The organism is Pelagibacterium montanilacus, from assembly GCF_003992665.1.
In the GTDB taxonomy this organism is placed as follows: domain Bacteria; phylum Pseudomonadota; class Alphaproteobacteria; order Rhizobiales; family Devosiaceae; genus Pelagibacterium; species Pelagibacterium montanilacus.
The window spans coordinates 1-115343 of the sequence record NZ_RZMX01000032.1 but is presented as its reverse complement, the minus strand read 5'-3'; the positions used below and the strand labels follow the sequence as shown (position 1 = coordinate 115343).

Genomic DNA, 115343 nt, shown 5'->3' with positions numbered 1-115343 from the left:
GCGAGACGGTCCCGCCCGCGCTCCGGCGCAGGCCCACGATGGTCTCGATAAGTTCGGCCTGCCCATTGCCCGCAACCGCGGCGACGCCCACGATCTCGCCCTTGCGCACCTCGAGGCTCACCGGCCCCACCGGACGGCCCTCGCCGCGCGCCACAAGGTCGGTGACCTTGAGCACGGGCGCCCCGGGCGCGTAGGGGCCCCGGGCGCGCGGCGCGGGCAGATCGCCCCCGATGATCCCGCGCGCGATCTCGTCCTTGGAGGTCGCCTCGCGCGGGCCCGAGGAGACGAGGCGCCCCCCGCGCATCACGCTCACCGTGTCGGCGACTTCCATCACCTCGTCGAGCTTGTGGGTGATGATGACGATGGCTTTGCCCGCCGCCTTGAAATTGGCGAGGATCTCGAAAAGGCTCCGGGTTTCCTGGGGTGTAAGGACCGCCGTGGGCTCGTCGAGGATCAGCACTTCGGCCTCGCGGTAGAGCACTTTGAGGATTTCGACCACCTGGCGCTCGGACACCGAAAGATCGGCCACCCGCGCATCGAGCCGGCTCCGGATGCCGTAGGTGGCGATGATATCCTCGAGCTTGGCCCGCGCGGTGGCGAAATCGACGATCCCCAGCCGGTTGACCGGTTCGGCGCACAAGACCACGTTCTCGAGCACCGTCATGGAATCCTGGAGCATGAAGTGCTGGTGCACCATGCCGATCCCGTGGGCGATGGCATCCTGGGGCGTCTTCCAGGCGTGGGGCGTCCCCCCGATGGCGATGGTGCCCTCATCGGGCACGAGCAGCCCGAAAAGCACGTTCATGATCGTGGACTTTCCGGCCCCGTTCTCACCCACGACCGCGTGGATTTCGCCCTTGTCCACGTCCAGCGACACCGCGTCCACTGCCGTGAGCGCGCCGAAACGGACGGTGATGTTCGATAACGCGATCCAGCCGCTCAACTGCCAGCCAACCTTGGGGAAGGAAAAAGGAGACGGCCCGCACCGGGTCTGGCGCGGGCCGGAAAGATGTTCGGTTTCGCTTACTGGGCGAACATGGGATCGGGGATCTCGAGCTCGCCCGAGGAGATCTCGGCGGCGACTTCGCGCACGCGCTCGAGCACGTCGGGCATGTCCGCGATCAGGCACTCGCTTTCGGCCAGGCCCTCGTCCTCGAGCCCGATGATCGACATGCCGCCCTCGGCCAGCCCCAGCGCCAGGGTCACCTGGGGCTCACCGGCCTCGATGGCCTCGACCGCGGTCATGATGGCGGTGTCCACGCGCTTGAGCGTGCCCGAAACCATGTGCTCGGGCGCTTCGGGGCAGAGGTTCACATCCACGGCAAATACGAGGAAGTCGTTCTCGCGCGCCGCCTCGAAGACGCCGAAATCGCCGCCCGAGGTCGACGAGAAGATCACGTCGGACCCCGCCGCATGAATGGCCACGGCCTGCTCCTTGGCGCGCACGGGATCGGCGAAGGGGTTTTCCCCGCCCACCCAGCGGATATCGACCTCGGTGTCCGGGTTCTGGGCCTCGGCCCCCATGGCGTAGCCGTCGGTGTACCGGTGCAGGAACGGGATATCGAGCGCGCTCACCACGCCCACCTGGTTCGCTTCGGTCAGCATGCCGGCGGCGATCCCGATCAGATAGGTGGCCTCATACTCGCGGAACACCGCGCAATGGACGTTGTCGGGCCGGTTCTCGATGCACTGGTCCACGATCAGGAACTGGGTGTCGGGTGCGGTCGGGGCGAGCTGGGTGATGATGTCGTTGAACTCGAACCCGGCGACCATGATCAGGTCTGCGCCCTCGTTGAGCGCGGCCTCGACATTGTCGCGCCGCGCCGCCGCATTGGCGCTCTCGAAGGTCAGCACTTCCGCGCCGAAAGCTTCCCCGGCCGCTTCCGCGCCGGTCTGGCCCATCTGCAGGAACGCGTTAACCCCTATGGGATCGGGAGAAACATAGACAAAGAGCTTCTCCTGGGCCTGCGCGCCCATCGCTGTACTGGCCAGAAGGGCTCCCGCCAGAGCGAGAATGGACGGGTTTTTCATGGTGTGATGCTCCCTGCCTTGATAAGTGTCGCGCCTCGAAGGCCATATCGGCCAAGGCCGCCGATGGTCGGGGGCACAAGAGCAAACGTCAAGAACCTTCGTCAACCCTGTTTCGACATTCGTCAGCCGGTGCTGTCATTTGTCAGGGCGCCGGCGTCGGTCGCCCGAGGAGCACGCCATGACCACCCCAAGCTGGCTGCGCGCCGACCGCCCGATACCTGAATTTTTCACGCCCGAGCGGTGCTTTATCGCCGAGCTGCACAACGACCCGGAAACCCCGGGAACCTCGCTGGCCCGGGCCCGGGTCGAGCCCGGGGTGACCACCCAGCTTCATGCGCTCGCCGGGGTGCTCGAAATCTATGTCATCGAGGCCGGGGAGGGGGAGGTCGAGATCGACGGGGAGACCGCAGAAGTCGGCCCGGGCGATCGCGTGGTCATCGCCCCCGATACTCCCCAGCGCATCGCCAATACCGGGCCGGGCGATCTGGTTTTCCTCTGTCTGTGCGCCCCGCGCTTCACCCCCGAGGCCTATGTGACGCTGGGGCCCTGATTTCCGGGGATTTTTCCCCCAAAAGCCTGGTGCTGGCACCGCTTGGCAACGATCCGTTAACTCCATGCGAGCGAAATAGCAGACGATGCGGTCGCTCCAGATTATGCCCGCCTCCCACCCGCGCGGTCCGGCCTCCGGATGCTGTTCGGGCACCGCCACATGCTTTGCGAAGGTGATGCCTATGACTATGATTGCGCGCCTCAATTCCAGATGGTCCCCACTCGCGGCGCTGGCTGCGACCGCCTGTCTGGTGGCGAACTCGTTCTGGCTCTCGCACAACATTCGCCAGGTCATCGACGCCAGCGAATGGGTCGAGCACGAGACGGAAGTCCAACTCGAGCTCGCGCGGCTGGAATCGGAGCTCCTCAATGCCGAAACCGGACAGCGCGGCTACATCCTCACCGCCAATCCTGCCTTTCTCGCACCCTATTACGAAGGTCAGGCGCGGGCGCTCGTACGCCTGTCCCGCGTTGCGGGCGTCACCGATCTCGAAGCCGGGTTATCCGGGCAGCTCGACGAACTCACCGCCACGATCACCGAAAAATTCGACGAAATGGCCTTGTCGCTGAGCCTGATGCAGGCCGAGGGGCAAGCGGAGGCGCGCGAACAGGTCGCCTCGGCCAACGGCAAGCTGCTCATGGACCGCATCCGCACCCTGATCGGGGCCATGCGCACCACCACCGAGCGCGAGCTGGCCGACCGCCGCGCCGCCTTCGAGGCGGCCCAGTTTCAGCTCTACGGGGCGCTGGCCGTCTTCGTGATCGGCTCGCTGCTGCTGATCGGGCTTCTCGTTTACGTTACGCGTCAGGAGCTTTTGCGCCGGACGCGCGATGCGGTGGAGATCGAAGGCTATGCCCGCTCGCTCAATGCCTCGGTGGCCGAGCTCAAGCGCGAGCGCAACGAGATCAGGGCGCTCAATGACGCGGCGGGCTATATGCAGAGCTGCGATACCATTCCCGAGCTCACCGCGCTGCTTTCGCCCACGCTGGCACGCATGTTCTCCGATTTCCAGGGTCAGGTCCTTGTCCACGCGCCCTCGCGCAATCGGCTCGATTGCGTGGCGGCCTTCGGCGGGGCACCGACGCTGGGCGCCGTGGCGCCATCCGAATGCTGGGCGTTGCGTCGCGGCCAGGATCATCGGCGTGAAAAGGGCGGCACCGCGCCGCTCTGCAGCCATCTCACCGATATCAGCGGCAAGGGCGGCGTGGGCACGCTGTGCGTTCCCCTGGTCGCACACGGCGATACCATCGGGCTTCTGACCCTCACGCTCAAATGCCCGGAGAACCGGGAGCACAAGGAGGTCGAGGAAGCCGAGCTTCTCGATCAGGCCCAGCGCCTTGCCGAAACCATGGGCGCCCAGCTCGGGCTCACCATCGCCAATCTGCGCATGCGCGAATCGCTGCGCCAGCAGGCGATCCGCGATCCCCTGACCGACGCGTTCAACCGCCGCTATCTCGACGCCATCGGCGACAAGATCCTGGCCCAGTCTGCCCGCTTCGGCCAGCAGCTTGCCGTGGTGATGATCGATGTGGACCATTTCAAGCACTACAACGACCTCCACGGCCATGTGGCCGGCGATCAGGCGCTGATCGCGGTCTCGGGCTTCATCCAGTCGCGCATCCGCGAGGCGGACTGGCTGTTCCGCTATGGCGGGGAGGAGTTCCTGCTCATCATGCAGGGGCTGGACGCCGAGGACGCGCGCGAAAAGCTCGATGCCCTGCGCGCGGAAATCTCCGAGTTCCAGTTCACCAATGGCGATGGCGTCCTGCCGGCTGTCACCATTTCGCTGGGCTGCGCGATCTTCCCCGATCAGGCCAGGGACCTGCCCGAGCTGATCGCCATGGCCGATGGTGCGCTCTACGAGGCCAAGCACAATGGACGCAACCGGCTCGAATTCGCTGCCGGCGCCCCTGCCGCCGATGAGGGGGAGACCGTCCTGCCCGCCGGCCTGCTGCGCAGCGCCTGATCCCTTGGGCCGTGCCGGGGGCGCGCCCCCGGCTCCCGATCGTTTCTCCACCGACAGGCAAAAGGGGCGCGTGCGAACGCGCCCCTTCCTCGTCTTTGGCGCGCCCGGCAGGCGCCAGGACCGTTTGGAATGGAATGCGCGCCCTGGAAACGCGACACATCAAAGAGTGGGATGTGCCCCCGGAATGGGCCGGGCTGTCAGCCGTGGCCGGCCCAGTGGGCGGCCTCGAAGGCGGGCATGGGGCGGCCGATGAAATAGCCCTGGGCCACGTCGCAGCCCTTGTCCTTGAGATAGCTGAACGTGGCGAGGTCTTCCACGCCCTCGGCCACCGTGCGCAGGCCCAGGCCCTTGGCCATGCCGATGATCGCCGAAACGATGGTGCGCGATTCGCTCGAATGGCCCAGCGAGGCGATGAAGCGCTTGTCGATCTTGAGTTCCGAGAAGGGCAGGCGCGCCAGTTGCACCATGGACGAGTAGCCCACCCCGAAATCGTCGATCGAGAGCGCCATGCCCTTGAGCCGCAGCCGGGTCAGAAGGTTGAGGATGTCGGTGCCGTGCCCGAGCATCCCGCTTTCGGTGATCTCGATCACCAGCCGCCCGGGATTGATGCCGGTCTCCTCGCACAGGATCTCAAGCTGGTCGATCATCGAAAGGTTGAACAGGCTGTGCGCCGAGATGTTGAGCGCTATGGTGTGGCGCTGGCCGGGAAAGGTGCGCCCCAGCCAGGCGAGGGACTGGCGCGCCATGGTTTCGGTCAGCGCGTCGATCATCCCGTTGGCTTCCGCGAGGGGAATGAACTGGTCGGGCGTGTAGTTGGGCCCGTCCGGGTCCTGCCAGCGCGCCAGCGCCTCGAACCCGATGAGATTGCCGTCCACGCAGCTCACCTTGGGCTGGAAGGCCGGGGCGATCACCCCGGACGCCAGCGCCACCCGCAGCGCCTCGGCGTCCGGCTCGGCCGGTGCTGTGACCGCCGTGTCCGTCGGCGCGCAGCGGGGCGCTGAGGAGGGCAGGGCGAGGAGCGCGGCCAGTTGCCGGGAGGAAAACGGCTTGGCCAGAGTGCCGGCCACGGGCAGTCCGATCTCGGCAGCCGAGCGCAGCGAGGCGTCGATCACCCGCTTGTCCACGCCGCTGACCACGATCAGCGCCGCCTCGCAGCCCCTGAGCCGGAGCTTTTCGAGGATCATGATCCCGTCCATGCCCGGCATGCGCAGGTCGAGCGCGATATGGGTGGGGCAGAACTGGTCGAGCGCGTCGAAGAACCCGGCGGCTTCGGTGGTCGCCAGCGCCAGCGCGCCGCGGGACCGGGCGATGTTGGCGATGGTTTCGGCAACTTCGGCTTCGTCGTCGAGGATCAGGAGACGCACGCGCTCTCCGATTTCAGGCTGTGGGTGCAGAACCACGACGCTTGCGGCCTCCTCGGCAGTGGTGGTCATCGCGATCATCCCCAGTTGCTGGCGCGTTTCGGGTAGCTGAGCGGGTTGAGACGGGTCGGCGGGCGCGGCGCGTGGGTCCACAGGTGAATGGCGGGGCCGTCCACATGCTCGATCCCCGCTTCCACGGCCCCGAGCGCGAGCCCGATCGAATTGGCGCCGTGTGCCATGGTCATGATGCCCAGGTCCCGGGCCTTGGCCACCGCTTCGCTCATCGTTGCGTTGCGCGCGGTATCGGTGTGGTCGAGCCCGTAAAGGTTCCAGCCAACGCCCCAGAGCCGGGGCGCGACATCGCTGTCGAGCAGGTCGCCGCGCCCGTTGATTTCCACCGCGACCTTGGTGGTGAAGGCACCGAGCATGTCGAGCAGGCTGGCCAGCCGCGCGCCGGGCAGGGTGGCGGGCAAGGAGGTGACCTCGAGCGCCAGCGCGTTGAGATAGAGCGGCGGCACCGCCGAGAGAAGCTGCAGATAATCCGCGCTGCCCTCGGGATCCTTGAGCGTGTTGTAGCTCACCGGCACCAGAAGCGTGGCGCCCATAGTGGCCTTGTAATTGGCGTGAAACGCCTCGATCACCCGGGTGAGCACCAGCCGGTCGATATCCGAGAGCGTCGCGGTCATCTGGTCGGGATCGGCGATCGCCCGGAACTGGGCGAGCGTTGAGCAGCCCAACGACAGGTCGAGCACGCAGCGGTTGATGTGGGTGCGCTCGTCGCGCGCGCTCCACATGGGCGCGAACAGCACCTTGAATTCCTTGAGCATGTTGCGCCGGAAGGCGTGGGCGGCCTGCTTGGCCTCCACGTTCATGCGCGCCATCTGCGCCATCAGCAGGTCGGTGAGGTCTCCGGTCTCGGCGTCGAGCGCGCCAGGCTCGACCTCGGCTACGAACCGCGAGACCGAGATCCTGGCGGTCTCGTCGGGCATGGAATCGATCAGCCGCGCCTTGATGGCATTGGAGATGACCCTTGCCTGGGCCTCCGCTTCCGGCTTGGTGCAGTTGCCAAAGCAGATCGCGAATCGCCCGTCGCCGAAATCGCGTGAAAAATCGTCCTCGGAGATGCGCTCGGCGATCACTTCCGCGGCGATCGCCAGAGCCCGGCTCGCCACCGCGTCCCAGCGGGGCCCCAGCGTCTGGCGGATATCGTCGAGCCCCACCACTTCGATCGAGCCGGCGACCACGGGGCCGCCCTTGGCTTTGGCCCGGGCCACATGCAGCCCAAGGTCGCGTTCGAACCGCGTCTGTTGGGGTGCGGGTTCGGGCCGGGATACGGTGGAAGGCCTGCTGAAGGGCATAGGTTCGGGCTTGGCCGCTTGCGGCAAAAAGATGCGCTCGAAATATTCGACCAGACCCATGTGAGCACCCCCTGCGTTTCTTGAAGCCGCCCGATTGATCTTTGCGCTCTCTCGGCGCATGACTGATCAATATTGTATTGGGCAGGGTTAACCGAAGGTAGTGCAGGTCCCTCGCAAATTCTCTGAGCCGGTAAAAGATCGGAATATGGTAAACAAAGTGTCTCCAAGTCTTCCCCGCACCATATGTCTTCCCCACACCATCCGGGGCCCGAAATGAACGGCCTCGGCATGGAAAACGACGCATCCTTCAAGCTCCTGTTCGATCATCACCCGCAACCCATGTGGGTCTATGATCTCGAGACGCTGGGGATACTGGCGGTCAACGGCTCGGCGCTGGAGCGCTATGGCTATACGCGCGCGCAGTTCCTCGGCCTCACCCTGCGCGATCTGAGGCCCGCCGAGGACATTACACACCTGCTCGAGAACGTCGCGGCGGTGACCTCGGGGCTCGACCGGGCCGGCATCTGGCGCCATTGCACCCGGGACGGTGAGGTCTTTCGCGTCGAGATCACCTCCCATGTACTCGACTTTGCCGGCCGGCGGGCCGAACTGGTCATGGCCACCGACGTGTCCGGGCGCATTGCGGCCGAAGATGCGCTGGTTCACGAGCGCGCCAGCCTCGAGGCCACCTTTGCCGCCATCCCCGATGGGCTGCTCGTGCTCGACCCGTCCTGCGCGATCACGCGGCAGAACCCTGCGGCGGCAGCGATCCTGGGCTGGCCGGACGCCGGGATCGTGGGCCGGGATATCCACGAGTCCATCCTGCCCACACAGGCCGGTATGGAGCGCGAGGACGACTGCCCGTTTCTCGAGACCATCACGCACGGCAGGACGGTGCGCGGCACCGGACGGCTGCTGCGCACCGCGAGCGGTGAGGATCGGCTGGTGGACTTCGTGTGCACGCCCACTCTGGACCAGGAGGGCCGGGTCGAAGGCGCGGTGGTGAGCTTCCGGGACGTCACCGAGGCGCGCCGCGCGGCCCGCGTCGAGGCTCTGGAGGCTGCGATCCTTTCGCTGATCACCCAGGATCTGAGCCTTGAGAAGACCCTTAGCCTTATCGCGGAGGAAATCGAACGGACGCTCCCGGGCGCCATCGCCTCGGTTTTCCGGCTTGATCGGCAGGCCGGCCTCATCAGGACCGGGGCCGCACCATCGCTGCCGGAGCCCTATAGCGCCAGCATCGACGGACAGAAGATCGGCCCGCACGCCGGCTCGTGCGGCACAGCAATGTTTCTGGGCCGCACGATTATCGTCTCGGACATCGCCACCGATCCGCTCTGGGAAAAGTGCAGGGACGCGGCGCTCGCCCACGGCCTGCGCGCCTGCTGGTCCACCCCGGTCCGGAGCGGGACCCAGGCGATCCTGGGAAGCTTTGCCTTCTATTATCGCGAGCCGCGCGAGCCCGATGGCGCCGATGTGGAACTCATCGAGCACCTCGCCTCCCTGGTCGGGTTGGCCATGGAGCGCAGCGAGACCCACGAGACCCTGAGAAAGAGTCAGGCCCGGTTCCGGCTTCTCGCCGAATCCGTCGATGAGGTGTTCTGGATCCGGGACCTGACCCATGACCGGGTTGACTATGTCAGCCCGGCCTACGAATCCATATGGGGACGGCCGCGGGCCGAACTCTATCGCGACCCCGCCAGCCTGCTTGCCACCATCCATCCCGCCGACCGCGACCGGCTTGTCCGCAGCGCGCATACGGTCATCGACGGCCTGGCCACCGACTACGCCGCCGAATACCGGATCGTGCGTCCCGACGGCACCGAGCGCTGGATCTACGATCGTGGCCGGCTGAGCCCCAACGCGCTCGACGACAGCAGGAAACTCGTCGGCACCGCGCGTGATATCACCGCACGCAAAACCGCCGAGCTGGCCCTGCGCGAAAACGAAGCGCGGTTCCAGGCGATCTCCTCTGCCACCTCCGACGTCCTTTGGGACCACGACCTGCGCACCCATAGGCTCTGGTTCAGCCCCGAAGCCAAGACCCTGTTCGGCGAGCGCCCTCCGCTGGTGGCCGGGGCCGAAGCCTGGCTCAACCACATCCATCCCGATGATCGCGAACGCGTGCTGAGCTCGGTCGAACAGGCCATCGCCGAGGGCGAGCGCAACTGGCGCTGCGAGTACAGAATCGTCCAGGCCAGCGGGACCGTGCTCCAGATCGAGGATCGCGGATCGGTCGTGCTCGGCATCGAGGGGACCCCGGTCCGGTTCGTGGGCGGGATGACCGACATCACCCCGCGCATTTTGGCCCAGCACGCTTTGCGCGAACGGGTAAAGGAGTTGCGCTGCCTCTATGGCGTCCTCGAAATCGCCTCCGACCAGTCGCTCAAGATGGACGAAGCGATCGAGCGCATCGTGAGACTGCTGCCCACCGCGGCCAGCCATCCCGAGCGGGCCGTGGCTTCGGTCTCGCTCAACGGCCAGGTGGGCGAGTCCGCGGGGTGGGCCGAACCCATCAAGCGCATCGAAGCGCCCGTCATGGTCAATGGCCGCGGCATCGGGCAGGTAATTCTGGGCTATCTGGGCAGCGCGTCGGACCCGGCGGCGCGGGACGTGGATTTCCTGCCCGAGGAGATCGACATGGTCGCCGCCATCGCCCGCCATGTCGGGCAGATGGTCCGCGAGCGCGAGATGAGTGCGCGGCTCACCCAGGGCGCCCGGCTCTCGGCGGTGGGCGAGCTCACCGGCGGCATTGCCCATGATTTCAACAATCTGCTGACCGTCATCCTGGGCAATGCCGAATTGCTGCTCGAGGACGATCGCCTCTCGACCGATCTTACCCCCCTGCTGCAGATGATGCTGAACGCCGCCAATCGCGGCGCCCAGCTCACCGGCCAGCTCCTCGCCTTTGCGCGCCGACAGGCGCTCGAGCCCATCGCGGTGGATGTGGAGCGGCTGGTCGCGGAGATGGAGGTGCTGCTCCGGCGGACCCTTGGCGAGCAGATCGAGCTGCAGGCCAATGTGGCGCAAGACCTGCGTCCGGCCATGGCCGACCCGGCCCAGCTCGAGAGCGCGCTGCTCAACCTGTGTCTCAACGCGCGCGATGCCATGGGGCTCGGCGGCCGGCTGACCCTCGATCTGTCCAATGTCCTGATCGATGCCGAATACGCCGATGCGGACCCCGAGATCTCGGCGGGCACCTATGTGCTCATCGCGGTCTCGGACACCGGCGCGGGCATGGACGGCGCCACCCTCGCGCGCGCTTTCGAGCCGTTCTTTACCACCAAGGGTGGAGGACGGGGCAGCGGGCTCGGGCTGAGCATGGTCTATGGCTTTGCCCGCCAGTCCCGTGGCCATGTGCGCATCTATTCAGAGCCCGGCGAGGGCACGACGATCAAACTCTACCTGCCCTGTGCGGAAAGTCGTCCCGTCGGGCAGGTCCTCGCCGCGGCGCCCCGGGAGATGGGGGGCAGCGGCGAGCGGATTCTCGTGGTCGAGGACGACGAGATGGTGCGGGCCCATGTGGTGCGTCAGCTCGGTATCCTGGGCTATGACGTGGTGGCGGTGGCCACCGCAGGCGAGGCGATGACCACCTTCAGGGGCGACAGGGATTTCGATCTGCTGTTCACCGACGTGGTGATGCCCGGGGGCATGAACGGCCCCCAGCTCGCCCAGCGCATTCTCGCGCTTGCGCCCGGCCTGCCGGTCCTGTTCACCTCCGGGTATACCGAGAACGCCATCGTCCATCATGGGCGGCTCGATCCCGGCGTCATGCTGCTCTCAAAGCCCTATCGGCGCGACGAGCTGGCCCGCAAGATCCGCGAGGCCCTTGGCCGGCGCACCCCCGGGCAGGAGCCAGAGGGTCAGGGGAACTGAGCGCTCAGTAAAGCCCCATATTGCGCTGCAGCGCGGCGCTGAAATGGTCCTGGACCGCCTTTTCGGCGGCATCGGGATCGCGCGCCGCGCAGGCGGTTATGATCGCCATGTGCTCGCGCAGGCTGCGCAGGGCCAGGGGCGGCGTCAGGCGCCGGTCCAGCCGCAAAAGCCGCAGGTAGTTGTGCATGCGCTTGTAGCTGGTCTCGATCAGCGGATTGCCCAGCACCCCGATGATCGCGTCGTGAAGCTGGGCCTCCAGCCCCTCGAGCGCGGCATGGGCGTCGGCCGAAAGCCCGTTGCGCTCGATGTCGGCGATCAGCGCCTCATGGGACCCGGCCAGCGCCGCGATGTCCTCGGCCGAGGCGGTCTCGGCAAACACCCGCACCGCGGCCCGCTCGAGGATGGTGCGGAACTGATAGGTGGATTTGGTCAGCTCAAGCCCGGGCTTGATGAACTCGATGCCCGAGCGCGGGTGGATCTTGAGCACCCCTTCGGCCTCGAGCACCCGCAGCGCATCGCGCAGCGGGGCCACCGGAATGTCGAGCAACTCCACCAGATGGCCCTGCGACACGAACGCGCCCGCGGGCAGTTCGCGCTCGAACAGCTTTTCGAGAATGCGCTGGTAGGCAAGGTCGCTCAACCGCTGCCCGCCATGGCCGCCCGCCGTTCCCAACGCTGCTTGTCTGGCAGAAACCACTTGTCTCGTCGCCCCCTCTAGTCTATTAGCGTAGGCATCTGATAGATCAGATACACCGTTTAGTCGATCAAAGATACCGATAATGCGCATCAAGGACTATCGCATCACCCGGCTCCAGTTCCGTCGCGACCGTGTCATCGGCGACAGTCAGGTGCGTGCGGAAGATGTCAATATAGCTGCACTCGAGCTGATTGCCGACACCGGAGCGGTGGGGCTGGGATTTATACAGTCCTTGTTCACGCCCCTGCCGGCCCAGGCCGAACTTGAGCGGGTCTTTGAGGCCGAAGTCTGGCCCGCCCTCGACGGCGCCGCGCCCATGGGGCTGATCCACAGGGTCTCGCGCCCGCGCGGCGGCAACCAGCGGGCCCTCGGGCTGCCGGCCTATGAGGCGCTCCAGGTCGCGCTTTGGGATCTGGCCGCCAAACAGGTCGATCTGCCGCTCCACAAGTTCCTCGGCGGCACCCGCGATCGGGTCAAGGCCTATGCCTCGGGTCTCGATTTCCATCTTTCCGACGAACAATTCGTCGCGCTCTTTGGTCATGCCGACGCCATCGGCTACGACACCTTCAAGATCAAGGTCGGGCATTCCGACTTCGAGTGGGATCTGCACCGGCTCGATCTCCTGCGCCGCACCGTGCGCGCCGACGCAAAGGTGATGGTCGACGCCAACGAGGCCTGGGGCGCCAAGGAAGCGCTCAACAAGATCGAGGCCATCGAACGCACCGGGGTCGATCTCGTCTGGGTGGAAGATCCCATCCTGCGCTCCGACTTCGCCGGGCTCAAAATGCTGTGCGCCTCAACGCCCCGCACCATGATCAATTCGGGCGAGTATCTCGACGCCTCGGGCAAGCGGGCCCTGATGATCGCGGGCGCCACCGACATCGTCAACGTCCACGGCCAGGTCACCGACGTCATGCGCATCGGCTGGCTGGCCGCCGATCTGGGCATTCCCGTCAGCCTGGGCAATACCTTCCTCGAAATGGGCGTGCACGCCGCCGTGGCGCTGCCCGAGGTCGAATGGTTCGAATACTCGTTCCAGAACTTCGACCACCTCGTCGAACAGCCCATCGAGATCCGCGACGGTTACGCCTATGCGCCCGACCGGCCCGGCCACGGGCTGGTCCTGAGCGAGGAGGCGCGCCGGAATTGGGCCCGGCCCGAAGTCGTGCCCGTCGCCCAATTGGGGGAAGCGCCGGCCAATCCGCGGCTGGCGCCGTTGTCACAACCGATCCGTACGGTCGGGATCGCCTGACCGGCGGCCCGTCCCATCTGAAGCAATGGAGGAGACCATCATGAAAAAAGCACTTCTGGCCGGCGTCGGCCTTTCGCTTCTGGCCGCGAGCCCCGCGCTCTCCCAGACCATCACCGTATGGGACTGGAAGTCGGGCGATCCGGTCGCCATGAGCTATTTCGATCAGGCCAAGGCCGAGTTCGAGGAGGCCAACCCGGACGTCACGATCAATTACGTGATGCAGCCCAACGACCAGTATTACACCATCCTTGGCACCGCGCTGGCGTCGGGTGCGGGCCCGGACGTCTTCCTGCTCAATGGCGGCGCTCAGGCGCGCGCCCGGTTCGAAGCGCTGACCGATCTCACCGATCTTTCGGGTGATCTCGTCGGGCTCGAGGAATTCCAGGATGAGGACGGCACCGTCTACGCGTTGCCGATCAGCATCCAGGGCTTCGTGGTCTATTACAACAAGGCCCTTTACGAGCAGGCAGGTCTCGACCCCGAGACCCCGCCCCAGACCTGGGACGATCTCGTCGCCGCTTGCGAGGTGGTCGCCGAGGCCGGTTCGGCCCCCTGCTTCACGCTGGGCAACCGCGAGGGTTTTGCGGGCGAGTTCATCCTCTCCTCGCTCGCTGCGTCCATGTTGACCGAGGAGCAGCAGCAGGCCTTCGCCGATGGCGAACTGGCCTGGTCGAGCCCCGAAGTCACGGCCATTCTCGAGACCTGGGTTTCCACCCAGGACATGGGCTGGTACCGGGAAGGCGCCAACTCCACCTCCAAGTTCATGGACGAATACGAGCAGTTCATGCGCGGAGACGCGGTCCACACCATCGGCCTGATGTCCGACATCGCCCACTGGAAGCAGTTCGACGATTTCCTCGGAGCCGAGAATGTCGGGGTCTTCCGTCATCCCGCGCCGGACATGGCCTTCGATGAGCCCCGCATGCCGGTTTCCGGCGGCATCGGCTATGGGGTGAACAAGGACGGCGACAATGTCGAGCTTGCCACCGCGTTCGTCGAGCACCTGGCTTCGGCCGGCCCCATCCAGACCTTCGTCAACGATGCGGGTGTCGTTCCGGCCAACACCACGGTCGACACCTCCGGGCTCTCCAGCCCCTCGGTGATTTCGATCCTCGACTGGCTCGAGCCCTATGGCGTGACCACGGCCCATGCCAATGTCACCGCGGCAGAGCTCACCGAATGGCAGCGCCAGAGCCAGCTTCTCTTGAATGGCGATGTGACCCCCGCCGAAGCCGCCGCGCGGCTCGACGAGGTCCAGGCCGAGGCGCGCAGCGACGACTGAGCGCTGGTGTCGCACTGGCATTGAACGCACAGGAAAAAGGGCGCGGCGCTCCGGAGAATTCCCGGCGCCGCGCCCTGGCACGAACCTACACTCTGAGGGAGTTCCGGACGTGAGCGCAACCGCAGCCCGGCCCGCAACGGCGAGACCCGTGAGAAAACCGAAAAAGGCATCGTACGGCTCGAGGGCCGAGCGGCGCTTTGCCTTCCTCTTTGTTCTGCCCGCAGTCCTTCTGGTTCTGGTGTTCCGGATCATACCCCTGATCTGGGGCTTCTTTATTTCGCTCACCGACTGGAGCGGGCTGGGCGAGGCCGAGTTCATCGGCATCGACAATTACGCGGCCATGGCCCGCGATCCCAATTTCCAGGACTCGATGGTCAACACCTTCGTCCTGCTGGCCACCCTGCCGGTCTGGATCATGCTGCCCATGCTCCTGGCCATCCTGATCCATCAGGGCGTGCCCGGCGGCAAGCTGTTCCGCGCGGTCTACTTCTTCCCCGCCGTGCTCTCGAGCGTCATCGTGGGTTCGATCTTCAACGTGGTCCTGCGGTTCGACGGCTCGTTCAACGCGCTTTTGGGCATGGTGGGCATCGATGCGGTGGACTGGCTGGGCAATTCCAGCACCGCGCTCTTTTCCCTGATCGGGGTGCAGCTCTGGGCCACCTTCGGGATGAGCCTTCTGATCTTTCTCGCCGGGCTTTCCACCGTATCCAAGGAAATGCTCGAGGCCGCCCGGCTCGACGGGGCAAAGCTCTGGCAGATCTGGATCTTCGTGGTCATCCCCTCGCTGCGCCCGATCATCGAGTTCGTTGCCGTGGTCACCACCATCGGCGTGCTCACCAACATGTTCGGGCTCATCTACGTTCTGACCGCCGGCGGCCCGGGCACCGCCACCACGCTGCCTGAATTCCTCATCTGGCTCGAGCAGGGCCGGCTCAACCGTCCCGGCTATGCGGCGGCGATCTCGATGGTGCTCTTCGCCTTCATGGGCGGCATTGCCTACCTGCAGATCCGCATCATGTCGCGCAACGCCAACATCTAGGAGGACGCATCATGGCGACTGCCGGCAAGAAGGAAAAACGCGTCCTCTGGATCATCTCGATCCCCATGGCCATTCTCGCGCTCTCATGCGTCTATCCGGTCTATTTCGCGCTCAACAATGCGCTCAAGGACAACCGGGGCTATATCCTTGACCGCTTCGGGCTCGTCCAGAACCCCACCTTCGACAATTTCGTCCAGGCCTGGACCCGGTCCAATCTCGACACCTATTTCCTCAACTCGGTGGTCACCACCGTGGGGGCGGTGGCGCTGTTGCTGGTGGTTTCCTCGCTGGCGGGTTTCGCGCTGGCGGTCCTGCGCTTTCCCATGCGCCGGCTGATCTTCATCGTCATCCTCGCCTCGCTGATGATCCCGGTGCAGGTGGTGCTGGTGCCGTTCTACCAGACCATCATCGGGCTGGGCCTGCTGAACACCCGGACCGGGCTGATCATCTCCTACACCGCGTTCTTCCTGCCCTTCTCGGTCTATCTCATGACCTCGTTTTACGCCGGCCTGCCGCGCGAACTGGTGGAAGCGGCCAGGATCGACGGCGCCAAACTGATCCAGGTCTGGTGGTACGTCATGGTCCCCATGGGCCGGCCCGCGCTCATCACGCTGGGGATCCTCAACACGCTCTATTGCTGGAACGACGTGCTCATCTCCCTGCTCGTTCTCCAGGACCAGCGCACCCTCATGGTCGGCATTGCAGCGCTCCGGGGCGAATACACCACCAATGTGCCGCTTTTGTCGGCTGGCATCGTGCTTGCCGCGGCGCCCATCGTCATCCTCTACATCATCTTCCAGCGCCAGATCGTTTCGGGTATCGCGGTCGGTGCGGTCAAAGGCTAACCAGGCAGATTTCATGGCTCAGATCGAACTCAAGGACGTCCGCAAATCCTACGGGGCGACCGATGTCATCCACGGGATTTCGCTCGAGATCGAGCAGGGCGAATTCGTCGTCTTCGTGGGGCCCTCGGGCTGCGGGAAATCCACCCTGTTGCGCATGATCGCCGGGCTCGAGGAAATCTCGGACGGCGATCTCGAGATCGGCGGCAAGCGCATGAACGACGAGGAGCCGTCCGACCGCGGGGTCGCGATGGTCTTCCAGTCCTACGCGCTCTATCCCCATATGAGCGTCGCCGACAACATGAGCTTCGGGCTGCGCATGACCGGGCGCCCCAAGGACGAGATCGCCGAAAAGGTCTCGCGCGCCGCCTCCATCCTCCAGCTCGAGGAATTGCTCGCGCGCAAGCCCGCCCAGCTCTCGGGCGGCCAGCGCCAGCGGGTGGCCATCGGCCGCGCCATCGTGCGCAATCCCGATGTCTTCCTGTTTGACGAACCGCTCTCGAACCTCGATGCCGAATTGCGCGTCCAGATGCGCGTGGAGATCGCCAAGCTCCACAACACGCTCGCCAACACCATGATCTACGTCACCCACGACCAGACCGAGGCCATGACCTTGGCCGACCGGATCGTGGTGCTGCGCGCCGGCATCGTCGAGCAGGTGGGCACCCCGCTCGAACTCTACGAAAACCCGGACAACGCCTTCGTCGCCGGCTTCATCGGCTCGCCCCGCATGAATTTCGCCAGGGCCAAGGTCACCGGCCCGCGCGCGATCGAGGTGGCCGGCGTCGCGATCGCGCTCCCCGATCTCGCCACCGAACTTGCAACCGGCACCGAGGTCAGCTTCGGCATCCGGCCCGAGCATCTGCACGCCGAAACCGGCGTCGAGCTGCCCATCACCGTGGACGTTGCCGAGCAGCTCGGCTCGACCACCTATGTCCATGGCACGCTGGCGACGGGCGAGGTCGTGATCGCCGAACGCCGCGGCACCGCGCCAAGGCCCCGCGATACCGTGCTGCTGCATTTCGATCCCCGACACGCGCGTCTTTTCGACGCCGACGGCATGCGGATCCGCTGAGATGGTCCGCCGCATGGGCATGGTGATTGCCGTTCGTCCCGAAAAGCTGGACGAATACAAGCGCCTGCACGCCCAACCCTGGCCCGAGATGAACGCCGCCCTCTCGGCGGCCCACATCACCAATTATTCGATCTACCTGCGCGAGCCGGAAAATCTCCTGTTCGGCTATTGGGAATATCGCGGCACCGACTACGAGGCCGACATGGCCCGGCTCGGCGCGCTGGAGGTCACCCGCCGCTGGCTCGCCCTGACCGATCCCTGCCAGTCCCGGCTCGGCACCGCCGGCGAGGGCGAATGGTGGAGCCCTCTCGAGGAAGTCTTCCACCTGGACTGAGTGGCGCAAAATCCCGCGCCCATCGGTCCCGGGGGTACGGCCTCAACGGCGACCCCTGAGCGGCCCACCCCAGCTCCTGCAATGGCCGGACAAGCCCCTAAAGCTCGGGAATGTTCTCCCGGAAGATCGCCTGCACCCGCACCGCCAGCGCGCTCCAGGGCTCACCCTTGACCGAGCGCACCAGTTGCGCCAGCGCTTCGCGCGCCTGCACCCGCGGGTTCTGGTCGATCACCACGTCCATGGTGCGGTTGAGCAGGAACCCCTTGGTGTGCTCGGTCAGGTCGTGCCCCACAAAGATCACCCGCCGGGCCCGCCCGGTTTCCTCCAGCGCCCGGGCGATGCCGCGATTGCCCGCGCCGATATTGTAGATCGCATCGACGTCCGGGTGGGCCTCGAACATGGCCATGGCCGCTGCATGGGCCCGGGAATCGTCGTCGCGCACTTCCGTGGAATCGAGAATGCCGATGGTGGGAAAATCCTCGGCCAGCACATGGCGAAAGCCCATCTCGCGCTCCTCGTGCCCGCGATAGGAGAGCGAACCGGCAAACAGCGCCACCCGGTGGTGGCCCGGCCCCAGCAGCCGGCCCACGAGATAGCCCGCCAGCCGGCCCGCCGAGCGGTTGTCGATCCCCACATAGCCCGCCCTCGGCACATGGTGGATGTCGGACACCAGCGTGATCACCGCACTGCCGCGCAGGGCCAGCGCCCGCATCGCCTCGCGCACCGTCGGGTGGTCGATCGCCACCACCGCCACGCCCTGGTCGGGGGCGCCGAACTCGGCGAGCTTGGCGGCGAGGGAATCGGGGTCGAACCCCTCGATCGAATGGATCGTCACCCGCGCCTCGGGGTGAAGCGCGCTGAGCTGCTCGATATGGCGCGCCAACTCGCGCATGAAACTGTTGGTCCCCGCCGGCAGCACCATTTCGAGCCGGCACACCGGGACGATGGGCTGCGCCGGGCTCTCGGCGCCATCGATATAGCCCAGCCGGGCCGCGGCTGTGCGCACCGCGTCGCGGGTGCGCGCGCGCACGCCGGGCCGGTCGTTGAGCACCCGGTCCACCGTGGCGCTGGAAACCCCGGCCTCCCGGGCGATGTCGGTCAGTCGCGCGCGTCCCATGCGGCCCCTTTCACGTCCCGATTCGGCGGGCTCCAATTCTCTCGTGTCCTGTGTAGCGCGAACCTTTGATGATGTAAAATGATGTGTTTGCCCGTGTGCGCATCGTCGTGATGCATGCGTGCCCCGAGCGCGCTCTGTTGCCGCGAAAGCCCAGAAAATCCGGGCGTTTTGACGAGGCAACAAGCCGGTTCTGAAGCAATAACCATCATAATGAGGTGTTGACGTAGCCAATCCCATCAAATATGACCGCAAAAAATGAGTAAAAATGATGTCTATGGCCATCAGGCGCATCTGGCATCGCAACGGGAAGAGGCAGGAGCTATGGGAGGACGGGTCACCCGCTCACTGGCGCAGGTGTTCAGCCATCGCGAGGCGTCGATCGCCCTGATGATCCTGATCCTGTTCGTGGCGCTGTCGTTCGCCAACGAATATTTCCTCAGTTCGCGCAATCTGCTCAATGTGGGCCGGCAGGCCTCGGTGGTCGCCATCGTGGCGCTCGGCCAGGCGCTGGTCATCATTTCGCGCGGCCTCGATCTTTCGGTGGGCTCCACCCTGGGGCTGTCGGCGGTCTCCTCGGCCTATGTCGCCTCGGTCACCGGCAGCCAGGAGCTGGCGCTGGCCGCCGGGCTGGGCGCGGGCCTCGTGGTCGGCGTGCTCAACGGCCTGATGGTCACCCGCATCAATATCAACCCGTTCATCGCCACCCTCGGCATGCTCTCGGTCGCACGCGGGGTGGCGCTGCTCATGACCGGCGGCATTCCCATTCCCTATACCGGCTGGGCCCAGTGGCTGGGCGCCGGGCGCATCGGGGACGTGCCGTTCTCGCTCATTCTCCTGATCGTGCTGGTGGTGGTCTTTCACATCTTCGCCACCCGCACCCGGATCGGGCGCAACGTCTATGCCATCGGCGACAATCCCAAGGCCGCGCGCCTTGCCGGCATCAACATCGAGGGGACGCGCCTTCTGGTCTATGCCCTGTGCGGCATGCTGGCCGGGCTCGGCGGCATCATCCTTGCGGGCAATCTGGCCAGTGCCAGCCCCGATCTGGGGCGCGGCTACGAGCTCGACGTCATCGCCGCGGTCATTCTGGGCGGCGCTGCGCTCAGCGGCGGGCGGGGCACCATGTACGGGGTGCTTCTGGGCGCCCTGCTGATGGCGCTTTTGTCCAACGCTTTCGTTCTCCTCGGCATCTCCTCGCACTGGCAGGTGGTGGCCAAGGGTCTCGTGATCATTCTCGCGGTCGGCATCGATGGATTGCGGCGCGGACGTGAGGACTGATTGCGTCCCCCCGAAACGAGGGACGCATCAACCGATAATGCTTGAGTGGAGGAACCAATGAGCATTCTAGACAAGCGCACGGTCATGATGGGTGTGGCCACCGGCGTCCTCGCGATGGGCCTTGGCCTTCCCGCGACCGCCCAGGAGCTGCCCGAGGGCGCCACGGTCGAGGCGGTGGAAAACACCGAGGGCCCGATCCGCATCGCCTTCATGGCCTTCCAGAACAACCCGTTCTGGACCCCGGTCACCGAGGGTGCCGAGGCGGCCCGCGAATACCTCGCCGATTTCGACGTCACGGTCGACTATATCGACATGGGCGACAACATGTCCGCCGAGGCGGTCATCGCCAGCGTGGAATCGGCCATCGCCCAGCAGTATGACGGCATCGTCACCGTACCCGTCTTCGATGGCACCGAGCGCATCATCAACGAGGCGGTCGCCGAGGGCATCCCGGTCGTCAACATCATCGCGGAGGGCTCCCAGCCGTCCGATCGCCTGTTCTTCATGGGACAGGATGCCACCGCGGCGGGCGCCCAGCTCGGCGAATTCATGGCCGGGGAGATGGAAGGCGACGGCAAGCTCGGCGTCATCACGGGACTGTTCGGTGCCACCCAGCACAGCCAGCGCATGAACGGCGCGCTCGACTATCTCGCGGAAAACCACCCCGAGATCGAGATCATCGGCCCGTTCGAGAACCAGGACGCCGCCGAGACGGCCTATTCGCTGGTCCAGGACATGTACACCGCCAACAACGACCTCGAGATGGTCTATGTCACCGCCGGCGGTCCGTTCGGCGCGGCAAAGGCGATCCAGGATCTGGGACTGACCGGTGAGGTCGGCGTCGTGGGCTTCGATCACACGCCCGAGAACACGACCTATATCGACTCCGGTGAAATGGCCGCCCTGATCGACCAGGCGCCCTTCCAGCAGGCCTTCGACGCCACCGTGATGCTCTACAACCACCTCGTCACCGGCGAGGGTTTCGAGAGCGATTACATCCCCGTCGAGGGCAACATCCTGACGCCCGACGGCATGCTCTAGAGCGTTTCCAGGAAAAGTGAAAACACTTTTCCGGTTCGGAAACGCGACAGATCAAACAGTTAGAGCTCCTGTTCTGATCCGATCAGAACTGGATATGCTCTAACCGTTTCGATCCGCACGTGATCCCCCGGCCCCTGATCGGGCCGGGGCTGCAAGACAAAGAAACCCGGAGCCGATCGTGTCCGATCTTCTGCTCGAGCTGCGCGCCATCGAAAAATCCTTCGGCAGCGTCCATGTGCTCCATGGCGTCGATCTCGACGTGCGCCGGGGCGAGGTCATCGGGCTGATCGGGGAAAACGGCGCCGGCAAGTCCACGCTCATGAACATCGTGGCGGGCACGCTCGCCCCCAGCGCGGGAACCATGGCCTTCGAGGGCCGGCCCGCCCAGCTCCGCTCGGTCCGCGATGGCCGGGCCATCGGCATCAGCTTCGTGCATCAGGAACTCTCCACGGTCGGCGCGCTTTCGATCGCGGAAAACATCTTTCTGGGCGACTACCGCGCCGGACCCGGCGGTTTCGTCAATTACAAGGCCATCCGCACCGAGGCGGCCCAGGTGCTCGAGCGGGTGGGCCTGGGCCATATCGACCCACGCACCGAACTGGGGCGCCTGCGCACCGGCGAGCAGCAATTGATCGAGATCGCCAAGGCCATCGTGGAAAAGCCCAGGCTTCTCATTCTCGACGAGCCCACCTCCTCGCTCACCCCCTTTGAAGCCGAGCGCCTGTTCGCGCTCATGAAGGAGCTGAGCGACCAGGGCACGGGCCTCATCCTCATCACCCACCGGCTCGAGGAAGCGCTGGCCAATTGCAGCCGCATCGTTGTCCTGCGCGACGGCAGGCTGATCAGCGACCGCGCGTCGGCGACAACCGGCCGCGAGCAGCTCATCCACGACATGGTGGGCAAGGAAGCCACCTTCACCTATCGCGGCGGGGAGCGCGGGCCCGGCGAGGTCCGGCTCAAGGTCGAGGGCCTGAAAGACAAGGGCTTTCTCGCGCCCATCGATCTCGAGGTCCGGGCCGGCGAGGTCGTGGGCCTCTTTGGTCTGGTGGGCGCCGGACGCACCGAATTTCTCGAAACCCTTTACGGCGCCCGGCCCCGCACCGCCGGCTCGGTCACGCTCGACGGCGCACCCGTCGCCATCTCCGAGGTCACCGACGCGGTCAAGGCGGGGCTCTTCATGCTGCCAGAGGGCCGCAAGAGCCGGGGGATCCTGCCCACCCATTCGGTCGAGCGCAACATCTCGATCTCCCATCTGGGCCAGTTGGCCCGCCATGGCTTCGTGCCCGGCGGCGCCGAGCGCGAGGCCGCGGCCCGGCGCGCTGAAACCCTCAACATCAAGATGGGCTCGATCCGCCAGCCCATCACCAGCCTTTCGGGCGGCAACCAGCAAAAGGCCCTGTTCGGCCGCGCCCTTCTGGCCGATCCGCGCATCCTTTTGCTCGACGAGCCCACCCACGGGGTGGACGTGGGCGCCAAATCGGAAATCTACGACATCATCCACGGCCTGGCCGACCAGGGGCTGGGCATCATCGTCGCCTCATCCGAGTTGCCCGAGATCATGGCGCTGGCCGACCGTTGCGTGGTCTTTGCCGGGGGCCGGATCGCCGGCATCCTTTCGCGCGACCAGATGAGCGACGACGCCATCCTCGAGCTCGCCTTCTCACTCGAAGCGGACGCGCCAGGCACCGGGAAAGCTCCCGCCTATGCCCGCTAGAACCCCCATCCTTTCCCCATCGATCCATCCGGGAGACGCAAGCTCATGGTGACCCTTTACGGCCAGACCCTCACCCGGCGCGAGATCGCCGAACGCAGCGGCTCTCTTGGCCAGTTCGCGGGCGTGCGCCTGATGGAGCTCTCCGACGGGGTCGAGCGCGGCATCCGCATGCTCGAATTCCGTTCGGGCACCGGCCTGCGCTTCACCGTCTTGGTCGATCGCGCCATGGACATCGCCGATTGCGAGTATCGCGGCCAGGCCATCGGCTGGCATTCCCCCGCCGGCTTTCGCCATCCGTCCCTGCACGAATACGAGGGCGAGGGCGGGCTCGCCTGGGCGCGCTCGTTCTCGGGTCTCATGGTCACCTGCGGGCTCGACCATATCCTCTTCATGAACGAGGTGCCCGCCGACACCTATGTCTACGGCCCCAAACAGACCGTCAGCCATTCGCTGCATGGGCGTGTGGGCACCATCCCGGCCCGGCTTTCGGGCTATGGCGAACGGTGGGACGGGGACCGCTGCATCCTCTGGGCCGAAGGCATCGTCCAGCAATCGGCCGTCTTTGGCGAGGATCTGCACCTTGTCCGGCGCATCGAGATCGAGATGGGCACCAACGACATCCGGCTCACCGACCGGGTGGTCAATCACGGGTTCTACCGGACCCCGCACATGTACTGCTACCACATCAACGTCTCCTACCCGCTGCTCGACGAGGGCGCGCGCTACCTCGCGCCGATCGAGGAGGTGGTCTGGGCCGCCCATGCGGGCGAGGATTACCAGCGTCAGGGCGTGGGCTACCGCACCGCGCCCGCGCCACAGACCGATTTCCACGAACAGGTCTGGCAGCACGAACTTGTCGCCGACCCCGATGGCGAGGTCTCGGTGGCCCTGGTCAACGACCGGATCGGGCTGGGCTTTGAGGTGGTCACCCGCAAGGACCAGTTCCCCTGCCTTTACGAGTGGCAGAACTACCAGGCCGGCCAGTATGCGCTGGGCATCGAGCCCGCGACCCATCACGTCCTGGGCAATCTCGCGGCCCGCGAGCGCGGCGAGATGATCTGGCTCGCCCATGGCGAGGAGCGCCGCTACGACACGGTCATGCGCATCCTGCCCGACACTGCGGCGATCGCCGACGCCGAAGCCCGCATCCGCGCGGTCTCGGGCCAGCCCGATGAGGATTATCCCGAACCCTCGGGAAATCACCGCCCCCTCGGCCCGGGGAGCGCATGACCATGAAGGACCGCTTTGCCTCCATCGAGGGCCGCACCATCCTTTACACCGGCGCCGCCGGCGGGCTCGGCCTGCCCACCGTCCTTGAAATGCTCGATCAGGGCGCCCGCATCGTGGTGCTCGACAACGATCCCGACAAGATCGAGGCGCTCCAAAGCGCCGCGGGGCCCGCTGCCGGCCTCACCATCGCGCGCTGCGACCTCTCCGATCTCTCCGGCCTCGCCGCCACGCTCTCGGACCTTTCAGACAAGGTCGGCGGGTTCGACGCGGTCATCAACAACGCCGCGATCTATCCTGCCAAACCCTTCGAGGACTTCACCATCGAGGAAATCCAGGCGGTCCAGCGCATCAACGTCGATTCCGGCATCGTCTGCGTCCAGGCGGCGCTGCCCACCATGAAGGCGCGCGGCTGGGGCCGGATCATCAACATCTCCTCGATCACCTTTTCGGGCGGCTGGGAGAACCTCACCCCCTACGTGCAGTCCAAGGGCGCGCTGATCGCGCTGGCCCGGTCCTGGGCCCGCGAGTTCGGCAAATACGGGATCACCGCCAACGCCGTCTCCCCGGGCGCTTTCCCCACCGACGCCGAAAAGATCCACGCCGACCCCGAAGGCTATGCGCGCTTCGTGCTCGACCATCAGGCGATCAAGCGTCGCGGCACGCCCCGGGACATGGCCGGCGTGCTCATGTTCCTCGTTTCGGACGCCTCGGGCTTTGTCACCGGCCAGACCATCAATGTCGATGGCGGCTGGGTCATGACCTGACCAACACCGCCCGCGCCCCGGTCCCCGGCCGGCGGGCGCGGACCCCAACCGCTTTTCTACCTGGAGATAATTTCGACATGGGCATTCTGTCCGGCTACCGCGTTCTCGACTGCTCCATCGCCATGGCGGGCCCGTTCGCGGCCCAGCGGCTGGGGGATATGGGCGCCGATGTGATCAAGGTCGAGCCCACGGGCGGCGAATGGCAGCGCCACAACGCCGCCGGCGGCTGCGAGGGCAACCAGATCAACGTCTCGTTCCTCTCGCTCAACCGCAACAAGCGCTCGCTCGCGGTCGATCTCAAATCCGAGGAGGGCAGGGCGGTCCTGCTCGATCTGGTCAAATCCTCGGACGTCTTTCTCCAGAACTATCGCCCCGGCGTCGCAAAGCGCCTCGGTGTGGATTACGAGACGCTCTCGGCCATCAATCCCAAACTCGTCTATGTCTCGATGTCGGGCTATGGCGAGGACGGGCCCTATGCCATGCGCCCGGGCCAGGATCTGCTGCTCCAGGCCATGTCCGGCGCCATGCTGTCGGCGGGCCGGGAAGGGGAGGCGCCGACCCCCGCCGGCCAGTATCTGGTCGATGCCATCACCGCCTATACCGCGTTCGAGGGCGCGCTGGCGGCCCTGCTGCATCGGGAGCGGACCGGGGAGGGCCAATTGGTCAAGGTCAACATGCTCGATGCCATCGCGACCATCCAGATGCAGGAGCTCTCGATCTTCACGGTCGGCAAAAAGCCCCAGCAGCGCTCGGCCGAACCCCATGCCCACGTCTATATCCGCGCGCCCTATGGCGCGTTCGCGACCGCGGATGGCTATATCGCCATCGCCATGCCCAGCCTGAAACCCTTCGGGGAAGTGATCGGGGAGCCGAGCTTTCTCGAAATGAACGACACCACCGATCCCTGGACCCATCGCGACGCCATCTATGCGCGCACCTCCGATCGCCTCAAGACCCGCACATCGGCGCAATGGCTTGAGCTTTTGGGCGCTGCCGGCATCTGGTGCGGCCCGGTCTATGGCTATGAGGAACTTCTGGCCGACCCCCAGATCGCCCATAACGGCACGTTCATCGAATACGACCATCCCACCGAAGGCCACGTCAAGGCGCCGGGTTTTCCCATCAGCTTTTCCAAATCCCCCTCCGAGCTGCGCTTCGGCGCGCCGCTCGCCGGCCAGCACAGCCGCGAGGTTCTAGCCGAGCTCGGCTATGACGAGGCCCGCATCGCCGCCCTCGAAGCGGCGGGTGCCGTCGCCTCGACCGATGCCGGACGCTGAAAGGATCGCAGAAAATGACCGACGACATCCTCTTTGAGGTCGATGGCCCCATCGCCACCCTCACGCTCAACCGCCCCGCCAAGCTCAACGCGGTCACCCCCCGGATGGCCGCCCGCATCGAGGAGGCAATCGCCGACGTCAATGCCAGCGAAACCATCAGGGTGCTGATCTTCACCGGCGCGGGCGAAAGGGCCTTTTGCGCGGGTTCCGACATCACCACCCTCGATGCCTATGAGACCCCATGGCAGTTCCGCAATCGCAGCGATTATTGCGATGCGGTGCGCGGGCTCGCCAAGCCCTCGATCGCCGCGGTCAATGGCTATGCCTTTGGTGGCGGGCTGGAAACCGCCATGTCCTGCGATATCCGCATCGCCTCGGACAACGCCAGGTTCGCCGCTCCGGAAATCAAGCTCGGCTGGATCGGCGGCGGCGGCATGGCCGCGCACCTGTTCAATTCCATCGGCGCCTCCAACGCCGCGCTCATGCTCATGACCGGCGATCCCATCGATGCGGCAAAGGCCGAGCACTGGGGTCTGGTCAGCGAGGTGGTCGCCCAACCCGATCTGATGGCCCGCGCCCGCGAGATCGCCACGGCCATCGCCGCCCGCGCGCCCATTGCGGCGGAAACCGCCAAGGCCAACCTCAAGGCCGCCGCCTCCATGCCGCTCGACGAAGCCATCCGCTACGAGCGCGACCTCCAGACCATCTGCTTTGCCACCCAGGACGCCGCCGAAGGCCGCGCCGCCTTCCGCGAAAAACGCCAACCCGTCTTCCACCGCCGCTGATCGGCCCCGCCACCGCCCACCCAACCCCACCCTCGCTGCCCCGGCCCCCGAGCCGGGGCCAATCAGCCCTGTCCCAGGCGCCGGTGCGCGCGAAGAGCCCGACCTGCCAGCCGAGCACAAAAAAGGGCGGCCCCGCAGGACCGCCCTCATCATTTCGCGCACCCTTGCCGATCACTCCCCGTAGGGCACCCAGATGTTCTTGACCTGGGTGGCGTGGCGCAGGAACGCGCGTCCCTGGCTCTGGGCGGGATCGGACCAGTCCATCGCGTCCCCGTCGCCGGACCAGCAGGCCTTGAGATTGCCCGCCGTGCCCTTCTCGAACCCGGCCAGCCCGTCGGCGGCGCCGAAATACCAGACCGCCGTGATGTCGTCATGCTCGCCCAGCGTCGTGGCGAGCGCTGCGCTCTCGCCGGTGACGATGTTGACCACGCCCCCCGGCACGTCCGAGGTGTCGAGCACCTGGTAGAGATCGGTGGCCGAGAGCGGATGGGCCGCCGAGGGCACCGCGATCACCCGGTTGCCCATGGCGATTGCCGGGGCGACGAGCGAGACGAACCCCAGCAGCGGCGCTACGCTCGGGCACACGATGCCCATGACCCCGAAGGGCTCGTTCATCGCCAGCGTCACATGCCGCGAAACCGTGGAATGGACCTGCCCGTCATACTTGTCCGCATAGGCCGCATAATACGAGATGCGCCGCACCGACAGATCGACCTCTTCCTCGGCCTTCTTGCGCCCACCCCCGGCCATGGCCTGCAGCCGGTCGGCGAACTCGCCGCGCCGCGCGTCGAGGTTTTCCGCAAGATAATAGAGCACCTGCGCCCGGGCGTGCCCGCTGGTGCCCGACCAGCCTGTCGCCTTGTGCGCCGCTTCCACTGCGTTGCGGATGTCCTTGCGGTTGCCCAGACCCGCCTGGCCGACCACCGCCCCGTCCGCGCCGCGCACGGTGTAGCTGTAGCCCGAATCGGGCCGGGCCTGCTTGCCGCCCACATAGAGCTTGGGCGTGCGGTCTATCCGGGGCAGGCCCGCATCGCTGACCGCCTCGGCGATCGCGGGCGCGGCGCTGAAGTCGGGGACGGCGAGCTTGGGGGCCTTGCCCTTGGGCGCAACCGGCTTGAGGTATTCGAACATGCCCTCCCGGCCGCCCTCGCGCCCGAACCCGCTCTCCTTGTAGCCCCCGAACCCGGCGGCGGCGTCGAACATGTTGGTGGAATTGACCCACACAACCCCCGCCTGGAGCTTGGCCGAGGTCTCGAGCGCCACGTTGATGTTTTCCGACCAGATCGAGGCCGCCAGCCCGTAGCGGGAATTGTTGGCGAGCTTGATCGCCTCGTCATGGGTCCGGAAGACGATGGTCACCAGCACCGGCCCGAAGATCTCCTCCTGGGCGACGGTCGAGGCCGGCGCCACATTGGCCAGCACCGTGGGCGGATAATAGAGCCCGGTGTCGGGCACCGCGGTCTTGGGCTGGATGCAGTCCGCACCCTCCCTGCAGCCGATCGCCACCAGCTCGCGGATGCGCTCGAGCTGCACCTTGTCCACGATCGCCCCGATATCGGTGGCCTTGTCGAGCGGATCGCCGACCCGCAGGGTCTCCATCCGGCGGCGCAGCTTGGCGTGGAACGCGTCTGAAACCGCCTCGTGGACCAAAAGCCGCGAGCCCGCGCAGCACACCTGCCCCTGGTTGAACCAGATCGCGTCCACCACGCCTTCGACGGCGCTGTCGAGATCGGCGTCGTCAAAGACGATGAAGGGCGATTTGCCCCCCAGCTCGAGCGAGAGCGCCTTGCCCGTGCCCGCCGTCGCCCGGCGGATGATCCGGCCCACTTCGGTCGAGCCGGTGAACGCGATCTTGTCGATCCCCTTGTGCGCCACGATCGCTTCCCCGGTCGCCCCGTCACCGGTGACGATGTTGACCACGCCCGCAGGCAGCCCCGCTTCCGAGCACAGCTCGGCAAAGGCGATGGCCGTGAGCGGCGTATATTCGGCCGGCTTGAGAACCACGGTGTTGCCCGCGGCCAGCGCCGGTGCGATCTTCCAGGCCAGCATCAGGAGCGGGAAGTTCCAGGGAATGATCTGCCCGCACACCCCCACCGCGCCGTGCCCGGCAAATTCGGTCTCGGCCAGTTCCGCCCAGCCCGCGTGATGGTAGAAATGGCGCGCGACCAGCGGAATGTCGAGGTCGCGGCTTTCCCGGATCGGCTTGCCGTTGTCCATGGATTCGAGCACGGCAAAGAACCGCGCCCGCTTCTGGATCAGCCGCGCGATCGCGTATAGATGCCGGGCCCGCACATGTCCGGGCAGGGCCGACCATTTGCCGAGCGCCTTGCGCGCGGCGGCGACGGCGGTGTCCACGTCCTTGGCCGAGCCCTGCGCCACGCTGGCGAGCACTTCGCCATTGGCGGGGTTGCGCACCTCGAAATGGCTCTCGGCTTCCGGCGCGACGAAGGCGCCGCCGATGAAGTGGGAGAACTTTGCGCCCCGCTGTGCGAGCCATGCGCGCACGGGGGCGTCGGTCTCGGGGGCCGGGCCGTAGTCCATGGTCCTGAAGATGTCCTTTACCTGAGGCATTGGCCGGTTCCTTTGGAGGGCTTCCGCATTGGGGAAGCGCGATCGGTTCGAAAATCCTGGAGCGCCTGTTCCGACCCTGTCGGAACGGGACGGGCTCTAGGCGAGCGGGTGGCGCACGGACGAGGAGTACCGCCCGGTGATGAAATGTTCGAGCTGGCGTTCGATGTCGCCCAGCAGCGAGCTGGCCCCGATCCGGAAGAGGTCCGGCTCGAGCCAGCGATTGCCCAGCTCCTCCTTCATCAGGAACTGCCAGGCCAGCGCGTCCTTTGCGGCCTTGAGCCCGCCGGCGGGCTTGAACCCGATCAGATAGCCGGTGCGATCATGGTAATCGCGCAGCGCCCGGACCATCACCAGCGAGACGGGCAGGGTGGCGTTCACATCCTCCTTGCCCGTGGAGGTCTTGATGAAATCGGCGCCGGCCATCATCGCGACCATCGAGGCCTTGTAGACATTGCGCAGTGTCTTGAGGTCGCCCGTTGCCAGAATGGCTTTGAGATGCGCGGGCCCGCACGCTTCGCGCATGGCGGCCACCTCGTCGTAAAGCGCCTCCCAGTTCTGCTCGAGCACGTGGGACCGGGTGATCACGATGTCGATCTCGGCGGCCCCTTCGGCCACCGCATAGCGGATTTCCTCGAGCCGCAGGTTGAGCGGCATCAGCCCGGCGGGAAACCCGGTCGCCACCGACGCCACGGGAATTCCTGACCCCTTGAGCGCCTCGACGGCAGGCCGCACCATGGTGGGATAGACGCACACCGCGCCGGTGGTGATCGGCGCGTCCAGCCCCAGCGCTTCGATCAGATCGGCCCTGACCGGCATCCTCGCCTTGGCGCACAGCCTTTTGACCCGCTCTGCGGTGTCGTCGCCCGCGAGCGTGGTGAGATCGATGCAGGTGATGGCTTTGAGGAGCCACGCGGCCTGCCACTCCTTCTTGACCGTGCGCCGGGTCGCCATGGTGGCCGCCCGCCGCTCGACCCCGGTCAGGTTCACCCGCGCATTCTCGAACCAGTCCGGTTTCAGCGCCATGCCGGGGTTGCGCTCGGGGTGGGCGGGGGCGCTGGTTGCGCCCGCCGTCTCGCCGCCGCGCAGCGTGAAGACTTTTTCAGAGGACATGGTCGTTCTCCAGAATGAAGGAGGCCGTCGCCTCGTCGGCGATCAGCACGTTGATATAGCCTGCGCGCACGGCCGCATTGGCCACCGCGTGTTTCGATTGCCCGCAGCACACCCCGATCGAGAGCTCCTTTTCGCGCAACCGCTCGGGCCCCAGCCCGATGGTGCGCGCGTCGAGCTCGGGGTCCACGATTCTGCCCTTCGCGTCGATCACCCGCCCCAGGATGTCGCCCACCGCCCCGCGCCCGCGCAATTCGAGCACGAACTGGGTGTCGAAATACCCAGATTCCACCAGCACCGAACTGACCAGCATGCCCCCCAGCCCGAAGCAGGCGATGGGCGCGTTGGCGGCCTTTTCGAGCACGGTGGAGATCACCGCGTCTTCCTCGATCGCCCGGCGCGTTGCCGCCTTGCCCATGATCGCGGGCACCGGCAAAAGCAGCGCCGAGCCGCGCCCGGTGGTGGCGAAGCGCTCGGCCACGTTGCTGCTGGGCGCGGCGACGGATCGCAGATGGGTGGCGCCGTTGAGCAGCACCACTTCCACCCCGTCGGCCCAGCCATCGGCCAGTTGCCCGGCCACCGCCGCCATCGTCCGGCCCCAGGACACCCCGATCAGCCGCGGGTTGGGGTTGAGGCCCCCGAGGTAATCGGCCGCCGCGTGCGCCACCCAGTCGAGCATGGCGTCGTCCTCGGCCTGGGCCGATACGATCACCGCGTCGGCCAGCCCGAATTCCTTTTGCAGCCTGGCCTCGAGGTCGGGCCGGCGCGCCGCGCGCGGCACGATCTCGATGCGCACGATCCCCGTGTCGCGCGCATCGCGCAGCAGCCGGGCCACCTGGAAGCGGTTGAGCCCCAGCATGCGGCCCACTTCGGCCTGGGTGTGCTCGAGGTCGTAGTAGAGCTTGGCGGCCCGCACCATCAGGCCCTCGCGCTGATCGGTCGACAGGCCGCGCAATTGCTGGTCCTGCCCTCCCTGATCGAGCGCGTTCGGCTTGCGGTCCATGGCCACCTCCCTTTTGGTCTTTGTCAGGCCCTGAAGATCACCTTGGAGAACGGCTGGTTGCGCGTCCGGAAGCTCTCGAACATGGCCGGCAGTTCATCCAGGTCCAGATCGTGTGATATCATGAATTCCCACTTGAGTTCACCCGAGCCCAGCTTTTCGAGCGCCACGGTCCACTGCTTGCCCGGGAACGGCGCGGCGAACGAATTCCAGGCCCCGTGCAGGGAAATCTCCTGGCGCAGCAGATGGTTGTAGGTCGCCTGGCTCCAGGTGACGTCGGTCGTGGGAATGCCGATAAAGACCGCATGCCCGCCCGGGCCCGCAAGCTGGACGGCCGTGTTCTGGGCCGAAGGATGCCCCACCGCCTCGACCACCGTGTCGCAGGGATAGGCCTTGGCCTCCTGCCAGGTGTCGGCAAGGAAGGTGTGGGTCGCGCCTGCCTGGCGGGCGAGTTCCAGCTTGTCTTCCGAGATGTCGATGGCCACCACTTCGCTGGCGCCCATGATCTTGAACCACTGGATGGCAAACAGCCCGATCGGCCCGCAGCCCACCACGCCGCCGCGCTGCCCGGCGGTCACCGGCGCCTTCCAGATCGCATGGAGCGCGATCGAGGCGGGGTCGGTCATCGCCACGGCCCTGGGGTCGAGCCCCTGGGGGGTCTTGAGCAGATTGGTCTTTGGCACCAGCACATATTCGGCATAGGCCCCGTCCCGTCGGCTGCCGAAATAGGAATAGTCCCGGCAGCGCGAAAAATTGCCCGTCAGGCACTGGTCGCATTCAAAGCACGGGATCATCGGGGGCACGGCGACCAGTTCGCCGACCGCGAACCCTTCGATTCCCTCGCCCAGCTCGGTGATGTGGCCGGAAAATTCATGGCCCACCACCAGCGGCATGCGGTGCGCGCCTTTCTCGAGGACGCGCGGCAAATCCGAGCCGCAGACCCCGCAGGCCGCGACCCTGACCAGAGCGTGGCCCGGCTTGATCACGGGCTTCTCGACGTTCTCGATCCGGACGTCGCCCGGGGAATGCAGTACTGCGGCGCGCACTCTGGCCTCCTGTGCATTAAGTTGACACATATGAGCATATAATGCACCTATGTGCAATAAATTGGCGCGCGTCAAGCCGTGCCACAAGGGAGGACGCCGCAATCGCGCACACCATGATGGACATGGGCGCGCGGGCATTTACCTTGCGGCCGGCAGCGTCCAGTGTGTTGACCGACGTGATAAGGGCTTATCCCAGTGGCACATCTTCTCAGTCTCGATTTCGGCACCGGCGGGGTGCGCGTCGCGGTGTTCGATTCCGCTGGCCCGCGGCTGATCGCGCAGGATCAGGCCCCCTATGGCACGCGCTATCTCAAGCCCAACCGGGTCGAGCAGAACCCTCTGGACTGGTGGGACGCCGCCTGCGCCGCCGTCCCCCGCGTACTCGCGAAGGCGGGCGCGACCCATATCGACGCCATCTGCGTGGCCACCACCGCCTCGACCGTGGTCTTTGCCGATGCCGCGGGCACCCCGCTCGCCCCCGCCATCGTGTGGATGGACGCGCGCGCCGCGTCCGAGGCCAGTGAAACCGGGCAAGCCGAGCATCCTGTCATGGCCGACAGTGGCGGCTCGGATGCGGTGGAATGGCTGGTGCCCAAGGCCATGTGGACCGCGCGCAACCAGCCCGAGCTCTGGGCGCGCACCGAAATCGTCTGCGAGGCCATCGACTTCATCAACCACAGGCTCACCGGGCTCTGGGCAGGCTCGCGCATGAACGCCACCTGCAAGTGGAACTGGAACGGACGCGAAGGGCGCTTCCATTCCGAGCTCTATGACCGGTTCGGCATCCCCGAACTGATCGAGAAGATTCCCTCGCGCATCGTCAATGTCGGCGCGCCGGTCGGCCAGCTCTCGGCCGCCGCCGCCTCCCAATTGGGGATCACGGGCAGCCCGCTCGTTGTCCAGGGCGGCATCGACGCCCATATGGGCATCCTCGGCGCCGATACGGTGGCCCCGGGGCGCATGCTGGTCATCGGCGGCACCTCCTCGGTCCTCCTGACCCACGCTGCGGAAGGGCGCTCGGGCGCCATCGAAGGGGTCTGGGGCCCATACCCCAATGCGCTGGTCGAAGGCCTGATGCTGATTGAGGGCGGGCAGGTGTCCTCGGGCGCCGTACTCTCCTGGCTGACCGAAAAGATCTTCGGGCTTGATTCCACCGGCTTTACCGCCCTGTGCGCACAAGCGGGGGAGATCGCCCCGGACGCCACCGGGCTTCTCGCCCTCGACTACTGGATGGGCAACCGCACCCCCTATCGCGACGCCAACCTGCGCGGGGCGATCCTCGGGCTCACCATGTGGCAGGACCGGGCCGCCATCTTCCGGGCCTGCACCACCGCGGTCGCGCTTGGCTCCGCCAATATCGTGGCCGATCTCGAGCGCCAGGGCGTGCCCATCGAGGAGATCGTGATCGCGGGCGGCATCTGCCGCAACCCCCTCTGGCTGCAGGCCACCATCGACGCCATCGGCAAGCCCGTCGGGGTGGCCATGGACGACAATCTCTCGCTCTATGGGTGCGCCGCATCGGCGGCTACCGGGCTCGGGCTCGCCCCCGACCTTGGCGCCGCCGCCGCGCGCTTTGCCGCGCCGGTCACCCCGCGCGAGCCGGACATGGCGCTCAATTCATGCTATCGCGACCAGCTCGTCGCCTATCGCGAGGCCACACAGGCGCTCGCGCCGCTTCTGCACAAGCTCGCGGGCAGCGGCGCCACACCACCACAAGGAGAGATCCCCGCGTGACCATCATCTTTGATTGCGACGGCGTCCTCGTCGACAGCGAGATTATCTCCAACGCCATCGACGCCGAACTGATGAGCGCTGCGGGCTATTCCATCACCGCCGATCAGCTCATCGCCAGCTATATCGGACGTCCCAAGCGCGAGATCTGGGCCGCCATCGCGTCTGAGAACGGGTTCGACTGGCCCGAGGGCCTTCTCGACCGCGCCGAAACCCTTTTGAGTGAACGGCTCGAAACCGAACTCCTGCCGGTCGAGGGCATCGCCGAGGCGCTCGACCGCATCGAAGGGCCGGTGGGCGTCGCGTCGTCCTCGGTCATGGCCAAGCTGCGCCTTTCGCTCACCGTCACCGGGCTCATCGACCGGTTCGAGCCCCACATCTATTCGGTCAGCCAGGTCGCGCGCGGCAAGCCCGAGCCCGACATCTTCCTTTTCGCCGCTCGCAATATGGGGGTGGACCCCAAGGGGTGCCTGGTGGTCGAGGACAGCGTCGCCGGGGTCAAGGCGGCGCTCGCCGCGGGCATGGACGTGGTGGGGTTCACCGGCGGGCGCCACACCTACCCTGCCCACGCCGCCAATCTGCGTGCCGCCGGGGCCCGCGAGATCATCGTCTCGAGCCGCGACCTCCCCGAAGCCCTCGCCCGCCGCCGCCAGAGCGGGGCGGCCTAGAGCGTTTCCAGGAAAAGTGGCAACACTTTTCCGGTTCGGAAACGCGGCAAATCAAAGGCTTGGGGTCCCCGGTATCGGCCTGGGGAGCTCAGAAGTTCTCGTTGCGCCGCATCTGCGCCAGGTGCCGCTTCATGCGCACCAGCCGGTCATTGTGCTGCTGGCCCAGCCGGCGCGCCACCAGCGTGGAGACGATATCGACCACCGCCAGCGCCGCGATCCGCGAGGTCGTGGGGGTAAACACATCGGTGTTGTCCAGCGTCTCGACATTGATCACCACGTCCGAATAATTGATCAGCGCGGTGGACGGCGACCCGGTGATCGCGATCACCTTGGCGCCCTGTTCGCGCGCCAGCCGCGACAACTCGATGATCGAGCGCGTCGTCCCGGTGTTCGATATCGCCACCGCCACCGACCCCGGCGCCATCATCGAGGCCGCCATCAGCTGCTGGTGGCTGTCCATGGTCGCGTTGCAGGGGATGCCGAACAGCGGAAACTTCTGCTGGGCGTCCTGGGCAACGATCGCCGAGGCCCCGAACCCGAAAAATTCCAGATGCGTGGCATCGAGGATCACGTCCACGGCCCGGTCGATCGCGGAAATGTCGAGCTTGTGGCGCGCCCAGTCCAGCGAGGTCATGGTGTAGTTGAAGATCTTTGTCGCCACCTGCTGGGAGGTGTCGTCCTCGGCTATCGCCGAATGGGTGGCAGGCGTCCCGAGCGCCAGCGACTGGGCCAGCTTGATCTTGAAGTCCTGGAACCCCTCGCACCCGATCGCCCCGCAGAACCGGATCACCGTCGGCTGGCTGACCCCCGCCGCTTCCGCCGTCTCGGCGATGGTCGCGTTGATGAACCGCTCGGGATCGGCCAGCACGATCTCGGCCACCTTGCGGTCGGACTTGCGCAATCCGGGCGTCAGAAGCCGGATATTCTCGATGACGTTCGATCCTGTGGCCGGTCCCCGGTCGATCACCTGCACGCCTGTCCGCCCCCTGGTGCCGTTGCTCGCATGTCTGATGGCCCGCAATAGACCATTTGGGGGTCCGCCGCATAGAGTTTTGGCGCCGAACCGGCCCGCGCCACCGCCTCGATATCGGCGCGCGGCACCGTGTTGAACGCAAACATGCCGTAGTGATGGCCGATCACCGTGCCGATCCCGGCCTGCCGCGCCAGATCCACTGCCTCGGCGATGGTGAAGTTGCCCGGCACCCCGTTGGCCCGCCGCTCCGCGTCCCGTCCATTGACCGGCAACAGCGCCAGATCGGCCCCCAGCGCCGCGACCTCGCCCACCAGCCCGGCAAACGGGATCGAATCCCCGCTGTGATAGATGACCGGCCCGCCCGGCAGGCGCATCCCGTAGCCCAGGAACCGGTGATGGCCGGTCTGATCGGTCTCGAGCGTCTCGTGCGCCGCCCCGGTCGCCCAGATCCCGATCCCCGCCACCTCCAGCGCCTCGCCGCGCTCGATCCCGACGAGCCCCGTGGGATCGACCCCCGTACGCTCGAGCGCCTTGGCTCGCTCGGCGCGTGGCGCGACCAGCACCGCCAGCGGATTGGCCGCCAGCAGCGCGGGCAGGGTGCCCGGGTCCATGTGATCGGTATGGGCGTGCGTGGCGAGCACGACGTCCACATGCGCGATATCGCCCGGCGCCACCGGGATCGCCATCATGCGCGTGTGCGCAAACGCCGTGCCCCGGTATTTCGCCGCGAGGCTGTCCGAGAGATAGGGGTCGATGATCGCCCGGCGCCCATTGCAGTCGATGGCGAACCCCGCCTGTCCCAGCCAGCGGATCGCAAGCCCGTCCCCCGGCGGGGCGGCCAGCGCCTCAGCAAGGCCCGTGTCCGCTTCCCGCGCGAAGATGTCCATCTCAGCGCGCCCCGAGCCCGTCTAAAAGATTGTCGATCGCCGCCCGTGTGGCCCGCTCCACGCTCTGGCGCGTCAGTCCCCCGATATGGCTCGTCGCGATCACCTTGGGATGGCCCGCGATGGCGAGATCGGTCGGCGGTTCGGGATCGAAGACGTCCGTGCCATAGCCCGCCAGCCGCCCTTCCTCAAGCGCGGCAACGAGCGCGGCGGCCTCGACGAGCCCGGCCCGGGCGGTGTTGACCACCAGCGCGTCCGGCCCCAACCGCCCGATGGCCTCAGCATCGATCAGCGCCCGCCCGTCCTCGGGCATCGGGCAATGCAGCGTCACGATCTCGGCGGCCGAGAACACCGCGTCGCGCTCCAGGAGCGTCACCGCTCCGGCCAGCGGGCCCAGATCGCCCGCGAACGGATCGTGGGCGATCACCTTGGCGTCCATGGCCACCAGAATGCGCGCCACCTTGCGTCCGATGGCCCCCAGCCCGATCACCCCTACGGTCGTGCCGGCGATCTCCCGGCCCGCCATGCGCGGCCAGTCGCCCCGGGCGACCCCGGTCGCGGTTCGGGGCAGATGCCGGCACAGCGCGATCATCAGCCCGATCGCCAGCTCGGCGACCCCGATGGCGTTAGCCGCCGGCGCGCGCCGTACCTCTATGCCCCGCGCCGCGATGGCGTCCCTGGGCAGGTTGTCGATGCCCGTGCCGTTCCGGCTGATCACCGCCAGCGCGTCAGCCGCCGCGATCACCGCGTCCGAGACCGGCTCGACCCCGGCCAGCCAGCCGGTGCACCCGGGCACCAGCGCCAGAAGGTCGGCCTCGCTGGGCGTCTTGCCCGCCGGCGCAAAGACCAGCTCATGGCCCGCTTCGCGCAAAGCGTCGAGCGCAGGCGGAGGATTGGCCGTCAGCGAGCGCGGGGTGATGAGAATGCGGCCCATGCCCTCAGCCCCGCGTCGCGCGCACCGCGATCTCGGTGAGCGTGTCGATGGTCTCGGTATCGGTGCCGATCTCGATGCCAAACACCTCCGCGATCACCTGTGTCCAGCCATGGATGAAATAGGTCCAGCCATCCACGATCCTGAGCCCGCGCGCCTCGGCCTGGGCCCGCGCCTGATCGAGAAAGACGAGGTCCCCCCGGTAATTGAGGTCCCAGACCACCGCGCCCTCGGGGAACTGCGCGTCATCGCTCAGGGGCGAGCCCGGCGCGTCCTTGCCCAGTCCCGTGGCGTTGATCACCAGCGATCCGGGCCGCAGCGTGGGCAGGATGGCGTCATTGTCGGTGGGGGCAGGGGCCAGCACGTAGTCGATCGGCACATTGGTCCTGATCTGGGAGTGGATGTGCCTGATTTCCTCGAGCCGGGGCGCCGAGCGGTTGGACACGACGATCCGGCCCGGCACATTGGCCCCGCGCTCGGCCCGCATCAGGTGCCAGGTCAGCGCGATGGTCGAGCCGCCCGCGCCGATCGAAAAGACGTCCGCTCCGGTCTTTTCCCAGTAATCGGCGCCCATGAACCCGTCGATCGAGAGCCCCGAGGAGATCGGGTCCTTGGCATGGCACACCAGCTTGCCCTCCCGCTTGGAGATGCAGCTTGTCTCCTTCATCAGCGTGGCGAAGGGGTCGATCTCGTCGAACAGGTCGCGGCAGGCGTTGAAGAGGTCGATCTTGTGGGTCGTGACCAGCGCGCCCAGCGAATGGGCGTCGTCGCGGATGAATTCGACCGCCTCGCGATAGGCCGCCGGGTCCGCATGGGGCGCGAAATCGATGCCCTTGATCTGGGCATCCTCGAGCCCGAGATGCTCGGCCCAGGCCGGGAACACCTTCATGATCGAGCTTTTGGCCGTCGTCACCCCGATGAAATAGAAGGTCGGGCGGTCGGCTGGCGTATACTGGTTCATCGTCTGTCCTCCGGTGGCCCGCTCAGGCGGCCAGGCCCGCGTCATGCAGGAGCTTCTCGATGGTCGCTGCCGACCGGGGCACGTAATCGGGGTTGGGCTGCTGCGCCCATCCGCCATTTCCGTCGTCCACGATCCGCACCTTCATGCCGCCCGAGCGTTCGATGATCCCGTAATCCTGTCCGGAATCGGCGGGGTAGGTGAACATCATCACCAGATCCTCATCGCCCACATTGATCGAGCGGTGGATCCAGAACGGGGGCACATAGCAGATCGCCTGCGGCCCCACCTCGAGGATCCGCACCTCGCCATCGGGGGATTCGAGCTGCATCAGCCCGTGGCCCTTCTGCCCGTAATAGACTTCGGGACGGTTGGCGCGGGCGTGGATATGGCCGCGTGTGAGGAAATACTCATTGCCCACCTTGCCCGGCTCCATGCGCGTCACGCCCACGATCAGGTCGCTCACCGCCCCGCCCGGGGTGTAGGAGGTCACCTCGTAGGCGACCTCGTCGGCCCGCTCGGCAAGGATCGCCGAAAAGGCCTGCTCGTCGGCATAGAGCCCCTTGAGATCGGCAAAGGTCTTCCTGTAGTGCCCGTCGCCCGCGCCCAGCAATCCGGTTCCAAGGTCGACCGGACACAGCCGGGGTTCGTCAAAGCGCATGAGGGCCTCCCGTTTTGTAGTTATGCTACCAAATTAAGCCATTCATAAGGTCGCTCTGCTCCATATTTCAACACAAAAGTGCATTTGGACATCCATAATTGCCTCCTTTTTGTGTTGACGTGCGAAAAACCGGTAACTAAGCTCCATTTCACTCGGGAAGCGAAAGCCCTGAGGCGCTCCAGAGAGCGCTAGCCATCCACGGGAGGATTGATATGTCTCTTAAAGTCTTTACCGGCGCGATCGTCGCCGCCACCGCGCTCGTAGGCGCAAGCTCTGCCGTCCAGGCTCAGGAAGAGTGCCGGATCGGCATCGCCATGTACACGCTCGGCGCGCCCTACTTCGCCGCCCAGGAAGCCACTGCCCGCCGCGTCGCTGAAGAAGCCGGCTGCGAAGTGCGTTCGGCCGACGGCCAGAACGACATGGTCAAGCAGATCGGCGATATCGAGGACATGGTTGCCGCCGGCATCAACATCCTGATCATCAACCCGCGTGACGCCCAGGGCCTCGTGGGCGCCGTCAACGCCGCTTCGGCGGCCGGCGTGCACGTCGTTGCCATCGACTCCACGCTCGACCCCTCTGCCGACTTCATCACCCAGATCCAGTCGTCCAACGAAGCCAATGGCGAGCTGGTCGGTGACTGGCTGGCCCGCGAAATGGGTGGCGAGCCTGTCCGCATCGCGCTGATCTCGGGCTCCCAGGGCAACCTCGTTGGTCGTGACCGCCGCCTCGGCGTCATCCGCGGCCTCGTGGACAGCCTTCTGACCAATTACGGCAATGCCGACGTCGAAATCCTCGGCCAGGGCTGGGGCGACTGGGCGACCGAAGGTGGTCTGGACGCGATGGAAGACCTTCTGACCGCGCACAGCGACATCAACGTCGTCCTCGGCGAGAACGACTCCATGGTTCTCGGTGCCCGTGCGGCCCTTCAGGCAGCCGGCCGTCTCGACGAGGTCATCCTCGTTGCCGCAGCCGACGGCCAGAAGGAAGCGCTCGAGCTCATCCGTGACGGTGAGTACGGCGTGACCGGGCTCAACAACCCCAACGAGATCGCCCGCATGGCGGTTGAAGTCGGGCTTCAGGCCCTCAACGGCGAGCTGCCCGAGACCATGTCCAAGCTCACCTACACCGAGCCGGCAGCGATCACCCAGGACAACGTGGACCAGTACTACGACGAAGAGTCGCTGTTCTGATCGCGCGCTGATCGTCCAAAGCATCGTCCGGGAGCCGGGCAGCCCCGCGGGCAAAAGGTCTCTGGCCTTTCCATCGCGCTGGCCCTAACACTCCCGAGCTTCCGGGCAGTCCATCATCTCGTTGCGGGATGGGGCCTGCCCGGGGGTGCTCCCGGACCGGTTCCGGGCACGCAGCCCCAAAGGTGACGCCCATGCAAAGCCTCGTAGAACTTGTCGACATCACCAAGTCCTTTGCCGGTATCCGCGCGCTTTCCCATGTGAATTTCGAGCTCCAGCCGGGCGAGGTTCATTCCCTGGTGGGCGAGAACGGGGCGGGCAAGTCCACGCTCATGCGCGTTCTGGGCGGCGAGATGCGGGCCGAAACCGGCCATGTCGCCATCGGCGGCGAACAGGTGCGCCTGTCCGGGCCAACCGACGCCATCAAGCGCGGCATATCCATCATCCATCAGGAAATGGCGCTGGCTCCCGACCTGTCGGTTGCAGAGAACATCTTCCTCGGCGAACTGCCCCAGGCCATCGTATGGCCCGAACTCAACAAGCGCGCCAGCGCGCTCATTTCCAGCCTTGGCTTTGATATCTCCCCCAGCACCACGGTCTCCGATCTCTCGGTGGCCCATCAGCAGGTGGTCGAGATCGCCAAGGCATTGAGCCGCAACGCCAAGGTCATGGTCTTTGACGAGCCCACGGCCGTTCTGTCCATGGGCGACGCCCAGCGGCTGCTTGACATTATCCGAACCCTGCGCGGGCAAGGCGTGGGCATCGTCTACATTTCGCACCGGCTCGACGAGGTTTTTGCGATCTCCGACCGCATCTCGGTCCTCAAGGACGGCGCCAATGTCGAGACCGTCATCCCCGGCGAAGTCGATGTCGACGGGCTGATCCGGCTCATGGTCGGCCGCCCGCTCTCCCAGCTTTTCGGCGAAAAACCCGAGACGAAAATCGGCGAGGTCGCGCTCAAGGTCACGGACCTTACCCTCCCCAACGGCATCTCGAACGTGAGCTTCGAGGTCCGGCGCGGCGAAGTGCTCGGGCTCGGCGGGCTCGTGGGCTCGGGCCGCACTGAGGTGGCGCGCGCCATCTTCGGGGCCGATCCCATCACCTCGGGCACCATGGAGCTCGAGGGCAAGCCCTATAAACCGCGTTCGCCCAAGCAGGCGGTCAAGCGCGGCATCGGGCTCGTGCCCGAGGATCGCAAGGGTCAGGGCGTCGTCCTCGACATGGCCATCCGCAACAACGCCACCATGGCCTGGACCCGGCCCGTCACGACGCTCTTTGGCTTTTTCAACCCTGCCAAGGAACGCGCAGCGGTCTCCAGGCTCATCGACACCCTGCGCATCAAGCTCGGCGATATGACCGACCCGGTCTCCTCGCTCTCGGGCGGCAACCAGCAGAAGGTCGTGCTGGCCAAGTGGTTTCACGCCCAGGGCAACGTCATCATTCTCGACGAGCCCACCCGCGGGGTGGACGTCGGCGCCAAGATCGAGATCTATTCGCTGATCCACAGGCTGGCCGCCGAAGGCAAGGCCGTGATCGTCATCTCCTCGGAACACGCCGAACTCTTCGGGCTGTGCGACCGGGTGCTGGTGATGGGTGACGGCCAGTTGCGCGGCGAATTGGCCAAGGATCGCTACACCGAAGAAAACCTGCTCTCGCTCTCGATAGCGGGATCGGCAACAAAGGCAAGGGAGGCAGGGCTATGACCACCGAGGCGCAAACCGTCACCGAGCGCGAGGGGCGGGCCGGCGGCGGCATGCAGACCTTCATGCGCCTGTTCCGCCAGTTCGGGACCACCGGCATCTTCATCCTTCTGGTCATCGCCGCGGCGACCCAGTCCGATGCGTTCCTGACCGAGCGCAACATCATGAATGTTTTGCGCCAGATGTCGGGCATCGGCATCATGGCCATCGGAATGCTGTTCGTCATCCTCACCCGGGGCATCGATCTTTCGGTCGGCTCGCTCGCCGCGCTGGGCGCAGTGGCCTCGGCCTTCCTCATCCAGCAATACGACCTCTGGCTGGCGCTGACCTTCGTGGTGCTGATGGGCGCGGCCTGCGGCGCCGCTTCGGGCTTCCTGATTGCCTTCATGAAGCTACCCGCTTTCGTCATCACCCTCGCCATGATGACCGCCGCCCGCGGCTTTGCGCTCATCATGTCCAACGGCCAGCCCATCATGCCGGGGACCGACGGCGCGGCGCTCCAGGCGTGGGGCACCTCCTTTGCCCTGGGCCTGCCCAACCCGGCGCTGCTGATGGTGATCCTCTTTGCCCTGGCTTTCGTGGTCCTCAACTTCACCCGCTATGGGCGGCTGATCAAGGCCATCGGGTCCAACCCCGACGCCGTGCGCCTTTCGGGCATCAACGTGCCGCTCCACGTGATGTCGGTCTATGTGATCTCGGGCGCCCTCGCGACCATCGCCGGGGTCATCGTCACCGCCCGCTCGGGCGTGGGCTCGGCCAGCGTCGGCGTCGGCCAGGAGCTCGACGTCATCGCCGCGGTGGTGATCGGCGGCGCGAGCCTGATGGGCGGACGCGGCGGGGTCATCAACACCTTCATCGGCGTGATGATCCTCGGGGTTATCGGCAACATCATGAACCTTGCCGGCGTGCCCGGATACCATCAGCAGGTCTATCTCGGTGCCATCATCGTCGTCGCCGTGGTCCTGCAGCACGGAACCCAGTTGTTCCGGCGCTGATCATGGCTTCGTCCTGCACCGTATCGATCGACGTGGGCACCGGCTCGACCCGGGCCGCCCTCGTCGATCCCGCCGGCACCATCCTCACGATCGAGGCCCGGGAATACGACCAGATCGTGCCCGCCTATGGCTGGTCCGAGCAGCGCCCCGAGGACTGGTGGGACGCCTGCCAGTCGGTCCTTCTCGCTGTCACCGCGAGGGCCCGTGATCTGGGGCTGACCATCGAGGCCGTCTCCGCCTGCGGGCAGATGCACGGCACGGTGCTCATCGATGCCGACGGGCGGCTGGCCCGCGACACCGCCCCCTTGTGGAACGACAAGCGCACGCTGGACTATGTCCGTGCCTTCGAGGCCGAGGAGAACGTCGCCGACTGGCTCGGGCGCACCGCCAATCCCCCGACCCCCGCCTGGCCGGCTTTCAAGCTGCAATGGCTGCGCGACAACGACCCCGCCGCCTGGGGCCGCACCGCCACCGTCTTCATGCCCAAGGACTACATCAACCTCCAGCTCACCGGCGAGCGCGCCATGGACTGGACCGACGCCGCGTGCTCGTTCCTCATGGACCCCGCGACCGGCCAGTGGTCGGACGCGACCATCGCCCGCCTCGGGCTCGACAAATCCATGCTGCCCCCCATCCGGCTGCCTTACGAGATTCTCGGGACCGTCACCCGCCAAGCCGCGGCCCGGACCGGACTTGCCCAAGGCACCCCCGTCCTCGTGGGCGGCGGCGATTACCCCGTCGCGCTGCTCGGCTCGGGCGTCTGCAAGCCCGGCCTTGCCTCGGAAGTCGCCGGCACCTCCTCGATCGTGACACTGATATCCGAGCGCCCGGTTCTCGATCCCCAGATCTCCAACACCGGCACCCCTGAAGGCAATTGGGGCGCCTTCGTTCTTCTCGAAGCGGGCGGGGATTCCGCGCGCTGGGCCCGCCGGGTCTTCCACGACAACCAGCTCTCTTATGGCGATATCCTCGCGCGCGCCGAAACCGCGCCCGCGGGTTCCGAAGCGCTGTTCTTCCTGCCCTACCTCATGGGCGAGCGCCTGGGCGAGCACCGCAATTCGCGCGCCCAGTATTTCGGGCTGGGCTCGCGCCACGAACTGGCTCACATGCACCGCGCGCTGCTGGAGGGCGTCGGCTTTGCCGTCAACCGGCACCTGAAAGTCATGGAAGACGCCACCGGCACCCGCCCCGAAGTGCTCATCGCCTCGGGCGGGGGCGCCAAGGCCGACCTCTGGCTGCGCATCAAGGCCGCCATCTACAACCGCCCGATCCTCATCCCCCGCGAGGCCGAATGCGGCATCGTCGGCGCGGCGGTTCTGGCCGATTTCGCGCTCGGGCGCTCCGCCTCCATCGAGGCGTCCGCATCGCGCCTCGTGGCCCATGAGCGCGAAATCGTGCCCGATCCTGCCTGGGCGGAAACCTATGGCGCCATGCAGCCGGTGTTCGACCGGCTCTATGACGCCGCCCAACCCTTTTACAACGACCTCGACCGCCTCGCCGCAGGCGCCACCACCGGACCCCGCCAATGACCCAGTCGATCATGAACCGCTTTCGCCTCGATGGCCGCACCGCCCTAGTCACCGGCGGCGCCCGCGGCATCGGGGAGGCGACCTCGGCCGCCCTCGCCGAAGCCGGCGCCAGGGTCATCCTCACCGATCGCGACCTCGACGCGGCGACCGAAACCGCAACCCGGATATCTGCCAATGGCGGCACCATCATTCCCGCCGCCCTCGAGGTCACCGATTCCGCCGCGGTCAACGCCGCCGCACGTGATCTGGTCGCTGCCCACGGGCCCGTCGATATCCTCGTCAACAATGCCGGCATCGCGCGCTCGAACATCCCGGCCGAAAAGATGAGCGACGACGAGTGGCTCTCGGTGCTCGATATCAACCTCAACGGCCTGTTCTGGTGCTGCCGCGCCTTCGGCGCCCCCATGCTCGAGCGCGGGGCCGGGGTGATCGTCAATGTGGGCTCGATGTCCGCCGAGATCGTCAACCGCCCTCAGGAGCAGGCCCAGTACAACGCGTCCAAAGCCGGGGTGCACCAGCTCACCCGCTCGCTGGCCGCCGAATGGGCCCCGCGCGGGGTCCGGGTCAACGCCGTCGCCCCGACCTATATCGAGACCGCCATGAACGCGTACGTCTATGACGATCCCGAACTGATGCGCCACTGGATCGGGGGCACCCCCATGGGCCGCATGGGCCGGCCCGACGAGGTCGCCGCGGTCATCGTCTTCCTCGCTTCGGAGGCCTCGAGCCTGATGACCGGTTCGATCGTGCTCGCCGATGGCGGCTACACCTGCTGGTAAACCAAATTGATCTGACGGAGGCACGCCCCGTGAGCATGCAAGTGACTGGCGCCCGGTTCCCGGGCCGATACGTTCAGGGCCCCGGCCTCATCTCAGAGCTCGGAGCCCAGGTCGGCACCCTTGGCCGCGCCGCCTATACCATCGTCGATGCGGCCCTTGCCGATAGTCTCGCCCCGGCGCTCGCGGACGGCGCGGGCCCCGATCTCGCCCTCACCATCGCCCGGCACGCGGGCGAATGTTCGGAAGTCGAGATCGCGCGCCATTCGGCTGCCGCCCATCGGGCGGGCTGCGATCTGGTCATCGGCGTGGGCGGTGGCAAGGCGCTCGACACCGCCAAGGCCGTGGCCCATGAGCTGGGCACCCCCAGCGTCATCGTGCCCACCATCGCGGCGTCCGACGCGCCCTGTTCGGCCCTCGCCGTGGTCTATGGCGAGGACGGGCGCGTGGCCTATGATCTCTTCCTGCCGCGCAATCCCGATCTGGTTCTGGTCGATACCGCCGTCATCGCCCGCGCGCCCGCGCGCTTTCTTGCCGCCGGGATCGGCGATGCGCTCGCCACCTTCTATGAAGCCGAAAGCTGCCGCCGCTCGGGCGCGCTCAATTGCTGGGGCACGACGGGCTCGACCCTCGCCCACGCCATCGCCGCGCTCTGCCGGGACGAAATCTTCGCCCATGGCGCCGCAGCGCTCGCCGAATGCGATGCCGACACCGCAGGCCCGGCGCTCGAAAAGGTGGTCGAGGCCAACATCCTGCTTTCGGGCGCGGGCTTTGAAAGCGGCGGGGTCGCCGCCGCCCACGCCATCCATCACGGGCTCTGCGAGCTCGAGGACGTGCACGGCTATCTCCACGGGGAAAAGGTCGCCATCGGCGTTCTGGCCTCGCTGCTCATCCATGGCGAGAAGGCGGAATACGAGCGGGTAAAGGCCTTCTGCGCCGCGGTGCGCCTGCCCACCACGCTGGCCGATATCGGCATTGGTGAACCGACGCCCGAAAAGCTCGCCATCGTCGCCGCGCGGGCCTGCCGCCCGGGCGAAATCATGCACAATGAACCCATCGCGATCACCGCGAAAATGGTGGAGGACGCACTATGGCAGATGCGGGCACAATGACCCCGATTTCAGCGTTCCGGCCCGATCTCTTTGCGGGCAGGACGGTCGTCGTCTCGGGCGCCACCAGCGGCATCGGGCTCGACATCGCCCGGGGCTTCGCCCGGCTCGGGGCAAACGTCACGGGCACCGGGTCCTCGGCGCAAAAGCTCGCCGAGCTGGCCGGCTCGGGCGAACCCGGGATCGCCTTCGAGGCGCTCGACGTGCGCTCGAAAGAAGCGATCACAGCCTTTGCGAGCCGGTTCGAGACCATCGATGTGCTGGTCAACGCCGCCGGCATCGCCCGGCCGGTCGCCGAATGGGACGACGAGACCTTCCTTGACGTGATCGACGTCAACCTCGTCAGCCAGTTCCGCCTCGCCAGCGCGTTCCGCCCCGCGCTCGAGGCAACCGGCGGCGCGGTGGTCAATTTCGCCTCCATGCTGAGCTATCTCGCCGACACCGCGGTGCCCGCCTACGCGGCCTCCAAGACCGGCGTTCTGGGCCTGACCCGCACCCTCGCCCACGCCTGGGGGCCCCAGGGCATCCGCGTCAATGCCGTGGCCCCCGGCTACCACAAGACCGACATGACAAAGCCCATCTGGTCCAACCCCGACGGCGAGAAAGCCGTTTCGGTCCGCACCGCGCTCAAGCGCTGGGGCACCACCGAGGACCTTGTCGGCGCCGTCCTCTTCCTGTGCTCCCCCGCCGCCACCTACATCACCGGCACCTGCCTCGACATCGACGGCGGCTTTTTGAGCGGCAACCCGCTGTAGAGTGTTTCCAGAAAAAGTGGAAACACTTTTTCGGTTCGGAAACGCGACAAATCAAAGACTTAGAGCTCCTGTTCTGATTCAGCCAGAACAGGATATGCTCTAGGCAGGGCAGGGGCTCGGCTACCCCGCCCCAACCCTCCCGGTCAAGCGGAGGGTGCTGGCTCGGGCTTTGGCAGGCCTTGGCGCAACGCGAATTGGGTCAGCAAGACGGGCTCTGTACACTAACGACTGATCGAAGTTGGGTGACAGCGTCTACCCCACGAGCCCCCCTCTCCCCTCGTGGGAGACTTCCAGGCGGTCGCGCCAGCGACCAATTGCTCCGGTGGAGCGATTGGAGCCGCAGAAGGCCATGAGCGCTATACGCGAATGGCAAGACGGGGGTGAGGGGTCATGAGCGCTCTGCGCTCATATTAGCCGGGGCAGTGTGGGCGAGGCCCCGGGGCAATCACCGGGTTACGGGTCCGCTGCCGCTCCCGATACCCCTCATCCGACCGCTCCGCGGCCACCTTCTCCCTCAAGGGGAGAAGGAAAAGGGCTCTCCAGCCCGTATGGGATGAGCCCCCATCTCCCCTCGTGGGAGACTTCCAGGCGGTCGCGCCAGCGACCAATCGCTCCGGTGGAGCGATTGGAACCGCAGAAGGCCATGAGCGCTATGCGCGAATGGCACTTCGGGGTGAGCGATTACGGCGCCGCAGTGATCTCCATCCTCCCAAGATGCAGAGCCTAGCCATCGCCTCGAAATCCTTCAGGGGAGAAGAAAAGGGCTCTCCAGCCCTTATGGGACGAGCCCCCCTCTCCCCTTGAGGGAGAGGGGCCGGGGGTGAGGGGTCCTTCAGCGCTCCAGCCGATACGTCGCCCTGTGGAGCGATCAGGGCCGCAGAAGGCCATGAGCGCTCCGCGCCAACGGGTGTGCTGGGGGGTTAGGGGAGCCAGGGAGCCAGCGGCCCCCTCAATCCTCCGCGCGGCTCTCCGCATAAAGCCGGTTGAGGTCCGCGATCACCGGGCCCGCCGCCTCGCTGGCCTTGAGCGCGCCGTGCAGCCGGTCCGATCCCGCCTGCTGGAAGCCCATATAGCCGTCGTGGCGCGGGCGCACATAGGCGCGCTCCAGCGTCTCACGGGTGTTGCGGTAGAAATTGGCGGTCGCCGCATTGACCTGCGCATCCTCCCAGGCAAGCCCATGGCCCGGCTGGCCTCCCGCCGCCGCATAAGGGCCGGCCTGCACCGAGGCCCCGGCAATCCAGTAGGCGAAATCTATCGCCGCGTCGGGCGCCGCCGAGAACGCGGATACCGCGATCCCCGTGCCCCCCAGCGTGCCCCCGGTCGGGCCCAGATCGCCCGCTGCCGGAATGTCGGCAAAGCCCAGCACCCGCTCGCGAAACCCGGCGATCGCATAGTTCACATAGCCATAGGCGAACGGCATTACCGCCAGCCGGCTGTCGGCCCGCGCCATCGCTTCGGACGCCTCGATGGGGTCCATCTCGAAACTGGCCGGATCGATCAGCGCCACCAGCTCGGCGAGCGTCTCGTAAACCTTTTCCCCATCCTCGGGCGCAATCAGCGGGCCAGGCCCGGTGGTGCAGGGCAGGCCCATATTGGCTGCGAGGGTGAAAAAGGTCAGGATCGCATGGGGGGCCCGCAGCGGCAGCGCCACGCGCCCCTCGCGCGCCAGTTCCAGCACCGCCGCGTAGCGCGTGGGCGCGGCGTCGACGAGATCGGGGCGAAAGGCCTGCACCTGTGAGGCCGCGTCGATGGGAAATGCCCATTGGGCCCCGTCCATGGTATAGGATGGATAGGATTGGCCCACCGAATGGGCGGCCATCTCTGCGCGCTCGGCCTCCCGTCCGGGCACGTCGAGCCGGGTAAGACACCCCTCGCGGGTGATCTGGCCCACATGGGGGTGGTCGATGACGATCAGGTCGTATTGCCGGGCAAGATCCTCGACCGGGAAGGATTCGAAATCCTGAAGGCTGCGCTTGTCCCAGGTGACGCTGATGCCGGTCTTTTCGGCAAACAGCGTCGAGCACGCCACCATCGGGTCATAGCCCCGCGGATGGCTCCAGGTCATGCCCTTAAGCGAGATCGTCATGGAAGTCTTGTCCCCGTCCTCTGCCACATTTGGCCCATCTGCCCCGGGCGCCGGCCCCGATCAGGCGCGTCCCGGCCGTCAGATCATTGCGTTCCTGTGCCCGATCAGCGCCTCTTGGCGGCAGATCATCGGGCTGATCGGGGCGCCTTTACCCCTCGACCCCGTAGATGCGCTCGGCGTTGCGATGCCAGAGCCCGGCCGCCTCGTCCTCAGAAGCCCCGGAAATCAGGGCTTTAGTGGCCTCAACCCAGTCGGTCAGCGTCGCGTGCGAGGTGCACACGGGGAAGTCGCTCCCCCACACCACCCGGTCGAACCCGAAGCTCTCGATCACCCCTAGGACAAAAGGCTTAAGGGTTTCTACCGACCAGTCCGGCCCCCCATAGGCGATCACCCCGGAGATCTTGGCGGCGATATTGGGGCGGCGGGAAAGCTCGGAAATATAATCGTTCCAAGGGCTTAAGCCCTGGTTCTCCACATCGGGCACCCCACAGTGGTCGAGCACGAACTGCACGTCCGGGCACGCATCGACCAGTTCTGCGGCCAGTGGAAGCTGATCGGCCCGCATGCAGATATCGAAGGTCAGATCATGGGCGGCCAGCCGCTTGATATTGTCCCGGAAAAGCTGGGTCCGCGAGGTCTCGTCGGGCACCACATGGAGCACACGGCGGAGCCCGCGCACCCCGCCGATCGCCACAAGTCGTTCAAGTTGCTCGGGAAAATTCTCGTATTCCGGCCGTGCCGAAGAAATGGCGCCCACGACGAAAGGATCGATCGCCGTCGCGAACGCAGCCTCGCCCTCGATATCGCCCTCGGCCACGTCTACTTCCATGTGAAGCGCCGCCGAAATCCCCAGTTTCCGGGCTTCTTCCAGGTAGGACTCGAGCGGGAAATCGGCATTCAGCTTGCCCGCATCGGCCAGCCACGGATAGGAGAACCGGTCGCGGTAAACCAGGTGCAGATGGGTGTCGAGAATGCGCATTTGCGCCTCCTGGCTAACTGGCAAAGACGCTCTCGAAGTCGGCAAAGCCCTTGATCTCAATGGGGTTTCCGCTCGGGTCGCGGAAGAACATCGTGCGCTGCTCGCCCGGCTCGCCGGCAAAGCGGATGACCGGCGGGATGTCAAAGGAGACCCCGGCGTCCTCGAGACGGGCCGCGATGGCCTTCCAGTCATCGAGCGCCAGGACGATCCCCAGATGCGGCATCATCACCATGTGGTCCCCGACCTTGCCGGTCTGCGTGGTCGCGAACGGTTCGCCCAGATGCAGGGAGATCTGGTGGCCGAAAAAGTCGAAATCCACCCACGTCTCGGTGCTTCGTACCTCCTTGCAGCCCAGGATTCCGCCGTAAAACCGGCGCGCGGCCTCGAGATCGGTCACATGATAGGCGAGATGGAAGATCGAACGCATGGCGCACTCCTCGAGCATATGGGCGCCATGGTTTGACCATTCCTCGCATCGATGGTCAACGCCGGTTGCGCGCGATTCTCTCCGCTTTTTGGCGGGGGGCTGGGCAGCCCGCCGGTCCGGCGGTTGCCGGGCCACCACCGAACAGTTAAATGAGCCTGACGTCAGATGGTCTGCCGGTCATGCCCGTTCTCACCGAGGCAATCACGATGAGCGCATCCGAACCCGGCTCCTCCACAATCGTCATGCAATATCAAGGGGCTGGAAACCCCGTGGTGTTCGAAAACGCCCCCGAAATCGCCGCTGCGGTCCGGCGCGTTCTCGCCCTCTGGCCCCAGACCGTGCCCGAGGGCCGAGCCGAGCCCATCACCATCTCCGCGCACGGAGCAGGCTATGCACTGTCCTCGCCATGGCAGCCCGACCCCATGGCCGGTCTGGGCACCGTTGGCGCGGCCTGCGGCGCGGTGGTCGATACCGCCCAGTCCTTCCTCGACGCCCATCCAGACCATCTGTGCCTGCACTGCACCAGTTTCGAGATCGCGGGGCGCCTCGTGGTCCTCACCGGCCCGGCGCGCACCGGCAAGAGCACCCTGGCCGCGCGGCTGTGCGCTGAAAATGACGTCATGGTCTATTGCGACGACATGCTGCCGCTGACCGCCCCGGATAATCTGGGGCTTGCCCTTGGCGTCCCCCCGCGTCCGCGCCTGCCGCTGCCCCCGGGCTCGGGCATGAAACTCGCCGCGCACATCGCCCACCACACCGCCACGGCTGATGCCCAGTATTGCTATCTCGACACCACTAACCTCGCTCCCCATGGCCGGACCGCGCCCATCGGGGCGGTGCTGATGCTGGAGCGGCGCGCCGAGGGGCCGGCGGGCCTCGTCCCCGCCGAGCCCGGAGAGGCGCTGCGGCACCTGCTGTTGCGCAATATGGTGCGCAACAGCCCGGCCTCCGCACTGACCGGGCGCCTCGAAGACTTCATTGCCGGGATTCCCTGTCTCAAGCTCTTTTATTGCGAGCTCGACGACGCGGTGGATCTGCTCAAGCAGACCTTCGCACGCTGGCCGGTCGAAACGACCGAAATCCTTGCAACCCGGGCCCCGATCATGGACCCCGAACCTGAACCCGCCGCTGCCAACGGGGCCCGGCCCTTGCCCGATCTCGACCTCCACCAGCGCTTCGTGCGGGTCGAGGGGATCACGGCCCGGATCGTGGGAGACGAGACCTTCCTGTTCGACGCCGACGACGTCTCGGTGCTCAACCTCAACCGGCTTGCCGGCGCCATCTGGGTGCTGCTGGACGCGCCGATCTCGATTGCCGACACCGCGCGGCTTCTGGCCGAGGCGTTTCCGGATACTCCCCCGGATGTGGTGCTCACCGATGCACTGGTCCTCTTCGCCGACCTGCTGGCCAGCAATCTCATCGCGCCCGCCTAAGTCCTTGATTTATGGCGTTCGCGACCCCGAAAAGGGTGTCCATCCCAGATCGGGTTATGCGACAGGCATTGTCCTGGAAACACTCTATCCGCCCCGCTTGCGGTCGGCATTCTTGGTCCGCATTGTCGGGAGCGCGGCCAGCGGATCCTCGGGCCAGGGATGCTTGGGATACCGGCCCTTGAGATCGCGCGCCACATCGCGCCAGGAGCCGCGCCAGAAGCCGGGCAGATCGCGGGTGGCCTGGATTGGCCGGCGCGCCGGCGACAACAGGGTCACCAGCAGCTGGATCCGGCCATCGGCGATAGAGGGGTGCCGGTCGAGACCGAATAGCTCCTGGACGCGGACGGCCAGGACCGGCCCGTTGTCGCTGTCATAGTCGATGGCGATCCGCGATCCCGTTGGCACCGTGAAATGGCTGGGCAACAGCCTGTCCATTTCCTGCCTCCGCCCCCATGGGAGCATCTCATGGAGCGCCGAGGAGAGGTGTTCGGCGGTGATCGCCGAGAGCTTGGACAGGCCCATGATGTGCGGCACCAACCATGTCGCGTCGCCTTCGGCCAGCGCGGCGTCCGATAGGTCGGGCCAGCCATTGCCGATCAGGCCGTGAAGATAGCTCGCACGCGCCCGGAGCGAGAGCTGGTCGCGCGACCAGCGCAGCCGGCCCACGCCCATCGCCGCGATGGCTTTGGCAAGGCAGCGCGCCGCCGCATCGTGCTGGTCGGTGCCGATTGCCACCGGTCCTTCGCGAAGGACCAGCGCATCGAACCGCCGCACCTGCCGGGCCCGGACGGCGCTGGCATCGGGCTGGAAGGCCGTTTCCACCGTGTCGGTGATGATGTTGGAAAACAGGGTCTCGAGGTCTGTGCCATCGAGCGCCGCCCCCATGCGGATGATGCCTTTTGCGGCCTGTCCCGATAGCTCGACCGCCACGATGAACCGATGCCGGGCAAGAGGATCGCCTTGTTCGATCCGCCCCTGCCGCCCATTGGCAAGGCGAAACGTCCCCGTCTCCAGCGACTGGGCGACCCGGTCGGGAAAGGCGAGGGCCAGCGCGCGGCCGGGATCGAAGTCCGGGCCAGGTCCTTCGGCCCTGCGGCCCCCTGCCGTCCGTGCCCAGCGGGCGGCGAGCGCCCGGGCGCCCCTGGCGCGCGCCGAGCTATCCCGCTCGAAATTGGCCATCCGTTCGGCGAGGTCCGGCGAGGTTCCCCCCAGCCCGGGTTCGGACAACAGAACCGCCAGGCGCGCGGCCTGGACCTGATGTCCGTCTGCCACCGAACCCATGATCATGTGCCCGAGGCGGGGATGGACGGGCAGGGTCGCGAGCGCTCTCCCATGGGCCGTGATGCGCCCTTCCGCGTCGAGCGCGCCCAGCCGGCCGAGCAGGGCCCGCGCCTCGGACCATGCGGGGCCGGGAGGCTGGTCGGGGAACATCATGTCCGCCGGATCGGCCACGCCCCAATTGGCGAGATCGAGCACCAGCCCGGTGAGATCGGCGCCCAGGATTTCCGGGATATCTTGCAGCTGCAGGCTGCCGGTCTGCCCCTCATGCCAAAGCCTGTAGCAGACGCCGGGCTCGACGCGCCCGGCGCGGCCGCGGCGCTGTTCGGCCGCCGCCTGGGAGATGCGGCGGGTTTCGAGCCGGGTCAGCCCCATGCCCGGCTCGAAAATGGGAACGCGCGCCAATCCGGTATCGATCACCACCCGGATGCCCTCGATGGTCAGCGATGTCTGGGCCACATTGGTCGAGAGAACGACCTTGCGCCGGCCCGCGACGGCCGGCCGGATGGCGGCGTCCTGATCGGATGCGGTCAAGCGGCCATGGAGCTGGACTACATCGACATCGGAAGGAACCGATCCCGCCAGCCGCTCGGCGACACGGGATATCTCGGCCTGGCCGGGCAGGAACACGAGGATCGATCCGTGCTCCTGGTCGAGGGCCCCAAGGATCGCGCGCGCGGTGAAGCTTTCGATCCGGTCGTCGGGATCGCGCGGGAGATGCCGGGTCTCGATGGGGAAGGCCCGCCCTTGGCTTTCGATCACCGGGCAGTCCCCGAGCAGGCGGGCAAGCCGCGCGCTGTCGAGGGTCGCCGACATGATAAGAATGCGCAGATCATCGCGCAGCTCGGCCGCGTCGAGCGCGAGGGCAAGCCCCAAATCGGCGTCGAGACTGCGCTCATGGAACTCGTCGAACACCACGGCCGCCACGCCCGAAAGTTCGGGATCGGCGAGGATCTGACGCGTGAAGATGCCTTCTGTTACGAACTCGATGCGGGTTTTCGGCCCGGTCCGGTTTTCCATCCGGACGCGGTAGCCCACGGTCTCTCCGACCTTCTCCCCCAGCATCTGCGCGACTCGCGCGGCAGCAGCCCGGGCGGCAATGCGCCGGGGCTCGAGAACGATGATGCGCCCATCGCCACGCCACTGCGCATCAAGAAGATGGACCGGTACGCGGGTGGTCTTGCCCGCCCCCGGCGCAGCCACGAGCACGGCGCGGGTGCCGGTTTGCAAGGCCTCGGCCAGAGGCTCGAGAACAAGATCGATGGGAAGTGGTGAGGCGTCCCTGGGCGGCAGAGTCACGTCCGGCAAACCGGATCGCTCCGACCGCCGGTCCTCACTCGGCGGCGGCACGTGCCGGCCCGTCATCGTGGCGATTGGGGTCACCCGGCGCGGTCTCGCATCCCAGTTCCGGGAAGGCTATGATGCGGCGGCCGGAAAAATCCTCGCGCAGCACGATGAGGTCGCGCTCCTCGAAATAGGTCACCAGCCGGCGTGCGCGGCCAGTCGAGTGGCTGCCATAGGCGCGGGCGAGGGCGGCGTCCGAGGGGCAGGCCTCGCCCTCGAGCGCGGCCCGTGCAAGGACCAGAAACACACCGCGGACATCCTCGCTCAAGGTGGCGGCCAGCGACTGGGCGGTCTGCCAGCCATCGGTTCCCGCGACCTCCTGGCTCACACCTGCCCGGGCCACCGCGAAGCGGCGCTTGAACTCGGCAAGGTCCGGCGGGGTTCCGGGCACCCGCCTGATCCGGCAGCGCACCAGAAAGTCCTGATAGAGCACCGCGACCGAACGGAAGGCGGCTTCGGAATCATCAAGGATCTCGGCGAGCACCTGGTCGATCTGGGCGTCGCGTTCGGCGACATCATAGTCCGGGAAAAGGCTCGGGGCCTCTTCGGTCCGCGCGGCGGCACTGAGCTGGGCCAGGATCTCGGCCTCGGGCCGTGGCTGGGGGGCATGGGAGCGCCGCGGCGCCGGCGCGCGCACCGGCTCGTCCGCCGATGCGGTAAAAAGCAGGTCCGCGGCATCCTCTCCCCGCGCTTCGGGCAGGGGCATCAGCTTGGGGCTGGTCGAGCGTGCGCTGGTTTCGACCGGGCCGATGACGATGGGCAGCGGGCGGCGCGAGAGTGCGGGCCCCAGGGCTACGAAATGGCCACGCTCGAGGTCCCGGAACATCTCGGTGGCCCGCTTGTCCATGCCCAGGAGATCGCCTGCGCGCGCCATGTCGATGTCGAGAAAGGTGCGGCCCATCAGGAAGTTGCTGGCCTCCGCGGCCACGTTCTTGGCCAGCTTGGCGAGGCGCTGGGTGGCGATGACCCCGGCCAGCCCGCGCTTGCGGCCCCGGCACATCAGATTGGTCATGGCGCCCAGAGAGACCTTGCGGGCCTCGTCGGACACTTCACCGGCCGCGGCGGGCGCGAAAAGCTGGGCTTCGTCGACCACAACCAGCATCGGGTACCAATGGTCGCGCTCGGCGTCGAAGAGCCCGCCCATGAACGCGGCGGCCGCCCGCATCTGGGCGTCAGCTTCCAGGCCTTCCAGGCTCAGGACCGCCGAGACGCGATGCTGGCGCATCCGGCCCGCGATCTTGGTCAATTCGCTCTCGCTCCTGTCGGCCTCCACCACCACATGGTCGAATCGGTCCGCAAGCGTCACGAAGTCGCCTTCCGGGTCGATGATGCACTGCTGAACCCATGGGGCGCTCTTTTCGAGCAGCCGGCGCAGGAGGTGGGATTTGCCCGAGCCGGAATTGCCCTGGACCAGAAGCCGCGTGGCCAGGAGTTCCTCGAGGTCCAGATTGGCCGGGCCTCCCGAGCGGGAAACGCCCATATCGATATCGACCGTCATGGTTGATTTCGTCCTTGGATCAGGCAGGTGAGTGGCATCGAGGGGCAGAGCCCGCCAGAACGCAACCCTATCACCGGCGGGCGCAGGTTTGCAGGCCTGCCAGCCGATACCCACAGCTGGCTCGCGCCATTTGACGGAGTGGACCAATCCGCTTAACGATTCAAGGCTCTCGATGCGTCCATATGAGAAGGCCTGCCGATGTTTGAAAGCCTGTTGGGAATGCTGAGGAGCCTGGCTGGCCGCCAGAAGGTCGAGCCGGCGGGCCCCCAGTCGGGCGCCTTGCCCTACCGGATCGTGGACGGGCAACTGGTCGTTTTGCTGGTGACCTCGCGCGGGCGGGGGCGCTGGATTTTCCCGAAAGGCGGGCTCAAGCAGGGCTACACCGCATGGGACAGCGCCGCGCTCGAGGCCTATGAGGAAGCCGGCGTCGAGGGTGTTGTCGAACAAAAGCCCATCGGGTCTTATATGTTGCCGGTCACCGACGAGAGGCCCAAGCCCGTGGAGGTCGAAATGTTTCCGCTGCTCGTTACCCATCAGCGCGACGACTGGAAGGAGCAGGGCCAGCGGTACCGGCACTGGGCCGTGCTTTCGGAGGCCAAGAGGCTGATCACCCATGACGGTCTGGCCGATGTCGCCGTTGCACTCGCTCAGCGCGAACTGGGGCGCAAGGCTGGCGCAGGCAACGCGGGCGAGGCCGGCTGAGCGCCCGGGATCGGTCGCCGCGTCAGGCAATGCCGGAAACGGATCGAGACGTCCTAAAGCCCGAAGAGCATCGACATCACGAGGAAAAGCCCTGCCGAGAGCAGGCCCGCCATTGGCACGGTGATGATCCAGGCTGCGGCGATCGAGAAGGCGTGCTGGCGCCGCACGAGGTAGCGCTTGCGCCGCTTTTGATAATTGGCGACGGCTTCTTCGGGGGTCTTGTTGAGGTGGTCTGTCTTGAGAAAGACCCCTTCGGGGCTCACGGCCTTGTTGCGAATCCCGCGGTTGGAGACGCCTTCGCGCAGGAAGCCCACGCCGAACACCGCCCCGACCGCGATATGGGTCGAGGAGACCGGCAGGCCCAGCGCCGAAGCGACGAGTACGGTCACTGCCGCCGACAGCGCCACGCAATATCCCCGGATTTCATTGAGCTTGGTGATCTTCTCGCCTACCGTGCGGATGACGCGCGGGCCAAAGAGGGCGAGCCCGAGTGCAATACCCAGCGCGCCGATCGCCAGCACCCAGATCGGCAGTGCGACCGACCCGGTGGCCGCGGCTTCGCCCAGATCGACCACGGCGACGATCGCAGCGAGTGGGCCGACCGCGTTGGCCACGTCATTGGCGCCGTGGGCGAACGAGAGCAGGGCGGTGGCAAAGATCAGGGGCAGCCGGAACAGGGCGCCGATCTTCTTGTTGGAATTGCCGGCCTGGGCAATGCCCTTGCGCACGAACGGCACGGCCACGGCCCACCCGATCCCGGCAAAGACGAGGCCCACCAGCATCACCATATGGGGCGCAGGGTCCCATACGCGGCTCAGCCCTTTCATTGCCATGTACATTGCAAAGATGCCGACCATCAGCGCGGCAAAGACCGGCACCCAGATCCGAGCCGACTCGCCCTTTTCACGGCGGTTGAGAATCGTGAGGTTGATCACGAGCAGCAGCGCCGCAGCCAGCGCTCCGCCCAGCACCGGGGAGATCACCCAGCTTGCAACGATCCGGCCCATGGTTGGCCAGATGATCGCCGACATCCCCGCCGCGGCAATGCCTGCGCCCACCACGCCCCCGATCACCGAGTGGGTGGTTGAGACCGGTGCGCCGATCAGAGTGGCCAGATTGATCCAGAGCGCGGCCGAAAGCAGGGCGGCCATCATCACATAAGTGAACACGTTGGGCGGAAGGTCGGTGCCCGGTGCGATGATGTCGCGCGAGATCGTGTTGACCACGTCTCCGCCGGCCAGAAGCGCGCCGGCCGCCTCGCACACGGCGGCGATGACCAAGGCGCCGCCGAGTGTGAGCGCGCGAGCGCCGACCGCCGGGCCCATATTGTTGGCAACGTCATTGGCGCCGATATTGAGCGCCATATAGGCTGCGATCACGGTGGCGATGACCACGAGATAGGCCATCGGCCCGCTTGCCACCGACGTCACGGCCCAGACCAGCGCCCCGAGCAGGAACACGAGCGCGATGCCAGGCGCGGCAATGGCACGCGAGGTCGACCGGGTCGCGTCGCGAAGCTGGTTGACCCGCTTGAGGTCTTTGTCGATGGCGGATTTGGCCATGGAGCGGAGATGCGTCCTTTGCATGGGTTTGACGCCCCTTACCCAATCAGGAGCGCTGACTCCAGTCGATTGTGAAGAATTCGTCACAATAGCGCCAGATGTTCACAGTTCCGGGCCGATCGGCGGGTTCGATACTTCCGTGCGGCGCTGGCAAGGCGCAATTTTTGGGCGTGCGGCCCCGGTGGCCTATGGAAAGCGGAGGGGACCCCATGTAAAGTAAGATCAGGTGTCTGGCCGAGGCCGAGGAGAAATATTGTCTTTCATGTCCCGAGCCAAAGGCAAAGCCGGAAAGAGCGGGCTGGTGCGCCTGCGGGACATCGTCTGGCCCCGAATGGGCCTGCGTCGGTATCTGGTCTATCTGCAAAAGAAGGTGCTGCGGCTGACGGCCAGTCCTCACGCCATCGGCGCGGGCATCGCCTCGGGTGCGGCCGCATCGGTCTTCCCGCTCATCGGGCTGCATTTCTTTCTCGGATTCATTCTAGCGTTCCTGACCCGGGGCAACATGCTGGCCGCTGCCATCGGCACCGCATGGGGCAACCCGATCACGTTCCCGCTGTTTTTCTCGCTCACCTACCAGTTCGGCTCGGCCATCCAGGAAATGGTCCGCACCCCGGCTGCGGATATCGGGGTGATCGATGGAGCGTCGACCGAGGCTCTGTCAGGCGGGCTGTTGTCGGTGGACATCTGGCAGATCTTTCCGCTCTTCCAGACGATGATGATCGGAGCCGTGCCGCTGGCCGTCTTTACCTGGCTGTTCTTTTATTTCGTCGTGCGCGGGGTGGTGGGCAGTTTCCAGATCGCGCGCCGCTCCCGGCTTGAGCGCCGCCGCGCGCGGATGAGTGGCGGCAATCCCAACGTGGACCGCAGCGAAGTCTAAAGCCTTTGCCGGACGGCGGCCGTCTCAAGGACGTAAACGATCAAGGTCTTGGAGCGCCTGCTCTCAGGACATGTTCTGGTGACAGGCCGAGCCTGCCTTCTGCTTTTCCCGGAGCAATTGTGCGATCTCATCGCCGGGCATAGGCTTGGCAAATACGAACCCCTGGAGTGTCGCGCAGCCGCAGGCCCGCAGAAGTTCGATATGCTCGGGCGTTTCCACACCCTCGGCGATCGATTCGATGCCCAGCGAATTCCCGATCTCGATGATGGATCTAACGAGGCTGAGTCGGGGGCGGGAGTCCGCGATCGGCATCACAAGTTGCCGGTCGATCTTCATTCGGGTGGGGCGGAGCTGCAAGAGGCTGACGATCGAGGCATAGCCCGTGCCGAAATCGTCGATCTCGATGTCGATCCCGAGTTCGCGAATCTGGTCGATGTTCCAGGTGACGATAGGGTCGCTTTCGTCCAGATAGATCGACTCGACCAGCTCGAACGACAGCGTACCAGGGGTGATGTCCATGCCCTTGAGCGTGTCGATGAGCGTCTCGTCGTGAAGGCGACGGGCCGAGACGTTGACCGACATGCGTCGGACATGCAGGCCCTTTGCTTGCCATGCCCGCCGTTGGGCGAGCGCCTGCTTGAGCACGATATGGTCGAGCGCGGCCACCACGTTGAGCTCTTCGGCCGTGTCCATGAAGGCTGCGGGACTGAGCAGCCCCTCGATCGGATGGTTCCAGCGCGCCAGCGCCTCGATGCCGACGACCTCGAGGCTGTGCGCATCGAACTGAGGTTGGTAGTGTGCTGTGAACTCGTCGTTTTCCAGGCCCTTGAGGATGTCGTCGGCAAGTCGCTTGGAGGTGATGATCTCGGCCTGAAGGGCTTCGGTGAAGAATTCGAAACGGTTGCGCCCCTGACGCTTGGCGCGATAGAGCGCGATGTCGGCGTTGATCAGCATCTGGCGCGGGGAAACCCGCGCTTCCGCGCATTCGGCGATCCCGATGCTGACCCCAAAGCGACATTCGTGGGTCTTGTAGGAGACCGGCTGGCTGATGAGCGAGATGATCCGGTCGGCGAGGCATCTGAGGTCGGCCTGAGACATCTCGTTCATGCAGAACACGACGAACTCGTCTCCCCCGATCCGGGCGACGAAATCGTCCTGGCGCACAGCCGCCTTGAGAATTTCGGCGGTGTGCACCAGCATGGCGTCGCCTGCGGCATGACCAAGGGTATCGTTGATGTGCTTGAAGCGATCGAGATCCATGTGCAGGAGCGCCGAATGCGCATCGGCACCTCGGGCGCGCCCTTCTTGAAGCGAGAGGACCTCGTCGAGATAGCGCCGGTTGGGCAGCCCGGTCAGCGGATCGTGCAGGGCGTTGTGCTCGATCCTGGCCTTGGCGCTTTCGAGCTCGAAATTCTTCGCCTCGGCCTGCGTCTTGGCCTTGAGCAGGGCTCCTGACAGCTCGGTATCGGCGGTTACGTCCCAGTTCACGCCCAGAATTCGCGATGGTCCGCCCGGATCCTGGTAGACCGAGCCAATCGCCCGGATATGGCGCACGTGCCCATCGGGCGCCAGGACACGGAATTCGGAGTGATACTGACCCCTGTTGCGGACAGCCGTGTTGAATTTACGCTCGGTCTTCTGGCGGTCTTCAGGGTGCAGCGCCCGGCGCCAGTCGCGGTAGGTGCGCGGGCCGCCGTCACGAGGCAGGCCGTAAAGCTCGTTCATGCGGTCGTCCCAGGAGAGATCGCCGGTTTCGATGTCCATTTCCCAGACGCCGACCCGGGACGTCTCGACGGCGAGCGCGAGGCGGCGCGAAAGTCTCTTGAGATCTGCTTCGCGTCGCTTCTGGTCGTCGAGGCGACGCATCCGCTCGGAATTGAGCCTCGCGGCAAGGGCGAGCGGGGCGAGCACCAGGGCCGCGGCAAGCGCCATGGTCAGCCGCAATGCCCAGGTGTTGGGCGGGGTGGTCTGCCAGCCGCCCTCGGGTATCGCAGCCATCTGCCAGCGGCCGTTCGGCAGGACGATCTCCATGGAAATCGGGTCCTGGGCAAGGATGGCGGGGTCACCGAAAAAGATATCGTCGCCCGGCCCGATGCCGTCTCGCCCCCCGATCGCCACCTCGATACCCAGTTCAGGATCGGTCAGCCCACTGGCAGCATAGAGCCGGTCCGCCTCAATGATCGCCGAGACGATGCCCCAGAACCTGCGCTCTCCGGCCTCGTCATCGGAAAAGACGGGAAACCGTCCAATAAAACCTCGCCCGCCCTGCACCAGATGTACGGGGCCTGCCAGCATCATGCTTCCGCTGTCGCGCGCGGCTATGGCGGCTGCGCGCTGCTCGGCATTGACACGATAGTCCAGCCCGAGCGCATCCTGGTTGCCGCTCAGGGGATGGATCAGACGCACCACCAGATCAGGGGCCGCGGCGACGTGCCGGAGTTCATTTTCCTGCATAAGGATATGCGCAGCGAGGCGTCCAAACCGCTCTTGACCCATGTCGGGCTCCGTGCTGATCGTGCTCACGAGGCCGTGGACCAGCTGGATGTTGGATGCGATCTTGCCCTCGAGCCGCGCGCGGATCAGCGCGGCCTGGTCATGGACCGTGGTGCGCTGGGTCTGCTCGAAGAGGATGTGGTTCTGGTGGTCGGCAAAGATGGCGATGGCCAGCATTACGACGAGCGCGACAAGGGTGGGTACATTCGCCGGCCGCCCCGCCCTGCGTACCAGATCTAGAGGAGAGGTTGCCGCTCTCTCTGCCGTATCGTCGTGTCCAGCCAAACCAATTCCTGCCCCTCACGCAAGCTCGAATTGATACGGCACAGACTTTAATACAGGCTTTATAACGGCCAATAGTTCGTGAAGCGCAGGGGGTGGAAATATGGTGCGTATGCGGTTATTCTATGAACCTTCGCGAGAGCGCGAAGGGCAAGAGCAACTTCCGGCGGCGGTGCAGGGTTGATCCCGGTACGACCGCCTTTTTTTTGCTCCGGACGCCGCAGCGCTACCCATAGGCAACAAAAAAGGACCGCCCTTTTACGAGCGGTCCTTCCATGAGTTCCTATCACAGTGGAGTGACTGAACCATGATCGGGTTCGGAGGTTGACGGTCAATCCGCCAGGGGCTGCCCCAACAAATTCACCTCACACCCAAAGCCAACTCCGCCGGCGCGGATCTCACTAGACATTGGATCACCTCCTTTCGATCGATTGACAATAAAGGGATGGTGCCGGTGTTCGCGGGCTTTTGCAAGCGTGCCGAGGGGGACGGGCCATGCACATAAGTGTGAGTGGGCACGCACAAACCGCATCTTCTCATCGCGTGGATTTCAAACGATAATTCGCTCGCGATTCGGGGGGGCCTCCTCGCGTTCAAGAGACATCGCCCTGCACGATACTCCTCACTGGGTCAGCTCAGGATGTAGCGCCTGCGATATTCGCTGGCGAGAAAGACCAGCACGGCGGCCACACCGAGCCCGACCCCCAGCGAAAGCCAGTCCACGCCGCCAAGGATGCGGGTGACCATCGGTCCCGCCTGGAACGCTTCGCCCGAAAGCCAGCGCATTTCCATGTCCAGCCCTTCGATATCGAGAGACAGCCGGTCACGAAGGAAGGCCAGAAGATAACCCCCGCGCGGCCCCGCCCCGCCCGTCGCCATGAATTCGATAAGCGCTCCGACCATCGGGATCAGGACCGCCAGCGGCATCGCCCAGCGGGCAAAGATCGTCGAGAGGAAGCCGATCCAGCACAGGAAGGGCAGGTACCAAAGGAGCCCGACCGCGAAATAGACGCAGGCGATGACCATGATCTGGACCCAGGCGAGGGCCGCCTGACCCGGATCGGGCGGCGCGAATTCCGAGAGCGCCGATCCGACCGAAAAAGCGGGAAGATAAGCGATGATGCCGGAAATTCCGGTCGCCAGCAGAATGGCGAGGGGGAAGACCGTAAGTCCGGTCAAGACCTTTGCCCCCATGATCGTAAGGTCCGACTGGGGCACCGATTTCCAGAACAGCATCGCGTTGTTGCGCGAGTCTGCCGAAAAGGCGTTGGCGAAGTAGAACGCCAGCATGACCAGAAGGTAGACCGACCAGCCATAGGCCGCAGCGGCAAAGAGCGTCTCGTAAAAGATCAGAAGGCTCGGAAGCTCGGCGGCGAACCGCCCGCTGGTCGACACCGAGATCGTGCCGTAGAGCGCCCCGAGAAGGGCGAGCCCCAGCAGGATGGCCGGGGCAATGACGAAGGCGGCGCGGTGCTCGAGATATTCGCGCCGCACCATTGCGATCACTGCGGACATTTATGCTGCCCCCCGGTTGTAGGTCTGACGCTGCATGAGGGCCACGAAAAGATCCGAGAGGGTGGGCGTAGTGACCGTACCGAACGGTGCCAGATCCTCGTGCTTGCGTCCCTCAAAGATCATCACCGTTTGTCCGAACCGGGTCTCGAAATAGACCGGCTCGAGCGCGCGGGCGTCCTCGATCCGGGCGGGATCGGAGACCACGAGCTGCACATAGGTTTCCGCCACCGCGTCCATGGGCATGTGCGCGATCAGTTCTCCGTCTCGAATGAACATGATGTCGCTGAGCATGAACTCGATCTCGTCCACCTGATGGGTGGTGATCAAAAGCGTGCGCTGCTCGCTCATATAGTCTTCGAGCAGGCGCTTGTAGAAGCGTTTCCGATAGGTGATGTCGAGCCCCAGCGTGGGCTCGTCGAGCACCAGAAGCCGGGCGTTGATCGCCATCACGACCGCCAGATGGAGCTGGGCGATCATGCCCTTGGAGAGCGTCTTGATCCGCGCCTCGGGCCGGATGTCGGTGCCCGAGAGAAAGTCCTGCGCTTTTTCGCGCGAGAAATTGGGGTGGGTGTCGGTCAGCATAGAAAGCAGCTCGCGCACGCGCAAAAAGCGCGGCAGCGATGCGACGTCCGAGATGAACGCGACATCCTTCATCAGCCGGGCACGGTTGGCGAAGGGGTCCATGCCCAGAACTTCGATATGCCCCTCGCATTTGGTGAGGCCCAGAAGGGCATTGAGGGTCGTGGTCTTGCCCGCACCATTGTGCCCCACCAGTCCGTATATGCGGCCGGCGGGAATGTCGAAGTCCAGCCCGTGCAGGATCTCGGTCTTGCCGAAGCGCTTGCGCAGCCCGCGCGCCGAGGCGATAGGCGTTCCCTGGCTCATTGGTCGCGCTCCCTGTCCATCAACTCGCCAAGGCTCAGGCCAAGGGCGGCAATGCGCCCCCGGATGGCCGGCCACTCCTGAGACAGGAAAGTCTCGCGCTCATGGACGAGAAGTTTCTCGCGTGCGCCCTTGTTCACGAACATGCCCAGCCCCCTGCGCTTTTCCACGATATCGAGGTCAACGAGCGACTGATAGGCCTTGGTGACGGTCAAAGGATTGACCGAAAGCTCGGTCGCGATCTGGCGCACCGAGGGAAGGGCCTCGCCCTCCCCGATCGCCTCACTGAGGATCAATTCGATCATCCGCTGCCTGATCTGGAGAAAGATCGGCACATTGTCACGCCACTGGTTCATCAGCTCACTCGTTAGTGTGCTGCTTTAGTAATACACCATTGCGCCATGGTCAAGTGCGCGCGTGCGACAGCGCGGAGCTGAGAATCCAAAGGATAAGGCAATCGGCCAGGGGGAGGGTAAAGCACCCGGGGCCAAACGGCTTAGCGCACGACGGTGATCGCTTCGGCGGCCCGGGTGAGCCCGGTGTAGAGCCAACGGCTCGCTTCTTCCCGGAACACGAAGCTCTCGTCGAAGAGGTAGACGGTATCCCACTGGCTGCCCTGCGCCTTGTGGACAGTGAGGCAATAGCCATAAGTGAATTCGTCGTACTGGCGCCGCATCTGCCAGCTCATTTCGGTGTCCTCACCCGAAAAAAAACTGGTGTGGGTACGCACGCGGGTCTGGACCGAGGTGCGGTCTTCCTCTTCCGGGTCGATCAGCATGTCGAGCGAGCCCCCCGCCTTGCGGGTGACGGTGGCCGCCGTCCAGATCTGGCCGTTCAGCAGCCGCTTGCGCGGATTGTTGCGCAGGCAGACCAGCCGGTCGCCGACCACGGGCTTGGCATCGGGCAGGCCCTTGAGTTCGCGGATGCGCGCATTGTAATGCAGCCGGGTCTTGTTGCGGCCCACCAGAACCTGATCGGCGGCCAGGACCTCCGCCTGGTCCACCTCCCGGCGGGAAATGACCTTGGACTCCCCATACTGCCCATAAACGAGGGGCCGGCCTTCCCGGATATCGAGCGAGAGGCGCACGATGGGGTTGTCGCGCGCCTGGCGATGAATCTCGGTGAGCATGACGTCCGGTTCGGCGGCGGTGAAAAAGCCCTCGCCCTGCACCGGGGGAAGCTGGAAGGGGTCGCCCAGGACCAGAACCTTGGTTCCGAAACTCAATAGGTCGGTGCCCAGAACCTCGTCGACCATCGAGACCTCGTCGATGACCACCAGATCGGCGTCGGCGATCGATGACTCCGCGTCCAGGACAAAGCGGGGCTCGCCCTCCTTCTCGCTGATCCGGGTGTAGATCAGGGAATGGATGGTCGAGGCGCCCTTGCAGCCGCGCTTGCGCATCACGAGAGCGGCCTTGCCGGTGAAGGCGGCGTATTTGACGGTCTTGACGTCCTTGGCCAGATGCTGGGCGAGGGTGGACTTGCCCGTTCCCGCCCATCCGAACAGCCGGAACACCTGCGCGCCGTCCTTGTCCTTGAGCCAGGCGCTGACAGCCTTGAGCGCTTCATCCTGCTGGCTGGACCAGGCCACCATTTCGCGACACACTCCCTGTCAAAACCCATGAAGGCGGGAATCGCATCCCGCCGGGGTGATTATCAAGGAGCGTGCCGCGCTCCGCTACCCATAGGCTGGGGAGGAAAGGAAATTTCATGGCATCAACCGCTGCGGACGTAAGCGACTTCTGGTTTTCCGATCATGGGCCCGAGGACTGGTTTTCCGGCTCACCCGATTTCGACGTCCGCGTCAGGGCGCAGCTCGGCGACCTCCATGCCCGGGCCGTGCGGTCCGAACTCTGGGAATGGCGGAACTCTGCCGATGGGCGGCTGGCCGAGATCATCCTGCTCGATCAGGTCTCCCGGCAGCTTCACCGAGGCGAGGGGCAGGCATTTGCCGCTGACACCATGGCGCTCGCTCTCGCCCAGGAGATGATCGCGCAGGGCATGGACGCGCCCATGGACGTCAACCACAAGCTCTTTGTCTACATGCCCTTCCAGCACGCTGAATCGCTCGTCATCCAGGAGCAATCCCTGCGGCTTTTCGAGGCGATGGGCAGCGACGACTACATGGAATACGCCAGGGCCCACCACGAGACGATCGCGCGCTTTGGCCGCTTTCCGTTCCGCAACGGGGCTTTGGGTCGACCCTCGACGCCTGATGAACTCGCCTACATGAAAGCCAATGAAGGCCGCGCCTACTGAGCGGCGCCCAGAGCTTCTCGCGGGGCGAGGGCCCCGTGATGGCCGATAACGATGCTGGCGACCTCGTGGCCCGCACGGGCCGCCTCGGCAGGCGAGGCGCCGGTGAGGCGCGCGGCGATATAGGCGCCCCCGAAGCTGTCGCCGGCGCCGGTGGCGTCCACCACCGATTGCACGCGGGTGGCGGGAACGCGTTCCGCCCCTTGCGCCGTCGCGACAAGGGCCGGCTCGCCCCCGTTCTTGACCACGACCTCCTCGGCGCCCGCACGCAGATAGCGCTCGGAGGTAGCTCTGGCGTCTGCATCGCCGAAATAGGGCAATTCATCCCCATGGGTGGGCAGCACGATGCTCGAGACCCGCGCCGCGGCCATCAGCGCTTCGCGCAGGGCCTCGGTATCGGGCCAGAGAACGGGCCGGATATTGGGATCGAACCCGACCCGGGCGCCATCCGCGCGCCGGCGGGCGATTGCCTCAATCAGCCGGGAGCGGGCCGCCGGCTCGAGAATGGCGAGCGTGATGCCCGAGAAATAGATCAAATCGGCCTGGGCCAGCCCGGCCTTGAGCCGTGCAGGGTCATCGGCCAGCCGCCGGGCCGCCGAAGTCTCGCGCCAATAGGTGAAGTGACGGTCGCCGTCGGCCTGATGGATGAGATAGAGCCCGGGCTTGTGGCCTTGCAGTCGCGCAATGTGCCGCGTGCCCACGCCATTGCCCGCGATATGGGCGACCATGCGGTCCGAATAAAGATCATCGCCCACGCAGGTAAGGTACTGGACGTCCCAGGGTTCGGGCAGTCGCGCCGCCATGTAATAGGCGGTGTTGAAGGTGTCGCCGGCATAGCCCAGACGGTATTGCCCGTCCGCGCCTCCGCTCAGCTCGATCATGCACTCCCCGATGCTGACGATCGTACCCATATGCGTGCGCATCCCCCTGTAGCCGGCGTGTGCTTCTCGCATAGACGATCTGCGCGGGCCGGGAAAGGGCCGGGCGGGGCTGTTGGCGCCATTGCGGCTGTTGCATCATGGCACTGTCATGTGCGCACGCTATGGGCTGGGGTATGTACGATGATTCTGGTGTCATGACCGCGCGAATGCCCGAACCCGGCCCCACTCGGCCGCGGCCTGGTGCCGTGCCTCCCGCTCTCGCCGTCGCGGGGGCCGGAGTGCTGGCCTGTGCCCTGCTCGTTGTTGCCGGTCGGATCGGAGTGGTCGACGGCGCCGCAGTGACGCTGGCGCTGCTGGCCGCAGGCCTGCTGATCGGGCGCCTCGCCGCCCCCGGTGCCGAGCCGGCGGCCGTGGTGGGAGACCGGGGCGTGGACCGGGAGGTGGCGCGCTTTGCCGACGGGCTGACCGAGCCCTTCCTGATCCTCAACGAGCGCAGCGTTCTGGTCTATTGCAACCCCTCGGCGCGCCTGCAGTTTCCGCGCCTGCGCGAGGGCGATCCGCTGGCCTTCACCCTGCGCGATCCCGATCTGGTCGAGGCGATCGACGCCGCGCGCACGGCCCGCGAGGCGCGGGCGGTCGAAGTGCATCTGAGCGTGCCCAACGAGGTCTGGCTGCGCGCGTCCGTCGCGCCCTATGAGCCCGATCCCGAAAGCGGGCGGCTGCTCTTGATCATCACGCTGCATGATTTCACCGAACAGCGTCGAACCGACCGCATGCGCAGCGATTTCATCGCCAATGCCAGCCACGAACTGCGCACCCCGCTCACCTCGCTGATGGGCTTTATCGAGACCCTGCAGGGCCCTGCGGCGACCGATGCGGGTGCGCGGGACCGGTTCTTGTCGATCATGCGCACCCAGGCGGGGCGCATGTCCGCCCTGATCGACGATCTGCTTTCGCTGAGCCGGATCGAACTTCGCCAGCACGTCAAGCCGACCGCCGAGGTCCGGCTCCAGAGCGTGGTGCGCGAAGTCTCCGCCTCGCTTGAAGCCCGTCTCGCCGAGGCCGGCGTGACCCTCGAGCTCGATCTGCCCGAGGAATCCGCGGCAGTGACCGGCGACGCCCAGGAACTTTACGAGGTTGTCGAGAACCTCGTGGACAACGCGATCAAGTACGGCGGCTCGGGCGGGCGCGTCAGCGTGGCCGTGGCGCGCGGGGCCAACCGCGCCGGCACCTACCACGCCATCACCGTCACCGATTACGGACCCGGCATTGCACAGGAGCATGTGCCGCGGCTCACCGAGCGGTTCTACCGCGTGGAATCGGAGGGCAGCCGCAAGGCCAAGGGAACGGGCCTGGGGCTGGCGATCGTCAAGCATATCGTTCATCGCCACCACGGCGAGATGGCCATCCGCTCCACGCTGGGGGAGGGCACGCGGGTCGAGGTCCTGCTGCCGCGGCGGAGCTGACCGGGAGGACAACGCAATGGCAACTTCAGGCGCCCCCAAGACTTTACCCATGGGCTGTGATCCGTCATGAAGGGATCGGGCAGGCCCGGCGTCCCGGGCGGATGGCGGCCAGATTTCAGGGAAATGCTTGCGATGAGCTATACCGGCGAACATATCGTCTCCTCCTACGAAGACGAGTTGACCGAACTGGCGCGCTCGATTTCCGAGATGGGCGGGCTGGTCGAGAAGGCCATCGCCAACGCTGCCGAAGCGCTGGTGCGCATGGATCACGACCTGGCTGCGACGACCATCGCGGCCGACAAGAAGGTCGATGCCATGCAGCGCCAGGTCGACGAGATGGCGGTCTCGATCATCGCCCGGCGCCAGCCCATGGCCGGCGATCTGCGCCTCGTGATCGCCTCGATCCACGTGGCCAACGATCTCGAGCGGATCGGGGACATGGCCAAGTCCACGGCCCGGCGCGTGACGCGGATCGAGGGGATGGTGCCCTCGAGCCAGTTCAACAACGGCATGCGCCACATGAGCCAGCTCGCCCAGCGGCAGCTCAAACTGGCGCTCGATGGATTTGCCAGCAAGGACAAGGACATGGCGGTGGACGTCATCGAGCGCGACACCGATATCGACGCGCTCTACGTCTCCCTGTTCCGCGAGCTTCTGACCTATATGATGGAAGATCCGCGCAACATCACCATGTGCACGCACCTATTGTTCTGCGGCAAGAATTTCGAGCGCGTGGGCGACCATGCGACCAACATCGCCGAGCAGGCCTATTTCCTCGCCACCGGCCGGTCGGTGACCCAGGATGTCAATGATCTCAAGCGCGAGCAGATCAAGAGCTGATTGGCCTGCGATTTCGCGGGGTTGGCCGAAGATCAACGCGCTATACGGCGCTGATCGGCGCACATTAGCGGTGATCGCGCCTGTTAGCGCCGCTGGCAGCGTTGATCGGGGATAAATCGGGCGGGGTTATCCCCGTCGAGAGAGGGAAAACCCCAAGGCGACGGCCCCCATCCACGCGGCGAGCGAGGCCAACACGTAGCCAAATGTGGCGACCGGCGCCTCAGCGGCCATAATTACCGCCTCAAGGCTGAAGATCGAGAAGGTGGTGAAGCCTCCGCAAAATCCCGGGACGAGGAGCAGCCGCAGGCCGGGGGGCATGGGCCGGGCGAGAGAGCGGCCAGCCAGCCAGCCGATGGCCAGCGAGCCCAGCGCGTTGGCCGCGAAGGTCCCCCAGGGCCATGCGGGCCCGGCCATGGACAGAAGCCCAAGCGACAGCGCAAAGCGCAGCACCGCGCCCGTTCCCGCGCCCAGCCCCACGATCAGCGCCTCGCGCATGGGCCTCAAGGGGCAGACCCTCCCGCAAGCGTGATCCCGAGCGCAGCGGCTCCGATGCACAGGACCAGTGAGCCCGTGATGTTGATCAAGGCCGCCCCGATACGACCCGCGCGCATCATCTCGAAGGTCTGGAGCGAGAAGCTCGACACGGTGGTGTAGCCCCCCAGAAAGCCGGTGGCGAGCAGGGGCCAGAAAGGGTGGGCGGCAAGCTCGGCGTGCCCGGCCGCGAGCACATAACCGGCCAGAACGCCGATGGCCAGCGCGCCGGTTATATTGACCGCGAAGGTGCCCAGCGCCGGGTGCGCGGTGCGTTTGCCCACAGCGCCGGAAACAAGATGCCGGGCCGCGCCGCCGGCCATGCCCCCGAGCGCGACGCCCATAAAGGCTGATAAAAGCAGGAAATCCAAGGTGCGGACGATACTCCCCAATCGGCCATTCCGGCCCGATGCATGCCTCGTGCGTCCGATCGGCCAAGGCGGGCAAACCCGCGCCCCTTGAACCGGAGACAGCGCCTTAAGTCCTTGATTCCGCGCGCGTCCGGACCACAAAGTGTTGCCACTCTTCCCATAAACGCACTAGAACCCTAGAGCACTTCCTGTTCTGATGGAACCGGGATGGGGCGGGCTCGAAATCTTGGATACCTCGCGCGCCGGCGCCGGAAATGCCGTTCCGTATGTTAGGGAATGACACTCTAGAGCGTTTCCAGGAAAAGTGGGGACACTTTTCCGGTTCGGAAACGCGACACATCAAAGACCTAGAGCTCCTGTTCTGATTCAATCAGAACGGGATATGCTCTAGCCGACACGGGGGGAGCGGGGAAACCGATGATGGACGATCTGGCGCCGCGCGCCTTTCTCACCGAATTGTTCGATGCTGCGGTTCGCGCCGCCGATCCGCTCGAGGCGATCCGCGCCAATTTGCCCGAGCCGCCCAAGGGGCGCACCGTAGTCATCGGGGCCGGCAAGGCCGCCAGCCAGATGGCGGCGGCGTTCGAAAAGGTCTGGGAGGGCCCGTTCAGCGGCTTGGTTGTCGATCGCCACGGCCCGGTGGCCGAGACCAACACGATCCGCGTCCTGCAGGCGGCCCATCCGGTGCCCGATGCCGCCGGGTTGGACGCCGCGCGCGCGCTTTTCCACGAGGTGGCCGGTCTCACCGAAGACGATCTGGTGATCGCGCTGATTTCGGGGGGCGGGTCGGCCCTCCTGCCTGCTCCGGCCCAGGGGCTGAGCTTTGAGGACGAGGTGGCGGTCAACAAGGCTTTGCTCGCCTCGGGCGCCCCCATCGACGCGATGAACGTGGTGCGCAACCACGTCTCGGCGATCAAGGGCGGGCGGCTGGCGCTGGCGGCGGCCCCGGCGCGGGTGGTGAGCCTCGTTGTGTCCGACGTCGCCGGCGACGATCCGGCCATGGTGGCGTCAGGGCCCACCGTGCCGCACGCGGCAGGGGTCGAGGACGCACTGTCCATCATCGCCGAATACGGGATGGCCCTGCCCGAAGCGGTCATGGCGCATCTGAACTCGGGCAAGGCGCACGCGCCCCGGCCCGATGACCCCGGGCTCGCCCGCAACAGCGTGACCGTGATCGCCTCGGCGGGCGTTTCGCTCGAGGCGGCTGCCACGAGGGCCCGCGAGATGGGCGTCGAGGCCGCGATCCTCTCGGACGCCATCGAGGGCGAAGCCCGCGAGATCGGCAAGATGCACGCGGCGATCGCCCGGGAGATCGCGACACGGGGCCGCCCGTTCACCGCACCGGTGGTCCTGCTGTCGGGCGGGGAGACTACGGTGACGATCCGCGACGGCTACGGCAGGGGCGGACGGAACACCGAAATGCTGTTGTCCTTTGCCCGCGAGATCGAAGGGGTGGCAGGCATCGATGCGCTGGCCGCCGACACCGACGGGATCGATGGCTCCGAGGATAATGCGGGCGCATTTGCCGATGGCGGGTCGATGGCGCGCATGCGGGCGGCGGGCGTGGACCCCGGCGCACTGCTGGCCAACCACGACGCCTGGACGGCTTTCGATGCTGCGGGTGATTTGTTCGTGCCCGGCCCCACGGGCACCAACGTCAACGATCTGCGCGCGATCCTCGTGCGGCGGGGGTGATGGGGGCTGCGATGAGCTTCTGGTCTTTGGGCGGTTCTGATCGCTCCACGGGGGCGATGTGAGAGCTAAAACGCTGAAGGACCCCTCACCCCCTACCCCTCTCCCTCAAGGGGAGAGGGGGGCTCGTACCGCAGCGGCTCTGCCCTTTTCCCTTCTCCCCTTGAGGGATTTCGAGGCGGTGGCAAAGCCACCGATCGCTCCTGTGGAGCGATCGGAGCCGAAGGAAGTGGCCGCGGAGCGGTCGGATGAGGGGGTAGAGGGGTCGCGAAGATCTCCTCCGCTTGATGTTTCGCAACGCTGTAGCCCCCTCACCCCCAACCCCTCTCCCACGAGGGGAGAGGGGGGCTCTTGGGGCTAAGACCGTGTGCCGTCCTGACTACGGGCGCATGGCGCTCATCGCCTTCTGCGGCTCTGATCGCTCCACTGGAGCGACTAGTCGCTGGCGCGACCGCCTTGAAGTCCCTCAAGGGGAGAGGGGGGCTCGTCCCGTTTCGGCTGGACCCGTCTTCCCTTCTCCCCTCGCGGGAGAAGGTGGCCGCGGAGCGGTCGGATGAGGGGGCAGAGGGCTGGCGATGATCACCGCCGCTTGATGTTTCGCAACGCTGTAGCCCCCTCACCCCCAACCCCTCTCCCACGAGGGGAGAGGGGGGCTCTTGGGGCTAAGACCGTGTGCCGTCCTGACTGCGGGCGCATGGCGCTGATCGCCTTCTGCGGCTCCAACCGCTCCGCTGGAGCGATTGGTCGCTGGCGCGACCGCCTTGAAGTCTCCCTAAAGGGGAGAGGGGGGCTCGTACCGCAGCGGCTCGGCCCTTTTCCCTTCTCCCCTCGTGGGATTTCGAGGCGGTGGCAAAGCCACCGATCGCTCCTGTGGAGCGATCGGTGCCGAAGCAAGTGGCCGCGGAGCGGTCGGATGAGGGGTACAGGGGGCGGCAGCCCACCCAGGTTCCACTGGAGAGGGGTGTTCCGGAAAGCACAAGGGTCTGGATGTTCTCGCGTCGCGGCGGTCTCGCCGGGTGGGCGCGGTTATTTCTTTTTGCGATCGAGCTGGTGGTAGGCCTTGCGGGCGTGGAAGTCGCAATAGGGTTTGGCTTCGTCGGACTCGCGGCCGCAGAAGTGGAATTCCTTGCTCATGGGATCGCCGATCGGCCATTTGCAGGTCTTTTCCGAGAGCTGCAGCAGCGAGATGCGCTCCTCGGGCGGAATGAAGAGTTCGGACGCCCTGGGGGCGACTTCCATCTCCACTTCCTGTGCCGTTTCCATCTTGAGCGCGGTTGCACCCATGATGGGCGCCGAAACCGTGCGGCGCGGGGCCGATTGAGCGCTGGTTGCGGCCGCCGCTGCCGGCCGGGATATGCCGACCCCGCCGCTTCCAGACGATGAGGGCTTGCGGGCGATGGGTGCGCGCGGCGCCTTGGGGCGCGGGGCGGCGCTGGACGGCTTGGCCCGCGCCGAAAGCTTGAGCCGGTGGACCTTTCCGATCACGGCGTTGCGGGTGACCCCGCCGCTGAGCTCGGAGGCGATCTGGCTCGCGCTCAAGCCTTCCATCCAGAGCTTCTTGAGCAGAGCGACGCGCTCGTCAGTCCAGGTCATGGTCTAGCTCCCATAAGCCGCAAGGCAGATCAGAATCCGGTATCGTTCCGCCAATCCGCTTGGCAGGATCGAACACCATGTGTCGTATGTCGATGGGGTCCGCCACACGAGATGTCGTGTTCCCAATACGGCTATCCTACACAACCGGTGGAATCGGTTTCAAGGCTCGCCACGGAGTTTCCCCCGTTTAACCTGAGCCTGCCCAACCGCCCGGAGCGAAACCCCGCGAGTGTTGCAATTGCGCACTGTGCGCCCGGCCCCTTTTCTGGAAAACAAATGTGGCGCCGATGAGTCGCAGGCCCCGTCAAGGGCGCGCAAGGGCCCGGATTGTTGACTTTGGGCCGGTCCCGACGCATAAGCGAAAGCCTAGGCCCTCAGTATCGATTGGGGGCGTTTTTCGTTTCAACGGTCCATTTTCCAGAGGAAAGAGACATGTCTGCGCTCTACGGTACCTATGCCCGGTCCGAACTTGCCTTCGAGCGGGGCGAGGGCGCGCGACTGTTCACCGCCGACGGGGCCGATTACCTCGATTTCAGCTCGGGCATAGCCGTCAACGCGCTGGGCCATGGCGACCCTCATGTGGTGGGCGCGCTCAAGGCGCAGGCCGAAAAACTCTGGCACGTCTCCAACATCTTCCAGATACCCGAGCAGGAGAAGCTGGCCCAAAGGCTGGTGGACGCGACCTTTGCCGACAGGGTGTTCTTCACCAATTCGGGCGCCGAGGCGCTCGAATGCGCGATCAAGACCGCGCGGCGCTACTTCTTTGACAAGGGCCAGACCGAGCGCCACGACATCATCGGCTTTACCGGCTCGTTCCACGGCCGGACGCTGGGCACGATCGCGGCGGGCGGCAACCCCGACTACGTCAAGGGCTTCGGCCCGGTCATGGCCGGGTTCAAGCACGCTGCCCCGGGCGACCTCGAGGCGGTCAGGGCGCTGGTCGACGACAAGACCGCGGCCATCCTGATCGAGCCCGTGCAGGGCGAGGGCGGGCTGGCCGTGATGAGCGACGCGTTCCTCAAGGGCCTGCGCGCGCTCTGCGAAGAGACTGGCATGCTGCTGATCTTTGACGAGGTCCAGTGCGGTTATGGGCGGACCGGCCGGTTCTTTGCCCATGAATGGTCCGGCGTGACCCCCGACATCATGGCGGTCGCCAAGGCGATCGGTGGGGGTTTCCCGCTGGGCGCCTGCCTTGCGACCGAGGAGGTGGCGCGCTGCATGGTGCCGGGCACCCATGGCTCGACCTATGGGGGCAACCCGCTGGCCTGCGCGGTGGGCAATGCGGTGCTCGACCGGATCCTCGAGCCCGGCTTTATCGAGCATGTGGAGAAGATGGGCCAGGTTCTGGCCTGGCATCTCCAGCAGCTTGCCCAGAAATATCCCCATCACGTCACCGAAGTGCGTGGGCGCGGGCTGATCGCGGGGCTCAAGATCAACCCGCCGGTGCGCGATTTCGTGGCGCGCCTGCGCGATCACGGCCTTCTGGCGGTGGCCGCGGGCTCGAACGTTCTGCGCCTTCTGCCCCCGCTCATCATCACCGAAGCCGATGTCGAGGAAGCCGCCGGCAAGATATCGGACGCCTTTGCCGCACTCGACGCCGAAGCGGCCAGCGCCGCGCAATAGGGCTGCGCCCGTTCAACCCGAAAACCAGGATGTGTCCCATGACCGGACAGCCGAGACATTTTCTCGATCTCAAGGATTTTTCGCTGCCCACGCTGCGCACGATCCTCGATCTCGCCCACGCGCTCAAGACCGCGCTCAGATCCGGGGAGCGGCCCGACCTGCTCCGCGACAAGGTGCTCGCCATGATCTTCGAGCGCCAGTCCACCCGGACCCGCGTCTCGTTCGATGTGGGCATGCGCCAGCTCGGCGGGCAGACCCTGATGCTCACGGGCCAGGAAATGCAGCTCGCCCGCGAGGAGACCATCGAGGACACCGCGCGGGTGATGAGCCGGTATGTGGACGCGATCATGATCCGCATCCTCTCCCATGACGACCTCACCGATCTGGCGAGTGCCTCTTCGGTGCCGGTCATCAACGGGCTAACGCGGCGTTCGCACCCCTGCCAGGTGATGGCCGACATCATGACGTTCGAGGAGAACGCCGGTCCGCTACAAGGCCGCAAGGTCGCCTGGATCGGGGATTCCAACAATGTGCTGGCCTCATGGGTCCACGCCGCGGGCCTTTTCGGCGCGCGCCTTTCGATCGCCTGTCCCAAGCAGTACTGGCCCGATGAGGGGCTGCTGTCGGACATCGCCGAAGTGGGCGACACGGTGAGCCTGGACACCGATCCGGTGGCCGCGATCGCGGACGCCGATCTGGTGCTGACCGACACCTGGGTATCGATGGGCGACACCGACGAAGGCGAGCGGCGGCGTATCTTGAAACCCTATCAGGTCAATCCCAGATTGATGGGCCACGCGGCGCCCGACGCGCTGTTCATGCACTGCCTGCCCGCGCACAGGGGCGACGAGGTCACCGACGAGGTGATCGACGGTCCCCAGTCGGTGGTCTGGGACGAAGCGGAAAACCGCATGCACGTTCAAAAGGCCATCCTGTGCTGGGCCTTCGGGATCGAGAGCATCTGATGAGCCAGCCTTCCCTCGAAAAATTCGGTCTCAACCGGCCCGAGAGCGGGGACGACGTGGTCGTCCCCTTCGCGCTCGAGACCCTCGACAGCCGCGGGCGCGTCGTGCGTCTGGGCGATGCGCTCGACACCATCATCTCGCGCCATCGCTATCCCGAGCCCGTGGCGCGGCTGCTGGGCGAGGCGATCACCCTTGCCGCGCTCATCGGCACGAGCCTGAAATTCGAGGGCCGGTTCATCCTCCAGTCGCGCACCGACGGGCTGGTGAGCCTGCTGGTGGTGGATTTCGACACCCCCGACGGGCTGCGCGCCTATGCGCGCTATGACACTGACAAGCTGGCCGAAGCGGTGGACGCGGGCCGGGCGAGCCCGGCCGAGCTGCTCGGCAAGGGCGTTCTGGCGCTGACCGTGGACCAGGGCGCGCATATGGACCGCTATCAGGGGATCGTCGCGCTCGAGGGCTCCGACAGCCTCGAGGACGTGGCGCACACCTATTTCATGCAGTCCGAGCAGATCCCCACCCGGGTACGCCTGGCCGTGGGCGAGATGACCGAACGCGGCAGGCCGGGCTCGAGCTGGCGCGCGGGCGGGGTGTTGCTCCAGCATCTGCCCGAGCATGGCGGCGCCATGGCGGATCTGCCCGGGGACGGGGATTTCGAGAACGACGAGACGGCCGATCCCGAGTTCACCGAGGACGATCACTGGACGGAGGCCCGCGCGATCCTCGATACGCTCTCGGACGCGGAACTGGTCGATCCCGAGATTTCGCCCGAGCGGATATTGTTCCGGCTCTACCATGAATCCGGGGCGCGGGTATTTGACCCGCAGCTCCTCGTGGAGCGCTGCACCTGTTCGGCCGAGCGCGTCGAGCAGATGATCAACGACTTCACGCCCCAGGAGCGCGAGGACATGGCGGTGGACGGCGAGATCGAAGTGGTGTGCGAGTTCTGCTCGACCCGCTACGCGTTCAATCCCAACCAGTTCTAGCCGGCCGCGCGCCGGCCTTTCGCGGGGCGGGGGGCGCAAACCTTTCCGATCCTTGCGAAAAGTTCATTTGTGCGCGGGGAGCGACACCTCTAACCTTTAGAGTGCCCAAGATTGAGGGTATCGGCATCAATCCTGCCGTCACGGCGGTTCGCACGAACCGCTCGTCCGCTCATCTGCCCGGGGACAAGGTCCATTGGAAAAATCGGAATCCGCCGCGTTCGAGCGCCAGACCGTCCACGCCGGGCACAAGGCCGACCGTGATCCCGCGCCAAGGCGGTTCGGCCCGCTCAGCGCGCTGGTCCGGATCGTCATCGCGCTCGCCATCGTGGGTGCCGCCGGTTACCAGGCCATCTCCTGGATCTCCGACCGCCCCGAGCCGCCGGCGCGCCAGAACCGGGAGCGCACCTTCACGGTCGCGGCGGCCGATGCGGCGTTCGGCACCCATCGCGCCGATATCTCGACCTATGGCCAGGTGGCGACCGCCAGCACGGTGGGGCTGCGTTCCCAGGTGCAGGGGCGGGTGGTTTCGGTCTCGGACGCTTTTGCGGTCGGCAACAGGGTGTCCGAGGGTGACGTTCTGGTCGAAATCGATGCCTTCGCCTATGAGGGCGCGCTGATCGAGGCGCAGGCCAACCTCGCCAATGCCGAGCTGACGCTTTCCGAAGCAAGGCAGGCCCGCGCACTCGAAGAGCAGAACATCGAGACCGCCGAGGCGGCGCTCGAGGCGGCCCAGACCGATCTCGAACGCGCCCGGTCCCTGGTCCAGAGCGGCGCGGCGACCCAGCAGACCGTGGACACGCGCGCGCTGACGGTGGCCGAGCGGCGTCAGGCGCTCAACGAGCGGCAATCCAATCTCTTTACCCTCGATGCGGAAATCACGCGCGCCGCCGCGGCGATCGAGCAGGCGCGCTGGCAGGTGGAAACCGCGCAGCGCGATCTCGAGAGCACCACAATTCGCGCGCCCTTCGACGGGGTGGTGACCGAACGCCTCGTGACGGCGGGCGGGTTCGTGAGTGCCAATGAGGAAATGGGCGGGCTTTACGACGTCAGCGCGCTCGATGTGAGTTTTACCGTTTCGGACCGCCAGTATGGCCAGTTGAGTGCCGCAGGGCTCGAGGGCCGGCCGCTGGTGATCCGCTGGGACATCGATGCCGCGCCCGTGGACGTCCCCGGCACCATTTCGCGCACCGCTGCCCAGGTGGAGTCGAGCACGGGCGGGGTGACGCTGTTTGCCAGCCTCGACCCCCAGCAGGCGTCGCGCCTGCGCCCGGGCGCCTTCGTGTCGGTCGCCATCGAAGGGATCGCGCACGAGGATACGCTGCGCATTCCCGAAACCGCCGTTTACGACGACGACCACATCTATGTGATCCGCGAGGGCCGCATGGCGCGCGCAGACGTCGAGATCGTGGCGCGGGACAATGCCCATCTGATCGTTGACGCCGATATCGCGCCGGGCGAACGCATCATCACGACCCGCCTGTCCCAGGCCGGGGATGGCGTGGCGGTGGTCGTGGAGGGCGAAGAGCCCGAGGCGGGAGGCGGTGGTGGACCCGGCGGCTGGGGCGGAGGACGTCCCTGATGCGCCTGAGCGGAGAAACCACGGGCGGCGTGATCGCCGGCTTCGTCCGGCACCGGAACGCGGCCAATCTGTTCATGATCCTGTTCGTTTTGTTCGGGCTCTGGGGGCTGGCCAATCTCAACCGCCAGTTGATGCCGGCCAGCGAGCGCAGCACCATCAACGTCTCGGTGAACTGGAGCGGCGCGTCGGCCGAGGACGTGGAGCGCAACGTGCTGCTGCTGATCGAGCCGGCGGTGCGCGGCATCGATGGCATGATCTCCATGGAGTCCTTTGCGCGCGAAGGCCGGGGCAACATCTCGCTGGGCTTCGAGCGCACCACCGACATGCAGACCGCCGAGCGGCAGGTGCAGACGGCGGTTTCCTCGGTTGCCAATCTGCCCGCGGGGGCCGACACGCCCACGGTCGCCGCGCCCAGAACCTATGATCCGGTCGCCTCGATCGGGCTTTCGGGCCCCTATCCGGAGGAGGCGCTGCGCCGGTTCGCGCGCGAATTGCGCGACGGGCTTCTGGCCGAGGGCGTCGATCGGGTGGAGTTTACCGGATATCGCGACCGCCAGATCCGGATCGCGGTCGACGATGCCCGCCTGCGTCAGCTCGGGCTGACGCTCGCGGACCTGTCCAATGCGCTCACCCCGAACTTTTCCGACCAGCCCTCCGGCTCGCTCTCGGGCGATTTCGATGCCCAGATCAGGGCGGCGGCGCGCGAACTCTCGGTGCGCGAGATCGCGGCCACCGAAGTGTTCTCCTCGAGCGAGGGGCGTTCGATCACCTTCGGGGAGATCGCCACGATCACCGACACGTTCGACCCGGACCAGACGCTGGGCTACATGCGCGGCGAGCCCGCGATCCAGCTCCAGGTGTCGCGCGCTCCGGGCGCCGATACGGTGACGACCTATGAAGCCATCCAGGCTTATGTGGCCTCGGTGCAGCCCACGCTCCCCCAGTCGCTCGAGCTCGTTGTGTTCGACGCGGCCGCCGAGCAGGTCAACCAGCGTCTGGCGCTGCTGGTGTCCAACGGGGTGGCCGGGCTCATCCTCGTGCTGATCGTCCTCTTTGTGTTCCTTGACGGACGCGTGGCCTTCTGGGTGGCGGCGGGCATCCCCATCGCCCTCTTCGGGACGCTGGGGGCAATGTATGTGATGGGGCTGACCATCGACATGATCTCGATGTTCGCGCTGATGATGGTGCTGGGGATCATCGTGGACGACGCCATCGTGGTCGGCGAGCATACCGCGACGCTCTACCGACAGGGGCTGTCGCGATCCGAGGCCGCGATCCAGGCGGCGCGCAGCATGGCCGCCCCCATCATAGCTTCCGCGCTCACCACCATGGCCGCCTTCGCGCCGATCTGGCTGGTGGGCGATACGGTGGGCCAGATCATGGCGCCGCTGCCCATCGTCGTTGTGGCTGTGCTTGCCGCAAGCCTGATCGAGAGCTTCTTCATCCTCCCCGGGCACCTGGGACACTCGCTGCCGCGCGAGCGCAAGCGCCCCGGTGCCATGAGGCGCGGCTTTGACAGGGGGTTCAACTTCTTCCGCGACAGGATGTTCGGCGCTTTGGCCGAAATCTCCTATTCCTGGCGCTATGTGACGGTGGCCATCGCCATGGCCATCATGATCGGCGCCGGCGCGCTGCTCGCCTCGGGCCAGCTCAGGTTCGAGTTCTTTCCGTCCGCTGAAGGCGAGAGCTTCAACGTGTCCGCCCAGTTCCAGGCCGGCACCCCCCAGTCGGACATGGCCGAGATCATCGGTCATATCGAGGACGCGGTGAGCGAGATGGAAGCGGAGCTCGCCCCCGATGGCGAGGCGCTGATCGTGACGACCTTCGCCAACCTCGATCTCGAGGAAGGCCGGGCAAACTTCAACGTCTATCTGACGCCGTCAGAAGACCGCCCCGTGCGCACCGCAGAGATCACCCAGGCGCTGCGCGACAACCTGCCCACCGTTGCCGGCGTCGAGAGCGTTGGCATCCGCGAATTCCGCGGCGGACCTCCGGGACGGGCCATCGACATCCGGTTCGTGGGCTCGGATGCGACCACGCTCAAGGCGGCCTCCGAAGCGCTTCAGGACGTGCTCGAGGGCTTTCCGGAAGTGACGGGCACGTCCGACACGCTCTTTTACGGCAGCCCCGAACTGGTGATGGACCTCAACACCCGAGGCGCGTCCATGGGCTTTGATCTCGATACGCTGGGCACCCAGCTCAGGGACGCGTTCGAGGGGCGCAATGTAGGCACGATCGCGGCGAGCGACGACGAGATCACCGTCCGGCTGCTGCGCGAAGACGAAACCACGGGCTCGGCGGCGCTGCGCGAAATGTGGGTGCGCAGCCCGGACGGCCAGTACGTGCCGCTCCAATCCATCGTGAGCTTTTCCGAGGAGCAGGGCTTCCGGTTCATCGCCCGCGAACAGGGGCGCACGGCGGTTTCGGTGCGGGCCGATACCGAGGAGGGCGTGGATGCCAGCGAGATCCTTGCGCGGCTGGAGGCCGATTATCTGCCCCAGATCATGACCCAGTTCGGCATCGACTATCAGCTGGGCGGCCGGGCCGCCGAGCAGAACGCCGCCTTTGCCGATCTTGGGCTGGGCGCGATCTTTGCACTTGCGGTGATGTACATCATCATCTCCTGGATCTTTGCCTCCTATTTCGCGCCGCTGGCGGTGATGGTGATCATCCCCTTCGGCGTGGCGGGCGCCGTCTGGGGCCACTTCCTGATGGGCCACAGCCTGACGATCGTTTCGATGATGGGCATGCTTGGCCTCGGGGGGATTCTCGTCAATGCCTCGATCGTGCTCATCGCGCGGATGAACGAGCGGCTGGCCGAGGGCGAGGGCCTGCGCGAGGCGGCCATCGGAGCCTCGCGCGACCGGCTGCGCGCGGTGATCCTCACCTCGCTGACCACGATCGGCGGGCTGGCCCCGCTGCTGTTCGAGCAGAGCCTTGTGGCCCAGTTCCTGATCCCCATGGCGCTGACCATCGTCTCGGGGCTCTCTCTGGCGACGCTGCTGGTGCTGTTTCTGGTGCCGGCGGTGCTGGCCATCGGGGCCGATGTGGGGGCGTTCCTGCGCTGGGCGTTCCTCACGTCCAACGCCCCCACCTTCCGCGAGATGATCTCGGGCCGCCATCACGATAGCCCTCCGGCCGCGCCCGCCGAGTGAGCGGGCCGGGACCGGCGGGTCAGGCCCGCCAGAACCGGGGCGTGAAGAGCACGAGGATGATCAGAACCTCGAGCCGACCGACCAGCATGCCGATGGTCATCAGCCATTTCGAGGCGTCCGACAGGCCGGCGAAATTGCCTGCCGGGCCGAGATCGGGGCCAAGCGCGGGGCCCACATTGGAAATGGTCGTCGCCGCGGTGCTCAGCGATTCCAGCGGCTCGAGACCGGAAATTCCCAGAAGGATGGCGAGCAGGAAGAAGCTCGCAATGTAAACGAGCACGAAGCTCTGGACCGAGGTCGAGACGCTGTCGGGCAGGGGCCGGCCATTGTAGCGCTTGACGTAGACGAGGTTGGGAAAGGCGATCTGGCGGACGTGCTGGTAAAGATCGCGCGCCAGCACCTGGAACCGGAAGATCTTGATGCCGCACGAGGTCGAGCCCGTGCACCCGCCGATGAACATGATCATGAAAAACAGGCAGCTCACGAACGGTCCCCAGGCGGAGAAATCGGCAATGCCGAACCCGCTGCCGGTCATGATCGAAACCACCGAGAACACGGCCTGGCGGAAGGCCACCTCGCCGGCGAACAGGTCCTGCGCGATCTGAACGAGGGTGACCACCAGCGTGGCTCCGGCCAGCAGCAGCAGGAAGAGCCGCACCTGGGAATCGCGGAAGAGCTGGGAAAAGCTGCCCTGCAACATGCCCACATAGAGAATGAAGGGCAGGGCACCAAGGATCATGAACACGGTCGCCACATAGTGGATGGCCGGAGCATCGAACGCGGCGAGGGAGGCATCCCGGGTCGAGAAACCGCCCGTCGCAACCGTGGAGAGCGCGTGGGCGATGGCGTCGAACGGCTCCATGCCCGCCACCCAGTAGGCGATCGTGCACGTGAAGGTCAGGATGCAATAGATCGTCGTCATCGCGCTCGCGATGCCCGCGGCGCGCGGCAGGATCTTGTCGGGCGTCTCGAAGGCCTCTGCGCGGAACATCTGCATGCCGCCCACGCGCAGCATGGGCAGAACGGCAATGGCCATCACGACGACGCCCAGCCCCCCCAGCCATTGCAGGAGCGCCCGCCACAACAGGATGCCCGGGGGCGAGGTGTCGAGCGTGGTGATGACCGTGGCGCCGGTGGTGGTGATCCCCGACATCGATTCAAACATCGCGTCGGTGATCCCGAGCCCGAGATCGGACAGATAGAGCGGCAGGGCGCCGAACCCGGTGAGCACCACCCAGATCATCGTCGTCATGAGGAAGGCCTGGCGCAGATTGAGCTCGGACCGGCTGCCCCCGCTCGAGGCGGCCCACATGCCCGCGCCCAGAATGGTGGTGATCAGAGAGGACGCGATGAAGACCAGCCAGTCGTCATTGCCATAGACGATGTCGGCGAGCGCCGGCAGCAGCATGGCCAGTCCCAGCGCGACCGTCAGGGCGCCGATGGCCGAAAAGATGGTCCGAAAATCCATGCCCTGCCAAACCGTCGCGCTGTGGCGATGCGCCGTGAACCCCTCGCGTCGTCCGATCCCTAGACCTGATCGAGCCCGAACGAAAGGTCCGTGATCAGATCGTCGGCGTCCTCGAGCCCGACCGAGAGGCGCAAGAGGCCCGGAGTGATGCCCATCCCGGCGAGCTCGTCGGGCGTGAAGCGCTGGTGGGTCGTTGTCGCGGGGTGGGAGATGATCGACTTGGCATCGCCCAGATTGTTCGAGATCGCGATGAGCGCCAGGGCGTCCGCAAGCTTGAAGGCCGCGTTCTTGCCGCCCTTGACCGAGAAGGCGACCAGTGTCGAGCCGCGCTCCATCTGGGCCATGGCGAGATCGTATTGCGGATGGGAGGGGTGATGGGGATAGGCCATCACCTCGACCTTGGGGTGATCGGCGAGGAAATTTGCCACCTTTTCGGCGCTCTCGGTCATGGCCCGGACGCGCACGGGCAGCGTTTCGAGCCCCTTGAGCAGCACCCAGGCGTTGAACGGGCTCATGGACGGGCCGGTCTGGCGAATGATGGTGTGGATATCGCCTTCGATCAGCGCGCGCGAGCCCAGGATCACCCCGCCCATGGCGCGGCCCTGGCCGTCCATGTGCTTGGTGGCCGAATAGGTGACGAGATCGGCGCCGAGCGCCAGCGGCTTCTGCCAGAGCGGGGTGGCAAAGACGTTGTCGACCACCAGAAGCGCGCCATGGGCATGGGTGATATCGGCGACCGCGCGCAGATCCACAAGGTCGAGCGTGGGGTTGGTCGGGGTCTCAACGAAGATCACCCGGGTGTTGGGCCGCATGGCGCGGGCGAAATTTTCCGGATTGCGGCCATCGACCAGCGTGGACTCCACCCCCCAGCGCGGCAGGTAGGTTTCGACCACATAGCGGCACCCGCCAAAGAGCGCGCGGGCGGCGACCACATGATCCCCGGCCCGGACCTGGGCCATGAGCGCGGTGGTGACCGCAGCCATGCCCGTCGCGGTGCCCCGCGCGGCCTCGGCGCCTTCAAGCAGCGCCGCGCGCTGCTGGAACATCTCGACGGTGGGGTTGGAAAAGCGCGAATAAAGGTGTCCGGGTTCCTCGCCCTTGAACCGGGCCTCGGCGGACCCGGAGGTGGGATAGACGAAACCGGAATTGAAATAGATCGCCTCGGACGTCTCCCCGTGCTGGCTGCGCTCGGTGCCCCCGTGGACCAGCATCGTCTGCGCCTTGCGACGGGCGGGATCGGAGAGCGGGTTGTCGGGGTGGGACATGATCGGGGACCTTCAATGCAAAAAACCGGCGCGCAGGGCGGCCGGTTCGCGAAGGGTCGCTTTAGCAGCTTGTTTTCGGTGGCCTGCAATCTGACCGGCCAAATCACCACCCGCGGGCATTTTCCATGCCCGACACGCCCAATTACCGCCAAATGGCGCTTGGCGTCAATCTTGGAGGTTGTTAAGCCAGAGCAGAACACCGTGAGGGAGCATAAAAGCCCATGAGCCGCCACTGGCCCGAAGGCATATTTTCGGCGCGTCTGATCGGCGAGCTCGCCCAGACAGGTGCGATCACCCCCGGGCGTCCGTTCGATCCCGACCAGATTCAACCCGCCAGTCTCGATCTGCGCCTGGGCGAGAAGGCCCTGCGGGTCCGCTCGAGCTTTCTGCCCGGGCCCGGCCGCTCGGTCGCCGAGCGGGTGGAAAGCCTCAAGCTGCACGAGATCGATCTTTCGGGCGGCGCCGTGCTCGAGCGCGGCTGCGTCTATATCGTGCCCCTGCTAGAGACGCTGGATCTGCCAGACGACGTGGCGGCGGCGGCCAATCCCAAGAGCTCGACCGGCCGGCTCGACATCTTCACCCGCGTGATCGCCGACAGCGGGCGCAGCTTCGATACGATCCCGGCGGGCTACTCCGGCCCGCTCTATCTCGAGATTTCCCCGCGCACCTTTCCGGTGCTGGTGCGCACGGGCTCCCGGCTCTCCCAGATGCGGTTCCGCTCGGGCCACCCCCGGCTTTCGCCCGAGGCGCACAAGGCCGCCCATGAGGCCCATACACTGGTGCTCGACCCCAACATGGATGTGGGAGAGGGCGTGTCGCTCTCGATCGACCTCCAGGGCGAGGGCCGCAACGGGCTGATCGGGTTCCGCTCCAAGCGCCACACCGCGGTGGTGGACGTGGACCGCAAGGACGGGCTCGATGTGCTCGACTATTGGGACCCGCTCTACAATCGCGGTGGCGGTGAGCTGATCCTGGACCCGGACGAATTCTACATTCTCGTCTCGCGCGAAAGCGTGCATGTGCCTCCCGACTTTGCCGCAGAGATGGTGCCGTTCGATCCGCTGGTGGGGGAATTCCGCGTCCATTACGCGGGCTTTTTCGACCCGGGCTTCGGCCATTCGCCGGCGGGGGGCGCGGGCGCGCGCGCCGTGCTCGAGGTGCGCAGCCGGGAAGTGCCGTTCCTTCTGGGCCATGGCCAGACCATCGGACGATTGCTCTACGAGAAGATGGCCGAGCGTCCCGACACCCTCTACGGCACGGCGCTGGGCTCGAACTACCAGGCCCAGAGCCTGAAACTGTCCAAGCACTTCAAGCCGTTTGACCCCGAGAACCGGCACTGCTGAGGCCAGCCGGGGGCGGTGACGGGAACGTGGCGCCAAGAAAAATGGGCCGGGGGAAACCCCGGCCCATCTTCAGTGTTCAGGCGTGAGCGCTGCGCTTAGGATGCGGCGCTGCGGGCAGCCTCGAGCCAACCGTCGACCGTGTCGCGGTTGTCTTCGATCCACTGGCTGGCCTGAGCCTCGATGTCGTCGTCGCCATCGTTCATCGCCGCGTTCTGGGCGAAGATATCCGAAAGCGGGATGCTGACTTCCTCGAGCAGTGCCCGGGCAGCCGGGTTGGCGTCCAGGAACTCGCTGTTGGCGACGGCCACGATGTCGTTGGCCGGGAAGCCCAGCGTGCACGGATCGGAGACGCAGCCTTCGATGCCTTCCATGGTCGCCGCGTCGGCGAGATCCATCAGGTCCTCAGGCAGATCGACTTCCGGAACCTCGATCCACACCACGTCTTCGCCCGGGACCAGTTCGTTGACGGTCCAGTTCGGGGTCCAGGTGTAGAAAAAGATCGACTCGCCCGCGCCATAAGCGGCAACCGCGTCAGCCATCGATGCCGAATAACCGGCCTTGATGGGGCTCACATGGTCGCGCAAATCATAGGCATCGAGATGGTGCTCGATGTTGATCTCGCAGCCCCAGCCCGGAGGGCAGGCAACCAGATCGGCAAGCCCGTCGCCATTGCGGTCGAAGGCTTCTTTGACCTCGTCGCGCTTGAAGTCCTCGAGCGAGGTGATGCCGAATTCCTCGGCACTCGCCGCGTCCACGAGATAGCCTTCCAGCGCGCCGCCTTCAGCCACGGCACCCACGACCTCGGCACCCTCTTCGAAGGTGTCGCGATAGGTGTTGTGCAGCGGGAACCAGCCATCGACCCAAAGGGTCACGTCACCAAAAGCGACCGACTGATAAAAGGCAGGGTTGTCGAGCGTGATCGTGTCCGCGGTCGAATAGCCGAGTTCTTCAAAGAGCTGACGATAGATTTCGGTGTGGAACCAGCCCGTGTCCCAGGTCGGCTGGGCCATGAGAAGCTCGACGCCTTCGCCCGGCATGTCCTGGGCGGTGGCGGGAAGGGCGCTGGCAGCGAGAAGGGCGGCAGCGCCGACGGTAGCAAGGGATTTGAGACCGAACATGATGGCAAGTCTCCTTTTTTGGTTTTGGTCGGTTATGACGGACCTCGTGCCCGCCATTTGGAGGAACGGGAAAGCTCCCGTCCCGGAGTGTCGCACCTTTTGAAAAGGAAAGGCGTTTCCGCGTTTCCAGGAGGCGCTTGGGTGGCGGCGGGTCTAACCCGCCTTGCCGGTTTCGCCGACGGGCTGGGACCCGCGGGAGCGAAAGAGGTTGGAGAAGGCCTGGCGCAGCGAGAACGTCGCCACCCCGTTGGCTTCGCCCATGCCCTGTGTGATGCGGTCCAGAACGATCGCCAGGATCACGATCCCGACCCCGCCTGCGGTCGCGCCGCCGACATCGAGACGTCCAAGGCCGGTGTTGACCACGAGCCCGAGCCCGCCCGCGCCGATCAGCGCAGTGATCACCACCATCGAAAGCGCGAGCATCAGGGTCTGGTTGAGCCCGGCCATGATGGTGCGCAGCGCCAGCGGCAACTGCACGTCCCAGAGCATCTGGCGCGATGTGGACCCGAAGGCGTGGGCGGCCTCGATCAGGTCCCCGCGCACATTGCGGATGCCCAGATTGGTCAGGCGCACGATGGGCGGCAGGGCAAAGATGATCGTTGCGATGATGCCCGGCGTGGTGCCCACGCCGAACAGCATGACGATGGGCACGAGATAAACGAAGGACGGGATCGTCTGCATGATATCGAGGATCGGCCGCAGGACCGCCCAGAGGCGATTGCTGCGCGCGCCCAGGATGCCGAGCGGCACCCCGATGACGGCACAGAACAGCACCGCGGTGATGATCATGGCGAGCGTCGTCATCGTCTCGGGCCACAGCTCGATCATGTCGATGAAGAAAAAGCCCGCGATGGTGAAGATCGCAATGCCGCGTCCGGCCCACTTCCAGCTCGCCAGAGCGAAAAGGGCTGTCATCACGAGCATCGGAATGGTCTGGAGCACACCGTTGAGCCCGTTGAGCACAGCGGTGATCGGCACCTGTGCCGCCCGGAAGAACTCCCGGAAATTGGGCACGAGCCAGCCGCGAACAAAATCGTTCACCCAGTCGTCGAACGGAATGATGAGAATATCGGAGGGACTAAACATTGGCGGTGTCCCTTTCTTTTTCTTTGGTGTCTTCGGGCGTCCGGTCCGCGACGGGTTCGTCGGCGTCGGGTTCAGGCCCTGGATCGGCGGTGTCGGTGCGCTCGGCGGTCTCTTCGCCCGAAAGCTGGGCGAACACCGCTTCAGGCTCGACGATGCCGACCAGACGGTCCTCGTCGTCGGTCACCGCGATGGGCAGGCCCTCGCTGGCGGCCGCATAAAGCTCGTGAAGCTGGGCGTCGCCTTCCGCGGTGGGATATTCGGCCTGGAGCTTGTCGCGCAGAAGGTCATCGTTCGAGCCCTCTTCGTTCAGCCCGGTGGCCAGATCCTGATAGGTGACGATACCGGCCACGTGCCGCGCGTCGTCGAGCACGTAGAGCGCGTGGCGATTGAGGTCTTCCATCACCCGCATCGCGTCCTCGGCGCTGTCCTTGCCGAGCGTGACGGCAGCAGGATCGGAGGAGACATTGTCGGCGGTGAACACCCGGCCCCGGTCGATGTCGGCCACAAAGGCCGCGACGTAATCGTCGGCGGGATTCGAGACGATCTCCTGGGCGGTGCCCACCTGCACGAAGCGGCCGTCCTGCATGATCGCGATGCGATCGCCCAGGAGCAAAGCTTCGTTGAGATCGTGGGTGATGAAGACGATGGTCTTCTTGAGCGTTTTTTGCAAGACGATCAGCTCATCCTGCATTTCGCGCCGGATCAGCGGATCGAGCGCCCCGAAGGGCTCGTCCATCAGAAGGATTTCGGCATCCGTCGCCAGCCCGCGGGCAAGGCCCACACGCTGCTGCATTCCGCCCGAGAGCTCTGAGGGGAGCGAATCGGCCCAGGAGGAAAGGCCCACCTGATCGAGCGCCGTGATGGCGCGCTTGCGGCGCTCGGAGGCGGAGACGCCCTTGATCTTGAGCCCGTAGGCAGCGTTCTCGGCCACCGTCCAGTGCGGGAACAGCGCGAAATGCTGGAAAACCATGGTGATCTTGGAGCGGCGGATACGGCGCAGGGTCTGCTTGTCGCAGCTCGCCACGTCCTCGCCATCGATCAGCACTTCACCCGAAGTGGGCGGGATCAGTCCATTGAGCATGCGCACGAGCGTTGACTTGCCCGAGCCTGAAAGTCCCATGACGACGAAGATTTCGCCTTCGCCGACATCGAAATTTGCGTTCTGCACACCCACGGTCGATCCCGTGGCCTCGAAAATGGCTTCCTTCTTTTCTCCGCGTTCGAGGCGCTCGAGAGCCTCGTCCGGGGCGTCCCCGAAAACCTTGTAGAGCTTTTTTACCGATACCTTAGGCTGCATGAGCCCCCATTATGGCTGTTAAAGACAAGTCATTGCGACCCGGTGGCTTTCTGCCGCCGCGTCAAAAAAGCATTCTTGATTCAATTGGGTCAGTTTCTGCGATCCGTGCAGCGACCTCTGTGCGTAATCATCATGTATTATCACAGAATAGGCATTCAGTTGTCGACCTTCAACAGTCGGTCCGCTCAAGAGGATATTGAGCATGGCCTTGCAGAAAAGGTCGCGACTGCAGGGTTAAACCATCTTGAGCGCGCAAAAACAAGGGGGTGATTGGCTATCGCTAATGTGGCGGGAAGGGGGCGGCCAGCCTTGGCCCGCCCTTCTGCCCTGAAACGACCGGTGTTGCACCTTGTGCGGACCATCTTGACGCAAAGGGCGAATTCGCCCAATTAGAGCGGGCAAGCGGGTGTAGCTCAATGGTAGAGCAGAAGCTTCCCAAGCTTACGACGAGGGTTCGATTCCCTTCACCCGCTCCAGCACTTAGCTCTCCACTCCCTCAAATTTGGCCCGCATTTCGCACGGTGGCACGCTACCGACCTGGTTACGCGTTGGCAAAGTCCACGCATACTGTTCGCTGTGTCCGCTATGCTCTAGTCGGCGGTCGATCGGGCGGCGTTGTCGTGATTGCGTGCTCCTGTTGAGGTGCACGAGGACGCGAGGCTGACGGGGGTGGAGGTCGAGCCGGCGCAACTGTTCTACGAGTTCCGGCTCGACGATCACGTCCCTGCTACCCAAACACCCCCGCCCGCAAGATCCCACGTGACCTCGACGAAGACGTGGCCCGGGCCCTCGCCCACGCGGCTGGCTATGAACGCTCGCGGCACCGGCGCAGGAAAGTCGAGATGCTTTCGCCCACCTCGCCGGCCGCAGATGGCTGCATCCATTCGCCACTACTGCCCCAACTGGTCCAGGCGGCTTGACGCGGAGGCGAACCCGTTGAGGGAGACGGTGAAGGTGACCTCCGGTGTGCTGCCATTGGCGTTGGCCCTGACCATAACCGTGGTTCCGGCGCGGAGCCTGGCGTAGGCGTTGCCGTCGAATGCGATAGGCACGAGGCAACCGGCCGGGAGGCAGGTGGAAAAGCGTCGCGGGTCGAGTTCGGTTGCCTCATCGATGGCAAGCGTGATGCCAGCGTCGAGGTTGAGCCCGAACGGCAGGACGAGGAGGCCGGTCACGCCGTCACCGCCGTCGGCTGTCGTCAGTTCGATGGCGAGGACGCGCTCGCGGCTCTCGCCCTGCACCTGCGTCTGGGTCATGGCGCAGCGTGCCACGCCCTCCGGCGCGACGCAGGCTACCGTCCAGTCACCATGCGTCTCGTTCAGCGAATTGGCCCCGCCGGGCAGCCCTTGGGCCGGGACCGACCCTGTCCATCCCAACGCCAGAGTCAGTGCGAGGGAGGCGGCACGGGCCAGACGGGGCTCGGGCGTTTTGATCATTGCACCCTCAGAACTTCATGTTGAGGCCGAAGCGGACCGCCTGGGAATCCTGGCCTGACGAGAATACGCCCTCATAGCCGGCGCGGACGGTGATCTCGTCGGTGGCCTCCAAGGCGACACCCAGACCCAACCGCAGGCGGTCACGTCCCCCGTCCGGGCCGTGCACCTCAAAGCCCGTCGGGCTATCCGCGAATGCCATCGTCTGGTCAGGCACCCCATCGGCAAAGGCATGCTGCCAGACAAGGCGACCATCGAGCGTTACCTTGCCATGCTCGGTGGGAACCACATGGGTGACGGCCAGACCGATGCCGGCATCGAACCGGGCCCAGGTCTCGGCGGCACCGCTCAGGTTCAGCGCACCGGCGCCGGTTTCGGTGAAGCCCCCATGTCCCGACCATCCGGCGTCCAGGGTGAACAGCGGCGAGAGCGTGGTGCGCGCGTCGAACTCCAAGCCATAGGCCACCTCGCCCGCCAGCCGCACGGCCTGACTCCAGTAGTCCGCTCTTGCCGTCTCGTCGATGCCGCCAAAGCTGATGCGGCGTTCGGTGGAGGTGTGGTTGACCGCCACACCCACCGAGCCGTTTACCGACCAAGGCCCATCGACCCAGCCGCCATAGATGCCGGCATGGAACCCATCGACATCCAGCGTCGACTGGCGGGCGGCGACCGCGCCGTGGCTTCGGGTATAGCCGAGGGCGACGCCGCCAAAGGCCGAGCCGGTTCCGGTCTCGATCGCTGTCTCATAGCCGCCGGCAAGGCCCGCGGCCGACCAGTCGAGCTGGGCCGCGTTGCCATCGGCGTGCACCGTTCCGCGCCCGCCCAAGGGCGCCAGCCAGGCCGCCGTCCCCTGCTGCAGGTTGAGGCTGTCGATCGCATCATCGATTGCGACGATGCCCGGCCCGTTGCGCGCGCCTGCGCCGTAGCCGAGCGGCATGGTCACGGCCTCAGGGCGTCCAATGGCCCCTTTCGTGCCCAACACGCCCGAGAACAGCGCAAAGGTCTGGTCAATGACGTGCTGGCCGGAGGCGTGAATCTCGCCTGAAAGGGCGTCGAACGCCGCACTGGCATCGGCTTGGTTCATGTCCACGACGGCATCGAAGGCCGGGTTGCCTGTCCCCAGGGCGCGCACGGCCTCGCCGGTCGAGCACTGGTTGAAACTCGTGCCCGGCAGACAGAACGAGGACGCGACGGAGCTGCTGGTCAGGTAGTAGTTCTGTTCGTCATGGCTCCCGGTGAAATCGAGGAAGGCGAACGTATCTTCGATCGTGGGGCCACCCGGCTCGACGGTGAGCCCGTCCGGATCGGTTGTGATGATCGTGTAGATCGTGTCTGGCGTGTAGGTGGTGCCATCGGCGCCCGCGTTCTGTGGCACCACCCGGAAGATCGCGCCACTTCTGATCAGTGCTGTATCGGCCACGACATTGTTGTTGACCCCGCCGCTGTCGTTCAGCTCCACTCTAAAGGTCGAATCTTCGTTGAAGGTGACACTGCCTGCTACGTTCATCGAGCCCACGGAGTTCAACGATGCGAGCGTACCACCGGCGTTCACGATAATGCTGCCGAATTGACCAATGCCAACCAGCGTGCCGCCCGAATTGACACTGATGACCGAAGAGGTCAGCGAGCCGAACAGGTTCAGCGTGCCCGCATTGATGCTTGTGGCGCCAGAGAGACTGTTCTGGCTGCTTGAAAGCGTCAGCATGCCGGCGCCGGACTTGGTCAGGGTGCCAGTGCCGGAGATGATGTCGGCATAGATGAAGTCGTTCGACCGGTCGAAGACCAGCGAGGCGTTGTTGAGGATATCTCCGACGACGGCGCCGCTCGTGCCGCCGTCGCCGATCCGCAGCGTGCCATCATCGATCGTTGTGCCGCCGCTGTAGGTGTTGCTGCCGGAAAGCGTGAGCGTGCCGCCCTGCTGCTTGACAATGCCGCCCGTGCCTGAGATCGGCGCGGAGATGGTGGCCGTCAGGCCGGAACCGACGCGCATGTCTGTCGCCGCCGTGTCGGTGATCAACGCGCCCCCCGCTCCCTCGACGATCTCGTAGCCATCGACCAGAAACTGCATGCCGGTGAAGGTCTGCGCGCCTTCCACTTCGACCGTTCCGGAGGTTCCGCCGAAGATCGCGAATTCGCCGCCCCAGGCGTCTTCGGCCATGCCCGCTCCGTCGGTCCAGTTGGTGCTGGCCGCTCTCCAGATGCCGGCGCCGCCGTCGATATCGCCATTGCCGGCGTTGCCCGCGTCGTCCCCGTCCCAGTACTTGATATTGCCGGCCGCACCGCCCGAGACCGACAGGGTCACCGTGTCCTGGATGATGGTGCCGGCGTTGATGCCATAGGTGTAGCCTGCCGGCACCAAGCCCTGCTCGAGCCCGTGGTCGGCAACAAGCGTGCCGTACTGGATCAGCGAGTAGACCCCATTGCCGAAATTCGGCAGCTCGGTGACGTTGAGCTGGCCATCGAGCGTCAGGTCGCCCGTTACCACGATCAGATCGTTGCCGACCGTCGTGCCCGGCGTGCCGAGTTCGAACTTGAGGACCGAGGTGTCGTTGAGGACGAGCGAATCCATGGTCAGCGTGCCGGCACTCATGCCGGGCGCGATCGTGCCGCCGTCCTCGATCGTCACCGCGCCGAGCGTACCGGTGCCACCGAGCGTGCCCTGACCTTCGATGACGATGGTGCCGCCGAGGGAACCGGTGACTTCGAGCGTAGCATCCCCGACTGTGGTCTGGCCACTGAAGTAGGTCGCGCCGTCACCTGTGAGCCGCGTCGTTCCCGATTCCAGGATCAGGTCGCCGACCAGGTCGCCATAACCCCAGATATCCGGGGCAAACTCGTAGGCTGTGTCCGTGTGGTTGAAGACGAGGCGCGCGCCGAGGGCAGTGAGGTAGACCTGGCCGGCTTCCACCACACCGGCGGCTGCCGCGGTAGCGCCCGACTCCGCGCCGATGTTGAATGCCGACGCCCCGCCGGTGCCGACATTGCTGACGGTGATCAGGCCCGTACCATCGTCAACGCGCAGCGTCCCGCCGTCGGATATGGTGAGGCTGGAGTCGTTGAAGATGACGGCGGCATCGCGCGTTGCGATCACCGTCGACCCGGGACCGGTGATCAGAACCGAGCCGGTGCCCGTAGGTCCGCTTCCCAGCTGCAGCCGCTCCGTGGTGAACGTGCCGCCATCCTCCACGACAAGACGACCGGCACCTCTGTTGCCGATGAAGGCGGCAAAGCCTGCACCGGCGCTGAACATCGCGCCTGCACCGGAAACAATCATCGTCCCTGATCCGGATGCCTCGCCGCCAAGAACGATCTGGCTGGTCGAGGTGACGACGGCGCCGCTCTGGACGTTCAATTGGCCGGTGCCGTAGGTGCCCACTGAAATCGATCCGGCGACGTCCCAGCGCGATCCGGCATCGCGGACCGTCATGGTGGCGACGCTATTGGCCTGGTTCGCCATAAATGCCCAGTCCGTGGATGTCAGTACGCCGCCGTTCCGGATGGCGATCGCGGCCGTCTGGTTGGAATTGTATGTCAGGTGCAAATCGCCCGTTTCGGCCGCCTGGCCATCAATGACAGCAGTACCGGAATAGAGGTATGCGTCAAACGGAGTTGCCGGGGTGGGGGCATCGTCCGCCGACCAGTTGTCGGTGTCGAACCAGCTGTCAGTGGCGCCTTCGTTGTAGAAATTGGCCTGCGCCTGCGCCGCCGAACTCCCTGCCAGTACCGCGATCGCGAACCCGGCGAGAAGTGCGGTTGGAGAAGTGCCGGCCATCAGAAAGCTGAAGCTGCCCGTCTTGCGACAATTGCCCGTCATTATCGTAGTACCCCCGCTGTCGACAACGTGGTGTCGCCCCAAAAATATCCGCCTCGCGAGGCGTTATCGGAAGTGTATTGAGCGCGACGATTTGATCAACCAATTGTCCGGTTTTCATTTTGAAAAAAATCTGCACGTACCGAAAGACACGCGCAGAATAAAACTTTGTCTTTCAGTTGGTTAGATTATGAGGACATCCAAGCGTCGATTTGATCCACTTTCAAATTGCAAGGGGGTCTGGACCTTCTCGTGAGATGGGAAAATTCTACTGTCTGACGAGTCGGGGTTGGTGCGAACGCACGCCTGCAAATTCCGCACACATCGGTGTCCGCCAGGCACGCATGGTCTTGACAATCTGCACGATTGCCGACGGGTTTATTGGCGGCGAACGCATGGGCAGCCAAACCGCGTGTTCAGCCTTCATTTTGCAGGACCGCAAGAAGGCGGCAGGTCCGCCGCGCTTCTGGCCTAGTGACGAGCAGGTGAATTGCGGTCGGGGGTGGTGACCCCCCCGTGCGCTCTCGGGAGATCAATGAATGAGTGCCCAGTCCAGGAAAGGCGCCGAGACCCGTGACAAGAAAACCCAGATACTGGATGCCGCAACGAAACTCCTCAGGAAGCGGGGACTGCAGGCATTCTCGTTTGACGCAATAGCCGGTGAAGCGGGACTGTCGCGCCAGTTGGTGAGGTATTACTATTCCACCCTCGACGACCTGATGGTCGACCTCTGTGAACACCTTATGCTGGTCTATCAGGAGATACTGACCACCGGAATTGTGAAGGTCGGGCAGGTTGGCAGACTGGAGTTCTTCCTCGATTTTTTCTTCGGCGCGGCGGACGGCCATGCCCTGCCGGATAACCTTGAGGTGTATGATGTCTTCTTTGCGTATGCCGTCGGATCAGAACCTCTAAAAGATCGCCTGCGTGAATTGTACAAGACGCTCAGACACGTCATCACTCACGAATTGGCCGTTGCGCATCCGCACCTGAATGCAAAGGCCCGCGAGGAATTGTCATTCCTTTTCGTTTCCATGATGCACGCGCATTGGAGTTTTGTTGCAACTTTGGGCTATTCCAGCGACCACAACAGGATCACGCGCCAGGCATTCGACACCTTGATTGCGTCCTATGTCGGTGAGGAACGCGCCGGGTCCGCAACAGTCCAAGTCGTGCCGCGCGATGGTTGATTTCCACTCTCATGGAAATTCTCCTGGCGGGGAGGGGCCACCAGATTGGCGTTACGACCCGGGGTGCGCACAGGCATCTGCTCTGGCGCTCCATAGTCGCGTGTAGTGTCCTTCAGCCGCTGCCGCGAAAGGGTGCGGATCAATTTCTCACGTGTCGCAAACCGGTCCCGGCCATAATGCAGGCGTACCCCGTCGCGGGGACGGGACAGGGCGACGACCACCCGCTCCTTGTTGTCGAGCCGCACGACCAGAGAGTTCAGCGGCCAGCTATGTGTTGCGGGCAGTCCGCGTTAGAACGGTCACATGATTTTCGGACTTTTGGCGGTCGTTCTCTTAGCGATCATTGCAGTGATCATTCTCGGGGCGCCGTTATGGCTGTTCGTGCTTTGGTTAGCCGGTACGCTTGCCGAACGTCGGCGACGCGCCGAGGAGCGTGCCAGGTATGGTGATCCTCCTCCGCAGTGAGGTGCGGACAAAAGGCATTGCTCTGCAAGAGCGCAAGAAAATGGCGTGCCCGCCTTCATCCCCCGCCGTAACGCGTGTGCAGGCTGCCTGAAATCTGGTCCACGAACTTGGCGGCGGCGACCGAGAGGGAGCGGCCGCGCAACTGGCCGAGGACGAGCTGGGTCGGGGGCATGTCGCGGGGGTCGATTTCGCGGGCGACGAGATTGGCGCTGTCCTGGGGGATGCCGGCGCGAATCTGGAATGAGATGATCTGCTCGTTGCCTGCGTAGCTGCGCAGGACCTCGAACGAATCCGATTCCACCACCGTGTTGACCGGCAGGGCCGCGCGCACGATCGCGGCCTGCAGGAGGTGCCGGATCGCCAGCGACGGCCCGGGCATGGCGATGGGATATTGCAGGCACTCGCGCAGGCGCACCGTCCTGGCGGACGCGAGCGGATGGTCCCGGCTCATGAGCGCGCACAGCGGCTGGTGGATCTCGAGCAGGGGCTGGAATTCGGGCGCGGGCGGGGGCGCGATCACCATGGCGACGTCGGCCTCAAAGCCCCCCACGGCCTTGACCGCATGGATATGGTCCCGGACCAGGACGGTAAAGGAGACGAGCGGGTGCCGCGCGCGATAGATGCCGATCTCGTGCGGGATGAGCCCGTGGGCGAAGGCCTGGCTGGCGGCGATGGTCACATGGCCGCGGCGCACGCCCGAGAGATCGGCGATCTGGGAGCGCAGGCGCTCGAAATCGGAAAGCTGGGCCCTGATGTGGCGCAGCACCAGCTCCCCGGCGGCATTGAGGCGCATCCCCTGCGGCATGCGCTCGAAGATCGGAGTGCCCAGTTCGGCCTCGAAATCCTGGATCTTGCGCGTGAGCGCGGAGGGCGTGATGGCAAGCCGCTCGGCGCTCTGGCGGATCGAGCCGCTGCCGGCGACATCGCTGATGCACTGAAGGGTCTTGAGGTGCTTCATGGTTCCGATCCACGCTCGTGCCTGTTGCGATTATTGCAACACGGCGATCAAAAACAAGCAATAGACGGCAACGGCCAAAACGATACGCTTTACCCCAACGCAATCGTATCCGGGCAGTTGTCTTGACCAGTTTGGCTTCCCCACCGTCAGCCCAGTTCCCCGATATCGCGGCGCGTGTCGCCGCCTATCGCGCCGGGCGGGATGCCTTGGCCGATCTCGACGCCGCGCTCGATGCCATCGCGGCAACGGGCCAGCCCGTGTGGATATCGGTGATGGACCGGGTCCGGGCGCACGATCTGCTCGCTGCGGCGCAGGGCCGGCTCGAGGCGGGAGAGGATCTGCCGCTGTTCGGAATCCCCTTTGGGGTCAAGGACAATATCGATGTCGCCGGGCTCGAGACGACCGCGGGATGCCCGGAATTCGCCTACCGCCCCGAGACCTCGGCCTTCGTCGTCGAGCAACTCGTCGCGGCGGGTGCCATTCCTGTGGGCAAGACCAATCTCGATCAGTTCGCGACCGGGCTCAACGGCACGCGGACGCCTTACGGCATTCCCACCTGTGCCATCAACGACGCCCATGTTTCGGGCGGGTCGAGCTCGGGATCGGCGGTGGCCGTGGCGCTGGGGCAGGTGCCTTTCGCGCTGGGCACCGACACGGCGGGCTCGGGCCGCGTGCCCGCCGGCTTCAACAACATCGTGGGTCTCAAGCCGAGCCGGGGGCTGATCAGCACAAGCGGCGTGGTGCCCGCCTGCCGGACGCTCGACTGCGTATCGATCCTGGCCAATACCGTCGATGATGCCCTGATCGTGCTGCGCGCCGCGGCCATAAAGGACCGCGCGGATCCCTATGGCCGGGCGGGCGGGGACGCACTCGCTGCCACGGTGCCGGCGCGGTTCCGGTTCGGCGTGCTCGACGAGGCGGTGCTCGCGCGCTGCACCCCGGAGGTGGCGGGCGCCTATCGGGCCGCCATCGGCACGCTGGAGCGTCAGGGAGGCCGGGCGGTCGAGATCGACTATGGCCCGCTCGAAGCCGCTGCCGCACTGCTCTATTCGGGCCCCTGGGTCGCCGAGCGTCTCGCCGCCATCGCGCCCTTCGCCGCATCCCAGCCCGAGGCCATTCACCCCGTGGTGCGCGAGATCGTGCTGGCAGGAGCCGGCTACTCGGCGGTCGACGCGTTCGAAGGTCAGTACAGGCTGGCCGAACTGACCCTCAAGGCCAAGGCGATGCTTGAGCAGATCGACGTTTTCGTGGTGCCCACGGCGCCCGAACACCCGACGGTCGAGGAGATGATTGCCGATCCGATCGCCTGCAATTCCCGGCTCGGGCTGTTCACCAATTTCGTCAACCTCATGGACATGGCCGCGATCGCGGTGCCCGCCGGATGGAGCGGGGCGGGCCTGCCGCTGGGGGTGACGCTCATCGGTCCGGCGCTGAGCGACGGGCTGCTTGCCGCGATGGCCGACCGGCTGCATCGCGCCGATCCCTATGCGCGGCTCGGAGCCGGTGAGGCGGCGCTTTCACGAACGCGCGCCGTCACCGAGGCGCCCGGGACCGAGGGCTTTGTGCGGCTTGCCGTGGTGGGCGCCCATCTGGAAGGCGAACCGCTCAACGCACAGCTCACCGGCCGAGGCGCGCGGCTGGTCGAGACCACGAAGACGGCGCCGGGCTACAGCCTTTACGCCCTGCCCGGAAGCGTCCCGCCCAGGCCCGGGCTGTCCCGGGACGGGGGTGCGGGCGCCATAGAAATCGAGCTCTGGGATGTGCCCCTTGCTGCGTTTGGCAGTTTTGTTGCCGAGATCCCGGCTCCGCTCGGCATCGGCACGGTGGAAACCCGTGACGGAAGTCTGGTCAAGGGCTTCATCTGCGAACACCACGCGCTCGCGCATGCCGAGGACATCACCGCGTTCGGCGGCTGGCGGAACTACCTCTCCGCCGGCCAGGCCACCCAGATCACTCATGCTACCGCCAGAAACGCTCAGGAGCACAGGCCATGATTACCCGACGTAAATTCCTCGCCACCACTGCCGCAACCGCGGCGGCGTCTGCAGCACTGCCCATGCCGTTCGTGCACGCGCAGTCCGAAACGACCATCCGCATGGGGGCGCTCAAGCTCATCCATTCGATCGCCCCGCATTTCTATTCCCAGTTCACCCCCGAGGGGTACCGGGTCGAGGTCATCCCGTTCGAGAGCCCGACCGAAGGCAAGAACGCGGTGGTGACCAAGTCCGTCGATTTCGGCATGTTCGGGATCGCGGCTGCGACCCTGGGTGCGGCGGCGGGCGAACCCATCGTCGTGATCGGCGGAGCCTGCAACAAGGGCATGGGCGTCGTTGCGGGCGCTGAAAGCGACATCGAATCCATCGCCGATCTGCGCGGCAAGCGCGTGGCGATCTGGCCGGGCTCGACCCAGGAGGTGTTCATCCTCGAGCGGCTGCGCATGGAAGGGATGTCGGTCGCCGATATCACCCCGGTCCGCATTTCGTTCAGCGAGATGCACCTGGCGCTGGCACGCGGGGATATCGACGCCTATGTGGGCGCCGAGCCGGCCCCCGGCGTGAGCCTGGCTTCGGGCGTGGGCAAGATCGTCGAGTATCCCTATGGCACCGAAATGGGCGCGCTCAACATGATCTTCGGGGCCCACCGCGACACGCTGACCGAGCGTCCCGAGCTTGTGGAGGTCATTCTGGGCATTCACCGGCAGGCGTCCGAGCACGCCATGGCCAATCCCGACGAGCTGGTCGAGATGGCCGTCATGCAGCTCGGCCAGCAGCGCGACGCCATCGAGATTTCCGCGCCCAATGTGGAACTGACCTGGGATTTCGGGGAGACCGAACTGGCCCAGTCGATGACCTATGCCGAGCATATGGTGGAGCTCAACCAGATTCAGGCGCTTCCCGATTTCGACACCCTGTTCGACACCAGCTTCGTCGAAGCGATCAGGCAAAGGGGCTAGATCATGACCTTAGCGGCCGACCGGTCCAACGCACCAGCCGCCGCATCGTCCCCTCGGAGGCCAATGGCCTTCGAGGGTGCGCGGCTCAGGGCGCCGGCCCTGGCGCTGCTGTTGCCGGCGCTGCTGCTGATCGGGTGGCACCTGGCGACGGCGGGGCGGGCCTACAGCCTCATTCCGCCACCCTACCAAGTGGCACTCGCCTTCTACGATCTCGCCGTGGGCGGGATCCGCAACGACTTTTTCAGCGGCACGCTGCTCACCCATACGATCGCTTCGGTCTCACGGGTCTATGGCGGGTTTTTTCTCGCCGTGCTCGTCGCCCTGCCGCTCGGCCTGATGATCGGCCGGATCACCGTCGTGCGCGAAATGTTCGATCCCATCCTCCAGATCATGCGCCCCATTCCGGTGACAGCCTGGCTGCCGCTGGCCATGATCATCTTCGGGATCGGGCCGACCTCGGCGATCTTCCTTGTCTTTCTGGGCGCCTTCTATCCGATCCTGATCAACACCGTTTTCGGGGTGCGCTCGGTGGAACCGCGCCTTTTCGAAGCGGCGAGCATGCTCGGATGCACACAGTCCGCGCAATTTACCAAGGTGGTGCTGCCCGCCGCATTGCCGGCGATCTTTACCGGCCTGCGGCTGGGACTGGGCTTTGCCTGGATGATCATCGTCATCGGCGAGATGACCGGGGTCCCCACCGGGCTGGGCGCCATCATCATGGAAGCCCGCCAGCTCTCGCGGACCGAAATCGTCATCTGCGGCATGATCGCGATCGGGGTGGCCGGGTTCATCTCGGACCGCATCATCCTGATGATCGGCCGCAAGCTCTTGTCCTGGAGTCCCAACCATGTCTGAGACCCAACCTCCGATCCTTTCCCTGCGCAATGTCGGCAAGACGTTCGAGATGCAGGGCCGGCGCATCGAGGCGCTCCATGACGCCAGTCTCGACGTCGCGCGCGGCGAGTTCGTGTGCCTGATCGGCGCCTCGGGCTGCGGGAAATCCACCCTGCTGCGGATCGTGGCCGGCTTTGAGAGTGCCAGCACCGGGGAGGCCCTGATGTGGGGCCGTCCCATCAAGGGGCCCGATCCCTCGCGCGGCATGGTGTTCCAGGACTACGGGCTCTTTCCCTGGCTGACGGTGCGCGACAATATCGGGTTCGGCCCGGCCTCTCGCGGGCGGCCCAGCCGCGAGATCAAGCAGACCGTCGATCATTTCGTGGACCTCGTGGGTCTGGGGAAATTTGCCGACGTCTATCCCCACCAGCTTTCGGGCGGGATGAAGCAGCGCGTGGCGATCGCAAGGGTGCTGGCCAACGAGGCCGAAGTGGTTCTGATGGACGAACCGTTCGGGGCGCTGGACGCCATGACCCGTGAGCGGCTCCAGGACGAGTTGCTCGAGCTCTGGGAGCGCACCAAGCTGACCGTGCTGTTCGTCACGCACTCGATCGAGGAGGCGATCGTCCTCTCCAAGCGGGTCATCGTCATGAGCGCGGGGCCGGGGCGGATCGACAATGACATCGAGATCGGCCTGCCGCGCCCGCGCGACGTCTCGGGCGCCGAGTTCAACGATCTGCGGCGCTCGCTTTCGGCCAAGCTGCACAGCCACCACGGCAAGGTCGCGGCGTGAGCGAAATCGCCCTTGCGCCCATGCCCGGCACCGATCTGTGGCGGGGCATGGACCGGGCCGAACTCGACCAGGCCTATGACAACAGCGGCGCAGTGAGCGCCAGTGCGGACTTCCTCGCAGACTGGTCGCGCCGGAGTGCCGCCCTGCGCGCGCGCCAGCCCGAGCTTGTGGACCTCGCCTATGGTTCGCGCCAACGCAACCGGATCGACATCTTCCGGTCAGGGGCGGACGATGCGCCGCTGCTGGTCTTCATCCATGGTGGCTATTGGCAGCGCAATTCCAAGGAAATCTTCTCGTGCATGGCCGAGGGCATGCTGGGCGCGGGCGTCGACGTGGCGCTGCCCGGCTACACGCTGGCGCCCGAGGCCACGCTGGCCCAGATCACCCAGGAGGTGGCGGCTTCGCTCGGCTGGTTGCGCCGGGAAGGGCCGTCCCATGGCATCGGGCGCAGCCGGCTGATCGTTTCGGGCTGGTCGGCCGGGGGGCACCTTGCCGCCGGCGCAATGGCGCTGCCGGAGGTCGACGCAGGACTCGCGGTTTCAGGCATCTACGATCTCGAGCCGATCCGGCGCGGCGTGCTCAACGACAAGCTGGGGCTGACCCCCGAGGACGTGGCCGGCTTGAGCCCGATCCTTGCAATCCCGGAAACCGACAAGCCGCTGGCGGTGGCCTGGGGCACGGCGGAACTGCCCGAGCTTCAGCGCCAGTCGCGCGACTACGCCGCCGCCTGGGGACTGGCCGGGCGCACCGGCCAGATCGTGCCGGTTGCCGGGGCCAATCATTTTTCCATTCTCGAAGACCTGGCCAGGCCGGGGGGCGCATTGGCCCGCCGGGTGCTGGCACTCGCCGAGATGAGCTGAGGCACGCCATCCCGGGGGGATATGCTCTAGGTCTTTGATGTGTCGCGTTTCCGAACCGGAAAGGTGTTTCCACTTGTCCTGGAAACGCTCTAGCCGTCTTCCTGCTGGGGGGTGAGGGTGTCGTTGAGCCCGTCGCCCAGAAGGTTGAAGCCCAGAACGATCGCGATGATCGCCACCCCCGGCCACACCGCCATCCATGGAGCCTGGGTGAGGAACTGGCGCGCGATGTCGAGCATCGAGCCCCATGAGGGGGCAGGGGGCATCTGGCCGAGCCCGAGGAAGGCAAGGCTTGCCTCGGCGAGCACGGCTACCGCCATGGTGATGGTGCCCTGCACCACGATGGGCGCGAGAACATTGGGCAGGATGTGCGAGACGATGATCGCGCGGTCCCTGACCCCGAGCCCGCGCACGGCGGTGACGTAATCCTCGTTCTTGATCGAGAGCACCTGTCCGCGGGTCAGCCGGATGAAGATCGGCATCGCCGCCACCCCGATCGCGATCATCGCGTTCTGAAGGCTCGGGCCGAGAAAGGCTGCGAGCGCGATGGCCAGGACGAGGAACGGCACGGCCAGCAGCGCATCGGTGAGCCGTGAGATCACCATGTCGACCAGTCCGCCGAAATAGCCCGCCATCAGGCCCAGCGGCACCCCGAGGGCGATGGCGAGCGCTACGGCGATGATGCCGGCGGCCAGCGAGGCCCGCGCCCCGAAGATCACCCGCGAGAGCACGTCCCGGCCCAGATCGTCTGTGCCGAACCAGTGGAGTGCCGAAGGCGGCTGGCGCACATTGCCCCAGTTGGACGCCAGCGGATCAAAGGGCGCGATCAGGGGCGCGAACACCGCGACAAGCACGAAGAAAACGACGATGGTGCCGCCGATGATCGTGCTGGGGTGCGAGAGGCAGCGCCTGAGCGCGGATTTGCGTCCCGAGGCGCGCGGTCCGGCAAGGGGCGTGGGGGCAGGCGTGGACGTGTCGTTCGTCATGAGCGCAGCCTCGGGCTGAGGATGACATAGGCCAGATCGGCGATCAGGCTGAGAATGATGAAGATCACAGCCGAGCACAGCACCACGGCCTGGACCACGGCATAGTCGCGGCTGAAGACGCCATCGACGATCATCTTGCCGAACCCGGGGATGCCGAAGACCTGTTCGGTCAGCACCGCGCCCGAGAGCAGTTCGCCCAGATGCAGCGTGCTGGTGGTCACCACCGGGATCAGGCCGTTCCGCAAAGCGTGTCGGACCACGACGATGTTCTCCTTGAGCCCCTTGGCCCGCGCGGTGCGCACGAAATCCTGCTTGAGAACCGCGATCATCGAGGACCGGGTATGCCGCATCACGATGGCGGCGGCGGCGGTGCCCAGCACGATCGAGGGCAGGAGGGTATAGCGCAGATTGTCGATGGGCGATTCCGAGAACCGGACGTAGCCGCCGCTGGGCAGCCAGCCGAGGGAAACTGCAAAGAACAGGATCAGCATGATGCCGAGCCAGAAACTGGGGATCGAGAGCCCGCCCAGACCGATCAGGCTGACGGTGTAGTCGATGGGCGTACCGCGATGGATGGCGGCGAACACGCCGGCGGGAATGCCGATCATCAGCGCGATCAGCATGGCCTGGAGCGAGAGCTGCAGGGTTACCGGCAGGCGCTGGACGAGCATCTCCGAGATGGGAAGGCCCGTCCGGATGGAGGTGCCGAAATCGCCCTGCAAAATGCCCCACAGCCAGGTGAAATACTGGACCGGAAGCGGCTGGTCGAGGCCGTAGCGGGCGCGGATATAGGCGATGACTTCAGGGCTCGGTTCCTGTCCGGCCAGCGCCAGCGCCGGATCTCCGGGCAGCAGCTTGAGCAGGAAGAACACGAGCACCGACACGAGAAAGAGCGTCGGGATCGAAACCAGGATGCGGCGTGCGATGAACTGGAGCATGAAAGGATCCGGTCCCCGAAAAGATGGTGTCGATGGCCAGAGCCCGGCGAGATGCCGGGCTCTGAATCCTTGTGCGAGATTACTCGGCGGGGCCCACGCCCGTCACCCGGAAGATGCCGTCGGGATAGATGGTGATCCCTTCGACATCGGCGCTGGCGCCATAAAACCAGGTCGAGTGGTAGAGCGGAATGGTCGGCCGGTCGGTGAGATAGATCTCTGCGGCATCCTCATAGAGACCCTGGCGGGCCTCGGTGTCCAGCTCGCCGCGCGCCGCGATCAGCACCTCGTCGAGCGCTTCGGACGAGTAGCCGTTGAGGTTCTGGCTGCCGCCGGTCCCAAAGAAGGTGTAGAGCGTGGGATCGGGGTCCGCACGGCCACTCCAGTTGCCGATATAGAGCTCGAAATTGCCCGCCAGATAGCGCTCGATGGCCGAGGAGGTCTCGAGCGGCAAAAGGCTCACCGTGAACCCCGCTTCCTGGATCATCGCCTGCAGGATCTGGGCGACCCGGCCGTCGGTGAGCGAGTTCTCGTAGGTGATCTCGATGGTGGGGTTCTCGACCCCGGACGCCTCGACGAGAGCCTGTGCGGCTGCGACGTCGCGCTCGGGGATCGGGTGGGCCGAGCTGTTGAAGATGCTCGAGGGCGGGATCATCTGGTTGGTGGGCGTGAACTCGCCGTTGAACGCAACCTCGTTGATCGCCATGCGATCGATGGCCAGTTCGACCGCTTCGCGCAGCTCGGGGCTGTCGGCGAGAATGCCGCCCTCTTCACCGACATTGATGAACAGGTGCGAGACAGCCAGGCCCGGAGAGGTCTGGAGCTGCAGGCTCTCGTCGGACCGGATGGCCTCGAGGTCGGTCGGCGCGATGCGCTCTGCGACGTCGAGATCGCCGGCCTGGATGCGCGAGAGGCGCACGGTGGAGTCCGGGATGATCTGGTATTCGACGGCCTCGTACCCGATCTCGTCGGCATTCCAGTAGTCGTCGAACTTCTCGAGCCGGATGAAATCGCGCGCCGAGCGTTCGGCGAACTCGTAGGGACCCGAGCAGACCGGGGCGGCGCCAAAGTCTTCATTGCCTTCGGCGGCGGTCGGCGAGACCATCATGCCGGCCCGGTCGGTCAGAACCGACAGAAGCGGCGCAAACGGGGTCTCAAGGACGAGAGTGACGGTGTGATCGTCCACGACCTCGACCGAGGTGATGGGCGAGAGTTCGGACCGCCGGCTCGAGCCTTCCATGGTCTGCATGCGCTCGATATTGGCGCGCACCGCTTCAGCGTCGAACGGCGTGCCGTCATGGAAGACGACGTCGTCGCGCAGGCTCATGGTCAGCTCGGTGCTGTCCTCGTTCCAGGACCATTCGGTCGCGAGCTGCGGCACGATATCGAGATTGGCATCGATGTCCACGAGCTTGTCGCACAGGGCGTCAAACACGATGCGGCCCGAATAGGTGCCGCCGCGCGCCGGGTCGAGCGTGTCCGGATCATCCTGGAGGCCAATGCTCAGGGTCTGTGCACTGGCCGTTCCCATGGTCAGGGCGAGCATGCTCGCGCTGATCAGGAGCAGTTTCGAAGCTGTCATCTTCGTTCCCCTTTGTGGCTGCGAGCGCCCCACGCGCTCCCTTATCGCCTGATCGAAAGCGAACCACACCGTCACGCATTTGTAAAGTTGGCGAACCAATTAAAATGTCCGAACGCGCATAACGGCGCTTCCCAGCGGGAAATTAAGGTGATCGGTCTTGACTGGGTCCGATATCTCCGCTCATTTGTTCGGTAACTGGACGAATAGGAGCGCCGCTCATGACAACGCTCGCCGCTATGGCCTCGACACGGCAGATGACCCTGCGGACCGTGATGCGGGTGCTGCTCGAACGCGAGGCGGTGAGCCGGGCGGAGCTGGCGCGGCTGACCGGCGTTTCGAAACAGACCATGTCCGAAGTGTTCCGCGAACTTGAGGAAGGTGGCTGGGTGCGCAGGAGCGGCCGCACCCAGGGGGCCGTTGGCCGAAGTGCCGCCACCTATGAGGTCTGCGTCGACCGTGCGCTGGTTTTCGGCGCGGATGTGGGCGGCACCAAGGTGCAGGCGGCGCTGGCCGACATGCACGGGATCATCCTCACCGAAACGGTCGAGCCCACCGATCCCCGGGGCGGGCAATACGTGGTGGACCAGCTCGCCCGCATGAGCGCCGAGCTCGCCCACAGGGCCTCCCAGCCGCTCGAGCGGGTTCTGGTGGGCACCATCGGCATTCCCGGGGCGTACAACGCGCGCACCGGAAAGCTGTTCATGGTGCCCAACATCACCGGGCTCGAGGGTACGCCATTCGTCGAAGACCTGCGCGAAAGGGTGGATTTCGACGTCCATGTGGGCAATGACGTCAATATGGCCGCCAAGGGCGAGCAATGGATGGGCGAGGGGCGGAACGTCGACGATTTCGTCTTCATCGCGCTGGGTACGGGAATAGGCATGGGCATCATCAACGAGCGCCGCGTGCTCAGCGGCGCCCATGGGGCAGCCGGAGAGATCGCGACGCTGCCGATCGGGGCGGACCCCTATGACGGGCGCACCTTCCGCTCGGGCGGGCTCGAGACGGCGCTGGGATCGGCCGCCATCCGCGAGCGCTACGAGGGCAGCGGCGGCCGGTCCGGCCTCACCGTGCGCGAGATCATCGACCGGATCGGAGACGGCGATACCATCGCCGCGGCGACCGTCGACGCGATTGCGCGCATCCTCGCCCAGGCGGTGCTGGCCGTCTCGGCTGTCCTCGATCCCGAGCGCGTGGTGCTGGGGGGATCTGTGGGCGCGCGCCGCGAACTGCTCGAGCGCATGGAAGTCCATCTTCCCCTGTGCATGCCCAGCCCGCCCCAGTGTACGGTCAGCAAGCTTGGCAGCCGGGCTGGGCTTTACGGCACCATCGCCAACAGCCTCGATCTGTTGCGCGACAGCCTGTTCCAGACCCCGGGGCTCGACATTCCCATGCCGCGCGCCAAGCCCTTCGAGGTGCACCCATGAGTCCAGCTCTGCCCGCGCGGCGTCACGCCGTTCTGGTCAAGCCTTCGGTCGCCGCCGCCGAACAGGAAGCGGCGAGCCTGATTGCCCAGCTTCTCGTCGCCGGGCCCAACGCGGTGCTCGGTCTGGCCACCGGCCGCTCGATGATCGGGGTCTATGAGGAATTGGTGCGCCGCTGTGAACGCGGGGATGTGAGTTTCGCCCGCGCACAGAGCTTCAATCTCGACGAATATTGCGGCCTGCCCGCAGAGCATCCGGCGAGCTTTGCCGCCTATATGGACCGGCACCTTTTCGGGGCGGTCGATATCGACCCCGCGCGCGCCCATCTGCCCGACGGCAACGCCCCTGACGGCGCCCGGGCCTATGAGGATGCGATTGCGGCGGCAGGCGGGATCGACCTGCAATTGCTCGGGATCGGCCGCAACGGCCATATCGGGTTCAACGAGCCCGGCTCGGACCGGGATACCCGGACCCGGATCGTCGATCTCGCGCAAGAAACCCGCAAGGCGAACGCACCGGACTTTCCCGATGGCCTGCCCGTGCCCGACAGGGCGATCACCATGGGCATCGCCACTATTATGAAGGCGCGCCGCATCGTGCTGCTGGCCACGGGCGCGGCCAAGGCGGAAGCCCTCGCCGACGCGCTCGAAGGCGCCGTGGGCAAGCACAATCCTGCCTCTTTCCTTCGCCTGCACCCGGATGTGACTATCGTGTGCGATCCCGAGGCGGCACACACGCTCACGCCTCCCACCGAGATGGAGAAAAGACATGGCTGAACGCGACTTCATGGTGCCGGGGAAATCGGTCGCCCTTGCCGAGAACGCAATGGCGGCCACCTCCCACCCGCTCGCCACGCTCGCTGCGCTCGATATCCTGCGCGCCGGCGGCAATGCGGTCGATGGCGCCATCGCCGCGGTGGCCGTCCAGTGCGTGATCGATCCGCACATGACCGGGATCGGGGGCGACTGCTTTGCCCTTTATGCGCCGGCCAATGGCAAGATGACCGCATACAACGGCTCGGGCCGCTCGCCCGCTGGCATCGACGCCGAGGCGCTGCGGGCCAAAGGCTGGAGCGCAATCGAGAACATGTCGCCCGAGGCGGTGACCATTCCCGGCGCCGTCGATGCGTGGTGCGCCCTCAACGCCGCCCATGGGCGGCTGGGCCTCGACCAGATCCTCGCTCCGGCCATCCGGTCTGCCGAGGAAGGGTTCCTGATCACGCCGCGCGTCGCCCATGACTGGGCGCGCTATGCCGACCGGATCGGCTGGCACGAGCCGGCGAGAGCCCAGTTCCTGCCCAATGGCCGCGCGCCCCGGACCGGGGAGCGGATCGCCAATCCCGCGCTGGCGCGGACCTTGCGCGCCATAGCGGCAAAGGGGCGATCCGCGTTCTACGAGGGCGAAGCGGCCGAGGATATGGCAGCAACGCTGCGCGCGCTCGGCGGTGTGCACACGACCGACGATTTTGCCGCCCACAAGGGGCTGGTCGCCGATCCGATCTCGGCCGGCTATCGCGGTGTGACGCTCAACGAATGCCCGCCCAACGGGCAGGGCCTCGCCGCGCTGATCATAGCCCGGCTGCTCGAAGGGTTCGACCTCGGGGGCAACGGCCTTTCCGAAGCGGATCGGATTCATCTTCTGGCCGAAGCGACCAAGGCCGCCTATCGCCAGCGGGACGCCTTGATCTCGGACCCCGAGACGATGACCGCCAGCGTCGCCGACATTCTCTCCGATGCCCATATCGACCGGCTGCGGGCCGGGATCTCGCTCGACAAGGCCGCCGCGCCCGCCGATTTTGACATCCCCGTGCACCGCGACACGGTCTATCTCTGCGTCGTGGACCGGGACGGGAACGCGATCTCGCTCATCAATTCGGTGTTCTTCGCCTTCGGGAGTGGCATTTATGCGCCCGGCGCGGGCGTGCTGCTCCAGAACCGGGGCGCCGGGTTTACCCTCGCCAAGGGCCACCCCAATGTGCTCGCGCCCAACAAGCGCCCGTTCCACACCATCATCCCCGCCGTCGTCTCGAGGGACGGCCAGCCGCTGATGACGCTGGGGGTGATGGGCGGGCAGTATCAGGCCACCGGTCACGCCCACATGATGAGTCAGATCTTCGATCGCGGCCACGACATCCAGTCCGCGTCCGATCAGCCGCGCAGCTTCTTTACCAATGGCGCGCTCGACCTCGAAACCACGATCAGCAATGCCGTGCGCGCTGATCTGGAGGCGCGCGGGCACACCACGCGCATTGCCGACGAACCCATAGGAAGCTGCCAGGCGATCCTGATCGATCGCGAAAAGGGCGTCCTGTGGGGTGCATCGGATCACCGCAAGGACGGCATAGCCCTGGGATATTGATCATGAGCCTCGAGACCGTCGCAACGCCGCCCACCGCGCACCCCGCGGTATCGCTGCGCCACCTCGCCCTGCGCCTGCCACTGGGCGCGGACCGCGAATACGCGCTGGCCGATCTCAGCTTCGATCTGGAAGCGGGAGAGATCCTGTGCATCGTTGGGGAATCGGGGTCCGGCAAGTCGCTGTGCGCCCAGACGCTGATGGGTCTCTTGCCGCGCGCCATCCGCATCGAGCGCGGCGAGGCGCTGTTTGACGATCTGGACCTGATCAAGACCGACAAGGCCAAGCTGCGGACCCTGCGGGGGCGCCGGATCGGCATGATCTTCCAGGAGCCCATGACCGCGCTCAATCCGGCCATGCGCATCATCGACCAGATCACCGAGGTCTTCGAGGCCCACGGGCTGCTGACCCCCGCCGAAAGGCGGCAAAAGGCGCTGGAGCTGGCCCGCGAGGTCCAGCTTCCCGACCCCGAGCGCATCATCAAGGCCTACCCCCACCAGCTCTCGGGCGGACAGCGCCAGCGCGCCATGATCGCCATGGCATTGGCGCTCGAGCCCGCACTGCTGATCGCCGACGAGCCGACGACGGCGCTCGACGTCACCACCCAGGCCCAGATTCTCAAGCTCATCGCCGACATCCAGCGCCGGCGCGGCATGGCGGTGATCTTCATTACCCATGATTTCGGCGTGGTCGCCGACATCGCCGACAAGGTTCTGGTGCTCGAAAAGGGCATCGTGGTCGAAAAGGGCACGGCCCGCGAGGTGCTCGACGCGCCGACCCATCCCTATACCAAGGCGCTGCTGGCTGCCGTGCCCAAGGGCACGCCCCAGGAGCGTCCCTCGCGCGCCGGGGCCGAGATCGCCTGCAGGGTGGTCGATCTGGAAAAATCCTATCGCTCCAAGGCAGGGCTTTTCGGTGCGGTGCGCACGGTCCATGCGGTCAAAAAGGTCAGCTTCGAGATCCGCAAGGGCGAGACCCTCGCGCTGGTCGGGGAATCGGGATCTGGCAAATCCACGGTCGCCAAGCTGGTCACCCGGATCGAGACCCCCGATGCGGGCAGGATCTATCTCGGTGACGAGGATTTCGGCGCCATGCGCGGCGAGCAGTTGCGCGACAGGCGCAGCCGCATCCAGATGGTGTTCCAGGACCCCTTCGCCTCGCTCAATCCCCGCCGCAAGGTGGGGCTGACGATTGCCGACGGCCCCATCGCGCGCGGCGTGCCCCGCGACAAGGCACTCGCGCGCGCGCGAGAACTGCTCGAAATGGTGGGGCTCGATGCCCGGGCCGCCGAGCGGCTGCCCCATGAATTTTCCGGCGGCCAGCGCCAGCGCATCGGGGTCGCACGGGCCCTGGCGCTCGACCCGGACGTGCTGGTGGCCGACGAGGCGGTCTCCGCGCTCGACGTGACGGTTCAGGCCCAGGTGCTAAAATTGCTCGACGATCTGCGCAAGAGGCTCGATCTCGCCATGCTCTTTATCACCCATGATCTGCACGTGGCCGCACAGATCGCCGACCGGATGGCGGTCATGCATCGTGGAGAGATCGTGGAGATGGGACCGGTTCGGGACATCTTTCTAAATCCCTCTCAGGAGTATACCAGCAAGCTGCTCGCAGCGATTCCCGGTTCGCGCAGCAAAACCTGAGTGTTGAGGAGGATCAATTGGGTTCCGAACTTATGACCGATTATGCCATCTGGATTTCAGCGATGGTGTTCGCCGGACTTCTGGGTGGGTTTGTTGCCGGCCTTTTGGGCGTGGGGGGCGGCATCGTCATCGTGCCCGTGCTCTATTTCGTGCTCGGCGGCATGGGGGTCGATGACGACATCCGCATGAAGCTCGCGGTGGCGACATCCCTTGCAACGATCCTTTTCACGTCTCTCTCCTCGGCCCGCAGCCATTACCGCAAGGACGCGGTGGATTTCTCGCTTCTAAAGACCTGGGGCATACCGATCTTTATCGGCGTGGTCGCGGGCACGGCGACCGGCGGCTATGTGAGCGGCATGGTGCTGACCCTGGTCTTTGCCGTCGTCGCGCTGCTGGTGGCGATCAACATGACGCTGCGCGCCAACGCCTCGGCGCTGCGCGATGGCTTCCCCAACGGTCCGGTCAAGGCGTTCTGCGGCTTCGTCGTGGGGTCGATCTCGGCCATGATGGGCATTGGCGGGGGCACCCTGAGCGTGCCGATCCTGACCGCGTTCGGATTCGATATCAGGCGTGCTGTGGGCACCGCTTCGGCCATCGGCTTCATCATCGCCATCCCCGGAACGATCGGCTACATGCTGGCGGGGCTGGGCGAGGCCAATCTGCCTGCGGGGTCGGTGGGATACGTCAACTTCATAGCGCTCGCCGCGCTCGCGCCGCTGACCATGCTGGTCGCGCCGTTCGGGGCCAAGGTCGCACACATGATTCCGCGCAACATCCTGAGCTACGCGTTCTCGGCCTTCCTGCTCGTCACCTCGATCAGGATGTTCGTCGACGTCTGGCAGCACCTCTAGGAGCCGTTGCGCGGGGAGGGCAACAGGGAGTGCAACGAGGATGACAATCGCCAGCGAGCGCCGGCCCCTCAGGATCGGCTTTATCGGGTCGGGCTTTATTGCCCATTTCCATCTTCGGTCGCTGACCGGGGTGCGCAATGTGGAGGTCGTGGGCGTCTACAGCCCCACCCCCGCCAAGCGCGAGGCGTTCGCCGAGGCGGTGGCCGTACTCGACCTGGGGGACTGCACGGCCCATGACAGCCTCGAGGCGCTCCTGGCCAATCCAAGGCTCGACGCGGTCTGGATTCTCTCGCCCAACCACACGCGGCTCGCGGTCATGGAGACCATCACCACGGAAGTGAAGGCGGGCCGCTCCGGGATCGGGGCGGTGGCGTGCGAAAAGCCGCTGGCCCGCACGCTGGCCGATGCGCGCAAAATGCTGGCCCTTGTCGAGGAGGCGGGGCTCTTGCACGGCTATCTCGAGAACCAGCTTTTCGCCACCGCAGTCCAGCGTGGCAAGGAGATCGTCTGGCGCCGGGCCGCGCCCAATGCCGGGCGGCCCTATCTCGCCCGCGCGGCCGAGGAGCATTCGGGCCCGCACGAGCCGTGGTTCTGGCAGGGGGAAATGCAGGGCGGGGGCGTGCTGCTCGACATGATGTGCCATTCGGTGGAGGTGGGCCGGTTCATGCTGACTGCGCCGGGCGCAGAGCGCTCGACCCTCACCTTCAAGAGCGCGTCCGCGAGCGTTGCGACGCTCAAATGGAGCCAGCCGCGCTACGCGGCCGATCTCAAGGCCCGGATGGGTGTGGATTACACCCGCCGGCCCGCCGAGGACTTCGCGCGCGGGCTCCTGACCTTCATCGACGAGGACGGGCGCGAGGTGATCGTGGAGGCGACCACGTCCTGGGCCTATGTGGGCCCGGGCCTGCGGATCGTTCTCGAACTGCTGGGTCCTGAGTACGCGATGGAATATTCCACGCTCAACACCGGGCTCAAGGTCTTTTTGTCCCGGCAGGTCAGCGGGGACGAGGGCGAGGACCTCGTGGAAAAGCAGAATGCCGAACAGGGCCTGATGCCCGTGCTCGAGGACGAGGCGGGGATTTACGGCTACACCGATGCCAACCGGCACATGATCGAGGCTTTCCGGCGCGGCGAAGCGCCGATGGAGACCTTCCATGACGGGGTCGCGGTGGTCGAAATGCTCATGGCGCTCTACAAATCGGCCGAACTCGGGCAGGTGATCGAGATCGCCGATCACGACCTGACCAATTATGTGCCCGAGGTGGCACGGCCGCGATAGGGGCGTCCGCGCCGCCGCCTGTGCGCCTTCATCTCCGGCGTGGTTGCGACCGGTAGCGCCGGGCGACGGTGTGCAGAAGCGAGATCAACTCGCTCTGGCGGTGGGTGCCGGTCTTGTAGAACAGGGCCTTGAGCTGGGTGCGCACGGTCTCGCTCGAGACCCCGTGCCGCTCTGCCGATTCCGTAAGGGTCATGCCCGAGGCCAGATCGAGGCCCAGTTGAGCCTCGCGCGGGCTCAGGCCGAATATTGCCGCGAGCACATCGCGGGCCGGCAGCGGCCTGTCGTCGAGATCGATGACCAGCACGATCAGCCGGGCGAACAGAAGCGGGCGATCGAACTCGCCGGGCACGGGCAGCATATCGACGAGCAGGGGCCGCTTGCCCTTGCGCGGAATGCGGAGCGGTGCGCCCGACTGCGGGCCTTCGGCCAGAGCCCGGGCAATCAGTTCGGTGAGAGCGGTTTGGATCTGTGGCCGGGTGGCGACCAGCCGGCGATCGAGCACCGAGAGGCCAGATCCCATAAGCGCCTCGGCGCGCCCGGTCATCTCGATCACCCGGCCGCCTCCATCGAGAAAGATCGCCGCCTCTCCCAGGGCCTCCAGCGTTTCGAAGCTGACCCGCCCGTGCGAGGAGCCGAGCCGCTCCGCGATGGTGACCGCGCGCGAAAGATGG

92 protein-coding genes, 1 tRNA gene and 1 riboswitch (1 of these 94 running past the window's edge) are annotated in these 115343 nt (G+C 65.9%); of the genes, 51 read left to right on the top strand and 42 right to left on the bottom strand.

Translation table 11 applies throughout. From position 1 onward, the window contains the following. Both EO136_RS10585 and EO136_RS10580 read right to left on the bottom strand, forming a co-directional pair. A protein-coding gene (locus EO136_RS10585; protein WP_246018335.1) for an ABC transporter ATP-binding protein crosses the window boundary here: on the bottom strand, positions 1 to 943 show its 5' portion. Its footprint begins 590 nt before the window's first position; 943 of the gene's 1533 nt are visible here — the first part of the coding sequence; its start codon is at positions 941 to 943; the stop codon falls past the left edge of the window. Positions 944 to 1023: 80 nt separating this feature from the next. Next, positions 1024 to 2031: a BMP family ABC transporter substrate-binding protein gene (locus EO136_RS10580; protein ID WP_127144384.1), complete on the bottom strand. Its 1008-nt coding sequence runs from the start codon at positions 2029 to 2031 to the stop codon at positions 1024 to 1026. Positions 2032 to 2209: 178 nt separating this feature from the next. On the opposite strand from EO136_RS10580, the gene EO136_RS10575 reads away from it, so the two are divergent. Together EO136_RS10575 and EO136_RS10570 are read left to right on the top strand one after the other, a co-directional pair. Further along, on the top strand, positions 2210 to 2581 hold the full coding sequence (locus EO136_RS10575; RefSeq protein WP_127144383.1) for a cupin domain-containing protein: 372 nt from the start codon (positions 2210 to 2212) through the stop codon (positions 2579 to 2581). Positions 2582 to 2762: 181 nt separating this feature from the next. Next, a complete protein-coding gene (locus EO136_RS10570; protein ID WP_164730533.1) occupies positions 2763 to 4547 on the top strand; it encodes a sensor domain-containing diguanylate cyclase in 1785 nt (594 codons plus the stop codon). A gap of 197 nt (positions 4548 to 4744) precedes the next feature. On the opposite strand, the gene EO136_RS10565 is transcribed toward EO136_RS10570, so the two are convergent. Then, positions 4745 to 5980 (bottom strand): EAL domain-containing response regulator, encoded by a 1236-nt coding sequence (locus EO136_RS10565; protein ID WP_164730532.1) that lies wholly within the window; start codon positions 5978 to 5980, stop codon positions 4745 to 4747. A 5-nt stretch (positions 5981 to 5985) separates the two neighbouring features. Then, on the bottom strand, positions 5986 to 7326 hold the full coding sequence (locus tag EO136_RS10555; RefSeq protein ID WP_127144380.1) for a hypothetical protein: 1341 nt from the start codon (positions 7324 to 7326) through the stop codon (positions 5986 to 5988). A gap of 213 nt (positions 7327 to 7539) precedes the next feature. Between EO136_RS10555 and EO136_RS10550 the strand changes: the two genes are divergently transcribed. After that, positions 7540 to 11142 carry a PAS domain S-box protein gene (locus EO136_RS10550; protein ID WP_164730531.1) on the top strand — a complete coding sequence of 1201 codons (3603 nt, stop codon included), beginning with the start codon at positions 7540 to 7542 and terminating at the stop codon, positions 11140 to 11142. A 4-nt stretch (positions 11143 to 11146) separates the two neighbouring features. Here EO136_RS10550 and EO136_RS10545 read toward each other — a convergent pair whose 3' ends face one another. Next, on the bottom strand, positions 11147 to 11782 hold the full coding sequence (locus EO136_RS10545) for a GntR family transcriptional regulator (protein ID WP_246018334.1): 636 nt from the start codon (positions 11780 to 11782) through the stop codon (positions 11147 to 11149). A 139-nt stretch (positions 11783 to 11921) separates the two neighbouring features. Between EO136_RS10545 and EO136_RS10540 the strand changes: the two genes are divergently transcribed. From EO136_RS10540 to EO136_RS10515, 6 genes are all read left to right on the top strand, one after another. Further along, positions 11922 to 13091, top strand: a complete 1170-nt coding sequence (locus EO136_RS10540) for a mandelate racemase/muconate lactonizing enzyme family protein (protein WP_127144377.1) — start codon at positions 11922 to 11924, stop codon at positions 13089 to 13091. Positions 13092 to 13131: 40 nt separating this feature from the next. After that, positions 13132 to 14373 (top strand): ABC transporter substrate-binding protein, encoded by a 1242-nt coding sequence (locus EO136_RS10535; protein WP_127144376.1) that lies wholly within the window; start codon positions 13132 to 13134, stop codon positions 14371 to 14373. Between the two features lie 109 nt (positions 14374 to 14482). Next, positions 14483 to 15412, top strand: a complete 930-nt coding sequence (locus EO136_RS10530) for a carbohydrate ABC transporter permease (RefSeq protein ID WP_206513309.1) — start codon at positions 14483 to 14485, stop codon at positions 15410 to 15412. An 11-nt stretch (positions 15413 to 15423) separates the two neighbouring features. Continuing rightward, a complete protein-coding gene (locus EO136_RS10525) occupies positions 15424 to 16257 on the top strand; it encodes a carbohydrate ABC transporter permease (protein ID WP_127144375.1) in 834 nt (277 codons plus the stop codon). A 13-nt stretch (positions 16258 to 16270) separates the two neighbouring features. After that, a complete protein-coding gene (locus tag EO136_RS10520) occupies positions 16271 to 17329 on the top strand; it encodes an ABC transporter ATP-binding protein (RefSeq protein ID WP_127144374.1) in 1059 nt (352 codons plus the stop codon). Between the two features lies 1 nt (position 17330). Continuing rightward, positions 17331 to 17663: an L-rhamnose mutarotase gene (locus EO136_RS10515; protein ID WP_127144373.1), complete on the top strand. Its 333-nt coding sequence runs from the start codon at positions 17331 to 17333 to the stop codon at positions 17661 to 17663. Between the two features lie 97 nt (positions 17664 to 17760). Here EO136_RS10515 and EO136_RS10510 read toward each other — a convergent pair whose 3' ends face one another. Beyond that, positions 17761 to 18780, bottom strand: a complete 1020-nt coding sequence (locus tag EO136_RS10510; RefSeq protein WP_127144372.1) for a LacI family DNA-binding transcriptional regulator — start codon at positions 18778 to 18780, stop codon at positions 17761 to 17763. 255 nt (positions 18781 to 19035) lie between these two features. Between EO136_RS10510 and EO136_RS10505 the strand changes: the two genes are divergently transcribed. The 7 genes from EO136_RS10505 (at position 19036) to EO136_RS10475 (ending at position 26869) form a co-directional block, all read left to right on the top strand. Continuing rightward, positions 19036 to 20058 carry an ABC transporter permease gene (locus EO136_RS10505; RefSeq protein WP_342773412.1) on the top strand — a complete coding sequence of 341 codons (1023 nt, stop codon included), beginning with the start codon at positions 19036 to 19038 and terminating at the stop codon, positions 20056 to 20058. Between the two features lie 57 nt (positions 20059 to 20115). Further along, entirely contained in the window at positions 20116 to 21099 is a 984-nt protein-coding gene (locus EO136_RS10500; protein ID WP_246018333.1) for a sugar ABC transporter substrate-binding protein, read from the top strand. A 178-nt stretch (positions 21100 to 21277) separates the two neighbouring features. Then, on the top strand, positions 21278 to 22813 hold the full coding sequence (locus tag EO136_RS10495) for a sugar ABC transporter ATP-binding protein (protein ID WP_246018332.1): 1536 nt from the start codon (positions 21278 to 21280) through the stop codon (positions 22811 to 22813). A gap of 45 nt (positions 22814 to 22858) precedes the next feature. Beyond that, complete coding sequence (locus EO136_RS10490) at positions 22859 to 24043, top strand: aldose 1-epimerase family protein (protein WP_127144371.1); 1185 nt, start codon at positions 22859 to 22861, stop codon at positions 24041 to 24043. Then, positions 24040 to 24807, top strand: a complete 768-nt coding sequence (locus EO136_RS10485; RefSeq protein ID WP_425466603.1) for an SDR family NAD(P)-dependent oxidoreductase — start codon at positions 24040 to 24042, stop codon at positions 24805 to 24807. The genes EO136_RS10490 and EO136_RS10485 overlap by 4 nt, the downstream gene beginning before the upstream one ends. A 77-nt stretch (positions 24808 to 24884) precedes the next feature. Then, positions 24885 to 26084 (top strand): CaiB/BaiF CoA transferase family protein, encoded by a 1200-nt coding sequence (locus EO136_RS10480; protein ID WP_127144370.1) that lies wholly within the window; start codon positions 24885 to 24887, stop codon positions 26082 to 26084. A gap of 14 nt (positions 26085 to 26098) precedes the next feature. After that, positions 26099 to 26869: an enoyl-CoA hydratase/isomerase family protein gene (locus tag EO136_RS10475; protein ID WP_127144369.1), complete on the top strand. Its 771-nt coding sequence runs from the start codon at positions 26099 to 26101 to the stop codon at positions 26867 to 26869. 171 nt (positions 26870 to 27040) lie between these two features. Here EO136_RS10475 and EO136_RS10470 read toward each other — a convergent pair whose 3' ends face one another. From EO136_RS10470 to EO136_RS10455, 4 genes are all read right to left on the bottom strand, one after another. Continuing rightward, positions 27041 to 29440 (bottom strand): aldehyde dehydrogenase family protein, encoded by a 2400-nt coding sequence (locus EO136_RS10470; RefSeq protein ID WP_127144368.1) that lies wholly within the window; start codon positions 29438 to 29440, stop codon positions 27041 to 27043. Positions 29441 to 29536: 96 nt separating this feature from the next. After that, a complete protein-coding gene (deoC, locus tag EO136_RS10465; RefSeq protein ID WP_246018340.1) occupies positions 29537 to 30463 on the bottom strand; it encodes a deoxyribose-phosphate aldolase in 927 nt (308 codons plus the stop codon). A 76-nt stretch (positions 30464 to 30539) separates the two neighbouring features. Continuing rightward, complete coding sequence (locus EO136_RS10460) at positions 30540 to 31550, bottom strand: sugar-binding transcriptional regulator (protein WP_127144366.1); 1011 nt, start codon at positions 31548 to 31550, stop codon at positions 30540 to 30542. 23 nt (positions 31551 to 31573) lie between these two features. Next, on the bottom strand, positions 31574 to 32593 hold the full coding sequence (locus EO136_RS10455; RefSeq protein ID WP_127144365.1) for a galactitol-1-phosphate 5-dehydrogenase: 1020 nt from the start codon (positions 32591 to 32593) through the stop codon (positions 31574 to 31576). A gap of 195 nt (positions 32594 to 32788) precedes the next feature. On the opposite strand from EO136_RS10455, the gene EO136_RS10450 reads away from it, so the two are divergent. Further along, entirely contained in the window at positions 32789 to 34327 is a 1539-nt protein-coding gene (locus tag EO136_RS10450) for an FGGY-family carbohydrate kinase (protein ID WP_127144364.1), read from the top strand. Continuing rightward, the gene (locus EO136_RS10445; RefSeq protein WP_246018331.1) at positions 34324 to 34992 is read left to right on the top strand and encodes an HAD family hydrolase; all 669 of its coding nucleotides are present in this window, start codon (positions 34324 to 34326) and stop codon (positions 34990 to 34992) included. The genes EO136_RS10450 and EO136_RS10445 overlap by 4 nt, the downstream gene beginning before the upstream one ends. A gap of 88 nt (positions 34993 to 35080) precedes the next feature. On the opposite strand, the gene EO136_RS10440 is transcribed toward EO136_RS10445, so the two are convergent. Genes EO136_RS10440 through EO136_RS10420 form a run of 5 tightly spaced genes read right to left on the bottom strand, consistent with a single transcriptional unit; the run spans position 35081 to position 39399 of the window. Continuing rightward, positions 35081 to 35965, bottom strand: a complete 885-nt coding sequence (locus EO136_RS10440; protein ID WP_127144362.1) for an SIS domain-containing protein — start codon at positions 35963 to 35965, stop codon at positions 35081 to 35083. After that, the gene (locus EO136_RS10435) at positions 35956 to 36852 is read right to left on the bottom strand and encodes an MBL fold metallo-hydrolase (RefSeq protein WP_127144361.1); all 897 of its coding nucleotides are present in this window, start codon (positions 36850 to 36852) and stop codon (positions 35956 to 35958) included. The genes EO136_RS10440 and EO136_RS10435 overlap by 10 nt, the downstream gene beginning before the upstream one ends. Position 36853: 1 nt before the next feature. Further along, positions 36854 to 37783 carry an NAD(P)-dependent oxidoreductase gene (locus tag EO136_RS10430; RefSeq protein ID WP_127144360.1) on the bottom strand — a complete coding sequence of 310 codons (930 nt, stop codon included), beginning with the start codon at positions 37781 to 37783 and terminating at the stop codon, positions 36854 to 36856. Between the two features lie 4 nt (positions 37784 to 37787). Further along, complete coding sequence (locus tag EO136_RS10425) at positions 37788 to 38741, bottom strand: shikimate dehydrogenase family protein (protein ID WP_127144359.1); 954 nt, start codon at positions 38739 to 38741, stop codon at positions 37788 to 37790. 22 nt (positions 38742 to 38763) lie between these two features. Beyond that, on the bottom strand, positions 38764 to 39399 hold the full coding sequence (locus tag EO136_RS10420; protein WP_127144358.1) for a glucose-6-phosphate isomerase: 636 nt from the start codon (positions 39397 to 39399) through the stop codon (positions 38764 to 38766). Between the two features lie 212 nt (positions 39400 to 39611). Between EO136_RS10420 and EO136_RS10415 the strand changes: the two genes are divergently transcribed. The 7 genes from EO136_RS10415 to EO136_RS10385 all read left to right on the top strand — a co-directional run bounded on the left by EO136_RS10415 (position 39612) and on the right by EO136_RS10385 (position 47450). Continuing rightward, positions 39612 to 40589: a substrate-binding domain-containing protein gene (locus tag EO136_RS10415; protein WP_127144357.1), complete on the top strand. Its 978-nt coding sequence runs from the start codon at positions 39612 to 39614 to the stop codon at positions 40587 to 40589. Between the two features lie 191 nt (positions 40590 to 40780). Beyond that, entirely contained in the window at positions 40781 to 42289 is a 1509-nt protein-coding gene (locus tag EO136_RS10410) for a sugar ABC transporter ATP-binding protein (protein ID WP_127144356.1), read from the top strand. 50 nt (positions 42290 to 42339) lie between these two features. After that, positions 42340 to 43281 (top strand): ABC transporter permease subunit, encoded by a 942-nt coding sequence (locus EO136_RS10405; protein WP_127144453.1) that lies wholly within the window; start codon positions 42340 to 42342, stop codon positions 43279 to 43281. A 2-nt stretch (positions 43282 to 43283) separates the two neighbouring features. After that, a complete protein-coding gene (locus tag EO136_RS10400) occupies positions 43284 to 44810 on the top strand; it encodes a xylulokinase (protein ID WP_127144355.1) in 1527 nt (508 codons plus the stop codon). Next, positions 44807 to 45589, top strand: coding sequence for an SDR family NAD(P)-dependent oxidoreductase (locus EO136_RS10395; RefSeq protein WP_127144354.1), 783 nt, complete (start codon positions 44807 to 44809; stop codon positions 45587 to 45589). Before EO136_RS10400 ends, EO136_RS10395 begins: the two co-directional genes overlap by 4 nt. 35 nt (positions 45590 to 45624) lie before the next feature. Next, positions 45625 to 46698 (top strand): glycerol dehydrogenase, encoded by a 1074-nt coding sequence (locus EO136_RS10390; protein ID WP_127144452.1) that lies wholly within the window; start codon positions 45625 to 45627, stop codon positions 46696 to 46698. Next, positions 46695 to 47450 (top strand): SDR family NAD(P)-dependent oxidoreductase, encoded by a 756-nt coding sequence (locus EO136_RS10385; protein ID WP_127144353.1) that lies wholly within the window; start codon positions 46695 to 46697, stop codon positions 47448 to 47450. The genes EO136_RS10390 and EO136_RS10385 overlap by 4 nt, the downstream gene beginning before the upstream one ends. A 949-nt stretch (positions 47451 to 48399) precedes the next feature. Here the strand turns inward: EO136_RS10385 and EO136_RS10380 are convergent. The 3 genes from EO136_RS10380 to EO136_RS10370 all read right to left on the bottom strand — a co-directional run bounded on the left by EO136_RS10380 (position 48400) and on the right by EO136_RS10370 (position 50942). Continuing rightward, positions 48400 to 49536 (bottom strand): type 2 periplasmic-binding domain-containing protein, encoded by a 1137-nt coding sequence (locus tag EO136_RS10380; protein WP_127144352.1) that lies wholly within the window; start codon positions 49534 to 49536, stop codon positions 48400 to 48402. 148 nt (positions 49537 to 49684) lie between these two features. Beyond that, entirely contained in the window at positions 49685 to 50515 is an 831-nt protein-coding gene (locus tag EO136_RS10375) for an amidohydrolase family protein (protein WP_127144351.1), read from the bottom strand. 13 nt (positions 50516 to 50528) lie between these two features. After that, positions 50529 to 50942, bottom strand: a complete 414-nt coding sequence (locus EO136_RS10370; protein WP_127144350.1) for a VOC family protein — start codon at positions 50940 to 50942, stop codon at positions 50529 to 50531. Between the two features lie 149 nt (positions 50943 to 51091). Here EO136_RS10370 and EO136_RS10365 point away from each other — a divergent pair, with 149 nt between their 5' ends. After that, positions 51092 to 52375, top strand: coding sequence for a PqqD family protein (locus tag EO136_RS10365; protein ID WP_127144349.1), 1284 nt, complete (start codon positions 51092 to 51094; stop codon positions 52373 to 52375). 84 nt (positions 52376 to 52459) lie between these two features. Here the strand turns inward: EO136_RS10365 and hrpB are convergent, their stop codons facing one another. Together hrpB and EO136_RS10355 are read right to left on the bottom strand one after the other, a co-directional pair. Beyond that, on the bottom strand, positions 52460 to 55018 hold the full coding sequence (gene hrpB / locus EO136_RS10360) for an ATP-dependent helicase HrpB (RefSeq protein ID WP_127144451.1): 2559 nt from the start codon (positions 55016 to 55018) through the stop codon (positions 52460 to 52462). Beyond that, the gene (locus EO136_RS10355; protein ID WP_127144348.1) at positions 54987 to 56495 is read right to left on the bottom strand and encodes a helicase HerA domain-containing protein; all 1509 of its coding nucleotides are present in this window, start codon (positions 56493 to 56495) and stop codon (positions 54987 to 54989) included. Before EO136_RS10355 ends, hrpB begins: the two co-directional genes overlap by 32 nt. A gap of 198 nt (positions 56496 to 56693) precedes the next feature. Here EO136_RS10355 and EO136_RS10350 point away from each other — a divergent pair, with 198 nt between their 5' ends. Then, a complete protein-coding gene (locus EO136_RS10350; protein ID WP_127144347.1) occupies positions 56694 to 57197 on the top strand; it encodes an NUDIX hydrolase in 504 nt (167 codons plus the stop codon). 53 nt (positions 57198 to 57250) lie between these two features. On the opposite strand, the gene EO136_RS10345 is transcribed toward EO136_RS10350, so the two are convergent. After that, positions 57251 to 58759, bottom strand: coding sequence for an inorganic phosphate transporter (locus EO136_RS10345; protein WP_127144346.1), 1509 nt, complete (start codon positions 58757 to 58759; stop codon positions 57251 to 57253). Between the two features lie 262 nt (positions 58760 to 59021). Here EO136_RS10345 and EO136_RS10340 point away from each other — a divergent pair, with 262 nt between their 5' ends. After that, complete coding sequence (locus EO136_RS10340; RefSeq protein WP_127144345.1) at positions 59022 to 59636, top strand: DUF2062 domain-containing protein; 615 nt, start codon at positions 59022 to 59024, stop codon at positions 59634 to 59636. Between the two features lie 63 nt (positions 59637 to 59699). On the opposite strand, the gene EO136_RS10335 is transcribed toward EO136_RS10340, so the two are convergent. From EO136_RS10335 to EO136_RS10315, 5 genes are all read right to left on the bottom strand, one after another. After that, positions 59700 to 62306 carry a bifunctional diguanylate cyclase/phosphodiesterase gene (locus EO136_RS10335; RefSeq protein ID WP_127144450.1) on the bottom strand — a complete coding sequence of 869 codons (2607 nt, stop codon included), beginning with the start codon at positions 62304 to 62306 and terminating at the stop codon, positions 59700 to 59702. A gap of 735 nt (positions 62307 to 63041) precedes the next feature. Continuing rightward, the gene (locus tag EO136_RS10330) at positions 63042 to 63926 is read right to left on the bottom strand and encodes a hypothetical protein (protein WP_127144344.1); all 885 of its coding nucleotides are present in this window, start codon (positions 63924 to 63926) and stop codon (positions 63042 to 63044) included. Beyond that, the gene (locus EO136_RS10325; RefSeq protein ID WP_127144343.1) at positions 63927 to 64811 is read right to left on the bottom strand and encodes an ABC transporter ATP-binding protein; all 885 of its coding nucleotides are present in this window, start codon (positions 64809 to 64811) and stop codon (positions 63927 to 63929) included. It abuts the gene before it with no gap. Next, entirely contained in the window at positions 64808 to 65164 is a 357-nt protein-coding gene (locus EO136_RS10320) for a GntR family transcriptional regulator (protein ID WP_206513308.1), read from the bottom strand. The genes EO136_RS10325 and EO136_RS10320 overlap by 4 nt, the downstream gene beginning before the upstream one ends. Positions 65165 to 65304: 140 nt before the next feature. Continuing rightward, a complete protein-coding gene (locus EO136_RS10315; protein WP_206513307.1) occupies positions 65305 to 66402 on the bottom strand; it encodes an ATP-dependent DNA helicase in 1098 nt (365 codons plus the stop codon). Between the two features lie 116 nt (positions 66403 to 66518). Between EO136_RS10315 and EO136_RS10310 the strand changes: the two genes are divergently transcribed. Continuing rightward, on the top strand, positions 66519 to 67067 hold the full coding sequence (locus EO136_RS10310; RefSeq protein WP_127144341.1) for a DUF924 family protein: 549 nt from the start codon (positions 66519 to 66521) through the stop codon (positions 67065 to 67067). Here EO136_RS10310 and EO136_RS10305 read toward each other — a convergent pair. Next, on the bottom strand, positions 67061 to 67975 hold the full coding sequence (locus tag EO136_RS10305) for a sugar kinase (protein ID WP_127144340.1): 915 nt from the start codon (positions 67973 to 67975) through the stop codon (positions 67061 to 67063). The two genes, EO136_RS10310 and EO136_RS10305, sit on opposite strands and share 7 nt — an antisense overlap. 164 nt (positions 67976 to 68139) lie before the next feature. Here EO136_RS10305 and EO136_RS10300 point away from each other — a divergent pair, with 164 nt between their 5' ends. Both EO136_RS10300 and phoU read left to right on the top strand, forming a co-directional pair. Beyond that, positions 68140 to 69411, top strand: a complete 1272-nt coding sequence (locus tag EO136_RS10300) for a sensor histidine kinase (RefSeq protein ID WP_164730529.1) — start codon at positions 68140 to 68142, stop codon at positions 69409 to 69411. Between the two features lie 132 nt (positions 69412 to 69543). After that, a complete protein-coding gene (phoU, locus tag EO136_RS10295; RefSeq protein ID WP_127144338.1) occupies positions 69544 to 70251 on the top strand; it encodes a phosphate signaling complex protein PhoU in 708 nt (235 codons plus the stop codon). A gap of 126 nt (positions 70252 to 70377) precedes the next feature. Here phoU and EO136_RS10290 read toward each other — a convergent pair whose 3' ends face one another. Then, entirely contained in the window at positions 70378 to 70746 is a 369-nt protein-coding gene (locus tag EO136_RS10290; protein ID WP_127144448.1) for a fluoride efflux transporter FluC, read from the bottom strand. A 5-nt stretch (positions 70747 to 70751) separates the two neighbouring features. Beyond that, complete coding sequence (locus tag EO136_RS10285; protein WP_246018329.1) at positions 70752 to 71174, bottom strand: fluoride efflux transporter FluC; 423 nt, start codon at positions 71172 to 71174, stop codon at positions 70752 to 70754. 399 nt (positions 71175 to 71573) lie between these two features. On the opposite strand from EO136_RS10285, the gene EO136_RS10280 reads away from it, so the two are divergent. Next, positions 71574 to 72848, top strand: coding sequence for a glycerate kinase type-2 family protein (locus tag EO136_RS10280; RefSeq protein WP_127144446.1), 1275 nt, complete (start codon positions 71574 to 71576; stop codon positions 72846 to 72848). A 1023-nt stretch (positions 72849 to 73871) separates the two neighbouring features. Here EO136_RS10280 and EO136_RS10270 read toward each other — a convergent pair. Continuing rightward, positions 73872 to 74438 carry a GcrA family cell cycle regulator gene (locus EO136_RS10270; protein WP_127144337.1) on the bottom strand — a complete coding sequence of 189 codons (567 nt, stop codon included), beginning with the start codon at positions 74436 to 74438 and terminating at the stop codon, positions 73872 to 73874. A 432-nt stretch (positions 74439 to 74870) separates the two neighbouring features. Between EO136_RS10270 and EO136_RS10265 the strand changes: the two genes are divergently transcribed. From EO136_RS10265 to EO136_RS10245, 5 genes are all read left to right on the top strand, one after another. Then, positions 74871 to 76061, top strand: a complete 1191-nt coding sequence (locus tag EO136_RS10265) for an aspartate aminotransferase family protein (RefSeq protein ID WP_127144336.1) — start codon at positions 74871 to 74873, stop codon at positions 76059 to 76061. Between the two features lie 38 nt (positions 76062 to 76099). After that, positions 76100 to 77026 carry an ornithine carbamoyltransferase gene (argF, locus tag EO136_RS10260; RefSeq protein ID WP_127144335.1) on the top strand — a complete coding sequence of 309 codons (927 nt, stop codon included), beginning with the start codon at positions 76100 to 76102 and terminating at the stop codon, positions 77024 to 77026. After that, entirely contained in the window at positions 77026 to 78012 is a 987-nt protein-coding gene (locus EO136_RS10255; RefSeq protein ID WP_127144334.1) for an Hsp33 family molecular chaperone, read from the top strand. The genes argF and EO136_RS10255 overlap by 1 nt, the downstream gene beginning before the upstream one ends. 193 nt (positions 78013 to 78205) lie before the next feature. Further along, positions 78206 to 79591, top strand: a complete 1386-nt coding sequence (locus EO136_RS10250) for an efflux RND transporter periplasmic adaptor subunit (RefSeq protein ID WP_127144333.1) — start codon at positions 78206 to 78208, stop codon at positions 79589 to 79591. Continuing rightward, a complete protein-coding gene (locus tag EO136_RS10245) occupies positions 79591 to 82746 on the top strand; it encodes an efflux RND transporter permease subunit (protein WP_127144332.1) in 3156 nt (1051 codons plus the stop codon). The genes EO136_RS10250 and EO136_RS10245 overlap by 1 nt, the downstream gene beginning before the upstream one ends. Positions 82747 to 82765: 19 nt before the next feature. Here the strand turns inward: EO136_RS10245 and EO136_RS10240 are convergent, their stop codons facing one another. Together EO136_RS10240 and metZ are read right to left on the bottom strand one after the other, a co-directional pair. Next, complete coding sequence (locus EO136_RS10240; RefSeq protein WP_127144331.1) at positions 82766 to 84214, bottom strand: TrkH family potassium uptake protein; 1449 nt, start codon at positions 84212 to 84214, stop codon at positions 82766 to 82768. A 59-nt stretch (positions 84215 to 84273) separates the two neighbouring features. Beyond that, positions 84274 to 85479 (bottom strand): O-succinylhomoserine sulfhydrylase, encoded by a 1206-nt coding sequence (gene metZ / locus EO136_RS10235; protein ID WP_127144330.1) that lies wholly within the window; start codon positions 85477 to 85479, stop codon positions 84274 to 84276. 40 nt (positions 85480 to 85519) lie between these two features. Beyond that, positions 85520 to 85599, bottom strand: a riboswitch (SAM riboswitch). Positions 85600 to 85700: 101 nt separating this feature from the next. On the opposite strand from metZ, the gene EO136_RS10230 reads away from it, so the two are divergent. Further along, complete coding sequence (locus EO136_RS10230; RefSeq protein ID WP_127144329.1) at positions 85701 to 86822, top strand: 2'-deoxycytidine 5'-triphosphate deaminase; 1122 nt, start codon at positions 85701 to 85703, stop codon at positions 86820 to 86822. 95 nt (positions 86823 to 86917) lie between these two features. On the opposite strand, the gene proX is transcribed toward EO136_RS10230, so the two are convergent. From proX to EO136_RS10215, 3 genes are all read right to left on the bottom strand, one after another. Further along, positions 86918 to 87940: a glycine betaine/L-proline ABC transporter substrate-binding protein ProX gene (gene proX / locus EO136_RS10225; RefSeq protein ID WP_127144328.1), complete on the bottom strand. Its 1023-nt coding sequence runs from the start codon at positions 87938 to 87940 to the stop codon at positions 86918 to 86920. A 153-nt stretch (positions 87941 to 88093) separates the two neighbouring features. Continuing rightward, the gene (locus EO136_RS10220) at positions 88094 to 89026 is read right to left on the bottom strand and encodes an ABC transporter permease (protein WP_127144327.1); all 933 of its coding nucleotides are present in this window, start codon (positions 89024 to 89026) and stop codon (positions 88094 to 88096) included. Further along, positions 89019 to 90323: a quaternary amine ABC transporter ATP-binding protein gene (locus tag EO136_RS10215; RefSeq protein ID WP_127144326.1), complete on the bottom strand. Its 1305-nt coding sequence runs from the start codon at positions 90321 to 90323 to the stop codon at positions 89019 to 89021. The genes EO136_RS10220 and EO136_RS10215 overlap by 8 nt, the downstream gene beginning before the upstream one ends. Before the next feature lie 402 nt (positions 90324 to 90725). Between EO136_RS10215 and EO136_RS10210 the strand changes: the two genes are divergently transcribed. Beyond that, positions 90726 to 90799: transfer RNA gene (locus tag EO136_RS10210), tRNA-Gly, on the top strand. Between the two features lie 414 nt (positions 90800 to 91213). Here the strand turns inward: EO136_RS10210 and EO136_RS10205 are convergent. After that, the gene (locus EO136_RS10205; RefSeq protein ID WP_127144325.1) at positions 91214 to 91759 is read right to left on the bottom strand and encodes an invasion associated locus B family protein; all 546 of its coding nucleotides are present in this window, start codon (positions 91757 to 91759) and stop codon (positions 91214 to 91216) included. Between the two features lie 7 nt (positions 91760 to 91766). Next, positions 91767 to 95570 (bottom strand): autotransporter outer membrane beta-barrel domain-containing protein, encoded by a 3804-nt coding sequence (locus tag EO136_RS10200; protein WP_127144324.1) that lies wholly within the window; start codon positions 95568 to 95570, stop codon positions 91767 to 91769. A 536-nt stretch (positions 95571 to 96106) separates the two neighbouring features. Between EO136_RS10200 and EO136_RS10195 the strand changes: the two genes are divergently transcribed. Beyond that, the gene (locus EO136_RS10195) at positions 96107 to 96757 is read left to right on the top strand and encodes a TetR/AcrR family transcriptional regulator (protein ID WP_127144323.1); all 651 of its coding nucleotides are present in this window, start codon (positions 96107 to 96109) and stop codon (positions 96755 to 96757) included. A gap of 520 nt (positions 96758 to 97277) precedes the next feature. Here the strand turns inward: EO136_RS10195 and EO136_RS10190 are convergent. Beyond that, positions 97278 to 98180, bottom strand: coding sequence for a LysR family transcriptional regulator (locus EO136_RS10190; protein WP_127144322.1), 903 nt, complete (start codon positions 98178 to 98180; stop codon positions 97278 to 97280). Positions 98181 to 98302: 122 nt separating this feature from the next. On the opposite strand from EO136_RS10190, the gene atzF reads away from it, so the two are divergent. The 5 genes from atzF to EO136_RS10165 are packed head-to-tail and all read left to right on the top strand — an operon-like array spanning position 98303 to position 103620. Beyond that, complete coding sequence (atzF, locus tag EO136_RS10185) at positions 98303 to 100174, top strand: allophanate hydrolase (RefSeq protein WP_246018328.1); 1872 nt, start codon at positions 98303 to 98305, stop codon at positions 100172 to 100174. Next, entirely contained in the window at positions 100171 to 101133 is a 963-nt protein-coding gene (locus EO136_RS10180) for an ABC transporter substrate-binding protein (protein ID WP_127144321.1), read from the top strand. Before atzF ends, EO136_RS10180 begins: the two co-directional genes overlap by 4 nt. Positions 101134 to 101136: 3 nt before the next feature. Further along, a complete protein-coding gene (locus tag EO136_RS10175; RefSeq protein WP_127144320.1) occupies positions 101137 to 101988 on the top strand; it encodes an ABC transporter permease in 852 nt (283 codons plus the stop codon). Next, positions 101981 to 102760, top strand: coding sequence for an ABC transporter ATP-binding protein (locus EO136_RS10170; protein ID WP_127144319.1), 780 nt, complete (start codon positions 101981 to 101983; stop codon positions 102758 to 102760). Before EO136_RS10175 ends, EO136_RS10170 begins: the two co-directional genes overlap by 8 nt. Beyond that, positions 102757 to 103620, top strand: a complete 864-nt coding sequence (locus EO136_RS10165) for an alpha/beta hydrolase (protein ID WP_342773411.1) — start codon at positions 102757 to 102759, stop codon at positions 103618 to 103620. Before EO136_RS10170 ends, EO136_RS10165 begins: the two co-directional genes overlap by 4 nt. 89 nt (positions 103621 to 103709) lie before the next feature. Here the strand turns inward: EO136_RS10165 and EO136_RS10160 are convergent, their stop codons facing one another. From EO136_RS10160 to EO136_RS10150, 3 genes are all read right to left on the bottom strand, one after another. After that, entirely contained in the window at positions 103710 to 104603 is an 894-nt protein-coding gene (locus EO136_RS10160) for an ABC transporter permease (RefSeq protein ID WP_127144318.1), read from the bottom strand. Further along, positions 104600 to 105541 carry an ABC transporter permease gene (locus EO136_RS10155; RefSeq protein ID WP_127144317.1) on the bottom strand — a complete coding sequence of 314 codons (942 nt, stop codon included), beginning with the start codon at positions 105539 to 105541 and terminating at the stop codon, positions 104600 to 104602. Before EO136_RS10155 ends, EO136_RS10160 begins: the two co-directional genes overlap by 4 nt. Before the next feature lie 79 nt (positions 105542 to 105620). Continuing rightward, on the bottom strand, positions 105621 to 107120 hold the full coding sequence (locus EO136_RS10150) for an ABC transporter substrate-binding protein (RefSeq protein ID WP_127144316.1): 1500 nt from the start codon (positions 107118 to 107120) through the stop codon (positions 105621 to 105623). A 218-nt stretch (positions 107121 to 107338) separates the two neighbouring features. On the opposite strand from EO136_RS10150, the gene EO136_RS10145 reads away from it, so the two are divergent. The 6 genes from EO136_RS10145 to EO136_RS10120 are packed head-to-tail and all read left to right on the top strand — an operon-like array spanning position 107339 to position 114672. Beyond that, a complete protein-coding gene (locus EO136_RS10145; protein ID WP_127144315.1) occupies positions 107339 to 108547 on the top strand; it encodes an ROK family transcriptional regulator in 1209 nt (402 codons plus the stop codon). Beyond that, positions 108544 to 109320: a glucosamine-6-phosphate deaminase gene (nagB, locus tag EO136_RS10140; RefSeq protein WP_127144314.1), complete on the top strand. Its 777-nt coding sequence runs from the start codon at positions 108544 to 108546 to the stop codon at positions 109318 to 109320. The genes EO136_RS10145 and nagB overlap by 4 nt, the downstream gene beginning before the upstream one ends. Beyond that, on the top strand, positions 109313 to 110902 hold the full coding sequence (ggt, locus tag EO136_RS10135; RefSeq protein ID WP_127144313.1) for a gamma-glutamyltransferase: 1590 nt from the start codon (positions 109313 to 109315) through the stop codon (positions 110900 to 110902). Before nagB ends, ggt begins: the two co-directional genes overlap by 8 nt. 2 nt (positions 110903 to 110904) lie before the next feature. Then, the gene (locus EO136_RS10130) at positions 110905 to 112542 is read left to right on the top strand and encodes a dipeptide ABC transporter ATP-binding protein (protein WP_127144312.1); all 1638 of its coding nucleotides are present in this window, start codon (positions 110905 to 110907) and stop codon (positions 112540 to 112542) included. 17 nt (positions 112543 to 112559) lie between these two features. Beyond that, a complete protein-coding gene (locus tag EO136_RS10125) occupies positions 112560 to 113393 on the top strand; it encodes a sulfite exporter TauE/SafE family protein (protein ID WP_127144311.1) in 834 nt (277 codons plus the stop codon). Positions 113394 to 113433: 40 nt separating this feature from the next. Next, the gene (locus EO136_RS10120) at positions 113434 to 114672 is read left to right on the top strand and encodes a Gfo/Idh/MocA family protein (RefSeq protein ID WP_127144310.1); all 1239 of its coding nucleotides are present in this window, start codon (positions 113434 to 113436) and stop codon (positions 114670 to 114672) included. A 28-nt stretch (positions 114673 to 114700) separates the two neighbouring features. On the opposite strand, the gene EO136_RS10115 is transcribed toward EO136_RS10120, so the two are convergent. Continuing rightward, a partial coding sequence (locus tag EO136_RS10115; RefSeq protein ID WP_164730527.1) for a helix-turn-helix transcriptional regulator occupies positions 114701 to 115343 on the bottom strand: 643 nt, incomplete at its 5' end.

Coding starts and splice junctions, on each gene's coding strand:
- EO136_RS10580 (WP_127144384.1), bottom strand. CDS start 2,031: ATGAAAAACCCGTCCATTCTCGCTCTGGCGGGAGCCCTTCTGGCCAGT.
- EO136_RS10575 (WP_127144383.1), top strand. CDS start 2,210: ATGACCACCCCAAGCTGGCTGCGCGCCGACCGCCCGATACCTGAATTT.
- EO136_RS10570 (WP_164730533.1), top strand. CDS start 2,763: ATGACTATGATTGCGCGCCTCAATTCCAGATGGTCCCCACTCGCGGCG.
- EO136_RS10565 (WP_164730532.1), bottom strand. CDS start 5,980: ATGACCACCACTGCCGAGGAGGCCGCAAGCGTCGTGGTTCTGCACCCA.
- EO136_RS10555 (WP_127144380.1), bottom strand. CDS start 7,326: ATGGGTCTGGTCGAATATTTCGAGCGCATCTTTTTGCCGCAAGCGGCC.
- EO136_RS10550 (WP_164730531.1), top strand. CDS start 7,540: ATGAACGGCCTCGGCATGGAAAACGACGCATCCTTCAAGCTCCTGTTC.
- EO136_RS10540 (WP_127144377.1), top strand. CDS start 11,922: ATGCGCATCAAGGACTATCGCATCACCCGGCTCCAGTTCCGTCGCGAC.
- EO136_RS10535 (WP_127144376.1), top strand. CDS start 13,132: ATGAAAAAAGCACTTCTGGCCGGCGTCGGCCTTTCGCTTCTGGCCGCG.
- EO136_RS10525 (WP_127144375.1), top strand. CDS start 15,424: ATGGCGACTGCCGGCAAGAAGGAAAAACGCGTCCTCTGGATCATCTCG.
- EO136_RS10520 (WP_127144374.1), top strand. CDS start 16,271: ATGGCTCAGATCGAACTCAAGGACGTCCGCAAATCCTACGGGGCGACC.
- EO136_RS10515 (WP_127144373.1), top strand. CDS start 17,331: ATGGTCCGCCGCATGGGCATGGTGATTGCCGTTCGTCCCGAAAAGCTG.
- EO136_RS10510 (WP_127144372.1), bottom strand. CDS start 18,780: ATGGGACGCGCGCGACTGACCGACATCGCCCGGGAGGCCGGGGTTTCC.
- EO136_RS10505 (WP_342773412.1), top strand. CDS start 19,036: ATGAGTAAAAATGATGTCTATGGCCATCAGGCGCATCTGGCATCGCAA.
- EO136_RS10500 (WP_246018333.1), top strand. CDS start 20,116: ATGAGCATTCTAGACAAGCGCACGGTCATGATGGGTGTGGCCACCGGC.
- EO136_RS10490 (WP_127144371.1), top strand. CDS start 22,859: ATGGTGACCCTTTACGGCCAGACCCTCACCCGGCGCGAGATCGCCGAA.
- EO136_RS10485 (WP_425466603.1), top strand. CDS start 24,040: ATGACCATGAAGGACCGCTTTGCCTCCATCGAGGGCCGCACCATCCTT.
- EO136_RS10480 (WP_127144370.1), top strand. CDS start 24,885: ATGGGCATTCTGTCCGGCTACCGCGTTCTCGACTGCTCCATCGCCATG.
- EO136_RS10475 (WP_127144369.1), top strand. CDS start 26,099: ATGACCGACGACATCCTCTTTGAGGTCGATGGCCCCATCGCCACCCTC.
- EO136_RS10470 (WP_127144368.1), bottom strand. CDS start 29,440: ATGCCTCAGGTAAAGGACATCTTCAGGACCATGGACTACGGCCCGGCC.
- deoC (WP_246018340.1), bottom strand. CDS start 30,463: ATGGCGCTGAAACCGGACTGGTTCGAGAATGCGCGGGTGAACCTGACC.
- EO136_RS10460 (WP_127144366.1), bottom strand. CDS start 31,550: ATGGACCGCAAGCCGAACGCGCTCGATCAGGGAGGGCAGGACCAGCAA.
- EO136_RS10435 (WP_127144361.1), bottom strand. CDS start 36,852: ATGGACATCTTCGCGCGGGAAGCGGACACGGGCCTTGCTGAGGCGCTG.
- EO136_RS10430 (WP_127144360.1), bottom strand. CDS start 37,783: ATGGGCCGCATTCTCATCACCCCGCGCTCGCTGACGGCCAATCCTCCG.
- EO136_RS10425 (WP_127144359.1), bottom strand. CDS start 38,741: ATGAACCAGTATACGCCAGCCGACCGCCCGACCTTCTATTTCATCGGG.
- EO136_RS10420 (WP_127144358.1), bottom strand. CDS start 39,399: ATGCGCTTTGACGAACCCCGGCTGTGTCCGGTCGACCTTGGAACCGGA.
- EO136_RS10415 (WP_127144357.1), top strand. CDS start 39,612: ATGTCTCTTAAAGTCTTTACCGGCGCGATCGTCGCCGCCACCGCGCTC.
- EO136_RS10410 (WP_127144356.1), top strand. CDS start 40,781: ATGCAAAGCCTCGTAGAACTTGTCGACATCACCAAGTCCTTTGCCGGT.
- EO136_RS10405 (WP_127144453.1), top strand. CDS start 42,340: ATGCAGACCTTCATGCGCCTGTTCCGCCAGTTCGGGACCACCGGCATC.
- EO136_RS10400 (WP_127144355.1), top strand. CDS start 43,284: ATGGCTTCGTCCTGCACCGTATCGATCGACGTGGGCACCGGCTCGACC.
- EO136_RS10395 (WP_127144354.1), top strand. CDS start 44,807: ATGACCCAGTCGATCATGAACCGCTTTCGCCTCGATGGCCGCACCGCC.
- EO136_RS10390 (WP_127144452.1), top strand. CDS start 45,625: ATGCAAGTGACTGGCGCCCGGTTCCCGGGCCGATACGTTCAGGGCCCC.
- EO136_RS10385 (WP_127144353.1), top strand. CDS start 46,695: ATGACCCCGATTTCAGCGTTCCGGCCCGATCTCTTTGCGGGCAGGACG.
- EO136_RS10380 (WP_127144352.1), bottom strand. CDS start 49,536: ATGACGATCTCGCTTAAGGGCATGACCTGGAGCCATCCGCGGGGCTAT.
- EO136_RS10375 (WP_127144351.1), bottom strand. CDS start 50,515: ATGCGCATTCTCGACACCCATCTGCACCTGGTTTACCGCGACCGGTTC.
- EO136_RS10370 (WP_127144350.1), bottom strand. CDS start 50,942: ATGCGTTCGATCTTCCATCTCGCCTATCATGTGACCGATCTCGAGGCC.
- EO136_RS10365 (WP_127144349.1), top strand. CDS start 51,092: ATGAGCCTGACGTCAGATGGTCTGCCGGTCATGCCCGTTCTCACCGAG.
- hrpB (WP_127144451.1), bottom strand. CDS start 55,018: ATGACGGGCCGGCACGTGCCGCCGCCGAGTGAGGACCGGCGGTCGGAG.
- EO136_RS10355 (WP_127144348.1), bottom strand. CDS start 56,495: ATGACGGTCGATATCGATATGGGCGTTTCCCGCTCGGGAGGCCCGGCC.
- EO136_RS10350 (WP_127144347.1), top strand. CDS start 56,694: ATGTTTGAAAGCCTGTTGGGAATGCTGAGGAGCCTGGCTGGCCGCCAG.
- EO136_RS10345 (WP_127144346.1), bottom strand. CDS start 58,759: ATGGCCAAATCCGCCATCGACAAAGACCTCAAGCGGGTCAACCAGCTT.
- EO136_RS10340 (WP_127144345.1), top strand. CDS start 59,022: ATGTCCCGAGCCAAAGGCAAAGCCGGAAAGAGCGGGCTGGTGCGCCTG.
- EO136_RS10335 (WP_127144450.1), bottom strand. CDS start 62,306: ATGCTGGCCATCGCCATCTTTGCCGACCACCAGAACCACATCCTCTTC.
- EO136_RS10330 (WP_127144344.1), bottom strand. CDS start 63,926: ATGTCCGCAGTGATCGCAATGGTGCGGCGCGAATATCTCGAGCACCGC.
- EO136_RS10325 (WP_127144343.1), bottom strand. CDS start 64,811: ATGAGCCAGGGAACGCCTATCGCCTCGGCGCGCGGGCTGCGCAAGCGC.
- EO136_RS10320 (WP_206513308.1), bottom strand. CDS start 65,164: ATGAACCAGTGGCGTGACAATGTGCCGATCTTTCTCCAGATCAGGCAG.
- EO136_RS10315 (WP_206513307.1), bottom strand. CDS start 66,402: ATGGTGGCCTGGTCCAGCCAGCAGGATGAAGCGCTCAAGGCTGTCAGC.
- EO136_RS10310 (WP_127144341.1), top strand. CDS start 66,519: ATGGCATCAACCGCTGCGGACGTAAGCGACTTCTGGTTTTCCGATCAT.
- EO136_RS10305 (WP_127144340.1), bottom strand. CDS start 67,975: ATGGGTACGATCGTCAGCATCGGGGAGTGCATGATCGAGCTGAGCGGA.
- EO136_RS10300 (WP_164730529.1), top strand. CDS start 68,140: ATGACCGCGCGAATGCCCGAACCCGGCCCCACTCGGCCGCGGCCTGGT.
- phoU (WP_127144338.1), top strand. CDS start 69,544: ATGAGCTATACCGGCGAACATATCGTCTCCTCCTACGAAGACGAGTTG.
- EO136_RS10290 (WP_127144448.1), bottom strand. CDS start 70,746: ATGCGCGAGGCGCTGATCGTGGGGCTGGGCGCGGGAACGGGCGCGGTG.
- EO136_RS10280 (WP_127144446.1), top strand. CDS start 71,574: ATGGACGATCTGGCGCCGCGCGCCTTTCTCACCGAATTGTTCGATGCT.
- EO136_RS10270 (WP_127144337.1), bottom strand. CDS start 74,438: ATGACCTGGACTGACGAGCGCGTCGCTCTGCTCAAGAAGCTCTGGATG.
- EO136_RS10265 (WP_127144336.1), top strand. CDS start 74,871: ATGTCTGCGCTCTACGGTACCTATGCCCGGTCCGAACTTGCCTTCGAG.
- argF (WP_127144335.1), top strand. CDS start 76,100: ATGACCGGACAGCCGAGACATTTTCTCGATCTCAAGGATTTTTCGCTG.
- EO136_RS10255 (WP_127144334.1), top strand. CDS start 77,026: ATGAGCCAGCCTTCCCTCGAAAAATTCGGTCTCAACCGGCCCGAGAGC.
- EO136_RS10245 (WP_127144332.1), top strand. CDS start 79,591: ATGCGCCTGAGCGGAGAAACCACGGGCGGCGTGATCGCCGGCTTCGTC.
- EO136_RS10240 (WP_127144331.1), bottom strand. CDS start 84,214: ATGGATTTTCGGACCATCTTTTCGGCCATCGGCGCCCTGACGGTCGCG.
- metZ (WP_127144330.1), bottom strand. CDS start 85,479: ATGTCCCACCCCGACAACCCGCTCTCCGATCCCGCCCGTCGCAAGGCG.
- EO136_RS10230 (WP_127144329.1), top strand. CDS start 85,701: ATGAGCCGCCACTGGCCCGAAGGCATATTTTCGGCGCGTCTGATCGGC.
- proX (WP_127144328.1), bottom strand. CDS start 87,940: ATGTTCGGTCTCAAATCCCTTGCTACCGTCGGCGCTGCCGCCCTTCTC.
- EO136_RS10220 (WP_127144327.1), bottom strand. CDS start 89,026: ATGTTTAGTCCCTCCGATATTCTCATCATTCCGTTCGACGACTGGGTG.
- EO136_RS10215 (WP_127144326.1), bottom strand. CDS start 90,323: ATGCAGCCTAAGGTATCGGTAAAAAAGCTCTACAAGGTTTTCGGGGAC.
- EO136_RS10205 (WP_127144325.1), bottom strand. CDS start 91,759: ATGATCAAAACGCCCGAGCCCCGTCTGGCCCGTGCCGCCTCCCTCGCA.
- EO136_RS10200 (WP_127144324.1), bottom strand. CDS start 95,570: ATGACGGGCAATTGTCGCAAGACGGGCAGCTTCAGCTTTCTGATGGCC.
- EO136_RS10195 (WP_127144323.1), top strand. CDS start 96,107: ATGAGTGCCCAGTCCAGGAAAGGCGCCGAGACCCGTGACAAGAAAACC.
- EO136_RS10190 (WP_127144322.1), bottom strand. CDS start 98,180: ATGAAGCACCTCAAGACCCTTCAGTGCATCAGCGATGTCGCCGGCAGC.
- EO136_RS10180 (WP_127144321.1), top strand. CDS start 100,171: ATGATTACCCGACGTAAATTCCTCGCCACCACTGCCGCAACCGCGGCG.
- EO136_RS10175 (WP_127144320.1), top strand. CDS start 101,137: ATGACCTTAGCGGCCGACCGGTCCAACGCACCAGCCGCCGCATCGTCC.
- EO136_RS10170 (WP_127144319.1), top strand. CDS start 101,981: ATGTCTGAGACCCAACCTCCGATCCTTTCCCTGCGCAATGTCGGCAAG.
- EO136_RS10160 (WP_127144318.1), bottom strand. CDS start 104,603: ATGACGAACGACACGTCCACGCCTGCCCCCACGCCCCTTGCCGGACCG.
- EO136_RS10155 (WP_127144317.1), bottom strand. CDS start 105,541: ATGCTCCAGTTCATCGCACGCCGCATCCTGGTTTCGATCCCGACGCTC.
- EO136_RS10150 (WP_127144316.1), bottom strand. CDS start 107,120: ATGACAGCTTCGAAACTGCTCCTGATCAGCGCGAGCATGCTCGCCCTG.
- EO136_RS10145 (WP_127144315.1), top strand. CDS start 107,339: ATGACAACGCTCGCCGCTATGGCCTCGACACGGCAGATGACCCTGCGG.
- nagB (WP_127144314.1), top strand. CDS start 108,544: ATGAGTCCAGCTCTGCCCGCGCGGCGTCACGCCGTTCTGGTCAAGCCT.
- ggt (WP_127144313.1), top strand. CDS start 109,313: ATGGCTGAACGCGACTTCATGGTGCCGGGGAAATCGGTCGCCCTTGCC.
- EO136_RS10130 (WP_127144312.1), top strand. CDS start 110,905: ATGAGCCTCGAGACCGTCGCAACGCCGCCCACCGCGCACCCCGCGGTA.
- EO136_RS10120 (WP_127144310.1), top strand. CDS start 113,434: ATGACAATCGCCAGCGAGCGCCGGCCCCTCAGGATCGGCTTTATCGGG.